This is a genomic window from Allorhizobium paknamense (assembly GCF_030815125.1).
Classification (GTDB): Bacteria; Pseudomonadota; Alphaproteobacteria; order Rhizobiales; family Rhizobiaceae; genus Allorhizobium; species Allorhizobium paknamense.
The window spans coordinates 1-114,535 of the sequence record NZ_JAUSWH010000015.1; the positions used below are offsets into that span (position 1 = coordinate 1).

110 protein-coding genes, 3 pseudogenes and 1 riboswitch (1 of these 114 cut by a window edge) are annotated in these 114,535 nt (G+C 58.1%); of the genes and pseudogenes, 52 read left to right on the top strand and 61 right to left on the bottom strand.

All coding sequences use genetic code 11. The annotated features are described in order from the left end of the window. A partial coding sequence (locus tag QO005_RS18820) for a DUF736 domain-containing protein (RefSeq protein WP_307159614.1) occupies positions 1-305 on the bottom strand: 305 nt, incomplete at its 3' end. 449 nt (positions 306-754) lie between these two features. On the opposite strand from QO005_RS18820, the gene QO005_RS18825 reads away from it, so the two are divergent. Then, a complete protein-coding gene (locus tag QO005_RS18825) occupies positions 755-928 on the top strand; it encodes a hypothetical protein (protein WP_162760714.1) in 174 nt (57 codons plus the stop codon). Positions 929-938: 10 nt separating this feature from the next. Here QO005_RS18825 and QO005_RS18830 read toward each other — a convergent pair whose 3' ends face one another. The 5 genes from QO005_RS18830 to QO005_RS18850 form a co-directional block, all read right to left on the bottom strand. Further along, positions 939-1,862 (bottom strand): ArdC family protein, encoded by a 924-nt coding sequence (locus QO005_RS18830; protein WP_112636420.1) that lies wholly within the window; start codon positions 1,860-1,862, stop codon positions 939-941. A 275-nt stretch (positions 1,863-2,137) separates the two neighbouring features. Further along, on the bottom strand, positions 2,138-2,725 hold the full coding sequence (locus QO005_RS18835; RefSeq protein ID WP_112636419.1) for a hypothetical protein: 588 nt from the start codon (positions 2,723-2,725) through the stop codon (positions 2,138-2,140). A gap of 396 nt (positions 2,726-3,121) precedes the next feature. Continuing rightward, a complete protein-coding gene (locus QO005_RS18840; RefSeq protein ID WP_215571104.1) occupies positions 3,122-3,433 on the bottom strand; it encodes a hypothetical protein in 312 nt (103 codons plus the stop codon). Beyond that, positions 3,430-4,323, bottom strand: coding sequence for a DUF7007 domain-containing protein (locus tag QO005_RS18845; RefSeq protein ID WP_112636417.1), 894 nt, complete (start codon positions 4,321-4,323; stop codon positions 3,430-3,432). Before QO005_RS18845 ends, QO005_RS18840 begins: the two co-directional genes overlap by 4 nt. Beyond that, the gene (locus tag QO005_RS18850; protein ID WP_112668450.1) at positions 4,320-6,074 is read right to left on the bottom strand and encodes a ParB N-terminal domain-containing protein; all 1,755 of its coding nucleotides are present in this window, start codon (positions 6,072-6,074) and stop codon (positions 4,320-4,322) included. The genes QO005_RS18845 and QO005_RS18850 overlap by 4 nt, the downstream gene beginning before the upstream one ends. Positions 6,075-6,423: 349 nt before the next feature. Between QO005_RS18850 and QO005_RS18855 the strand changes: the two genes are divergently transcribed. Next, complete coding sequence (locus tag QO005_RS18855; RefSeq protein WP_307159615.1) at positions 6,424-7,002, top strand: hypothetical protein; 579 nt, start codon at positions 6,424-6,426, stop codon at positions 7,000-7,002. A 222-nt stretch (positions 7,003-7,224) separates the two neighbouring features. On the opposite strand, the gene QO005_RS18860 is transcribed toward QO005_RS18855, so the two are convergent. The 4 genes from QO005_RS18860 to QO005_RS18875 form a co-directional block, all read right to left on the bottom strand. Further along, on the bottom strand, positions 7,225-12,327 hold the full coding sequence (locus QO005_RS18860; protein WP_307159616.1) for a helicase-like domain-containing protein: 5,103 nt from the start codon (positions 12,325-12,327) through the stop codon (positions 7,225-7,227). 89 nt (positions 12,328-12,416) lie between these two features. Next, a complete protein-coding gene (locus tag QO005_RS18865) occupies positions 12,417-13,022 on the bottom strand; it encodes a DUF1419 domain-containing protein (RefSeq protein ID WP_247262249.1) in 606 nt (201 codons plus the stop codon). A gap of 65 nt (positions 13,023-13,087) precedes the next feature. Continuing rightward, the gene (locus QO005_RS18870; RefSeq protein ID WP_247262248.1) at positions 13,088-14,125 is read right to left on the bottom strand and encodes a DUF3991 and toprim domain-containing protein; all 1,038 of its coding nucleotides are present in this window, start codon (positions 14,123-14,125) and stop codon (positions 13,088-13,090) included. A gap of 204 nt (positions 14,126-14,329) precedes the next feature. Next, the gene (locus QO005_RS18875) at positions 14,330-14,506 is read right to left on the bottom strand and encodes a hypothetical protein (protein ID WP_200951794.1); all 177 of its coding nucleotides are present in this window, start codon (positions 14,504-14,506) and stop codon (positions 14,330-14,332) included. Positions 14,507-14,877: 371 nt separating this feature from the next. Here QO005_RS18875 and QO005_RS18880 point away from each other — a divergent pair, with 371 nt between their 5' ends. From QO005_RS18880 to QO005_RS18905, 6 genes are all read left to right on the top strand, one after another. Then, entirely contained in the window at positions 14,878-15,600 is a 723-nt protein-coding gene (locus QO005_RS18880) for a DUF6088 family protein (RefSeq protein WP_247262247.1), read from the top strand. Further along, positions 15,581-16,684: a nucleotidyl transferase AbiEii/AbiGii toxin family protein gene (locus QO005_RS18885; RefSeq protein WP_307159617.1), complete on the top strand. Its 1,104-nt coding sequence runs from the start codon at positions 15,581-15,583 to the stop codon at positions 16,682-16,684. Before QO005_RS18880 ends, QO005_RS18885 begins: the two co-directional genes overlap by 20 nt. A gap of 215 nt (positions 16,685-16,899) precedes the next feature. Further along, a complete protein-coding gene (locus QO005_RS18890) occupies positions 16,900-17,472 on the top strand; it encodes a hypothetical protein (protein ID WP_247262245.1) in 573 nt (190 codons plus the stop codon). Further along, positions 17,453-18,847, top strand: a complete 1,395-nt coding sequence (locus tag QO005_RS18895; RefSeq protein ID WP_307159618.1) for a 7-cyano-7-deazaguanine synthase — start codon at positions 17,453-17,455, stop codon at positions 18,845-18,847. The genes QO005_RS18890 and QO005_RS18895 overlap by 20 nt, the downstream gene beginning before the upstream one ends. Continuing rightward, positions 18,831-20,021: an XRE family transcriptional regulator gene (locus QO005_RS18900; RefSeq protein WP_247262243.1), complete on the top strand. Its 1,191-nt coding sequence runs from the start codon at positions 18,831-18,833 to the stop codon at positions 20,019-20,021. Before QO005_RS18895 ends, QO005_RS18900 begins: the two co-directional genes overlap by 17 nt. Next, the gene (locus QO005_RS18905; protein WP_247262242.1) at positions 19,996-20,640 is read left to right on the top strand and encodes a PIN domain-containing protein; all 645 of its coding nucleotides are present in this window, start codon (positions 19,996-19,998) and stop codon (positions 20,638-20,640) included. The genes QO005_RS18900 and QO005_RS18905 overlap by 26 nt, the downstream gene beginning before the upstream one ends. A gap of 174 nt (positions 20,641-20,814) precedes the next feature. On the opposite strand, the gene QO005_RS18910 is transcribed toward QO005_RS18905, so the two are convergent. The 4 genes from QO005_RS18910 to QO005_RS18925 all read right to left on the bottom strand — a co-directional run bounded on the left by QO005_RS18910 (position 20,815) and on the right by QO005_RS18925 (position 24,578). After that, a complete protein-coding gene (locus QO005_RS18910) occupies positions 20,815-21,516 on the bottom strand; it encodes an ATP-binding cassette domain-containing protein (protein ID WP_307159619.1) in 702 nt (233 codons plus the stop codon). A gap of 9 nt (positions 21,517-21,525) precedes the next feature. After that, complete coding sequence (locus QO005_RS18915) at positions 21,526-22,698, bottom strand: FtsX-like permease family protein (RefSeq protein ID WP_307159620.1); 1,173 nt, start codon at positions 22,696-22,698, stop codon at positions 21,526-21,528. Beyond that, a complete protein-coding gene (locus QO005_RS18920; RefSeq protein ID WP_307159621.1) occupies positions 22,695-23,810 on the bottom strand; it encodes an HlyD family efflux transporter periplasmic adaptor subunit in 1,116 nt (371 codons plus the stop codon). Before QO005_RS18920 ends, QO005_RS18915 begins: the two co-directional genes overlap by 4 nt. Positions 23,811-24,134: 324 nt before the next feature. After that, positions 24,135-24,578 (bottom strand): EF-hand domain-containing protein, encoded by a 444-nt coding sequence (locus QO005_RS18925; protein ID WP_307159622.1) that lies wholly within the window; start codon positions 24,576-24,578, stop codon positions 24,135-24,137. A 219-nt stretch (positions 24,579-24,797) separates the two neighbouring features. Between QO005_RS18925 and QO005_RS18930 the strand changes: the two genes are divergently transcribed. Together QO005_RS18930 and QO005_RS18935 are read left to right on the top strand one after the other, a co-directional pair. Beyond that, positions 24,798-25,532, top strand: a complete 735-nt coding sequence (locus QO005_RS18930) for a response regulator (protein ID WP_307159623.1) — start codon at positions 24,798-24,800, stop codon at positions 25,530-25,532. After that, complete coding sequence (locus QO005_RS18935) at positions 25,529-26,860, top strand: sensor histidine kinase (RefSeq protein ID WP_307159624.1); 1,332 nt, start codon at positions 25,529-25,531, stop codon at positions 26,858-26,860. Before QO005_RS18930 ends, QO005_RS18935 begins: the two co-directional genes overlap by 4 nt. 28 nt (positions 26,861-26,888) lie before the next feature. Here the strand turns inward: QO005_RS18935 and QO005_RS18940 are convergent, their stop codons facing one another. The 5 genes from QO005_RS18940 to dsbD are packed head-to-tail and all read right to left on the bottom strand — an operon-like array spanning position 26,889 to position 31,321. Then, on the bottom strand, positions 26,889-27,344 hold the full coding sequence (locus QO005_RS18940) for a thioredoxin family protein (RefSeq protein ID WP_307159625.1): 456 nt from the start codon (positions 27,342-27,344) through the stop codon (positions 26,889-26,891). Between the two features lie 4 nt (positions 27,345-27,348). After that, a complete protein-coding gene (locus QO005_RS18945) occupies positions 27,349-27,960 on the bottom strand; it encodes a DsbA family protein (protein WP_307159626.1) in 612 nt (203 codons plus the stop codon). Then, positions 27,960-28,667 (bottom strand): L,D-transpeptidase, encoded by a 708-nt coding sequence (locus QO005_RS18950; protein WP_307159627.1) that lies wholly within the window; start codon positions 28,665-28,667, stop codon positions 27,960-27,962. Before QO005_RS18950 ends, QO005_RS18945 begins: the two co-directional genes overlap by 1 nt. Before the next feature lie 6 nt (positions 28,668-28,673). Beyond that, a complete protein-coding gene (locus QO005_RS18955) occupies positions 28,674-29,489 on the bottom strand; it encodes a TlpA disulfide reductase family protein (protein ID WP_307159628.1) in 816 nt (271 codons plus the stop codon). Further along, positions 29,489-31,321: a protein-disulfide reductase DsbD gene (dsbD, locus tag QO005_RS18960; RefSeq protein ID WP_307159629.1), complete on the bottom strand. Its 1,833-nt coding sequence runs from the start codon at positions 31,319-31,321 to the stop codon at positions 29,489-29,491. Before dsbD ends, QO005_RS18955 begins: the two co-directional genes overlap by 1 nt. Before the next feature lie 112 nt (positions 31,322-31,433). On the opposite strand from dsbD, the gene QO005_RS18965 reads away from it, so the two are divergent. Beyond that, positions 31,434-32,093 carry a response regulator gene (locus tag QO005_RS18965; protein ID WP_307159630.1) on the top strand — a complete coding sequence of 220 codons (660 nt, stop codon included), beginning with the start codon at positions 31,434-31,436 and terminating at the stop codon, positions 32,091-32,093. Beyond that, positions 32,090-33,451 carry an ATP-binding protein gene (locus QO005_RS18970; RefSeq protein WP_307159631.1) on the top strand — a complete coding sequence of 454 codons (1,362 nt, stop codon included), beginning with the start codon at positions 32,090-32,092 and terminating at the stop codon, positions 33,449-33,451. Before QO005_RS18965 ends, QO005_RS18970 begins: the two co-directional genes overlap by 4 nt. Here QO005_RS18970 and QO005_RS18975 read toward each other — a convergent pair. The 7 genes from QO005_RS18975 to QO005_RS19005 all read right to left on the bottom strand — a co-directional run bounded on the left by QO005_RS18975 (position 33,443) and on the right by QO005_RS19005 (position 41,635). Beyond that, positions 33,443-35,611 (bottom strand): heavy metal translocating P-type ATPase, encoded by a 2,169-nt coding sequence (locus QO005_RS18975; protein WP_307159632.1) that lies wholly within the window; start codon positions 35,609-35,611, stop codon positions 33,443-33,445. The two genes, QO005_RS18970 and QO005_RS18975, sit on opposite strands and share 9 nt — an antisense overlap. Positions 35,612-35,613: 2 nt before the next feature. Beyond that, complete coding sequence (locus tag QO005_RS18980; protein WP_307159633.1) at positions 35,614-36,666, bottom strand: c-type cytochrome; 1,053 nt, start codon at positions 36,664-36,666, stop codon at positions 35,614-35,616. Continuing rightward, positions 36,641-37,894 (bottom strand): c-type cytochrome, encoded by a 1,254-nt coding sequence (locus tag QO005_RS18985; RefSeq protein ID WP_307159634.1) that lies wholly within the window; start codon positions 37,892-37,894, stop codon positions 36,641-36,643. Before QO005_RS18985 ends, QO005_RS18980 begins: the two co-directional genes overlap by 26 nt. Beyond that, the gene (locus tag QO005_RS18990) at positions 37,891-38,514 is read right to left on the bottom strand and encodes a cbb3-type cytochrome c oxidase subunit II (RefSeq protein WP_307159635.1); all 624 of its coding nucleotides are present in this window, start codon (positions 38,512-38,514) and stop codon (positions 37,891-37,893) included. Before QO005_RS18990 ends, QO005_RS18985 begins: the two co-directional genes overlap by 4 nt. Beyond that, positions 38,511-40,085: a cbb3-type cytochrome c oxidase subunit I gene (locus QO005_RS18995; protein ID WP_307159636.1), complete on the bottom strand. Its 1,575-nt coding sequence runs from the start codon at positions 40,083-40,085 to the stop codon at positions 38,511-38,513. The genes QO005_RS18990 and QO005_RS18995 overlap by 4 nt, the downstream gene beginning before the upstream one ends. Positions 40,086-40,186: 101 nt before the next feature. Then, positions 40,187-41,218: a 5'-nucleotidase C-terminal domain-containing protein gene (locus QO005_RS19000; RefSeq protein ID WP_307159637.1), complete on the bottom strand. Its 1,032-nt coding sequence runs from the start codon at positions 41,216-41,218 to the stop codon at positions 40,187-40,189. A 48-nt stretch (positions 41,219-41,266) separates the two neighbouring features. After that, complete coding sequence (locus tag QO005_RS19005; protein ID WP_307159638.1) at positions 41,267-41,635, bottom strand: metallophosphoesterase; 369 nt, start codon at positions 41,633-41,635, stop codon at positions 41,267-41,269. Positions 41,636-41,756: 121 nt separating this feature from the next. Between QO005_RS19005 and QO005_RS19010 the strand changes: the two genes are divergently transcribed. Together QO005_RS19010 and dsbG are read left to right on the top strand one after the other, a co-directional pair. Next, positions 41,757-42,509: a L,D-transpeptidase gene (locus QO005_RS19010; RefSeq protein WP_370878113.1), complete on the top strand. Its 753-nt coding sequence runs from the start codon at positions 41,757-41,759 to the stop codon at positions 42,507-42,509. A gap of 48 nt (positions 42,510-42,557) precedes the next feature. Beyond that, the gene (gene dsbG / locus QO005_RS19015) at positions 42,558-43,241 is read left to right on the top strand and encodes a thiol:disulfide interchange protein DsbG (RefSeq protein ID WP_307159639.1); all 684 of its coding nucleotides are present in this window, start codon (positions 42,558-42,560) and stop codon (positions 43,239-43,241) included. 8 nt (positions 43,242-43,249) lie between these two features. Here dsbG and QO005_RS19020 read toward each other — a convergent pair whose 3' ends face one another. Next, positions 43,250-44,161 (bottom strand): hydrogen peroxide-inducible genes activator, encoded by a 912-nt coding sequence (locus QO005_RS19020; protein WP_307159640.1) that lies wholly within the window; start codon positions 44,159-44,161, stop codon positions 43,250-43,252. A 219-nt stretch (positions 44,162-44,380) separates the two neighbouring features. Between QO005_RS19020 and QO005_RS19025 the strand changes: the two genes are divergently transcribed. The 5 genes and pseudogenes from QO005_RS19025 (at position 44,381) to QO005_RS19045 (ending at position 48,128) form a co-directional block, all read left to right on the top strand. After that, positions 44,381-45,004, top strand: a complete 624-nt coding sequence (locus tag QO005_RS19025) for a peroxiredoxin (protein WP_370878114.1) — start codon at positions 44,381-44,383, stop codon at positions 45,002-45,004. Positions 45,005-45,143: 139 nt separating this feature from the next. Then, positions 45,144-46,013 (top strand): annotated as a pseudogene (locus QO005_RS19030) (MBL fold metallo-hydrolase); the annotation flags it as partial. Continuing rightward, positions 46,010-46,800 (top strand): annotated as a pseudogene (locus tag QO005_RS19035) (sulfite exporter TauE/SafE family protein). The pseudogenes QO005_RS19030 and QO005_RS19035, both read left to right, overlap by 4 nt. Next, complete coding sequence (locus QO005_RS19040) at positions 46,800-47,438, top strand: class I SAM-dependent methyltransferase (RefSeq protein ID WP_307159641.1); 639 nt, start codon at positions 46,800-46,802, stop codon at positions 47,436-47,438. The pseudogene QO005_RS19035 and the gene QO005_RS19040 overlap by 1 nt, the downstream one beginning before the upstream one ends. A 45-nt stretch (positions 47,439-47,483) precedes the next feature. Continuing rightward, positions 47,484-48,128 (top strand): CIA30 family protein, encoded by a 645-nt coding sequence (locus QO005_RS19045; protein ID WP_307159642.1) that lies wholly within the window; start codon positions 47,484-47,486, stop codon positions 48,126-48,128. Here the strand turns inward: QO005_RS19045 and QO005_RS19050 are convergent. The 11 genes from QO005_RS19050 to QO005_RS19095 form a co-directional block, all read right to left on the bottom strand. Continuing rightward, entirely contained in the window at positions 48,075-48,686 is a 612-nt protein-coding gene (locus QO005_RS19050) for a class I SAM-dependent methyltransferase (protein WP_307159643.1), read from the bottom strand. The two genes, QO005_RS19045 and QO005_RS19050, sit on opposite strands and share 54 nt — an antisense overlap. A gap of 25 nt (positions 48,687-48,711) precedes the next feature. Then, a complete protein-coding gene (locus tag QO005_RS19055) occupies positions 48,712-49,071 on the bottom strand; it encodes a DUF5368 domain-containing protein (RefSeq protein WP_307159644.1) in 360 nt (119 codons plus the stop codon). Between the two features lie 10 nt (positions 49,072-49,081). Then, positions 49,082-50,218, bottom strand: a complete 1,137-nt coding sequence (locus tag QO005_RS19060) for an NAD(P)/FAD-dependent oxidoreductase (protein ID WP_503128569.1) — start codon at positions 50,216-50,218, stop codon at positions 49,082-49,084. Continuing rightward, complete coding sequence (locus tag QO005_RS24290) at positions 50,151-50,426, bottom strand: FAD/NAD(P)-binding protein (protein ID WP_503128570.1); 276 nt, start codon at positions 50,424-50,426, stop codon at positions 50,151-50,153. Before QO005_RS24290 ends, QO005_RS19060 begins: the two co-directional genes overlap by 68 nt. 162 nt (positions 50,427-50,588) lie before the next feature. After that, entirely contained in the window at positions 50,589-51,566 is a 978-nt protein-coding gene (locus QO005_RS19065) for an SLAC1 anion channel family protein (protein WP_307159645.1), read from the bottom strand. Between the two features lie 103 nt (positions 51,567-51,669). Then, on the bottom strand, positions 51,670-51,786 hold the full coding sequence (gene cydX, locus QO005_RS19070; protein ID WP_307159646.1) for a cytochrome bd-I oxidase subunit CydX: 117 nt from the start codon (positions 51,784-51,786) through the stop codon (positions 51,670-51,672). Positions 51,787-51,829: 43 nt separating this feature from the next. After that, the gene (locus QO005_RS19075) at positions 51,830-52,360 is read right to left on the bottom strand and encodes a ferritin-like domain-containing protein (RefSeq protein WP_307159647.1); all 531 of its coding nucleotides are present in this window, start codon (positions 52,358-52,360) and stop codon (positions 51,830-51,832) included. A gap of 85 nt (positions 52,361-52,445) precedes the next feature. Continuing rightward, on the bottom strand, positions 52,446-53,609 hold the full coding sequence (gene cydB, locus QO005_RS19080) for a cytochrome d ubiquinol oxidase subunit II (RefSeq protein ID WP_307159648.1): 1,164 nt from the start codon (positions 53,607-53,609) through the stop codon (positions 52,446-52,448). A 5-nt stretch (positions 53,610-53,614) separates the two neighbouring features. Further along, a complete protein-coding gene (locus tag QO005_RS19085) occupies positions 53,615-55,225 on the bottom strand; it encodes a cytochrome ubiquinol oxidase subunit I (protein WP_307159649.1) in 1,611 nt (536 codons plus the stop codon). A gap of 95 nt (positions 55,226-55,320) precedes the next feature. Beyond that, positions 55,321-56,991: an amino acid ABC transporter ATP-binding/permease protein gene (locus tag QO005_RS19090; RefSeq protein WP_307159650.1), complete on the bottom strand. Its 1,671-nt coding sequence runs from the start codon at positions 56,989-56,991 to the stop codon at positions 55,321-55,323. Beyond that, entirely contained in the window at positions 56,988-58,559 is a 1,572-nt protein-coding gene (locus tag QO005_RS19095) for an ABC transporter ATP-binding protein/permease (RefSeq protein ID WP_307159651.1), read from the bottom strand. Before QO005_RS19095 ends, QO005_RS19090 begins: the two co-directional genes overlap by 4 nt. A 206-nt stretch (positions 58,560-58,765) precedes the next feature. Here QO005_RS19095 and QO005_RS19100 point away from each other — a divergent pair, with 206 nt between their 5' ends. The 3 genes from QO005_RS19100 to QO005_RS19110 all read left to right on the top strand — a co-directional run bounded on the left by QO005_RS19100 (position 58,766) and on the right by QO005_RS19110 (position 61,909). Continuing rightward, positions 58,766-59,239, top strand: a complete 474-nt coding sequence (locus QO005_RS19100; RefSeq protein WP_307159652.1) for an RrF2 family transcriptional regulator — start codon at positions 58,766-58,768, stop codon at positions 59,237-59,239. A 131-nt stretch (positions 59,240-59,370) separates the two neighbouring features. Then, complete coding sequence (locus QO005_RS19105) at positions 59,371-60,780, top strand: methyl-accepting chemotaxis protein (RefSeq protein ID WP_307159653.1); 1,410 nt, start codon at positions 59,371-59,373, stop codon at positions 60,778-60,780. A 32-nt stretch (positions 60,781-60,812) separates the two neighbouring features. Then, positions 60,813-61,909 (top strand): IS3 family transposase gene (locus QO005_RS19110; RefSeq protein ID WP_307159654.1). Its coding sequence is split into 2 segments (ribosomal slippage): positions 60,813-61,071 and positions 61,071-61,909, totalling 1,098 coding nucleotides; the frame shifts between segments, so codons are not numbered across the junction. A gap of 238 nt (positions 61,910-62,147) precedes the next feature. Here the strand turns inward: QO005_RS19110 and QO005_RS19115 are convergent. From QO005_RS19115 to QO005_RS19125, 3 genes are all read right to left on the bottom strand, one after another. Continuing rightward, positions 62,148-62,357 (bottom strand): YgaP family membrane protein, encoded by a 210-nt coding sequence (locus tag QO005_RS19115; protein ID WP_307159655.1) that lies wholly within the window; start codon positions 62,355-62,357, stop codon positions 62,148-62,150. 96 nt (positions 62,358-62,453) lie between these two features. Continuing rightward, positions 62,454-62,885: an ArsR/SmtB family transcription factor gene (locus tag QO005_RS19120; RefSeq protein WP_307159656.1), complete on the bottom strand. Its 432-nt coding sequence runs from the start codon at positions 62,883-62,885 to the stop codon at positions 62,454-62,456. Continuing rightward, positions 62,882-63,532 (bottom strand): peroxiredoxin, encoded by a 651-nt coding sequence (locus QO005_RS19125; RefSeq protein ID WP_307159657.1) that lies wholly within the window; start codon positions 63,530-63,532, stop codon positions 62,882-62,884. Before QO005_RS19125 ends, QO005_RS19120 begins: the two co-directional genes overlap by 4 nt. Positions 63,533-63,653: 121 nt before the next feature. Here QO005_RS19125 and QO005_RS19130 point away from each other — a divergent pair, with 121 nt between their 5' ends. From QO005_RS19130 to cydB (QO005_RS19160), 7 genes are read left to right on the top strand one after another with little or no spacing between them, the layout of a single operon-like run. Further along, positions 63,654-64,592, top strand: coding sequence for an MBL fold metallo-hydrolase (locus tag QO005_RS19130; RefSeq protein WP_307159658.1), 939 nt, complete (start codon positions 63,654-63,656; stop codon positions 64,590-64,592). Positions 64,593-64,607: 15 nt separating this feature from the next. Further along, positions 64,608-65,039, top strand: coding sequence for a YeeE/YedE family protein (locus tag QO005_RS19135; protein WP_307159659.1), 432 nt, complete (start codon positions 64,608-64,610; stop codon positions 65,037-65,039). Beyond that, positions 65,036-65,476 carry a YeeE/YedE family protein gene (locus QO005_RS19140; RefSeq protein WP_307159660.1) on the top strand — a complete coding sequence of 147 codons (441 nt, stop codon included), beginning with the start codon at positions 65,036-65,038 and terminating at the stop codon, positions 65,474-65,476. Before QO005_RS19135 ends, QO005_RS19140 begins: the two co-directional genes overlap by 4 nt. 14 nt (positions 65,477-65,490) lie before the next feature. Continuing rightward, positions 65,491-67,182, top strand: a complete 1,692-nt coding sequence (locus QO005_RS19145) for a bifunctional protein tyrosine phosphatase family protein/NAD(P)/FAD-dependent oxidoreductase (protein ID WP_307159661.1) — start codon at positions 65,491-65,493, stop codon at positions 67,180-67,182. Between the two features lie 18 nt (positions 67,183-67,200). Then, positions 67,201-67,992, top strand: coding sequence for a sulfite exporter TauE/SafE family protein (locus QO005_RS19150; protein ID WP_307159696.1), 792 nt, complete (start codon positions 67,201-67,203; stop codon positions 67,990-67,992). Between the two features lie 21 nt (positions 67,993-68,013). Next, positions 68,014-69,417: a cytochrome ubiquinol oxidase subunit I gene (locus QO005_RS19155; protein WP_307159662.1), complete on the top strand. Its 1,404-nt coding sequence runs from the start codon at positions 68,014-68,016 to the stop codon at positions 69,415-69,417. Beyond that, on the top strand, positions 69,407-70,411 hold the full coding sequence (cydB, locus tag QO005_RS19160; RefSeq protein ID WP_307159663.1) for a cytochrome d ubiquinol oxidase subunit II: 1,005 nt from the start codon (positions 69,407-69,409) through the stop codon (positions 70,409-70,411). Before QO005_RS19155 ends, cydB (QO005_RS19160) begins: the two co-directional genes overlap by 11 nt. Before the next feature lie 272 nt (positions 70,412-70,683). Here the strand turns inward: cydB (QO005_RS19160) and QO005_RS19165 are convergent, their stop codons facing one another. Continuing rightward, positions 70,684-73,137, bottom strand: coding sequence for a hypothetical protein (locus tag QO005_RS19165; RefSeq protein ID WP_307159664.1), 2,454 nt, complete (start codon positions 73,135-73,137; stop codon positions 70,684-70,686). A 251-nt stretch (positions 73,138-73,388) separates the two neighbouring features. On the opposite strand from QO005_RS19165, the gene QO005_RS19170 reads away from it, so the two are divergent. The 7 genes from QO005_RS19170 to QO005_RS19200 all read left to right on the top strand — a co-directional run bounded on the left by QO005_RS19170 (position 73,389) and on the right by QO005_RS19200 (position 81,587). Beyond that, positions 73,389-74,195 (top strand): RNA polymerase sigma factor, encoded by an 807-nt coding sequence (locus QO005_RS19170; protein ID WP_307159665.1) that lies wholly within the window; start codon positions 73,389-73,391, stop codon positions 74,193-74,195. Continuing rightward, complete coding sequence (locus QO005_RS19175) at positions 74,188-74,748, top strand: hypothetical protein (protein WP_063947582.1); 561 nt, start codon at positions 74,188-74,190, stop codon at positions 74,746-74,748. Before QO005_RS19170 ends, QO005_RS19175 begins: the two co-directional genes overlap by 8 nt. A gap of 2 nt (positions 74,749-74,750) precedes the next feature. Then, on the top strand, positions 74,751-78,152 hold the full coding sequence (locus tag QO005_RS19180; protein ID WP_307159666.1) for a UvrD-helicase domain-containing protein: 3,402 nt from the start codon (positions 74,751-74,753) through the stop codon (positions 78,150-78,152). A gap of 79 nt (positions 78,153-78,231) precedes the next feature. Further along, positions 78,232-79,098 carry a multiubiquitin domain-containing protein gene (locus QO005_RS19185; RefSeq protein ID WP_307159667.1) on the top strand — a complete coding sequence of 289 codons (867 nt, stop codon included), beginning with the start codon at positions 78,232-78,234 and terminating at the stop codon, positions 79,096-79,098. Between the two features lies 1 nt (position 79,099). Further along, positions 79,100-80,497 carry a ThiF family adenylyltransferase gene (locus tag QO005_RS19190; RefSeq protein ID WP_307159668.1) on the top strand — a complete coding sequence of 466 codons (1,398 nt, stop codon included), beginning with the start codon at positions 79,100-79,102 and terminating at the stop codon, positions 80,495-80,497. Between the two features lie 4 nt (positions 80,498-80,501). Next, the gene (locus tag QO005_RS19195; RefSeq protein WP_077224608.1) at positions 80,502-80,855 is read left to right on the top strand and encodes a ubiquitination-like system serine protease family protein; all 354 of its coding nucleotides are present in this window, start codon (positions 80,502-80,504) and stop codon (positions 80,853-80,855) included. A 15-nt stretch (positions 80,856-80,870) separates the two neighbouring features. Beyond that, positions 80,871-81,587, top strand: coding sequence for a hypothetical protein (locus QO005_RS19200; RefSeq protein WP_307159669.1), 717 nt, complete (start codon positions 80,871-80,873; stop codon positions 81,585-81,587). 66 nt (positions 81,588-81,653) lie between these two features. Here the strand turns inward: QO005_RS19200 and QO005_RS19205 are convergent, their stop codons facing one another. Next, positions 81,654-82,259, bottom strand: a complete 606-nt coding sequence (locus QO005_RS19205) for a hypothetical protein (RefSeq protein WP_307159670.1) — start codon at positions 82,257-82,259, stop codon at positions 81,654-81,656. 84 nt (positions 82,260-82,343) lie between these two features. Next, a complete protein-coding gene (locus QO005_RS19210; RefSeq protein WP_307159671.1) occupies positions 82,344-83,471 on the bottom strand; it encodes an RHE_PE00001 family protein in 1,128 nt (375 codons plus the stop codon). Between the two features lie 66 nt (positions 83,472-83,537). On the opposite strand from QO005_RS19210, the gene QO005_RS19215 reads away from it, so the two are divergent. From QO005_RS19215 to QO005_RS24295, 3 genes are read left to right on the top strand one after another with little or no spacing between them, the layout of a single operon-like run. Beyond that, positions 83,538-85,190, top strand: coding sequence for a TnsB C-terminal domain-containing protein (locus QO005_RS19215; protein WP_307159672.1), 1,653 nt, complete (start codon positions 83,538-83,540; stop codon positions 85,188-85,190). Between the two features lie 6 nt (positions 85,191-85,196). Beyond that, on the top strand, positions 85,197-86,075 hold the full coding sequence (locus QO005_RS19220) for a TniB family NTP-binding protein (protein ID WP_081177303.1): 879 nt from the start codon (positions 85,197-85,199) through the stop codon (positions 86,073-86,075). 20 nt (positions 86,076-86,095) lie between these two features. Continuing rightward, positions 86,096-86,932 carry a TniQ family protein gene (locus QO005_RS24295; RefSeq protein ID WP_503128571.1) on the top strand — a complete coding sequence of 279 codons (837 nt, stop codon included), beginning with the start codon at positions 86,096-86,098 and terminating at the stop codon, positions 86,930-86,932. Positions 86,933-87,046: 114 nt separating this feature from the next. Here the strand turns inward: QO005_RS24295 and QO005_RS19230 are convergent, their stop codons facing one another. Then, the gene (locus QO005_RS19230) at positions 87,047-88,018 is read right to left on the bottom strand and encodes a malate dehydrogenase (protein ID WP_307159673.1); all 972 of its coding nucleotides are present in this window, start codon (positions 88,016-88,018) and stop codon (positions 87,047-87,049) included. 30 nt (positions 88,019-88,048) lie between these two features. Continuing rightward, positions 88,049-88,810, bottom strand: a complete 762-nt coding sequence (locus tag QO005_RS19235; protein WP_140831800.1) for a substrate-binding domain-containing protein — start codon at positions 88,808-88,810, stop codon at positions 88,049-88,051. A gap of 126 nt (positions 88,811-88,936) precedes the next feature. Between QO005_RS19235 and QO005_RS19240 the strand changes: the two genes are divergently transcribed. The 6 genes from QO005_RS19240 (at position 88,937) to QO005_RS19265 (ending at position 94,535) form a co-directional block, all read left to right on the top strand. Continuing rightward, positions 88,937-89,824 carry a LysR family transcriptional regulator gene (locus tag QO005_RS19240; RefSeq protein WP_081177384.1) on the top strand — a complete coding sequence of 296 codons (888 nt, stop codon included), beginning with the start codon at positions 88,937-88,939 and terminating at the stop codon, positions 89,822-89,824. Then, entirely contained in the window at positions 89,821-90,447 is a 627-nt protein-coding gene (locus QO005_RS19245; RefSeq protein ID WP_081177383.1) for a uracil-DNA glycosylase family protein, read from the top strand. The genes QO005_RS19240 and QO005_RS19245 overlap by 4 nt, the downstream gene beginning before the upstream one ends. A 63-nt stretch (positions 90,448-90,510) precedes the next feature. After that, complete coding sequence (locus QO005_RS19250) at positions 90,511-91,653, top strand: TDT family transporter (protein WP_307159674.1); 1,143 nt, start codon at positions 90,511-90,513, stop codon at positions 91,651-91,653. 65 nt (positions 91,654-91,718) lie between these two features. Continuing rightward, on the top strand, positions 91,719-92,339 hold the full coding sequence (locus QO005_RS19255) for a DsbA family protein (protein WP_176218724.1): 621 nt from the start codon (positions 91,719-91,721) through the stop codon (positions 92,337-92,339). 421 nt (positions 92,340-92,760) lie between these two features. Then, positions 92,761-93,162 carry a DUF305 domain-containing protein gene (locus QO005_RS19260; RefSeq protein ID WP_075632868.1) on the top strand — a complete coding sequence of 134 codons (402 nt, stop codon included), beginning with the start codon at positions 92,761-92,763 and terminating at the stop codon, positions 93,160-93,162. Next, the gene (locus tag QO005_RS19265; RefSeq protein WP_307159675.1) at positions 93,159-94,535 is read left to right on the top strand and encodes a YncE family protein; all 1,377 of its coding nucleotides are present in this window, start codon (positions 93,159-93,161) and stop codon (positions 94,533-94,535) included. The genes QO005_RS19260 and QO005_RS19265 overlap by 4 nt, the downstream gene beginning before the upstream one ends. A gap of 95 nt (positions 94,536-94,630) precedes the next feature. Here the strand turns inward: QO005_RS19265 and QO005_RS19270 are convergent, their stop codons facing one another. From QO005_RS19270 to QO005_RS19315, 10 genes and pseudogenes are all read right to left on the bottom strand, one after another. Further along, a complete protein-coding gene (locus tag QO005_RS19270) occupies positions 94,631-95,410 on the bottom strand; it encodes an anti-sigma factor family protein (RefSeq protein WP_307159676.1) in 780 nt (259 codons plus the stop codon). Continuing rightward, positions 95,407-95,913: a sigma-70 family RNA polymerase sigma factor gene (locus tag QO005_RS19275; RefSeq protein ID WP_081177394.1), complete on the bottom strand. Its 507-nt coding sequence runs from the start codon at positions 95,911-95,913 to the stop codon at positions 95,407-95,409. Before QO005_RS19275 ends, QO005_RS19270 begins: the two co-directional genes overlap by 4 nt. A gap of 57 nt (positions 95,914-95,970) precedes the next feature. Then, a complete protein-coding gene (locus QO005_RS19280; RefSeq protein ID WP_307159677.1) occupies positions 95,971-96,393 on the bottom strand; it encodes a nuclear transport factor 2-like protein in 423 nt (140 codons plus the stop codon). Between the two features lie 176 nt (positions 96,394-96,569). After that, a complete protein-coding gene (locus QO005_RS19285) occupies positions 96,570-97,376 on the bottom strand; it encodes a putative universal stress family protein (protein WP_307159678.1) in 807 nt (268 codons plus the stop codon). Positions 97,377-97,591: 215 nt separating this feature from the next. Continuing rightward, positions 97,592-98,029 (bottom strand): EamA family transporter, encoded by a 438-nt coding sequence (locus tag QO005_RS19290; protein WP_307159679.1) that lies wholly within the window; start codon positions 98,027-98,029, stop codon positions 97,592-97,594. Next, on the bottom strand, positions 98,026-98,415 hold the full coding sequence (gene crcB / locus QO005_RS19295; RefSeq protein ID WP_165137468.1) for a fluoride efflux transporter CrcB: 390 nt from the start codon (positions 98,413-98,415) through the stop codon (positions 98,026-98,028). The genes QO005_RS19290 and crcB overlap by 4 nt, the downstream gene beginning before the upstream one ends. A 10-nt stretch (positions 98,416-98,425) precedes the next feature. Further along, a complete protein-coding gene (locus QO005_RS19300; protein ID WP_307159697.1) occupies positions 98,426-100,243 on the bottom strand; it encodes a voltage-gated chloride channel family protein in 1,818 nt (605 codons plus the stop codon). Positions 100,244-100,338: 95 nt separating this feature from the next. Next, positions 100,339-100,418: riboswitch (Fluoride riboswitch) on the bottom strand. Between the two features lie 72 nt (positions 100,419-100,490). Then, positions 100,491-100,604 (bottom strand): annotated as a pseudogene (locus tag QO005_RS19305) (cytochrome b); the annotation flags it as partial. A gap of 31 nt (positions 100,605-100,635) precedes the next feature. Next, positions 100,636-101,322 (bottom strand): SMC-Scp complex subunit ScpB, encoded by a 687-nt coding sequence (scpB, locus tag QO005_RS19310; protein ID WP_307159680.1) that lies wholly within the window; start codon positions 101,320-101,322, stop codon positions 100,636-100,638. A gap of 2 nt (positions 101,323-101,324) precedes the next feature. Further along, a complete protein-coding gene (locus QO005_RS19315; protein ID WP_307159681.1) occupies positions 101,325-102,278 on the bottom strand; it encodes a DUF1403 family protein in 954 nt (317 codons plus the stop codon). Positions 102,279-102,402: 124 nt separating this feature from the next. Between QO005_RS19315 and QO005_RS19320 the strand changes: the two genes are divergently transcribed. Further along, a complete protein-coding gene (locus tag QO005_RS19320; RefSeq protein WP_307159682.1) occupies positions 102,403-103,536 on the top strand; it encodes a site-specific integrase in 1,134 nt (377 codons plus the stop codon). A gap of 378 nt (positions 103,537-103,914) precedes the next feature. Here the strand turns inward: QO005_RS19320 and QO005_RS19325 are convergent, their stop codons facing one another. After that, positions 103,915-104,346, bottom strand: a complete 432-nt coding sequence (locus tag QO005_RS19325) for a plasmid maintenance toxin (PemK-like) (RefSeq protein WP_244713794.1) — start codon at positions 104,344-104,346, stop codon at positions 103,915-103,917. Further along, complete coding sequence (locus QO005_RS19330; RefSeq protein ID WP_112828854.1) at positions 104,333-104,611, bottom strand: type II toxin-antitoxin system Phd/YefM family antitoxin; 279 nt, start codon at positions 104,609-104,611, stop codon at positions 104,333-104,335. Before QO005_RS19330 ends, QO005_RS19325 begins: the two co-directional genes overlap by 14 nt. A gap of 167 nt (positions 104,612-104,778) precedes the next feature. On the opposite strand from QO005_RS19330, the gene QO005_RS19335 reads away from it, so the two are divergent. After that, complete coding sequence (locus QO005_RS19335) at positions 104,779-105,849, top strand: site-specific integrase (RefSeq protein ID WP_370878116.1); 1,071 nt, start codon at positions 104,779-104,781, stop codon at positions 105,847-105,849. Between the two features lie 118 nt (positions 105,850-105,967). Here the strand turns inward: QO005_RS19335 and repC are convergent, their stop codons facing one another. From repC to repA, 3 genes are all read right to left on the bottom strand, one after another. Then, the gene (gene repC / locus QO005_RS19340) at positions 105,968-107,206 is read right to left on the bottom strand and encodes a plasmid replication protein RepC (protein ID WP_307159683.1); all 1,239 of its coding nucleotides are present in this window, start codon (positions 107,204-107,206) and stop codon (positions 105,968-105,970) included. A gap of 190 nt (positions 107,207-107,396) precedes the next feature. Then, a complete protein-coding gene (gene repB / locus QO005_RS19345; RefSeq protein ID WP_112635411.1) occupies positions 107,397-108,404 on the bottom strand; it encodes a plasmid partitioning protein RepB in 1,008 nt (335 codons plus the stop codon). A 154-nt stretch (positions 108,405-108,558) separates the two neighbouring features. Beyond that, positions 108,559-109,776: a plasmid partitioning protein RepA gene (gene repA, locus QO005_RS19350; protein ID WP_112635415.1), complete on the bottom strand. Its 1,218-nt coding sequence runs from the start codon at positions 109,774-109,776 to the stop codon at positions 108,559-108,561. Between the two features lie 374 nt (positions 109,777-110,150). On the opposite strand from repA, the gene traI reads away from it, so the two are divergent. The 5 genes in view from traI to QO005_RS19375 are tightly spaced (at most 10 nt apart) and all read left to right on the top strand, a layout consistent with a single transcriptional unit that may run on beyond the window. Then, a complete protein-coding gene (gene traI, locus QO005_RS19355; RefSeq protein WP_112635409.1) occupies positions 110,151-110,777 on the top strand; it encodes an acyl-homoserine-lactone synthase in 627 nt (208 codons plus the stop codon). Positions 110,778-110,787: 10 nt separating this feature from the next. Continuing rightward, positions 110,788-111,765 carry a P-type conjugative transfer ATPase TrbB gene (trbB, locus tag QO005_RS19360; RefSeq protein WP_112635407.1) on the top strand — a complete coding sequence of 326 codons (978 nt, stop codon included), beginning with the start codon at positions 110,788-110,790 and terminating at the stop codon, positions 111,763-111,765. Further along, positions 111,755-112,135 (top strand): TrbC/VirB2 family protein, encoded by a 381-nt coding sequence (locus QO005_RS19365; RefSeq protein WP_112635405.1) that lies wholly within the window; start codon positions 111,755-111,757, stop codon positions 112,133-112,135. Before trbB ends, QO005_RS19365 begins: the two co-directional genes overlap by 11 nt. Beyond that, positions 112,128-112,427: a conjugal transfer protein TrbD gene (locus QO005_RS19370; protein WP_172891011.1), complete on the top strand. Its 300-nt coding sequence runs from the start codon at positions 112,128-112,130 to the stop codon at positions 112,425-112,427. Before QO005_RS19365 ends, QO005_RS19370 begins: the two co-directional genes overlap by 8 nt. Before the next feature lie 9 nt (positions 112,428-112,436). Beyond that, positions 112,437-114,535, top strand: the 5' portion of a protein-coding gene (locus tag QO005_RS19375) for a conjugal transfer protein TrbE (protein ID WP_307159684.1). The gene runs 358 nt beyond the window's last position; 2,099 of the gene's 2,457 nt are visible here — the first part of the coding sequence; it begins with the start codon at positions 112,437-112,439; the stop codon falls past the right edge of the window.

Consider the following 114,535-nt stretch of genomic DNA (forward strand, 5'->3'; position numbering starts at 1 on the left):
CGGTTCGGGCGGGACCAGATCAGCTGGTAGCCATCCTCACCTTCAACCGCCGTGAGCGTCGCGTAGATCGGAGCAGGGAGGCTCGGATCGTCGATCTTGACCGAGAGGTAGTCGCGGTCGCTCTCGCTGGAGCGCTTCTGCCAGGCCGCGCCGAGCTCTACGCTACCGGCAAAGATGCGAAACTGGGGGCCCTTGTCCGATGGGTTCTCCACCCGTGCGATGCGGGCTTTGACGTTGAGTGTGAGAGTGCGGATCGAGCCGGTGAAGCCATTTTCGGTTGAGGTGAAGGTGCCGATGGTAGCCATTGTCGTAATCCCTTTTTGTTGTTTCGGGCCGCTCCATTGCGGCCTCGATGGCAGTCGCAAAGGCCGGTGACGATCTGACCGCACCCAAAGGGCCGTAACAGCGTGAAGGGCGGAGCGAAGAGACTTTCTTGTTTCGCGAGGAATGGCGGCTCCGCCGTCAGGGGATGAAAGTCTCGTAGCCGCGTTGCGGGATAATGAGCGAGGCGAAGCCGATCTCCGGTCAGACCTGCCCCATCGAGCCCGCACATGTTGCGCCACATCGGTCGGAAAAGGGGATACGACATTGGCGATCAGCGCTGGTTTCAACGGAAGTGGAAAAGCCGCAGACTGCATCTCCCGGCCATGGAGGTCGCATTGTACACAGCCTCGTGGAGCCCTCGGGCAAACCACGCTTGCGAGCATAACGCGCCGTTATAGAGTTGCGCTGCGATTCTTCGCTTGGAGGAAAAATGCGTCAGCAGACAAAGTCGTTTATCGTCGAAATCAAGCAATCCCGGAAACCGAAGCCTAGTAATCAGAAGCCGTCGATCTGGGGAAACTTGGATATGCGGATCGACGATCCTGTTGCGCCTTCTGATGACGCTGCGGAGCCCGCCGCCACCGCGGTGACGACCGGCTCCTGACGGACGGATGTCATGCTGCAGCTTTCTTCTCCCCTTCACTCTGCAGCGAATGTAGGAATGCGACCGCGCGCTGCGCGTGAGCCGCAGCCTGAAAAATCGCTCGCTTGTCGTTTGCCAGCACATTCAGCCACGACTGCAGGTAGGACGCATGATCGGGACGTGGCTCGAGCTCAGGCGCGATGCCGAGATCGGCGCAAAGGAAGCAACTGCCGAGCTCGGCGACGAGCTCTTCACGGGCTCGTTCCGTCCGGTCCTTTGCATAGCGTGACAGGTCACGCCCAACTCGATTTTCTGCCGCAGTCCAGTGCGTTGCCTCATGGCTGAGGACGGCCGCGTATCCTGCCGCATCGCGAAACGCCTCGAATGGCGGCATCTGGATGTAGTCCATGACGGGTGAATAGTAGGCCTGATTGCCGCCGTGGCGGATGACCGCGCCGGTCGCTTTGAAGAACCGATCGGCGCTCTCGATGCGCTCGACAGGATCTTGCACCTTGGCCGGCGGGGCATAATAGGTGTCGGGCAGACCATCGATCTGCTCGATGTTGAACACCGAATAGGCCTTCAGGAACGGGATTTCCCGATCCACATCGGTGCCGCTCCCGTCGGCCACCGATTTGGTGAACCGACTGGCGAAGACCACCGTCGAGCCCGTTTCGCCCTTTCGCACGGCTCCGCCCAGTTCGAGAGCCTGTTTGAATGTCATCCACATCGAGGAGCAGAAGCCGCGCGACAGCTGCTCCGACCACAGTAGGAGCACGTTCATGCCGGAATAGGGCAGGCCGTTGTGGCGTACCGGCCGGGTGATACGACCACCGGTATTGGCGGCGCTCCATGGTTTGATCCAGGGGCGTACGCCCTGTTCGAGATCTTCAACGATCCTGTCGGTGATGCGCGTATAGATGTCGATACGATTGTTATCCGTTCTCCTGACCATAACTTCCTTTTCCTTTTCTCGAGACCGCGTCTGTCGCGGTCCGTCACGGAGGTCCGAAGTCAGGGGCCGATAGTGTGCCCATGCACCGGAACGGCCGCAACAGCGTGGAGGACGGCAAAGCCGTTGCATGGGCGCCTGGCCCCTGCAGGACCGCCGACCGGGACGGGCCGCGACAGGCGCGTCTCCAGCTTTTCCTCTCAACACGAAAAATGGCCGGCACCTGCAGGCGCCAGCCTCTGATTTAAAGAAGCGGCGGAGTTGCCCCCGCCAGGGTGTCAACCGAGAGCCGCCATTTGGGCCTCGGCCGCCTTGCGGTCGAGCGATGCCCCGGGGTTCTCGACCGGCCGGTCGAAGGGCTTCCAGGTCTCGCCGACGACCTGTTCGTAGGCGGCCACCGCACCTTCTGCCGCCATCCGCAGTGCGTGGGATTGGACGCCCATGTCGGCTGCAAACTCCCGCTTGCGCTGGGCGCCACTGTCATAGCCGACGGGCCCGTCGAGATCCTCGTCGCGGGCATCGTTCGATGCTTTGGCCGTTGCGTCGCGCGCCTCGGTGACGGCCCTGCTGTAGAACTGTCCAGCGCCATGTGCCGATCCGACGAAGGCCCCGACGATCCGTTGCAGATGGATCTGCATGGCCTTTTCGCCCAAGCCCTCGGAAAGGCTTTCGGCGGTCTCGACGATCAGCCGCTCATGCAGGCTGCGGATGCCATCGCTGTCGACGATGGCCGTGCCGAAGCTTTCGGCGATCTTGTGCGCCTGGATGGTGTCGGGGCAGGAGAGGCGGACCATTTCGAGGGTTGTCCCGCGACGGGATTGCGCCGATCGGGCGGTGGAGCGATTGGGGGTGGCGGGCTTGGCCATGTCTTTTCCTTCCGTGGCTGCCGAAGTGGTTCCGGCCCGTGCCGGTCTGCCCTTCGATGCGGACGACCAGAACCGGCAAAGGACGGGCGGCTTCACAGGTCCGATCCGACTGGGCCAGCAGGGCAGGGTTGCAGGCCAGCAGGTTTTGACCTGCTTGGGACCGCGGGCTTGTCCTCGCGCAGTGAGGTTGGATCGGCCGCTCCGCGGCGCGCAAGCGGCCTTGAAACGACCGGCCGCCGGTTCAGACCGCAGCGAACAGAAGGGCAGTCCGGCACGGGTCAGATGTCAGACGCACGCCGACGAGGGACGACATGGCCAGGCCCGCCACCCTGGGAGATGTCGTGGCCGCAAGATGACCAGATGCCGCCCATTGCACAGCCCCCGTTAGAGGTCCACCTATTCCGCAACCGACGAGATGGGCGCATCACCGCAATGCTCGAGCATATCGATGATCTGCTCCTGCTCTGCCAGCCTTGATGCGAGCGTGTCGAGTTCGCGCCACCGTTCGAAGGCCAGGCGGTCGGCAAGCTCCTGATGGTAGAGACGGGGACCGGACCGGCGGCGCACCCGGCTCCGGACCTCCACTGTGATCGTCTGCCGTCCTGCGCGCGCTGCTATCTGCCGGGTCAGGCAATCGAGATGCCGCTGGGTTTCACGCCTTGCGCCGATTGCCCTCGCCAATGGTTTTGCAAAGAGCACGTCGTTCATGATCCATCTCCCCGGCTTCGCCAGCCGATGAAGGAGGACGGCCCCTGATACTCAGCATGACGGACGGGATCGATGACAAAGCCGAACCGGCTGCGCCCGGCATACTCGTCGCTCGGAACAAGGAAGCGACGCTCATCGTTGTCTGCTCGCCTGTTCCCGCCGACGACCGCCACGACCTCGGTCATGCCGGGGTTCCGATCGGAAAAGATTGCAGATATGACGACATGATCTGCCGCATGGCGCTCATCAAACGCGCGGCGATCCTTGGACCAGCTTTCGCCCTCGGCCAGCTTGCAGCAATGGATCGCCTCCCAGGCATCCGGCCAGGTATTGCGGATGGTCTTTTCGGCCATCGATCGCTCGTAGCCGGTGAACAGCTCTGGAAAGCTGTTGGCCACGATCGCCCATTCGTTATCCTCTTCATACCACGGAGAGTGCTTCCGCAGTAGCGGATGGATTCTGGCATTGCGATCGGCAGAGAGATGAAAGCCGCCATGGCCGGCCGTGCTATGGGCGACGACGCCCTCGGCATAGATGACTGCGATCTGCGAGCCGCCCCATGGCGTGCTCGCCGACATGCGCGTCTGCACGCGGTTCAGCGCAGCGAGATCACGCTTATGCCGGGCCGTCTCGGCAACGCACGTTCGAAACTCGGCCTCGTCGGCCAGCCGGCCGTCGTGCCCGATGAAATCGTCGCGCGTCAGCTCAGCGAGCGGTCGGCGAACGAAGACTGCACTCGCAAGGAATGCGAAGCCGCTCGGCGACGTGACCATGGCAAGGACGGTGTCATCGATGCGTGCGATGGGCATGCCGTCCGCGCTTGTAGCAAACTCCACCCCCGAAAGATCGGGGGTGGAGTTTGCCTTGTTCGACTGGAGGCGGGCGGTCATGCTGCTGCCCTATGATCGAAATCCTGGTCGTGGCCATCTTCAGCCTCCGCGTCGGTGTCGCGCGGATCATCCTGATCCGCCTCCTCTTCGACCCTCGCCTCCTGCTCTTCACCGGGATCGCCGGCATCACCGTCGTCGTCCTGGGAGCCTCTGCCGCTGATATCAGTGGCAACACCTGCACGGATCCAGTCGAGTAGTTCGTCGGCTGGCGGCGCGAAGCGACCGGACGGATGGACGAAGTGCTCGCTCGCAAAATGCTCGACGAGCGCTGCGCGTGTTTCGCGCACCTTGGGCCGGGGCTGGACCGAGGCCTCGGCGCAAGACGCTTCCAGCGCCTGGCGCGACAGGCACAAGAGAAAATCTTCCGAGCCCATGTTCGGCAGGAATTCGTCGGCGCCGATCGCATCGCCGGCGATGCGCGCGATCATGCCGCTGTTCGACATGCCACGGCGGCATGAGAGCACATCGATCAGGACCGAGCGGACGGCGACCCGGAGCGTGTCCAGATCGAAGGCGAGCTTGCCGTTCTCGTCGAACAGGCCGACTGCATGGCGCGAGAAGCGCTTGCCACCATAGAAGGTCCCGTCCGCACCGGAGTCGACGCGGACATTCTGTCCGGCGAAGGCCAGCACCATCAACGCCATCAGCATGTCGTCCTCGATCGGCGCGCGACCGAGCGCATCGTGGAGCGCATCCGTGCGATAGTCGCCGATCATCTCGTGACCCTTCTGCGTCACATCGGGCCGTGCCTTGGGCGACGCGGTCGCGTCGGCATCAGCGCCACCAGCGACCACTCCATCGACGCCCGCGCCCTTCGGCTTCGCTGTCTCCGGCATGCGGTAATGGACGGTCTGCACCTTGCCATCGCGGTCGAGATACATCGCAACGTGGTCAGCTTTGGACGGCTTGCCGTAGACCTGAGAAGCCTTCTTCGGTAGTTCCGGCTGGCCCCAGCTGTTGACGTCGACGATCCCGCCCTTCTTCGGCAGGTTGCTCGTCATCCACTCATGCTGCGCACCGAGGAAGCCTTCGACATTCGTGGTATAGCGGCCATCCTGGTCGGCCGGCGCGAAGAGATCCTCGACCCATTCGATGCCGTAGGCCTGAGCGAGATCATCGCCAAAGCTCGCATCCTTGGCATACATGCGCTTCCTGGTCAGCGCATTGGCAACCTGCCACCAGGACGCGGTGTCACCCTTCTTAGGCTTGTGGGCTTTCCATACCTCCTTCTGGTCGACCTGGCCGGAGGCCGCGATGACCCGCAACTGCTGCTCGGACGGCATGTCACCCAGCGACATCTGTTCCAACATGGCCGGAAGCACATTGGCGAGAAGGCGCAGCTTGCGGATCTGGCGGACGGGGAGGGCGAGAGCGACGGCGATCGCTTCCTCCGTCCAACCGAGAGCAACAAGCCGTTCGATGCCGCGCCACTGATCGACGGGATTGAGAGGTTCACGGACGGAGTTTTCGACCATGGAACGCATCGCACCATTATCGTTGGCAGCGTCCGCGACGAGGATTTCGATTTCCTCGAGACCGGCAGCGATCGCGAGCCGGACGCGGCGATGGCCGGCGTCAATGATATAGCCGTTACCGCCGTCGGCTTCCGGCGCGACCACCGGCGGCTGGACGATGCCGACGGCCTTGATCGTGGCGAGCATCAACGCGTCGGCCTGCGGCGACGACTTTGACTGTCGCATCCGGTCTGGGTTTTCCTTTAGCGCGCGCGGGTCAACCTTCATGATCTGCATGGGACGGTTCCTTTCAGGAGAGTTCCGGACCGGCGCCTTGCCAGCCCTTTCCTGTCTTCATTTTTTTCTCGAAGACATCTCCCGAACCGCAAATCGGCCGGACGGACGCAACTGCGGCCGAGCATCCCTGCTGCGCAGGACGAGCGGGGTTTTGAAGCCCTGCGAAGGACCAGCAGCCGGGATCGCGCAGGCGGCGGTTGAGCGCAAGCGGCGGCAGGAGGCCCGATCGGCGATCGGGTTTTGCTTTCTCTTCTTCTTTCTCCTCTGCCGGCACTTCCCTTTATTTAAACCACGTGGTTGTAATCAGTCGGGGAATAAACGTTGAGGGGAAAATATGCTGAGACATTGCTTGGCAGCGCTGGCGCTGCTCATGCCGTCCGCCACGGTCTACGCTGCTGAGCCAGCACAGAAGATATGGCTGTTCAACGGGACAGCCATCGACAACAGCATAAAGTGCGACCTAGCTTCCGCGGCTCGTTCCGGACGCTACAAGATTCTGCCTAACCTGATGAAAGCGCGCGTGACGGTCAATGTTGAGAAATCGAACAATGTCGAAAGCAAGCTCGTATTGAAGTTTCCCTGGTTGGAGATCGGCGGTTCCAGCGGAAATGCAACCGGCAACACGATGAAGAACGACTATGAAGCGACATTCAACATCAGCGGCGAAAACTCCGTGAACTGCCGCAAGAACAACCAATTCACGACTGGCAATCTCGAGTGTTTGAAGGACGCACTGAGGCGTTTGGCCGAATTCGACGACGTCAAAGCGACCTGCGAACGGATTTTCACCGCAACATATACGGGTTCGGCCTCCGCCAAACTTCCCGCATGGAAGATCGAGATCGGACCGGATCTTTCGGCGAAAAATAGCGTGAGCTACAAAGTGAACCTGATCATTCCGGCCTCAAAAGCAAAGGCAGCGCAATAAGCAAGCTCGTCGTTGGCATTGAGGCACTGACACAATTGCCGGTCATGGGGGCAAAAAGAAAGGGCCGCCGGTGAAAACCGCGGCCCGTAAAGTGTGGAGATTTTGAACCTCCAGAGGGGAACAGCTGCTGCGACGGAACTGGGAGGTGACCGTCATGTGCATCAGCTGGGTGCGTTGTGATCCTTTTTTGATCACACAGCATCCATTTATTGTGCAGCGCAGCTATGCGGCTGGCGCGGTCCTCGCCTCATCTGCCTCTGCGATAACTTCCGCGGCCAGATCATCCTCGACCTCACGCAGCTGTTTGCGCTTGGCATCCAGCTCTGTGGCAAACTGGAACAGGCCGCCGGTACGTGTCTGATAAGACGCCAACCGGCGCTCGGCTTCCTCAAACCGCCGGCGATACTGGCGCTGCTCGTTGTCGAAGCCATCAAGTGCGTGCTCCAGGCGTGAGATCGCGCCGAGCGGCGTCACCGTGATGGAGAGATCGACCTCGTATTCGGCCCCGGTGCGCTGGAGGTAGGTTTCGAAGCGATAGCCATCACCCTTGCCGAAACGATCGCCCTCGTAGACCAGATCGAAACCGCCGATCGTCGCCAGATGCACCTCGCCCTCCTGCTGTAACTGCAAAAGTGTGAGGATCTCCTTCATCAGTGCGCGACCGGCCTCCTTACGTTCGGTATGGTCCTGACCGAGCACCTTCATCGTGAAGGCATCGCCCGTGGTTGGCCGCAGCCGCTTGATGTCCTCGCCAATTTCACCGATCCGACGGGTCGAGACCTCGATCTCGCGTTCGGCGTCGCGCATCTGCCGGCGGACGGCATATTGGTCGTCCTCATGGGCGGCGCGTAGCCGTTCCAGCCGGGCGATGTCGGCCTCAAGCCCGGCCTTTTGCATCAGCCGTTCGTCGCCGGAAGCGATTGCCTTGGCCATGGCGAACTGGTTGGCAGCACCCTCGCCGACATCTTCGAGCCTGCGGATTGACGTATCGCCCGAGAGGGCCGCAGCGATGAAGCGAGCCTTGCGCTCGTTGTTTTGCCACATGCTGGCATCGAGCGAACCCTCGGTAGCGTAGGCGAAGATATCCACCTCATCGTGCTGGTTGCCTTGTCGGACGATCCTGCCTTCGCGCTGCTCTATCTGTGATGGCAGCCACGGGACATCGAGGTGGTGCAGAGCTTTCAGCCGAAGCTGCGCGTTGACGCCGGTACCCATGGTTTCTGAACTGCCAATCAGGAAGCGAACCTTGCCAGAGCGGACATCGCCGAACAGGCGTTGCTTCGCCTCGGTTTTCTTGAAATCCTGCATAAAGGCGATCTGCGATGCCGGTACGCCGAGCCGGATCAACTCGTCGCGGATGAACCGGTAGGCAGAGAAGCCACGGGTTTTTTCGACATTGATCGTGCCGAGATCGGAAAAGATCATCTGCGCGGCGCCCGGCAGATCAAAATCCTTGCCATCCGGGCGGCGATAGATCGCTTGGCTGGTTTCCGCCCAGATCCGGTGGGCGTTTCGCACGAGTAGGTTGAGCTTGTTATCCGCCTCATTGTCGGCCGCCGGCATGACGAAGCGCAGGTCGATTGCCGCATGGCGGCCATCGGTAATGACCGAGAGCAGAATGTCGTCACCGGGTTGGGCCGGACCTTCGCGCTTCTCGATCGCCTTGATCCGGCCATCGAGCATCTGCTGATAGGTCTTGAACAGCGCCGTCGGCTTGGCTGTCAGGATCTGCCGCCGCCCGGTCGAGATGTTGGGCACCTTAACGTACTGCCGGAGATCCTCGGGCATGACGACATCGGCGAAGGACCGGAACATGGCGATCAGTTCCGGGACGTTGACGAAGGAGGCGAAGCGGCTGACCGGCTTGTATTTGCCGGATGGCTGGATTTCGAGCTCGGTCGTCGTGTCGCCGAAGCAGGAGGCCCAAGCATCGAACTCGTGCAGTCCGCGCTCAGTAAGTGCCTCATGGCCAAGTAGGCGCTGAATGGAGAACATTTCTCCGAGTGTGTTGGTGATCGGCGTGCCGGAGGCGAGCACGAGCGCCCGGCCGGGGTTCTTCGTCTCGATATAGCGGGATTTGACATAGAGATCCCAGGCACGCTGCGAGCCGTTGGGGTCGATACCCTTCAGGGTCGACATGTTGGTGGCAAACGACAGCTTGCGGAATTCCTGCGCCTCGTCGACGACGATCTGGTCGACGCCAATCTCTGAGATCGTCAGAAGATCGTCCTTGCGAGTGGCGAGGCCTTCGAGCCGCTCCTGCAATCCTTCCTTCAGCCGCTCGAGGCGCTTGCGCGATACACGGTCTTCGCTGTCGACCTTGGTCAGCAGATCCTCATAGAGCTGCAACTCGTCGTGGATCATCGCCTGCTCGAAGGCCGAGGGCACCGCGATGAAACGGAACGCCGAATGGGTGATGATGATCGCATCCCAAGTCGCGGTCGCCGCACGCGACAGGAACCGGGCGCGCTTGTCCTTGGTGAAGTTGGTCTCGTCGGCGACGAGAATGCGGGCATTCGGATAGAGCGCGAGGAATTCACGAGCAGCCTGTGCCAGGCAATGGCCGGGCACGACAAGCATCGCCTTGGCGATCAGACCGAGCCGGCGCTGTTCCATTATGGCGGCGGCCATGGTCATTGTCTTTCCGGCGCCGACGGCATGGGCGAGATAGGTCGAGCCATCGGCGATGATCCGCCAGATGCCGCGTTTCTGGTGCCCGTAAAGAACGAAGGCGCCTGAGGCGCCGGGAAGCTTCAGATGGGAGCCGTCGAATTTGCGAGGCGCGATATTGTTGAATCGGTCATTGTAGTCGCGGGCCAGCCGATCGGTGCGATCGGGGTCGGTCCAGACCCAGTCCTGAAACGCCTGCTTGATCCTTTGAAGCTTGTCACGGGCTGCTTCGGTATCGACGACGTTGAGCACCCGACGCTCGCTATCGGCGTCCTTGAACACATCGAAGATCTGCGGCACCCGGCTGTTGAGAGCGTCGGCGAGCAGATCGCCGGCATGGCGACGGCTGGTGCCCCATTCAGATGTGCCGGCGGCGCTGTAGCCAAGCTGGCGGGCCTCCACCGTCCAGGACCCGAGCTCCGGCATATGATGGATGCGGATATCGGCCTCCATCTTCTCTTTGACGAAGGCCACGACATCGGCGGCCGGGATCCATGGGGCGCCGAGGCGTGCTGTGATGTCGGAGGGTCGAAGGTCGGCCGGCTGGACGTCAGTCAGGGCGCGGACGTTGCGCTCATAATTTGGATCTAGCTCGGCTGCCGACTGTGCGGCGGCGAGCTTGGTGCGGACGGCGCCGGAGAGATACCCGTCGGCTGTCTGCCACGATCCATCGGCCGGGTCCCGGAAGATGGCGTCACCCAGCTCCTCGACCACATCAGCCGGATCGCTGTGCAGCAGCTCGGCGATATGGTCGATATCAACGTGCCCACGTTCGTTCAGCACGACGGCGAGTGCATCTGCCGGCGACGTGATGGTTGGTGCCACCGGCGGCGCAATCACGCGTTCGGAAAAGATCGGACCGGGCTTCGCCGTGTCGGTCTCCAGATCGTAGTCCTCGATCGACGCGACCAGCCAGCAGTCCGGGTCGTCCCGGAAGGGTGTAAGGTTTGGCTGGCGATGGGTTTCCTTGACCTCCGCGGTCTCGGCATCTTCCTGGATCGAAACGGTGGTGTGGTTGATCGGCCCGAAGTCACGCACAAAGCTCGACCAGGCGATGCGCAGCCGAACCTGATGATCCCGCCAGGGACGATCGGTTTCCTGCGCTTTCAGCACCTCACGGACGGCATCGCGGATCGGGATGAGTTTGCTGATGATCCGGACGTGCTTTTCCGAGATGCCGTCTCCGGTGCGGCCCTTGCGGACCGTGACCGGCGCGGCCGCGCCGTCGAGCATCTGCATCAAGCCCTTGGAGCGGTCGAGGAAGAAGCTGCCCTCGCGGACAGGCCCGCCCTTAGGCTGCAGATCGACGATCTCGCCAAGCTCATCTCCGAGATCGATGTCGATCGGCGTCGGCTCTCCGTCGTAGAGATCGGCGGGCAGGAGATCGATGGCAGCGGCAAGTGCCGTTTCAAGACCCTTGCCGTCGTGCGGCCGGCATGTGTAGGTCTCGCCGAACGGTCCCGAGGTCAGGGCATGAGTGCCGAGTACGAAGTTGGGGTGACGGGCGAACCACCTGTTGACGCGGATGGCCCCTTCGTCATCTGTGGCGGGCCGGACCTCGTCTACATCCAGCCACAGCTGATCGCCTTCCGGCTCACCAAGTTTGCGCTTGCGGAAGAACAGGATGTCGACGACGACATCCGTGCCGGCGTCACGGCGGAAGCTGCCTTCGGGCAGGCGGATCGCTGCGATCAGGTCGGCCGACTTGGCGATATGCTCCCGCGCCGCCGGATCTGCCTTGTCCATCGTCCCATGCGAGGTGGCGAAAGCTGCGAGCGCGCCGGGCTTCAGGAGATCGATTGACTTGGCGATGAAGTAATCGTGCAGCCGGACGCCGAGCGACCGATAGGCGCGGTCGGAGCGGACAGTGCGATCGGAGAAGGGCGGATTGCCGATGGCGAGATCGTAGATCGGCGCCAGATCGGTGCGGGCGAAGTCTCCATTAATGATCCGGGCCTTGGGCTGCAGCAGGCGGACGATACGGGCCGTGACCGGATCGAGCTCGATCCCGGTGATATAGGCCGCGTCGCGATATTGCTCCGGCATCAGGGCCGGGAACAGGCCTGTGCCGATACCAGGCTCCAGCACACGGCCGCCCCGCCAGCCGAGTTTTCCAATCCCGGCCCAGATCGCCCGGATGATGAACTCCGGCGTGAAATGGGCGTATTGGGTGCAGCGGGCGAGCGAGGCGTAGTCGGCTTCAGATACCGCAGTTTCGAGCGAGGAGCCGAGATCGTCCCAACCTTGTCGGAAATCGACCTCGCCCGGACGGCGGAACATGCCATTGGCCAAGTCGCCAGCGCCGAAGCCGGTGAAGCGGATCAGCTGCGCCTGTTCCTTAGGGGTCGCCGGTCGGTCCTGCTTTGCGATGCCGTCGGCGACCAGGATCGCCGCGACATTGTCGCGGGCGCGGTCCTTCCATGAGGCGCCCAGTTCGCGGTCGCCATTGAGATAGAAGTTTGCCCGAAGTCCTGGCCGCCGTACGGGGGCGGCAGCGACCGGGAGGGCGGGTGCCGGCGCCGGTGGCACTGGATCCGGATCGTCGTCGTTGGCGGCAGCAGGCGAGAAACCGCCAAAGGCGGTGACCCCGAGCCCTAGGCCAGATGAAAGGGCGCTCGAGCCGAACATATCGAAAGTGAAGGGATCATTGCTCATGGGAAAGGCTCCTTTGGAATAGGGACGAGCGCCATTGTCCGGTCGGAGGTTCGACCGGCCGCAACGTCGTCTTGCTGGGATGCGACCGCTCAGGCGGCCAGGGAGGAAGGAAGGTAACGCAGGTGGACCGGCAGCTTAGCCGCGATCTCGTTGTCGCTCAGGGTGTCGAGCAGCTTCAGAAAGGTTCCTTCCGTGCCGCCATAGAGCATGATCGTGCGATGGCCCTGCATCGGCGTCGGCCAGCGGGTGCCGGCATAGCCACGATAGTCGTCCGCAGTGGTGCTCCAGATATGTTCGAGCCGTTCTTCGCGGCTCATGGCTCGAACCGGCCGGGTTTCGCGATCGGCGATTACCGAGCGCATCGTCTCGACCGAGTTGGGATCGGAGAGGTCGCAATACGTATGAAAGTATCGGACGGTGTCATCGATCCGCATCGCGTAAAATACCGAGGTCACGGAACCGCTCATGAACTCGCGCATGGCAAAGATCGGTCCACGCATCCAGAGCGGCGGCAGGATGTCGAGCATGTAGGAATAGGACGTCTCGTCGATCTCAAACCATTCGCCGGCATAAACGTCGGACTGATCACCGGCGAAGCGGTTGGGCCGCTGCGCGTGCCTGTCAAACATGCGGAACATGTCGGCGCGCTTGGCCACACCCTGAAACACTTTGCGGGGGAGGGATATCGAGGTCATCGGCTTAATCCTTTCGGGGTTTGGGGACCGAAGGCAGCACTGTCGTTTCGACCTCACTATCCTCTTCAGTCCTTCATGACCCCTCCCGATCGGCCGGCCTCGTGTCCGGACGGGTCAAGGGCCGGCTCTTGCCGGGCGAAGCTTCCCTTGATGCGGCCGGCACGCATGCGGCAGGCCTCATTCCTCTTCTCCATTTTCCTTTCCCGTCTCTCCTTATCCTTGGCTTTCAGAACCTCGTTCCAGTCCTCTGCCGGCGGACGTAGCCGCTGCCAGTCGCAGCCGGACGCTTCAGCGACCGCACGCAATCGTTCTGCGTAAATGTCCCCTTGGGAATTGGCATCCGTCGCCGCTACCAATGTCAGTCCGGGTCGCATAGTAAGTTCGGCAAGCGCCGCATCTGTCGCTGGAGACCACCCGCCGCCGGTGCTGAGATAAAGGGTTTGCTCGCGTGGACCTTCGAGTGCCGCGAGGCTCATCACGTCGATCGCCGCCTCGGTGACGCAAAGGCGGTTGGGGTCACTCGGACCCAATCGGAACAGAAGCTTGGATCCCCCGGTCGAGAACCCGCGCCATTCGGGTCCTCGCTCTTCCCAGCCGACAACGCGGCCATAGCTATCAACATGCGCCGCCCACATGCTGCCATAAGGTCCTTCCCGCAGGATGTCCTCCCGGATAGCGTGCCGGACGATGGCAGGGGGCACCCCGCGCTCCCAACAAAGATAGCGCCACGTGTCGGAGTCGGGCGACGGCGTACGCCGGCTTCGCCAGCGCCCGGGAATTTCTCCCGCCGAGCCTGAAGAGCGCGGAGACTTCCATTCCGGACGAGAAAGTCGAAACCCAACCAGCTCCGCGACCGCTTCCGCCGCCACCGGAAAAGTGACCTTATCAAGAAACATGGCGAGCGCGAAAACATCGCCTTTCGCATCGCTCAGTGGATCGAACCAGCCGCGTCCGTCATGGGTCACAATAATGATGCTGCTGCCACGCCGGTATTTGACGGCTCGACGGGTACTTTCCTTCGCATCGAGTTCATATCCGGCCTGCTCCAGCACAGCTTCGCAACTGACCTTGGCGCGTAGCGCCTCCAACTCTTCTCTTTTCATCTTCCCTTCGGTCGCATCGCGACCGACCTCTCATGTTCTTCCTTCCTGCGTTTCTGCAGGCAGCTTCTCACCGGCGCGAAGAGCAAAGGCTGCAAGGGCGCGCCTGGCAATTGTAGGATTCTACAAGTATCGACCCACAAGCGCGGCGAAGCCTCCCTTGCGGCCGCCAGCTCGCGAGCGGCAGCCGGTACCGCGAAGCGGGGCTCAGTGAGCTCCCCATGGGAAAAATTCATGAATGACCGAGAGGTCATCATCGGCGTCGATCTCGTCAGAGGGGAGCACGCCATATTCACCGTCGACTTCGAAGACGGTGACCGGGACCATCAGGTCGCGGGAAAGCTGAAAGGCATGGGACTGTGCGAGAGTAAGATCGTGCGACATTGAAGTGGCTCCATTTGGGGAGCGGGCCAATTCCCGCTCGATGGCTCCAAAAGGCACGGGGGCGGGCGCGATCACCGCGGCGGCGCAGCCAAGCGGCCGCAGCTTGCTAGCGGACCCCTTGCGGGTTGATCGGGGAAGATCCGGCCCCGGGCCAGGACGCCATCGCATGAGAGCGGGATTGGGCTGTTTCCCGTCGGTGCGGCGACACCGTCGTTTGCTCTTATCGTTTGGCCTCTACCGAAAGCGCTCATCCGGCATCAACCAGATTCCGGCATCCCAGACTTACTGACCAGAATTTGTACTCAAACTTTGGACAGCTTGTCACTGACCAGAATTTGAATATAATCTTTGGACACTAGGGAGCTTTTTTTATGCCCGATCCGACTTCTGACACGCTTGAGCGGATTTATATGCGGATCGCCGCCGGTGCGCCTTCGGGTGTATGGTCTCGCGGTGACTTCCTGGATTTGGCCAGCCCAAACGCTGTCGAGAAGGCGCTGCAACGCCTGACCAATCGAGGCGATATCCGTCGGCCCTACCGCGGCCTTTATGACAAACCGTCCGTCAGCAAGCTCACAGGAAAGCTGGTTTTCCCACCACGCGCGTCCTTCGTCGATGCGATTGCCCGTCGGGACAAACTTCGAATACTTGTCGATGGGATGACCGCGGCCAACGACCTCGGCCTCACGACAGCTGCTCCCGCACGATCGACCATCCACGCAGACACATACCCTAGAACGATTGAGATCAATGCTGCTGCAGGTGATATCCAGGTAAGCGCACCGGTTGTCTACAGGCTCGACTTCAAGAGAGCTTCGGCAAAGGCCGCATTCTGGGCCGGACGACCAGCAATGCGCATCGTTCAGGCGTTGGCCTGGTTGCGCGATGAACCCAGCAGCATTGAACCTGCGATAAATGGAATTATCCAGAAACTAAAGAATAGCCAAAGTCGACAAGCGATCTCGAACGATCTTCGGTCGAACCTTGCAGCTATGCCGGCATGGATGTATCCGGCCGCGCAAGAAATCGCAGACTCTTTGGCGCCTGACCAGAACGAGCGAGAGAAGACCGAAGATGCAGACGACGTTCATTGAAGTTCTTCGATCGAGCCCTGACGAACGCCGCGCGCTATATGCGGCAGTAGCGGCCGGGCTCCAGACCCGGGCAGAGAATGTCGAAAAGGATCTCTATGTCTGCTGGATCCTGGATTTTTTATTCAATCAGCGAGAAGGCGACCCGGTCAATCTCTATTTCAAGGGTGGCACCAGCCTGAGCAAGGCCTATGACGTCATCAAGCGGTTCTCGGAAGACATCGACATCGGCGTCTATAAGGCCGATATCGACGCTCCCCTAGAGAAAGAGATAGCCGAACAGGGCTCTGTGACCAAGCAGCAAAGAATGCTCGCGGACAAGGTTGATGAGCCCGCGCGCACTTACATTTCCGGCCCCTTGCGTGACCAGCTTCTGCGAAAGATCGAAGAGACCGAGGCCGCCATCGGCGAGGCAGGACACTTTGCCGTTGAATACGGCTACGATGCCTATCGGAAACGCGATGCTCTGGATATCCTTGTCGTCGGCTATAAGAGCGTGTTTACGGGCGACATTGACTACGTTCAGCCGGCGGTAAGGATAGAAGGCGGGGCTCGCCCCGATCCGGTCCCTGTCGAAACTCGCACGATCACCCCATACATCGCATCTGAGTTAAACTCAGCGAACGATCTGGCTGTCCACGGAGTGACAACGGTGAAGCCGGAAAGAACCTTCTGGGAAAAGGTGCTCATCCTCCACGCGATGACCGAAATGACCGAGAAGCGGGCCGACGAGCAAAATCCTGAAAAGCCAGTCCCAGACCTCAATCGCTATTCGCGTCATTACTATGACGTCCATCAGATTTGGACAAACGGCGCGTATGGCGAGGAAACAGCTTCAATGAACGAGCTTGCCGAAGCGTGCAGAGCCCATAAGGAGCTCATGTTTCGAGCACCGGACCATCGATATGACCGCGCAGTTCCCGGGAGTTACAGACTCACACCATCGGCGCCGATGCGTGAAAAACTCTCCAGGGATTATGATCGTATGTCAGCCATGATCTTTGGCGAGGTCCCGCGGTTTGACGAGGTGATGAAAAGCATTGACGAACTCGAGGCGTTCCTGAACGGCCTTCGCAAGTTGGGATAATAGGGTTTTGTAACGTCATTGGCTGTGGCTGCTGTTATGGCCGCTAAGCCAGTCGAATGCCTTCAATCATATCTCCTGAGTAGACGCTGGTCCGTTGATTTTAGAAAGTCTGCACACCTGCGATAAAAGGTTGCATCGCCATATTGTCAGATTTTTCTGTCCATATGTTGACTTTGTCAGATTATGCGATCATCTTGCAGACATTGGAGGCAGCGATGACTGATGGACCTTTCCGAAATTCCGCATTGAGCAATAGATGGAAAGTTTATGGGCAGGACCTCGTCAGTGACGCTGTCTCCCAGGATGAGCGCGTAAAACAGGCCTGCCACAGTGTACTGGGCGGCATCGATATGCAGTCATTCGGGCGCCTTTACCGAGAACTGGACGCCCGTGCATCGAATGATCAAATGGATCTCGACGCAGTTTCCGCCACCGAGATAATCTTTGACAGAAACGAGCGTTCTCCGCTGCACGACGCTTTGGAACGGCACCTATTATGCAACCTGAGAGATGCTTTGCCCGAACGCCGGTCGCTGGATCTTGCGCTTGAAAGCGCGGTGTCGGAGGTACTGGGCAACGCCAAGAACCGCATTGATGAGGAATGCATTCGTGCAAAGGAAGTCCGCGATATGAGCAACGCGGATTTTGTGAAAGGCCTTCACCGAAACAAGGAGACCTTTGCTGCGGTGGATGTCGCGCGCGTATGCGCAGCTCTTGAGAACGGTGAGAAGGGTGCGTTCCGCCGCACGGCGCGGACGGATGTAAACGATGGTCCTGACGATGACTGACGCGCATACTGAAACCCATTCAGAGAAGCATCTTCTCGTGGTCGAGAAGGGCAATCCCGCGCGTGTTCGCTCGGCGAATAACATCGTGGTCGCAGAAATTGGAAAGCACATCCAGTTCGACCCTGATGTGCTTGATACCTTCGACGTGAAGGGTTTTGCACCGATACACTATGACCTTATGATCTTGGCCGCGGCTATAGAATTCGCTGATCGACGCTGGAGACGACCTGCTGGCTGGTTGCGTAATATCAGTGTTGAGATACCGGTCATAGACTTCGAGTGCTGGTCGAAACCCGACGTTCAAGCCACGCTTCGCAGCACGATGAATTTTCTCACCGGCGACAACTGGCGTTTCTCGTTTATCAAGGCTAGTGGGTGCTCACCTATCGGCTCCAAGCAGATGCCGCTTTTCTTCGAACAAGAAAAAAAGTTTGCGATTGCCTACAGCAACGGCTTGGACTCTCGCGCAGTGTCCGCACTCAGTGGAAGCCGAGAGGAGGCTCTTTGTGTTCGCGTAGCGGCGACCAAGCAACGCAGGGTGGAGGGTGAAAGCTACTTCACGCAAATTCCGTTCAAGGTGAAGGGGTTTGAGGGAAGAGAAAGCAGCTTTAGATCGCGCGGATTCCAGTTTGCTACGATGGCGTCGATTGTGGCTCAGCTGTCCAAAGTCTCCAGGATTGTCGTCCCGGAAAGTGGGCAAGGTGCACTCGGCCCGGTCCTGGTCCCGCTTTATAACATCTATACCGACTACCGCAATTATCCGACGTTCTTCAGGAAGATGGAACGGTTCGCGCGAGCGCTGCTCGGCTGTAGCATTAAGTTTGAACAACCTCGCCTGTGGTCAACAAAGGGACAGACCATGTCCGCTTTCCTTGCACTACCAGGCAAGGCGGATAAACACCTAACGACTACGCGATCGTGTTGGCAGACGAGACGGGTGGTGAATGCCGATCGACGCCGGCAGTGCGGATTATGTGCAGCATGTTTGCTTCGCAGAATGAGCCTGCATGCGGCAGGCGTGCTAGAGGCAGACGATACGTATGTTGTATCAGACCTATCTGCCAGTGAAGTCAGTCACGCTTTCAAGGGCATAGCAGCCCAGGCTGACCAGGAGATAATGATTGAATATGGAAGCGTCGGCGCGCGCCATTTCCAGCACCTCGCCGACCTAGCAGATCTACCCGACGCAGCGTTACGTCCGTTCGCCTCGCAGATTGCAGCCGCAATAGGCGAGACGTTTGACGTGACGCTTCGAAACTTGAGAATGATGTTAATGACGCATGCGAGTGAGTGGCAGGCATTTATGTCCGCCCAAGGTGACAAGAGCTTTTTAAAGGATTGGTTGGACGGAGGGCGCCATGACCGCTTTAAATGAGCTGAGCGCACAAGAGATCGGGCGGAGACTTCGAATCGCACGTGAAAATGCTGATGTTCGCCAGGACGATGCCGCCCAATTTATCGGCGTATCGCGCCCAACTCTTGTTTCGATCGAAAAAGGTGTTCGTCGGGTTCGGATGCAAGAAATCCAGGCTCTCGCTCGTCACTATGGTGTCTCAGTCAATGCACTATTGCGTCGCGAAGCTGTGCATACCGACCTGTTGCCCCGTTTTCGTAAACTCCGCGATACTGAGGACGAACACACTTTAGAGGCCGTTCGTCTGCTCAATGACCTGATCAAGGCGGATATCGAACTAGAGAACATCCTCGGTATCCAGCGCCGACGCAACTACCCGCCTGAACGCGGCATAAACGAGGGCGACGTGGTCGCTTTGGGAGAAGCGCACGCGAAGGAGCTGCGAGAGTGGCTGGGACTTGGCGGGGGGCCGATCCCCGATATTTTTTCGGTAATCGAGCACGGTCTAGGTATTCGTCTATACCAACGCCGCTTGTCCTCACGGTCACGAATCGCAGGCTTGTTCACCTACGACGATAATGTTGGCGCATGTATTTTGCTCAATGCCAACCACCCCCTTCCTCGTAGAGTGCAGACTGCCTCTCACGAGTGCGGACACTTCTTTGGCACGCGGCAGATGCCTGAGGTGTTGGAAGAGGATGAGAAATTTCTCTCACGCGATGAACGCTACGCCAATGCATTTGGCCGGGCGCTGCTTGCGCCACCAGAGAGCTTTGCCGAAAGCTTTCTTCAGTTGAAGGAGATCACCGGAAAGACCACGCGCCGCCTCGTCATCTTGCTCGCCGACCAGTTCGGCATTTCGCGCCAGGCCTGTGTTCTGCGCCTCGAAGAACTCGGGTTAGTGAAGAAGGGCACGTGGGCTTGGTTTGAGAACAACGGTGGCATTACCGACGAACATGTGCGGGAAGTCTTTGGCGGACCGATCGACCGCCGTGACAGTGGTAAAGCTGATGCAGACCGCCTGGTCTCACATCGACTGAGCCTGATGGCGCATGCAGCATGGAAACGCGAATTGATGTCGGAGGGTCAGCTTGCAGAACTTCTGAAAATCAGCAGATTGCAGCTTCGCGAGATCATCGACGAAATCGAGCTCGAGGAAAAAGAAACGGATGACCTACTCAAGTTCCCTGAGTGATCAAACCGGTCCTCTGATCCTCGACACGAGCGTTCTCATCAACCTCCATGCATGCCGGCGTGGTGCTGAGATCCTTTCAGCCATCCCAAACCCTATCGTCATTTCAAACATCGTGGCTGGCGAACTTGACCACGAGACGAGCAGACGAAACGGCGAAAAGGCATTTCTGTGCACGTTGGAGACTGCGGGGAAGGTCTCACTCGTCGACCTATCGGATCAGGAGTTCAAGTTCTTTTTCGAACTCACGTCTACTTCACCGTCGCTAGACGATGGTGAGGCAGCAACAATCGCTATCGCACGTTCACGTGGTATTTTGCCGGTTATCGATGAGAAGAGGGGTCGCAGAAGAGTAGAGCAGCTCATGCGCGCTGAGGCCTATTGGTCGCTCGACATTCTGACGCATCCTGACGCAATAGATTTCCTCGGAGCCGACGTCTCGAGAGAGGTGCTGTTTCTGGCTTTGCGGGACGGACGAATGAGGATTCCACCTGAGAGCACCCAGCACGTAGTAAATTCAATCGGGATAGACCAGGCTAGGGACTGTACTTGCTTGCCCGGATACAAAGGCCTTTTCGACGTGTTGTCCGCGTCAGAGCAGCAGATGAAGCTCGGCCTGTAGGCAGATCAAGAAGAAAGAGATGGGGGTTCGCTTATATTGTCAGTTCGTTACTTTATAACATATTGCATAAGCGTTATTATGGAACTCCTGGCCCACATTACATTGTTGTTCAGTCCGCTACGCAAATCGATTCATCGCACATATGACAACCTATGCTCTCGTGTTTCATGGATCCTAGTTTTGTGCTCGTTCCTCTGTCTTGACGATGCGACCGTCCTCCAGCGTGAGGATGCGGTCAGCGCGGTCGAGGATGCGATTGTCGTGGGTAACGAGCAATGTGGTGGTACCCCGTGCTTCACCCATGCGCTTCAGAAGATCGACGACATCCGCCGCGCTGTCTTTGTCCAGGGCGGCTGTGGGCTCGTCTGCTAGCACGAGCGCCGGGCTGGAGACCAGCGCTCGGGCGACAGCAACGCGCTGCTTCTGACCGCCTGACAGGTTCGCAGGCAGATACGTTGTGCGGTCGCTCAAGCCGACCAGGCCAAGTGCATGCTCAGCCGCGCTTTGCGCCACGCTATCGGCCACTTCGCCATGCACCTGTACGCCCATCATCACGTTCTGCAGCGCTGTGAGGCTTTCATGGAGATTGTGTGCCTGAAAAATGAAGCCCAGACGGCGGCGCAGGCTGACGAGCTGTGACTGCGATGCGCCGTTCAACTCACTTTCCAGAAGCCGCACAGATCCATTCTGCACGGCTCTGAGACAGCCGACAAGCGTGAGGACCGTTGTCTTGCCAGACCCGGAAGGCCCCATCAGCACGGTGAAGCTGCCGCGTTTCAGCGTTAGATTCACATCAAACAGCGCCTGTTTGCGAACGTCGCCACTGCCGAACCAATGGTTCAACCCATGCACGTCGACGATTGCCTCGTTGTCCATCGAAGCCTCCTAAAAAAGATCGGCGGGGTCGGCAGCGTCAAGCCGACGGGTCGCAATGGCGCCGGACAGGGCGGAAAAGATTATGGTGCCTAGAAAGACAGTAGCTGCCATCGATGGCGTCATCCCCAGAGGCAAGGTCGTTATCTTGCCCATGAGCGTCAGGATGGTCGTCCCGACGATCAGTCCTGGAATAAAGCCCATGATCCCGAGCACCACCGCCTCTTCGAAGACAATCCCGAGGAAGAAACGCGGGCCATAGCCCATGGCCTTGAAGGTTGCGTATTCACGCAGGTGGTCGGCCACGTCGGTGGACAACACCTGGTAGACGATGACGATGCCGACGAGAACGCCGATCAGCACGCCGAACCCGAAGATGATGCCCGTCGGCCGCTTGGTCTGCTGGTAGCGCAGATCCTCCTGCGCTGCATCCTGATAGCTGCGTATGCGAAGGGACGGATCGGAGATCAGGGTTTTCAGGCGGGCGATCACGGCGTCTGTTTGCGCGCTGGGGCGCAGGCTCAGTAGAATATGATCAGGCGCTGAGGAGCTGCGCGTCGGGAATAGCGACAAGAATGTCTGGTCCGAAACCAGCATATAGCCATCGCCACCGAAGCCTCCACCGCCGGAGAACGTGGCAAAGGCGGTGATGGTGCGGCCTTGCGTTTCAAAGGACAAAGGCGTTTGCGGACGGATTGAGGCTGCTTCGTCCTTGGCCAGCCCTCGGGCCAGCCGATCAAGTATTGCTGCGTCTCGCACCTGCAGGAGATTGAGATCGCCTCCGATCTCCGTGGACAGAAACTCGGTTTTGATCGGATCCACACCAAAGGTCGTCAGACTAATGTCCTTCTCGCCACGGTCCCAGGGAACATTGGCGATGAAAAGACCCATTCCAGCGGCTACATCCGGATCTCCCAGCGCCTGCAGCAACCATTGCCGAGCCACATTGCCACCATCGGTCAAGGTACTCGCATCGCTGGCGGAGATCATGATGTCCGCCTGGAAGAAATCATAGGGTCGCAATGTTGCAGCCCCCATCGAATTCATGATCCCAAGCTGGACGAAGACCAGCACATTGGCAAAGGCCACCCCGGCGAGTGCTGCGGCGAAGCGAGTGCGGTTGTGGGTCAGTTGCAGCCAGCCGATGGGCAGCCGCCCGAACAGGCGTTGCAGCAGGTAGCTCATGGATTGACCCGTACCGTGGTGTCAATGCGGGCGATGACCTCGAGATTTGTGAAACGGGCGGCAACATCCGAGGACGCTTTGTCCAGCACCACCAAGACCTGAATGACGCGCGCATCTTTGTTTTCCGCCGCATCGTCCGAAATCAGGCCCTGCCGTCCCACGGTCAGTCCGATCCTGTCCACCCGGCCTTGCAACGTGACACCGAGAGCCGGAGTTACGAGTTCCACCGGCTGGCCGACCATGACTGCACTGATGCGATCCTGCCAGATCTCAACCTCGGCCATCATCTGATCCGTGTCCCCCATATCCATGATCCCGTCGGTGGGAGGTCGCTGTCCGGGCGTGACATGGATGTCGAGGATCGTGCCGGTGATGGGCGCCACGACTTCGGCGCGTGCAAGGTCGAGCCGAGCACGGGCCAGTTCGGATCGGGCGGCATCGACATTGCGGCTGGCGACGATCACATCGGGCTGTTCGTCCAGCGTGACTGCCGCATATCGCGTGAGCGTTGCCTCAGCGCGCACAACAGAAAGATTGGCGCCCTCTACTGCTGCACGGGCAGCATCGAGTGCGGCCTGCGTGCTGACTGCGTTCGAGGCGAGCGCCTCAGTTCGTGCGAGCGTCGATGCAGCCTCTGCAGCCGTGGACACCGCTTGATCCAGTGCGGCCTGTGCTTCGTCGCGGCTTGCCTCCACCGCCGCACGTGTCTGGATGAGGGTTGCTTCGCGCACAGCGAGATTTGCCTCTGCGGTGAGCACGGCACCAGCGAGAGCCGCATGATTGTCGAGCCGCGCCAACACGGCACCCTTTTCCACCTGGTCGCCAACGGAAACCAGGATGTCCGCGATGCGCGCATCGCCAGCCCCATAGGGTGCTGCGACGACCGAAACGTCGCCACGCGGCATCACCCGCGCCAATCCCACCACGTCAGATGGCAGCATGGTTTCCGCCATCTTCGGTGGAAGCTCAATGTCGGGCGGCAACGCAATGGGTGCGTCAGAGCCGCCGCCGGGTTGAAGCCCCGTCAGCGCGTAAAACTTCTGCAAACCTGTCGGTTGGAAATACATTCCCAGCACAGCACCCGAGAACATGAAGACTGGGACCAGCAGCACCAGCAGGTACCGCTTCCGAAACCAGCGCCGCTGTCGAGGCGATTTTGGCTCGGACAGATTCAGATTGATCGGGAGGCTTGTTTCATCAGTGGCTGACATTGCAGTTCACGCGTTCCTGTCGATCTTTGGATGGGATGTTGACTTCAATACCCTCGTCCCGGCCTTAGCAATCGGCAAGAGAGCCTCGGCGACTAGGCTGCAACGAAACACATATCACAGAACATAAATTTGAATTGTTCGATATCGTGTATTTGTTAGCCTGGCCAGAGATCCAAGCGGATGGCTGGCCAGGAAAGATGCGACAAAGCCACGCAAGCCCAGCGCTTAGCGACCGAAATCAGCCGTGGTCACAACTCCGTCTGTGTTCCGGTCCAGCATGCCCATCCAGGCGACAGCACCGCCGAGGAATTCGTCCCGTGACACCTTGCCGTCCTGGTCGGTGTCGTTGTTCTGAAGTGTCATTCCCTGGGATGCCCGGTCGGCTCTGCCACCATGACCACCGGCATTGGCCTTCATGTCGTTGGCGCGCGCCTCGTCGAAATACACGTATTCATCGGCGTCGATAAACCCGTCCTCGTTGGAATCGAAGGTGAGGAAAACGTCACCGCGCTTGGTCTGCAGCTCGGAAAGGGTGGCTTCGCCATTTGCGTCGAGGTCCCAGTTCTCCAGGAAGTGGGCACCGGGATTGCCCTGTTGCTGAGCCATAAGGGGTGCGACGGAAGCAGCCAGAGCCATGGCGGCGATCAGAGTTTTCTTGAGACTATGCATTTTGCGTTCCACTTCATCGGATCTCGTTTGCGCGTCTTGAGCGGCGAAGTTTGTTTCACCCCGCCTCGACTGCGATGGACATGTGATGACGGATGCATGTCGCACGATGATGCCGTCTCGGGCCCCTTTTGTAACGGTTTGTCGCAGATCGGCTGCCTGACACCGGGCGTGACAAAGGAGGAGTGGAACACAGTCCCCATCATGCGTTAGAACCGTGCCATGACCTCAAGCGACTCCAGTCCACATATCCTGATCGTCGACGACCATCGCGATATCCGCGACGGACTGGTCCGTTACCTCGAGAAGAACGGATTCCGGACCACGGCTGCGCGCGACGCGACCGAGATGGACAAGTGCCTGCATGGCGGACGCTTCGATCTTGTGATCCTCGACGTCATGATGCCGGGTGAGGACGGGCTTTCGATCGCACGGCGGCTGAGCAGCGCTGGCGGGCCGCCGATCCTGATGCTGAGTGCCCTGGCCGAGGAGACGGATCGCATTGTCGGCCTCGAAGTCGGCGCTGACGACTACCTGCCGAAACCCTTCAGCCCGAGAGAATTGCTGGCAAGGGTCAAGGCCATCTTGCGGCGGACCGGTCGAACGACCAGCCTGGCCGGCAGCCTCTCCGGGCGACGTCTTGCCTTTTCCGGATGGACGCTGAACACGGATACGCGGCAGCTGACCCGAGACGAGGACGGAAAACAGATATCACTGAGCTCGACGGAATTCCGCCTTCTCATCGTCTTCCTCGAACGCCCGAGATTTGTCCTGTCCCGGGATCAGTTGATGGATCTGACCGAGGGACGGTCTCCTGACGTCTTTGATCGGGCGATCGACAACCAGATCAGCCGGCTGCGGCGCAAGATCGAGCCCGATCCGGGACACCCGACGATCATCACGACGATACGGGCGGGAGGCTACAGCCTCGCCTGTGATGTGGCAGTCTTGCCATGAGCGTTGGATGGCCCAGGGATCTCAGCGCCCAGATCGGACTGACCACACTTGCCGCGCTGATCTTTACCCAGATCCTGTTTCTCGCCTTGTTCGGTGCCGAGCGGGGCCTCTCGCATGTGGAGGAGCAAAGGGCGGATATCATCCGACAAGGTGAACGCCTGGTCGGCCTCCTGCCGAAGATCCCCGAGGTGGCGAGGAACGACGTTCTTTCGGCCGCCGGATCTGAACGCGTGATATTCCGGCTGAGCGACACACCCATGGTCACCGTGTCGTCAGACGGTGACGCGCAGATGGAGCTTGCGGCGCGTGGCGGTTCGGTCGAGCATTCCGGCTATGAACCCCTGGCGGCGTTCGCGCGACAGATTGGCCTCACACCAGCGACCCTGCGTTTGTCTCTTCCGACGTCGGACGGTCAATGGCTCAACATCGAGGCCTCCCTGGAACGGCCCGGCGCATTCCTGCCGCCGCGGCTGTTGCTCGGCGCGATCCTCTCGGCCCTCGCCGTCTGGATTGTCATGCGTTTCCTGGTGGCACGCATTACCCTTCCCTTGCGACAACTTGCCGAGACGGCGGACGCCCTGGATCTGGACAGGAACCCACCGGAGCGCATCGAAACCGGTCCAAGCGAAGTGAAGGTCCTGGCGAAGGCACTCCACAGTCTGCATGCACGCCTTGTGAATGCAGTGCGCGAACGGACCCGGATTCTGGCAGCGCTTGGCCACGACCTGCGAAGCCCGATCACGGCGCTCAGGCTGCAAGCAGAATTCGTCGATGAGGATCAACTGCGCGAGCGGATCGCCCGCATTCTCGATGAAATGCAGGAGATGACCGAAACGACCCTGGCCTATGCGCGGGGCCTCAGCGAAGCAGGTGACAAGCGTCCGTCCGACCCCTTCGCACTCGTCGCCCGCCTCGCCGAAGAACTCAACACGACCGCGAGCCCGGTAACGCTCGGCAGTATGCCGGTCGTCACGACGCCACTGCGGGAGCTACCGGTGCGCCGCGCCGTTCGCAATCTCATCGAGAACGCCCAGAGATACGGCGACAAGGTTCACATCAGCGGTGAGCTGAACGGATCGATCGCCCGCATTCATGTCGATGACGACGGGCCCGGAATTCCTCTGGAGGACCTGCAGCGCGTGTTCAGCCCGTTCGAGCGCCTTGAGAAGTCCCGTTCCCGCGATACCGGCGGCCACGGTCTCGGCCTGACGATTGCGCGCGACATTCTTCGTGCCCAGGGCGGGGATGTGGAACTGCTCAATCGGGCAGAAGGTGGCCTGAGGGCAACCGTGACCCTCCCTGTTGATCCCGGATCTGACACTCCTTAGTCGCTGTTTCCCTGCAATGTAGGCCAAGCTAGCGCGCAATCTCCAGCCGACCGACCAGATTCTCAACGTCGAACTCACCAACGGTCCGTGAACCCGGAACTTCTTTTCCCTGCCCTGTTTCTACGATGAAGACCGTCGGAGGACCCTGCACATTCAGATAACGAAGCAATTCTGCATTCTCTGCGGTCCATGCGGTCACGTCGATCTTGAGCAGCGCAAAGTCATTCATCCGCGACCGCACCCTCGGATGCACGAGGATCTGTCCATCAATGGTCTTGCAGAAGGCACACCAATCTGCAGCGACATCGACCAGTGCATGCCTGTTGCGCATGCGGGCAAAGGCAATTGCTTCGGTATAATCCTGGACGGAGCGTATCGGCCCGACCACTGTCGATGCTGCCTGCACCTTAACGGGAGGTGCGAGGACGACGGCAAGTGTGCCGACGAGAAAACTCCGCCGGTTCACTCTTTTAATAGAACGCATGCGCTCAGCCCTGCCGGGCGCGCGCGATCGCGTCAACGAGCCCCTTTTCGTCCAACACACCGGGATAGAGGCTCGATCCGATAACATAGGCCGGAGTGCCCGCGAAGTTGAAGGCCGTGGCCTGCGCGTAATTGCGATCCAGCAGGCCCGAGATCTTGGCCGTGTGTTTGTTCACGGCAACAGCGATTTCGTCCATGGACAAGCCCGCAGCGGTCAGCGTGCTCTCGATGTCATCATGTGTCAGCTTCCCCTTTGTCTTCATCAGGGCACCCATGGCAATCTCGTATTTGCCGATCTGCGCCGCACCCAGCACCGCCTGGGCCGCAAAGATTGAGGCATCGCCGAAGATCGGCCAGTCCTTCATGACCAGCTTCACATTGCCGTCCCTTTCGATGACCTTTTTCACCATGGGATGCGCCTTTTTGCAGTAGGGGCACTGATAGTCGAAGAACTCGACCACGGTGACGTCGCCCTTAGGATTGCCGAGAAACGGCGCATCCTTGTCGTTGAAGACCTCGTCCTTCGTAAGCTGTTGTCCGAAGGCGAGCCGACTGCCGAAGACGGCGAACGTGCCAAGCGCGAGCGATGATGTCAGGATGGTGCGACGCTTCATCATCAGAATTCTCCCTTTCCGGATTCTTCGGCAGTGAGGACAACCATCTTTGACCCTTCCGGAACACGGGCGTGCAGGTCGATGATGTCCTGGTTGAGAAGGCGAATGCAACCCGACGAGACGGACTGACCGATCGACCAGGCCTCGTTGGTGCCATGGATCCGGTAGAGCGTGTCTTTTCCGCCCTGATAGAGATAGAGAGCGCGCGCACCGAGCGGATTGTCGATTCCTCCCGGCAAGCCCTGGGCGAGCGGGCCGTAGCGATCAGGTTCGCGGGCGATCATGTTGGGGGTCGGCACCCAGCCGGGCCAACGGGCCTTTCGCTTGATATCGCCTTCGCCTTCAAATTCCAAACCGGCCTTGGCGACGCCGACGCCGTAGCGCATCGCCTTGTCACCCTCCATCACGAGATAGAGGAAGCGGGCATAGGGATCGACCACAATCGTGCCGGGCACATAGGACGTGCGATAGTTGACGATCTGGCGAACATTGCGCGGATCCATTTTCGAGACATCGACAGCAGGAATGATCTCCTCGCCATCCTTCACCTCGCCATACATGGCCTGCAGCGCCGGATCGACAGGCGGTGGAGATGTCTGAGACGGCGTGCCCGTCGTCTGCGAGCAGGCGGCAAGCAGGAGAGCGAGCCCCGCCGCTGTGCCCAGTTTCTTCAATATGCCGATCACCGGCTGCAATTCTGCAAGTCTCATTCTCTGCTATTCCTTGTCTGCGGGGATCAGTCTGGCGATGGCGGCATTCAAGGCCTCGCGCGAAATCTCTCCGAAATGGGTCGTCACAACCTGTCCGTCAGCGCCAAGAAAAATGGTGATCGGCATTCCGGGCGCCGCGTAGTGGCGCGAAAGCGAATGGGCCGGATCAACCAGGATTGTTTCGAGCTGGAGGTTCTGATCGTCGAGATAGGCTTGGATCACCGATGGCCCTTCGCCCTGATTGGCGAAGATAAAATCGACGTCTGTCCGAGCCGCGGCTACTTCCGCCAGAAGTGGCATTTCGCGGCGGCAAGGCGGGCACCAGGTTGCCCAGAGGTTGACGACGGCGGGGCGTCCACTGCGCTCCGACAAAGCGACAAACTGAGTTCCATCAAGATTTGCAAGCGTGAAGCGGGGTGCCGCCGGCCCTTCCGCTGCCTGCCAGAGCATGGTCAGCGTGAACCAGGCAAAGCATCCTGCGGCGAGCGTCCCGGCGGCAAGCGGCAGCGTCTGTCGGGACTCCCGCATCAGGAAGACGAGCGTGGTCGCAACACCGATCGCGCCGCCAACCATCGAAAAGCCGCCCTGCCATACATAAAGGGCGCGCCATGGCTCGGCGAGAAAGCTGTCGAGATGCATGAGGACATGCAGTGCCCGTGCTGCAATGAGGCCCGATAGCACCGCTGCGGTCGTCCAGGGCGCGAGCCGTTTGTCATAACGATGCGCAAGCCATGAGCCGAGCCCGAGAAACAAGAAGATCCCGATGATTGATGCCAGCCTGTCGGATGCGAAGGCAAGCGGCCCCAGTGTCACGACATCCATCAGGGCATACCCTTGGCCGCTCGGGCGGAGGCAGCAAGCTTGTCGATCGTCACGTCGCCCACGAGCCGCGTGCCCGCAACTTCCTGCCTTTTTTGATCGAAGAAGATCATCGTCGGCGGACCAATGGCATTGAGGGACTTCAGCAGTTCATCTGTCTCTGGCGAAGGAGAGGTCATATCGACGGTCAACAGGCGCGCACCGTTGAGAGCGGCCGAAACGCTCTCATCCGGCAATACGGTGCGCTCGATTCCGCGACAAGTGACACACCAGTCCGCCGTGACATAGACAAGGCTCGGCCTGTTCTCGGCCGACGCTTCGGCCAGGACCGAAGTCAGTGCTCGCGGCGAGGCGACGGGTTCAAAATCCGATTTGGCAATTTCGCTTGTCGTTTGCCCGGACCCTGTTTGCACGGTGAGCGGTTCAAGCGGAGCGAGGGGATCACGGGCGCCGAGCCCGACCCCAACTAGAAGCAGCGCACCCCAGGCGATCGAGACCGTGGCCACCGACCGCGAAATCACAGCGAAACCGGCAGAAGCGTTTGCGCCCCGCAAATGCCAGAGAAAGACCCCAGCCGTCACGGCAAGGCAAGCCCAGGCAAAAAGCACCAGAGTTTCGGGCAGAAGAGGACCGACCATCCAGATCGCCGTCGCGACAAAACCGAATCCGAATGCCGATCGAATGCTCGCCATCCAAGCACCCGCACGCGGTAGTGCCTTGCCGCCGAGAGTTGCCATAAGGATCAGGGGGATACCTTTACCAAGCCCAAGCGCGAACAATGCGGCGGCACCGACGAGCATATCCCCTGTGCGGGCGATATAAAGAAGGGCCCCGGCGAGCGGCGCCGTGACACAGGGCCCGATGAGAAACGCGGAGGAAAAACCAAGCGTCGCAGCCCCACCCAGCGATCCGCCCCGGAGAGTTCCGGCCGACAGTCGATTGCTAAGCACTGCCGGCAACTGGATCTCGAAGAGGCCGAAGTTGGACAGGGCGAGGATCAGAAACAGACTGGCAATAACAATGGTCGCAGTTGCGGACTGCAGAGCGAATTGCAGGTTCTGACCGGACCAGGCCGCAACCATGCCGAACAACCCGAACGCCAGTGCAAGCGCTCCGACATAGACGCTTGAAAGGATAAAACCTCGTTTTGGCGAAAGGGCCTCGCCTTCGCGTGACAGCATGGCGGCAACGATCGGATACATGGGAAAGACGCAAGGAGTGAAGGCAAGCAGGACACCGAAACCGACAAAGCCGATCAAAAGCAGTGGCAGGCCACCGCGAGCCAACAGTCCGTCGACTCCCGTCGTTGCTGTGTCCTGCGCCAGAGCGAAGTCTGTCCGTTCGCCACGGAACGACGACCATCCATTATCAATAGTGGCGGCACTGGATGATGCCGTCGAGGCCGGGTTGTAGTGTTGAGAGCCACTGAATTGCAGAAGACCCGTGTCGATCGTCTTTGTCACAGGCGGATAGCACAGCCCACCATCCTGACAGCCTTGATATGTCAGCTCTATCGTCGAGGCCTCGCTGACCAGCAGCGCTCGAGCCGAGTCGTAGTAGACCTCGGTCGACCCAAAACCTGGATCCTCTTTGATCTTGCCGTCCGGCGTCTCCAGTTTCACCGAACTTCCATCGGTACTTTCGGCGGCAAGATACTCCCGGTAGAGATAATAGCCCGGTTCGATTTCCCAGGTCACGGCGATCTGAGTGGGGGAGACCCGGGACAGCGATGGTCGAAACGCCGCATCCATTTGGAGGGGCGCAGTCTGGGCCATGGCGATGCCGGCAAAGGACAAACAGGAGAAAATGATCGCCAAGTGCCTTAAAAGCTGCATTCCATCATTCCTTTACTACGCTTCGATGTGCGCCCGTTTCGGAGCAGCAGCTTAAGGCAGCCTTAAGCTGGTCAAGCCAAGCCATTAAACGACATTTTTTCACGGAGGTGTGATGCGTATCCTTGTCATCGAAGACGACGCGGTTCTGCTCGACGGGTTGAAGGTGGGGCTTGGCCTCGCCGGCTTCTCGGCAGATACCGTCAGCACGCTTACCGATGCGCTAGCTGCGATCGAAAGCGACAGCTTCGATGCGATCGTGCTTGACCGTATGCTGCCGGACGGTTCCGGGCTGGATCTGCTTCGCACAATGCGCGCCGCCAGAAACCGCACGCCTGTTCTTCTGTTGACGGCCAAGGATGAGGTTACCGATCGCATCGACGGTCTCGACGCCGGCGCCGATGACTATCTCGGCAAACCCTTTGATCTCGACGAAGTGGCAGCACGCCTGCGCGCCATCACGCGGCGTGCAGAAGGACGCGCGGCACCGAAACTGACCTGGGCTGGTATGACCCTTGACCCGGCCAGCATGGAGGTTCTGCACAACGGCGAAATCAAGGGCCTGTCGCGGCGGGAATTTGCCGTCCTGCTGGCACTGATGGAAAGCCCCGCCATGATCCATTCCAAGCAGATGTTGGAAACAAGGCTTTACGGCTGGCAGGAGGAGATAGAGAGCAACACGATCGAAGTCCACATACACAAGCTACGCCACAAACTTGGAGCCGCCTCCATCGAAACCGTGCGCGGTGTCGGCTACCGCATGGGGAAACCATGATGCGCTCGATTCGTCTCCGGCTCTTTCTGATCCTTCTTGCAGCAACAGGTGCCGTGTGGCTTCTCGCCGTGTTCTGGACCTATCTCAGCACGCAGCGCGAGGTAGAACGCGTTCTTGATGCGCGCCTGACGGAAGCCGCACGCATGGTGAGCTCGCTGATCACAGATCACCATATCGACGTCGCCGCAGCAGTCGATGCCGCTCGGACGGCCAGCATGCCCGATGGCTTTAACATGCATGACGGAGACTATAGCCGGCAACTATCCTGTCAGATCTGGTCCCTTCAGGGTGACCTCGTCAGTCGGTCGGAAAGCGCACCCGGTACGTCACTCGCCGATCATCAAACCGGCTTTGCGGAAAAACTCGTCAATGGCGAGCGCTGGCGTGTTTACGCGGTCGTCAATCCGGAATTGGGCGTCAGGGTGCTTGTCGGCGACAATATCGAAATCCGGGAACGACTGGTTGGCGATGTCATCAAGGGGCAGCTCATCCCGGCGCTGGCGATCCTGCCTGTTCTCGCCGGGTTGATTTGGCTCAGTGTCGAGAGAGGTCTTTCACCGCTGCGGCGTACAGCGGATACCTTGTCTCTGCGGTCTGCAGACGAACTTCACGCCGTTGACGATAGCGGCGCACCCCGCGAAATCAGGCCTCTGCTCAGTTCCCTCAACGCACTGTTCCAGCGTGTGCAAGAGGCACGCGAACGGGAAAAGACCTTCATCGCCTATGCAGCCCACGAACTCAAAACGCCGCTCTCTGGACTGAAGACGCAAGCTCAGATCGCTCTCCGTAGCGACAATGAAAAAGTCCGGGCAAATGCCCTCAACCAGATCTCCCTGAGCGTAGATCGCACCGGACGCCTCGTCCGCCAGTTGATCGATCTGGCCTCGGTCGATTCTCTGGAAAACCCATCGACAGCCGAAACGGTTGCGATCAAGGCAATGGTTGAGGAACTAAATGGTGAGTTGACGGCACTGCGTTCCGCAAGAGAGATCACCGTGGAGAGCCAGATTGCCGAGGAACCGTTGTTCAAGGTGCCAAGCAAGGCCCTGCTGCGCCTTGCCCTGCGTAATGTGCTTGAGAATGCCCTGCAGTATTCGCCGCGCGGTTCGATTGTCAGAATTGATATCTCTGTTTCCGATAACACCATGACAGTTAGCGTGTCAGATCAGGGCACAGGTATTGATGAACGAGACGAAAAAAGGCTCATGGCACGCTTTCAGCGTGGCAGCAGTTCTGACGCCACCGGAAGCGGCCTCGGCCTTTCCATCGTTGAGATGGCTACCACGAGGTTGGGTGGCTCCATTTCATTTGTGAGGCACGGCAATTTTTGTGTTCGACTAATAATCCCGCTAACATGATGGTACCCGCGCGCTATTCAGACCTGCATTACAGCAATCACTAGTCGGATGCTCAACATCACGTCTGTCCCGCTTTGAGGGCCAGCGTAGCCTCAGAGCATTGACGCAAACAGAGGCAGAACTTGCAGCCATAGCGAAGGCCGCAATACCGGGACCTATAGCGCCAGAAATCGCAGCCGGAATCAGGAGTGCGTTATAGCCCACTGACAGATAGAGGTTCTGCGAGGCGATACGTGCCGCCATCCGGGAAAGTTGGATCAACGCCGGAATACGTTCAACACCACCACGTTCAATTGCGACATCTGCTATCTGCCGTGCCGCACCGTGGGCGCCTGCTACCGATATGCCGCAGACACCTGCGGCGAAGGCGAGTGCGTCGTTAACACCGTCGCCGACCACCACCGTCTGAGCGTCCAGTTGCTGCACCAGCCGCGCCTTGTCCTGCGGGGTCAATTGCGCTCTGACGCGTTCAGCCTGCAGCGATAGCGCTGCGCCAACTCTCACTGTCGGCCCGCATGCATCGCCAGAGGCAAGGTGAACGGTTAAATGCATTTTGTGAAGCTGCTGGACCGTCCATGACGCCTGCGGCAGGAGGTCATTCTCCATGACAATAGTGCCGATCGAGACTCCACCCCGATCGACGCACACTGCTGTACGTCCATCGGCGCGCTCCCCGGCACCTGCCACGCGGATCACCTCGCCGTCCAGCGCCTCGTATTCCGCGGAGCGCGCGCTGCGCCGTCCTCCTGAGCCGACCTCTCCAGTCAATGCGACAATTGCCATAGCAATAGGATGACGGATCCCCGTTTCCGCTTTTGCAGCGGCAATTAGAACCTCTTGGGGTTCAATTCCCTCAGCAGGCTCCACTGCAACGACGCGTAGCTCGGGACTTGTGACGGTGCCCGTCTTGTCGAGCACGATATTGCGAACCGTTGCCAAGGCTTCGAATGCCCTCGGCTCGCGAATGCGGAAACCGTTGGCTGCACCGATGGCAGATAGTCTCAAGCGGACAAGCGGAATTGCGAGCGCCAAGGCACAGGGGCAAAGCCCGGCCCAAAGCGTGAGAGCCGTCAGCGCCGCAGCCGTTAGGTCTTGCTCATCAAGGAACACAACAAGGCCCGATGCCACAGACGCAACCGGGATCACATATAGTAGAGCTGCAGACCAACTTTCCGCACGGCCCTGCTCGGCTCCACCGGCGGCAATTTCGGAAGCAATCGAACCGCCCAGGCGATCAACTTCCCGGTCACCATACAGGCGATCGACCTTGATGACGATACGCTCGGTTAGGTTGACGCAACCTGCCTCGACACGATCGCCAGGTACCACGTCAACAGGGCTGCTTTCACCTGTCAGGATACTGCGGTTGACGAGGCTTTTACCTGCCAGAATGATTCCGTCAACCGCCACGGCTTCGCCTGCATCGACTTGAACGGTCATACCCTCAACGATGGTCTTTACGAGTACGCGTCTCATCCGACCCGCGTCGCAAATCGTTGCCTCCTCGGGAGCAGCCTCCTCCATAGCGATTAACGCGCGTATGGCTGAACGGCGTGTGATTGCATCCAGGAGGCGCGCGAGCAGCAATGCGGTGACCAGCATCGTCGCCGCATCGAACCAAACCGCACTCTTATTTTGACACAAAGCGATCGCCGAAAGAACGATGGAGAGTATCGTGGCCGTAGCGAAAAGCAAATCGGTAGACGGGTCCCCAAGCTGCAACGACCGCCAGCCCATGCGAAACATCGGAAGCGCAGAGAAGAGCAATACTGGTAAGGACAGCATGGCCGAAACAACCGCGATCTTCCAGGCTGTTTGTGCCGGCAGAGTGACCATGTATTGAAGGAGGGCCAGCCCCATTACCCACATGCCGAAGAAAAGTGCAATCGCCAGCCGCACCGAAAGTGATTGCACTTGACGATCCAGTTGTTCCGCTAGTTCGACGGGGTGGTGCCGCTCGATCAGGCGGTAGCCTGCATTCTGGACAGTCTGGACGATCGCTTGTGCGTCGAGTTGGACTTCATCCCAGTCGAGCAGAACGGAGGAGGTCAGGTAGTGCACCTTCGCCAAGCTGATCCCAGGCACATGGGCAAGCCGCCTCTCCACCCCTGCCGCGCATGAAGGGCATGCCAACCCTTCGATCGCGAACAGTCGGCGCATGCTTACTGTCCTGCCGCAGGAGACGGCAGAACAGGTAACGCCGCTGCGCCCACTCCAATCAGCTTTCCATTCACAGTCTGGCCATACAGGGTTTCATCGCCATCATGATTGGCCTTGCGATTATCTTCAACGCTTCCTTTTTGGCGTGGGTCTTTCGGGCGCTCATGTGAATCGAGGAACGCCGCAACGTCCCAGGCTTGCTGATCGGTGAGCTTCCCAGGCTGCGACAATGGCATGTTGTGTTTAATGAAAGCGGCGGCAGTATCGATACGCGCCATGCCGGCACCCCAGTTATAGCTATCACCGCCCCACAACGGCGGGAACGTATAGCGGCCGTTGATATCCTTCTGACCTTGCCCCTCGACCCCATGGCATACTGCACAGTTATCGGCAAAGACTTCCGCCCCCCGATCAAGGTCATAGCCACCGACAGGTTTCTTGACCGACCCGAAGCCAACGCCCTCCAACTTGGTGTTGGTGGGAGCGCCCGTTGCCAGCCAGTAGAAGTAGGTCTCGAGATCGCGATAAATATCGTCACCATGTGGCGGCGCCTTGCCGCTCGTCGAGGCTTGCGCGTTCATCGAGTAGTTGAAGCACCCCATGACACGATCTTCCATCGTGTTGATTTGTTTGTTCTTCGAACGGTACTTAGGATAGGTCACCCACGCAGCCCACATCGGCGCTGAAAGTGGTTGGCGCCCGGAATTCAGGTGACAGTTAGAGCATGAAAGCCCATTGCCGACATGAGTGCTGGCGGCCGTGCCGGTATTCGTAAAGATCTCACGACCTCGTCTCACCGCCGCTCCGAATTCATCATCTGGGATGTCCGTCTCATCGGGCGGTTGGAAGGATTTTTTGTCCATGTCCTGGGCGGCTGTTTCGACCACACGCTCGCCTACAAGCCAAGCCGGCAGCACATCAAGCTCATAGGCTAAGGTTCCTAGAGCCGCCAGCGCTATACCGCCGCCCGCAGCAACGATAAGCTTGCGCGCGGCGCCACCGCGCGTCGCATGTGTCGGTCCGGACCGATCACGGTTCTGCGGTTCGCCCTGCATTAGACATCTCCTGCCTTGTTCCATTAGAATTTAATGCTGGTACTGGCGCCAGTGACGCCAAATAGTCAGCCACCGCACGGCGGTCCGCTGTGCTCAGTGCTTTTGATATTTGCTCCATGAGCCCGAGCGGCGAACTCCCGCGCCGACCACCTGCCCATGCTGCAAGCTGCGCCGCAGTGTAGGGCGCTTGTTGAGCAGCTAACGCCGGAAACGTGGGAGCCACGCCGAAACCGGCCGCTCCGTGACATGTAAAACAAGCAGGTACCCCAAGCGACCAGTCTCCTTTGAGTGCCAGTACTTCACCTCGCTTCAGGTCGCCACCAAGGTTGGCCTTCGCAGTTGAACCGACGCGTAAACTGGAGAAGTAGCCCGAAAGCTCGCGGATCTCATCGTCGGACAGGCTCTTCGCGACGAGCATCATGCTTTCGTCACTTCGGGTGCCGGCGCTGAAATCATGGAGCTGCTTCTCGATGTAGCTGGCCGGCAGACCGGCGAGGCGAGGCGTAGTCTCTTTGCCTTGAGCCAAATCACCGTGACAGGTTGCACATGCCCACACGTCGTCACCACCTCGAAACACCAGGCGAGCGACATCCGGGTCAACGGCCGTTTCGGACTTGGCTGTAGAAGTCGGCTGGGTCGGCAATCCTTGCACAATGCCGGCGATCTCTTCGCCTCCGGCAAAACTACCCTCGTCAGTCGCTTCGGAACGAAGATCGGCGACCGTTTTCTCCTCAATGCCCAGCTTATCTTGCCCCCAGCGCTTTGCCACGAAGGATGCAATCCCCGCAACTTCGGCGTCACCTAGGGCACTTGCAAAGCTCGGCATATGACCGTTGTAGTCGGTATTCATAACACGCAGGGGCCCGTCAATCCCGCGCAACATGATCCTGGCGACCGTCTCGGCACCTGTGGCAACGAATTCGGACCCTGCCAAGGGCGGGACCGCGCCCCTCAGGCCCAGGCCATTGGATTGATGACAAGTGGAGCAGTTGGCTTCGAAAAGGGAAGAAGCAGGATCGATATCCCTCTTCGACTCTTCAGCCAGCGCCTCCTCGCGTTCGTCTTGGGCGAGAATGTTGGATCGGCTGCTTTGATAGAGTGCAAGCGCTCCCCACAGCGCAAGTGCGAGGGCGATCCAGAGCACCGGCATGGGAATGCCGCGCTGCTCTTCGTAGGGTTCGAAATCCTCAGAGGGGGGCATTGGTTCGGTTGGAAGACGCCAGATCATTTTGTCTCAACCTCGACTTTGCTGTAGCCGTCATCGCGCAAGGCATTCGCCGGCGCCGAATAGGTCCGGTCCAGGGATTTAAGATAGGCGACGAGATCAATCGCATCTGCCTTCGCAACGACAACACCCGAGCCCGGTGCATACCCTTTCGGTAAAACAACGACCTTGTCGCCGGCTTCGGCTTTTTTCTTCACCTCGAACAAAAACGGATAGGCTGGCATGATCGACCATTCGAAGATCGATCGCGGCTGGTACAGATGGGTGAGATGCCAGGCTTCGGACGGCAATCTCGCTCCCACGTTCAGAAGGTCAGGCCCCGTGCGCATAGTCCCGAGCTGGTGCGGTTCGTCGTAGCTGTAGTCACCGGCAATTGCCGCACGTCCCCAACCCCGTTCTACGTCCGGTGCTTGGTCCGGCGACCGTGGTTGCTGACTATGGCAATAAACACAACCGAGGGACACGTAGATTTCTCGTCCGTGTAATTCCTGTGGTGTGTATGCACGCAGTCCAGCCGGAACAGATTGAGCGGAAATTTGCATTCCCGGCGCAATGACCAGGAGGAGTGTCGCAAATGCGAGTATTGCGACTGACAGGATTGCGAGAGGCAGATATCTGTTCATTCAGCAGGGACCGTCGAGGGAGTAGGGCTCGTGGCCATAAAGAGCCGCAGCAGATTGTAGGCAAACACGAAGTGGCCGAGCGTCATGAGGGCACCGCCCACGCTACGCGCCTGGAGATAGGGCAGGACAATTCTGACGCTATCGGCGAAAGGTTTGGTGGCATCCAGCATCGCCAGGCCTTGCAGCACGCCACCGATCGAAAGCGCGAAAAAATAGATCGCAAAGCCGACGACCACGAGCCAGAAGTGCAGACTGATCATAAAGGGTGAGACGAACCCTCGGCCAGTCGCCCGTGGAAGCAGCTGGTACGCTGCGCCGAACATGATGAGCGACACAAAGGCATAAGCTCCGAGATGAGCGTGACCAACGGTATACTGGGTAAAATGAGTTATTGTGTTGACAGAACGCAGCGCTTCAATCGACCCTTGGAAGGAGGCAAGCGTGTACATGAGCGCGCCAAAAGAGATAAAGCGTAGCGGCAATGACGACTTCAGCGCCCAAAGATTCTGTGCCACGGTTACGTGCTGGTTTATAGCGACGGCAATTACCGGGATGAACATCATCACTGAGTGCACGACAGAAAGGGTGACCACCCAGGTTGGGACAGGTCCGCCTATCAGATGATGAATGCCGACCTGACTATAGAACAGCGCAAGCCCCCAAAACCCCAGCAACGAAACAGCATAGCTATAGATTGGTTTTCCGATGATCTTGGGTATTAGATAGTAAGCGGTGCCGACGCCGAGCGGCGTAAGCCATAGGCCCAGGACATTGTGGGCAAACCACCAGTTGACCGTTGCTTCTTCTGCACCAGAATGAATACCCGGAATATTGGCGATCACGAACAGGATCGGGAACCAAAGGATGGACGCAAGAAAATACCAACCGGAAACATAAATGTGATGGACTTGGCGTGCCCGTGCGGTGGCAACTACAGGCACGATGAAGAGCGCTCCTGCCAGAGCAATAAGCACGTCTATCTGCCACGGGATCTCAAGCCATTCCTCGCCATCGGTCCAGCCACCGGCAAGCGCAAGTCCGCCAAGGACAATCGCCACGTTCCAGAGAATTCCGCCGTACAGGGCGAACAATGGATAGCGGAGCTTTGTGTGGAAGATTCGCGGCGCAATGAAGAGCATGCAGGCAATGCCGGCCTGCGAGAGCCAGCCGTAAATCACGATGTTTAGATGCAGGGTACGCACACGGCCGAATGTCAGAGCCGCTGCCTGAGCCAGCCAGTCCGGCCAGTGCATCTTCAAGGACGCGATCAGTCCGAAGCTCGATCCGACCACTAGCCACACAGTGGCGGCTACGAATAGAAATATCACCGGCGTTGCAGAGGATTGGTCAATACCCAAGCGGACGGGGTCAAAATGATGAACACCTGGACGGGCTGCCTTCCCAGAGCCTTCATTGTCGGCACGGCCCAGCTCGCCGGGCGTAAATATCGTTGCGGCATCGGCCTGGTCTATCGTCATTTGGCGATTGACGAGCGCCCATATCAACAAGGCAAGCGCACAGAGCGAGACTACAAAGCTCAGCGTCAGTAGCAGCCCGAGCGTCAACTCCATTATGGACCTCCCGACTCAAATTAGTCGCCAAAATGAGAAAAGGCAGAGGGAATTTATCAACCTTAAGGTAAACTTAAGGCGTCAATCGTTCCAAGACATAACTATACCGTCACAAATCGGCCAACGCCCTCGACCTCGCCCACAGGGCCCTCTGCGAGGAAATGTTCCAAGGCACTAATCGCAGAAGTCGAGAGGTTTCGTCGCATCTGGCCAAATTTTTCCGGTACTCCTTGAGCTGTCACAAAACTGACGGCGACCTCCTCATTGTCATCCAACTCTCGGCCTTTGAAAAATATGCGCTCAATGCGATGCCCTACGGGATTTTCGATCTTCCCATAGATTGTGAGGCCGCGGAACCTTTTGAGGTATCCGCCCATTTGCCGGTAAGGATCGGCGGCAAATGTACTCTCAAGACTCTCTTCCATCATCTGGCGAATCTCGGAAGCGAGCATATCGACGACCGACACCGGCGGGTTGGTCGGGATCATGTTCCAGAGGTGATTGACCGTTATGGAGCCAGGTGGGATTGGCGCGCCGTAGCGCCAGCCGTTGGAGAAGGCGACATCCGTCCCTGCGGCCGTGGCAATGGCGAGAAGTAGAAGATCGTCCATGCTCGAATGGAGCTGGAGATTTCGATAGAGAGCAATTGTTGTCTCGCCCACTATCCGCTCCATCTCACCTCGATGGGGCTCGATGGCAGTATCGACGATACGCTGCATGTCAGGATCGCCATCAAAGGCGTCATCAATCGGGATGAGCTGATGACCAAGGCATTTGACGTCTCCCTCGCCTACCTGCAGATCCAGGCGCCCGAGGAATGATCCATGGCATCCCGACTGGATGATGATGGTTTGATTGATTTGGATGGGATGCTGAAGCCGATTATGGGTATGACCACTTAAAACGACGTCGATACCTTCAACATTGGCGGCCAGTTTCGCATCCTGGGGCAATCCCAGATGGGACAGGAGGAGGAGGACCTGGCATTTGTCCTCAGAGCGCAACCGATCAACCTCGGCTGCAAGCGCGACTTCATCAATATCGAATCGCCGACCCGTGCTGAAACTAGCAGGCATGCTCTTGTCGATAATTGTGGCCGCCATGCCAATCACCCCAACCTTGACGCCGCTCATCTCGAACACCTTCGAGGGAGCAAAAGGTCGTTCGCCATCGTCTGTTCTCTAACAATTGAGTGCCAACACAGGATAACTCAGTTCCTCTGCAAGCCTTTCAAAATGTTCTGGCCCCCACGCAAATTCCCAGTGCGCCGTCATGGCATCGATGCCAAGTGCGTTAGCCGCCGGCACGAGCGCCAAGCCCATGCTTGATACAGCCGGAAAGGTCCCGTGAAACATGTCCCCATTATCAAGCAGCAGAATATCGTTCATCGTTTCTGCTCTGATTGCCTTTATCGCGGTCGAAAGTCTGGCAAAGCCACCAAGAATAGAAAAGCTGGGCCCCTGGGGCTCCCAAACGAGCTCTTGATGCGGCTCGAGATAGCCATGCACATCGTTGATCTGAAGAATGGTCAGTGTTGCATCCACGGTCACGAGATATCCTTTCGTCCGCAATAGGCTTTAAACCATCGATAGTGCTCGATGATCACCGCGCCTTAAGCCAGCCTTAAGGTGACCCGGCGAAGCGGGTAGTAGTTCACTTTGCCAGGAGCCCATGCTCGAAATGTCTAGTTCATCTCCGCCATTCGCCACATCTTCCGATCGCCGTAGCCACGTCGAACGCCAATGGCTGAACACGCTGTTTGCTTTGGGCCTGCTTTCGATCGGTCTCAGCTCCTGCGCCACTAGCCCGCCGACGACAAGGTCCATCGCTCCTCATGCCTTTCAGCCCCCCGCCTCCGAACCAGTCACGTCCGGCGTCGACCGTTACAAGGCTCTCGGGAATGAACCCTTTCCCGTGTCAGCCGTAGACACACAGCGGGTCGGCCAGAAGTTTCTGAAGCAGACCGTCGACTACACGACAGAACATCCGCCCGGCACCATTGTCGTCGACCCGCAGAATCGCTTTCTCTATCTCGTCAAGGAGAACGGAAAGGCCATCCGCTATGGCGTGGGCGTCGGCAAAGCCGGTTTTGAATTTTCCGGAACCGCTCATATCGGCTTTAAGCGTCGGTGGCCACGCTGGACACCCACTCCCGATATGCTCGAGCGCGACCCCGGCCGGTATGGCAAATGGGCCGACGGCATGGATGGCAGTGACAAGAATCCCCTTGGTGCGCGCGCGATGTATCTGGTCAAAAATGGCAAGGACACCCTTTATCGCATCCACGGTACGAACGAACCGTGGACGATAGGAACTGCGGCCTCGTCCGGATGCATCCGCATGCTGAATCAGGACGTTATCGACCTCTACAGCCAGGTACCGACCGGTGCAAACGTGGTCGTGCTAGGCGCTGCAGGGGCGTAATCGCCAAGCGTAAAAACACTCAAACCAGAAAAATCAAAGGATCGCTGCATGCTGTTGAAGACGTTTCGCCAATCCAGGCCGTTCACCGCAATCCCTTTGGCACTGCTAATAGGCGGAGTCTTGACCACGGGCGCGAACGCAGAGGACAAGGCTTATCCCGAGATACTCAAGACCATAGAGCAGCAGGGCATCCGGATCCTTGGCGAAATGCAGGTTCCGGGTGGGCTGAGAGCGTTCGCAGCCAAAGCCGGAGCGCAACCTTTGAGCGAAGGAGCCTGGACCAAGCTTGAGGCAGCGAGTTGGGTACAGGATGGCGATCCCGATGCACCTCGGATCGTCTACTCTTTCACCGACCCCAATTGCCCTTACTGCAATCGCTTTTGGCTTGCGGCGCGCCCTTGGATCGAGAGCGGCAAGGTCCAGTTGCGACATGTGATGGTAGGTGTGATCCGGCAGGACTCTCCCGCCAAGGCCGCCGCCATTCTTCAAGCAAGGTCGCCGGAAGACGCGCTAACCGAGAACGAGCGCAAACATGCTGATGGCGGCATTACCCCTCTCGATACGGTCGATGGCGATACAGCAGGAAAGCTTGAGCGAAATGCTGCCTTGATGACGGAACTCGGTTTCGGCGGCACGCCGGCGATAGTCTTCAAAACCGAGGCAGGCAAGATCGATACCTTCCCCGGGATGCCGAGCGAAGCTCAGATGGAAGCTCTCCTGGGACCGAAATGACCGGATGCTCAGTCCTGTTTTGGTTTCAGTTGGTGTCGCAGATAAAACCCGAGTTCCCGGATTGCGGATGCGCGCGGTGATTGTCCACGCCAAACAAGGCCTATCTGGCGAGCTTGGGTTTGCCCCGCAATTGGCACCACTACGCTCGAATGCGCTTCGTGTAATCCAGCCTCTATCGCGATGGTCGGCAGGAGGGTAGCCCCCTGCCCCTCGCCAACCATTGCCACAAGGGTGTGCAGGCTTGTGGCCGAAAAGTTGCTGCGCGTGCCGCCAGCGGCTGCCGTTAATAGCGGAATTGCATGCGCATGAAGGCAATGATCCTTTTCCAGCAACAATAAGTCCAGTTGCGGCAGATCTTCGACGTCGACAGTCTCCGCCGTGGCGAGCGGATGGTCGGCATGGCAGACGAAGTGGTAGACGTCCTCAAACAAGACCATGGTTTCCAGCCCGTTCACCGCGTGCGGAAAGGCCATAAGGAGGGCGTCCAGTTGCCCCGCCCTTAATCGCTCCATGAGGGGAGTGGTCTTATCCTCGCGCCAGCCCAGTTCAAGGTCCGGATATCGTCGGCGGATAGCCGGCATCAATCGTGGCAGTAAAAACGGTCCAACAGTAGGGATCACACCGATCTCCAGCCTACCAGTAAGCATGTCTGGACGGCCGGAACCGAGATCCACCAGTTCATCGCTTAGCTGCAACATCATGCGCGCCTTGTCGCAAACCAAACGGCCAAGAGGGGTCAACATGACCTGGCGTTTGGTTCGCTCGGCAAGCTGCCCGCCAATCAGCGTCTCAAGTTCACGAATGCCTGCACTCAGCGTAGATTGCGTCACCAGACAGGCATCGGCCGCGCGACTGAAGTTGAGGTACTCGGCAAGCGCGAGCAGATAGCCCAAATGTCGGAGATTAGGTGCGGGCTTCATAATCGCTTTTTCCGATGAGTGTGGCCGCTTTTATTCGTTTCCATGAAACATGTCGATAGTCATATGTATTGGCGGTCAAGAGAAACCCACCCTCGCAAAATCGACCAACCCAAGGATATTCCCATGAGCTGCTCAGACACCGCCCCAATCGCTGCCATGCAAACGGTACCAGCTGTCGCACCCGCTACTACTACCATGTCGGGGGGACCATCGACAACGATGCCGCGCATCAACGAAGCGGCGCCGGCCTTTTCCGCAAAGACCACCCATGGCGACCGCAGCCTCGCTGACTACAAGGGCAAGTGGCTCGTACTCTTTTCCCATCCAGCAGACTTCACCCCGGTTTGCACCACCGAATTCATTGGCTTCGCAAACGCATCGGAAGACTTTAAGGCAATCAACTGCGAGCTGCTCGGTCTCTCGATCGACAGCATTTACTCCCATCTCGCCTGGGTGCAGAACATCAACGAGAAGTTCGGCGTCGAAATTACCTTCCCAATCATCGAAGACCTCTCGATGAAGGTGGCAACTGCCTATGGCATGATCCATCCCGGAGCGTCCGACACATCGGCCGTGCGCGCCACGTTCATCATTGATGATAAGGGGATCCTGCGCGCAATGATCTATTACCCGATGACAAATGGTCGAAGCGTTCCCGAAGTCCTTCGCCTGGTCAGAGCCCTGCAGACGAGTCTTACCCATGGCGTTGCAACGCCGGAGGCATGGCAACCTGGCGAGAAAGTCATTGTCGGCTCGCCGAAGACGATGGCTGAAGTCGAGAAGAGACTCGCGGAAGGCCTGGAGACCACAGACTGGTACTTCACCGTGAAGGAACTTGCCTGACCCCCCTCAGCGATCCTGCATCCTAGACGGTGCCGACAGCCGATCGACCTACGCGCCCACTTGAGGCGCGTCGGTCAGACCGCGAACAAACCGCAATGCCCAACGACTGAGATTAACGAGGGTACCCAAGATGACTGCAAAGCCCGATGTAAAAGGCTTTTTCGACGCGCAAACATTCAGCATCCAATATGTGGTCAGCGATCCGGCAACTGGAACATGCGCAATCATCGACCCGGTGCTCGACTATGACGAAAAGTCGGGCGCAACCGCAACCCGCAATGCCGATGCGATCCTGGATTACATCGGGGAAAAGCGCCTCAGCGTCGAGTGGATCCTCGACACCCATCCCCATGCAGACCACTTTTCCGCCGCCCGGTATCTCAAGGACAAGACCGGCGCGCCGACCGCGATAGGCGCGCGTGTGGTTGAGGTACAAAAGCTCTGGAAGGACATCTACAACTGGCCGGATCTACCAACCGATGGCTCGCAGTGGGACCGCTTGTTCGAAGCCGGCGACACCTTCTCGGTGGGTGATCTCAATGGCCGCGTCCTCTTCTCGCCCGGCCACACGCTTGCCTCGATCACCTATGTGATCGGCGACGCAGCCTTTGTGCATGATACACTGTTCATGCCAGACAGCGGCACGGCGCGCGCCGATTTTCCCGGCGGGAGTGCAAAGCGGCTCTGGGCCTCGATTGAAGAGATCCTGTCACTGCCCGACGAGACGCGCCTGTTCACAGGGCACGACTATCAGCCGGACGGGCGTGAACCCCTCTGGGCGAGCACTGTCGCCGAACAGAAGCGTAGCAATCCGCATATCGCCGGCAAGGACGAGGCAGCCTTCGTCGCGCTGCGCGACGCTCGCGACAAAACCCTTCCCATGCCAAAGCTGATCCTGCATGCACTACAGGTCAACATCCGTGGAGGACGCCTCCCAGAACCGGAAGCGAACGGCAAGCGCTATCTGAAGATCCCGCTGGATGCACTCGCAGGGGCTGCGTGGGAATGAACGATCTGGTCACCCAGGCTCTGACGGCGATCGGTTCGGGCGGTCTCGTGGGCTTTACGCTTGGACTGATCGGGGCCGGGGCTCCATTCTGGCGACACCTCTGTTGCTCTACGCGGTTGGCATCTCGCAGCCGCATATCGCCATCGGCACCGGTGCTCTTGCCGTATCGGTCAATGCCTATGTCAACCTCATCGGCCATGCCCGCAAAGGGCATGTCTGGTGGCGTTGCGCGTTTGTTTTTGCCGCTACCGGGACGGTAGGTGCACTCGCCGGCTCAACACTCGGGAAAGCATTCGACGGGCACAAGCTGCTTTTCCTGTTTGGTCTGCTGATGCTGGTCGTTGCAGCCCTGATGCTCCGGCCCCGGAGGACCATAGCGTCAGACGTCGTCAAGATAGATGGCCTGACATGCTGGAAAACGGCGGCTGTTGCCATAGCGGCAGGAGCAGCATCCGGCTTCTTCGGAATTGGCGGAGGGTTCCTGATCGTGCCGGGCCTGATGCTCGCGACCGGCATGCCGATGATCAACGCGGTCGGGTCGTCGCTTCCCGCCGTCGGCACATTCGGCCTCGCCACTGCGCTCAACTACGCAGCCTCGGGCCTGATCGACTGGGCGGTCGCTGCGGAGTTCATCGGTGGCGGCGTAATCGGCGGCTTCGGCGGCATGCTGCTGGCAACTCGTCTGTCGACAAAGCGAAATCTCCTCAATCGAATTTTCGCTGTGCTGATCATCATCGTTGCATTTTATGTACTCTACAAAAGCAGTGCTGCAATCCTGCCGCTCTGATGGAAGGTTTGGAAATGTCTTTGTCTAAGCAGCAGAAATTCTGGAACCGAATCGCCGGGCGCTATGCAGCGCGCCCGCTGAAAGACATGGCAGCCTATGACGCCATGATCGGCGATGTCGCGTCACGTCTCAAACCAGGAGATCACGTCCTTGAGCTCGGCTGTGGTACCGGCGGCACGGCAATCCGGCTTGCGCCCCATGTGTCACATTGGACAGCGACAGATTTCTCGGCTGAGATGATCAAGATCGCTCAGGATAAACCTGCGGGCGCCAATCAGACCTTCAAGATTGCGGACGCTGAGAATGCCTATGATGGTGGTCCGTTCGACGTCATCTGCGCCTTCAACGTTCTGCATCTGGTGGAAAACCAACCAGCCACCTTGGCGCAGATATTCGCCAATATGAAACCTGGCGGTCTGCTTATCTCGAAAACCTGGTGTTTCGCCGACCTGAAGTTCAAGTTTCGTCTTCTGTTTCGTGCGCTGCAGTTCGCAGGCCTATTTCCTGCGGTCAAGCCGCACAGTATCCCTGAGCTTCGGCAGTCGATTATAGATGCTGGTTTTGAAATCACAGACGAGCGGATCTTCGGCAAGTATCCGCAAAACCCCTACATCGTCGCGCGTAAACCTGAGACGTGAGGTGTGACTTCGCTTCCGTCTGCAGGGAGGATATAGGACAACCTGATGCGTTTCAAAATTGGGCTTGCGGCAGTGATCACGCTGATACTGTTGGCTTACACACCGGCGCTGGCGGGTGAGATGTTGATAGACGATTTCAAGCTGCAACCCGAAACTCGCTGGCGCTTTTTCGCAGACACCGTCATGGGCGGCGTTTCATCGGGACGGGTCCAATTCGTCAGCGAAGACGGGCATGCGTATGCACAGATGACAGGCCGCGTAAGCACCGATAACCGTGGCGGCTTCATTCAGATCCGGTTGAAACTGCAGGACACTCCGCCGGAGAACACAGTCGGCATACGTTTGATTGTCCGTGGCAACGATCAGCGATACTTCGTGCACCTGCGCACAGGAGGCACGATCTTGCCCTGGCAATTCTATCAGGCCGGATTTGATGTGACGCGGACTTGGACCGAGGTGCGACTTCCCCTTACTGAGTTCAAAGCGTCTGGACCGATCTTGCGCAACATTCCGCGCGCAAGCAGCCTGACATCGATCGCGATAGCCGCTTATGGACGCAACCACGATGCGGAATCAGCGTCCGCGAAATCGGCTTCTACTAGACCCACGTACCATTGCGGGAGGTCCCCAAGCCGGTCAGCCCTTGCGGGCCACCAGTCCGATAACAGCGGACGGCCCGCTATGCCCTGATCCCTCGTCAAGGATGACTTCTTCTTCGACGATCTTGAGGATTTCAAATTCTCCAAAGGCGGACAGCAGCATTTCTCGCGTATAAAGCTGCGCCGGATCACCTGGCCCACCGGTTCGATGACGCAATTGTTCGGGTGTATATCCCTGAACTACGAGATGCCCCCCAGGTCTTAGAGCCGTTTTCATGGCGGCCCATTTCCGGGCTCGTTGATCAGGCGAGCTGAACTGGCTGAAGATATCCACCACCAGGTCATACGCGGCCACCGGATACTGCCACGCGTGAACATCCGCATGCACCAATTCGATTGATACACCGCGACGGATCGCCAGTCCTTCGGCTTTGCGCTGGGCGACAGCCGAGAAATCCAGTGATACGACCTGCCAGCCTTGTTCCGCCAACCATAAGCCATTGCGACCCTCGCCGTCTGCAACGCATAGCGCCCGCCCTCTGTTAGGGGCGGGAGCATGGGTCCGCAGAAACGCGTTGGGGGCCTCACCAAACACATAGTCATCGGTATCGAAGCGACTGTTCCAGCGCCTCTGCTCTGCGTCATTCATCAAAGATACTGGCTCCAGCCCGGCTTCACTGGCTCAGGCTCTTCGTTCTGAAAAACAGAGACTGGGCCGTGTAGACCAGGATCGCCGCTCCCACAGCCCCCATGGCGGCCACACCCAACAGCACGATAACGTCGACAGGCCCACCGATGTCGCGCAGATGGGAATTTGTCACAGATTGCACGAAGACGACGGCCGCAACTGCACCAAAGGGCATGGCGAGTTGCGCGAGGAGGAACTTGCGCATCGACATCGATCGATCGCGGATCAGGACATATAGATAAGCCAGTGTCACGACGATCGCGGCGACGACCATGGCCCAGAACAGGCCGGGGCTGAAGATCTCTTCGAACACGGCGATGAGGGTTTCGAATGTCAGTTCTTTCATGGCGTCCTCCTCAGGCCTTGCCGCGCAGCATTGCATTATAGGTCGCCTTGATGGCCACCTCTTTCATGAGCCAGCTGATCCATAGCTCCTCCAGCGGTGCTATGACGTCCGGAAACGAGGGGACCAGAATGTTGTGGTAGTCGAACTCGACCAGCATGGCGCGACCCACCCGGGTGATCAGGGGGCAAGAGGTATATCCGTCATAGACCGCAGCGCCCTCGCGCCCCTCTATGGCCGCGACCAGATGGTCTTCGACGACAGGCACCATCCACTTGACCGAGGCAGCCGTTTTTCCCTTCGGCACACCGGCCACATCGCCCAGGGCAAAGATCTCGGGATAGCGCAGATGACGCAGGGTTTTCATGTCGACCTCGACCCAACCCTGATCGGTCCATTTGTCCGCCCAGGACAGACCGGACTGCCGAATGACATCAGGTGCACGCTGCGGCGGGATCACATGCAGATAGTCGTAAGGCATCTCGACTTCAGACTGCATTTCAACCTTGGTGATGGGGTCGAGTTTCGTTTCCACGAAAGTCGCGCGTTTCGTGCCTGGCTCAATGGATTTCAGCCTGTGACCGAAATGCGAGGTGATTCCACGCTCTTCAAACAACATGCGAACTTTTTCATGCACGATCGGCACGGAAAACAGCGCCTGCTGCGGAGCGGCGTAGTACATCTCGTATTTTCCGGCCGCGCCGCTGCGGCTGGCAATGTCTTCGATCAAAAACGTGTGCTTGAGCGGTGCGCCCGCGCATTTCATCTCGGTAGCTGGCCGCGTGAAAAGACCGATGCCGCCTTTCTCGGTGAATTCCGATGCTGCCTGCCAGGTTCGAGCCGCATATTCAGGTCCTGCATACAATGCGCCGATACCGTTCTGGCCGACGAGATCCAGTGAGAAACCCTCGATGGCATCATGGTCCAGCACGAGCCCGGGTGCGACGACCAGAAAATCATAAGGCACGATCTGCCCGCCCGTGGTTGCAACAGTTTTCGCGACCGGGTCGATCTGAGCCGCGTGCTCAGCGATCAGGGTAATACCGTCCGGTAGCCAGTCAGTGGTTTTTGACAGTGTATAGCTAGCAGGCTTCAAACCCGCAGCCAACCAGCGAGAGACCGGGCTGATAAAGATGCTCGGCGCGCGCATCGACGATCGTGATCCGGGCACCATCGAGCCGTGACACCAGATGATTGGCGAGAGCCGTGCCTGCAGCCCCCGCTCCGATGATGACAATGCGGGCTTTCGTCGCAATCCGGGCAGCGCGCGCCGGAAAGCCAACTGTTGCAGCAGCCAAGCCCGCCACACCGACACCGAGCAAGGCGCGGCGGGAAGTCGGTAGACCTATTAATTCCATGATTTCTCCTCCGAGGTGTGTCGTATCCGTGCCACGGGTTTGCCGGCCAGGATTAAAGATCAAACACACGCAAAAACTGCAATGTGTTACGGATCGCTCGTCAAGCATTCCCGACCAGCTATCGGCCACATCGATGGTACCGTCGCAGTTCGGGCAGACGTTTCACTCGGGCACGCAGATCGCGCCGGCCCTGATGGCAAGTGCCGTCCGTGCGATCAGCCCGACAACGACGGCCATCAGAAGCGCAAGAAGTCCCAATCCGATGTAACGATGGGCGTCCGAGCCTATGGCTTGGGCATAGCCGAAGCTTGCGATCGACAGGGCCGCGAGGGGGAAGGAGAGTGCCCACCAGGAAAGTGCGAAGGGCATGGTCCGGAACTTTGGCAATTGGGTCGTCACAAGGAGCGCGAATACATAGGCGACCGACAGGAGGAAATGCCCGAAATGGCTGACTTCTCCGGTCAACCTCAGCCATGCGGTGAAGGCCACGGCGGGCGGCGCGACCAGGATCATCAGCGTCGGCACCATCCGGCCCGGCAAGGGATCGTGAAACATCAGGCGGTTCATGACAAGCGTCAGGAGCACCAGCCAGAAGATGAGCCCGCCGGAGAAGAACAGCCAGGACACCTCTATGTAACCGAGCCTGGCACCTGCGAGGGGCACGATGACATTGCCGACCGCTGGAATGAACCATGCCGGCGTCAATTGCCCTTGTTGGAAAGGACGATGCCCGATCCAGGCACCGATCACCGACAGCGCCAGAACACCCTGTAGCGCAGTGGCCGACAGCCAGACGAGATGTGCAACATCTGGCATCCGCTCAAACAACGCAGCCGACAGCAAGAGAAGCGAAATCGATATTGCTGGAAAGAAGGCGATCCGCACGGGATGGTTCCACTCTGCCTTTACTTCGGCAAAGTGTTTGAGAACCTTTGCAGAATAACCCATAGCCACGGCCACAAGCATGACCACCGCCAGCATCAACACCCCGGTGGAAGCGATAGTGTTCAATGAATATGCGTGTTCCGCCGCCCGGATGGCGAGGGTTAGCCCCATCATACCCATCCCCACGGCAAAGGACGTGACAGGGTAATGCGCAATCCGCATCGTTGCGGCAGGGTGGGTATCTGCAGTCGTCATCGGTTCAGTCCGTGTCGGGAGTGGGAGATGCTGCGGCAAGGCGATGGAATACTCGCCTTGCCGCAAAGCAATCACATGAGATGAGGTTCGTCCGGATGCCCGGTCAGGAACCGTTGTGATTCAATTTCTTTTCATCCTCTTTCATCTCCAGCCACATAGCATTCATGACCGCAAAGATGGCCGCCAGAGGGAGGCCGAGGATCCAGGCGAAGTACCACATGTTTCAGTCCTTTCTAATTCGCGACCTGTCGGCCGATCCGGGATCAGCCTTTGGACTGACCATTCCCTTTGCCTTTGCCCTGCCCGCCTCCGGCGGCGCAGCGCTGAAACGCCGGAAGGTGGTTGTTAATCGAGGCATCCCGCAAAGCGGTAAACACGCGTGTTATGTCAGGATAACGCATCACCGCAGGAAGCAGGTCTTCGTCATACAAGCGAGCATTCTCAATTTCGGCGGCAACGCCAACTGCGCAAACCTCTTGCAAGGTAGCGGGCAGTGCCTCATGCGGTTTGTCACCCGTGAGGTACCCGTTGGCGGGGGCGGCCATGCCATAGGTTTTCATCAGATCCAGCAGGGCGGCCTGATGCTTGCGCTCGGCCTTGATAATATTCGAGAATGGCCGCACATCGCCAAATGCGGCGAGTGTTGCGGCATAGACGGCCTCGGCGTTGTATTCGTCGTCAAGGGCGCGCAACACCGCCGTCTGGGCGGCCTCTGGCAGTGGAGCAGCCAGCGCCGGGCCTGCGGCCAATCCGGCCAGAGTGGCCGCAGTGCAAAGCGAAAGAGGTCGTTTCATCGATTCAATCCTATCTGGTTGGGCTGGTTGACCGAACATTGTGGCCCGGTGCAGCCTTTGTTCCTTGGGGCGAAGGGACCGCCCGTTAGTAGACCGAGTGCGAGTTGTCGGTGACGTCGGCTTCGGTGACCTTGCCCCAGAGAACCTTGTAGACCCACGCCGTGTACATCAGGATCAGCGGCATGAAGATCACGGTCACCACCAGCATGATGAACAGCGTCAGATGGGACGAAGAGCTATTCCACACCGTCAGCGACGATTGCGGGTCGGACGAGGAAGGCATGATGAAAGGGAACATCGTCAGGCCAACCGAAGAAATCACGCCGAGGATCGCCATCTTCGAGAAGAGAAGCGTGGAGACTTCCCGGCCTGCGCGCAGGCCGAGGAAGGTCAGCACACCACCCAAGATGCCCATGACCGGGGCAATCGCAATCCATGGACGGTCTGTATAGGCGGCCAGCCAGGTGGCGGTTTTTTCCACTTCGAAATGCAACGGATTGGACGGGCCGCCGGTGACGTAGTCGCCGACGATACGATAGCCCTCAATGCCCACCGCCATCCAAAGGCCAGCCAGAGCATAGGCAGCGACTGCAACCAGTGCAGCGACCGAGCCGATGCTGCGTGCACGGCTCTGCACCACACCATCAGCCTTCAGCGTCAGCCAAGCTCCCCCATGCATGATGAGCATTGACAGCGACACCACGCCGGCCAGGATCGAGAACGGATCGAGAAGGCCGATGAACTTCAAGTACCAAGCGCCTTCATAGATCGAATGCAGGTCATCGGTGAAATGAAACGGTACGCCCTGGATCACGTTGCCGACGGCGACGCCGAACAGAAGGGCAGGTACGGCGCCAGAAGCAAAGAGCGCCCAGTCCCAAGCGGTGCGCCAGCGCGGGTCATCCCGTTTCGAGCGGTATTTGAATGCCACCGGACGAACGATGAAGGCCGCCAACACCACGAACATGGCGAGGTAGAAGCCCGAGAAGCTGACAGCATAGAGCGGCGGCCAGGCAGCAAAGATCGCACCGCCGCCGAGGATGAACCAGACCTGGTTACCCTCCCACACGGGGCCCACCGTATTAATTGCCACGCGGCGCTCAAGATCGGTCTTTCCAACGAAGGGCAGTAAAGCTCCGACGCCCATATCGAACCCGTCTGTCAAGGCAAACCCGATGAGCAACACCCCGAGCAGCACCCACCAAAGGACACGCAGAATTTCGTAACTCAGCAATTCATGCAGGATCATGGCGATTACTCCGCTGGCATGGCTATGGCGTCGGCATTGTGCCGGCCAGCAAGCCGTTCATTGTGACGCACAACCCAGGCATCGGTTTCTGGTACATCCTGGAACGGGCCCTTGCGGATGTATTTGAGCATCAGCCCCATCTCGATGACGAAGAGGATCGTGTAGAAGGTGATAAACCCGGCCAACGTCAGCGCGACCTCGGTGATCGAAAGGGCACTGACGGACATGGCTGTCGGCAGCACTCCGTCAACCGTCCAGGGCTGGCGACCGAATTCGGCGACGAACCACCCCATCTCGGCTGCGATCCAGGGGGCCGGGATCATGATAACCGCGAGCCAGAGGGCCGGACTCGGATAGTTCATGCCCTTGAACGAGGCGCGGTAAAAGAAATAGGCCATGGTGGCGATGAAGCCGAAGCCGAGCCCGACCATGATCCGGAAGGCCCAAAACAGCGGCCAAACAGTCGGCACGGTGTCATTGGAGGCAGCAACGATCTGCTCTTCCGTCGCCTGCCTTGGATCCTCGACATATTTCTTCAAGAGGAACGCGAAGCCCAGATCGGCGGAATGACTTTCAAACGTCGCCTTGATGGCCGGATCGGCTGCGTCGCGCTTCTCGCGGATATGCATCAGTGCGTCATAGGCGATAATGCCACTGCGAATGCGGCTTTCGGCCTGTGCCACGAGATCGTTGATGCCGGGAATCTCGGTCGTCAGCGAGCGCGTTCCAATCAGGCCCATCGCCCACGGAATTTCGATCGCATAGTGGGTGTCACGGGCATCCTGGTTGGGGAAGCCGACCAGATTGAACGGTGCCGGGGCTTCATGGGTTTCCCACATGGCCTCGATGGCAGCCAGCTTCATCTTCTGGCTGTGGGTTGCAGAATATCCGGACTCGTCGCCAAGCAGAACCACCGAGAAAGCCGATGCAAGGCCAAAGGCTGCAGCAACGGTGATAGACCGTCTGGCCAATTCAACATGACGATCCTTCAGCAGATACCAGGCCGACACGCCGATCACGAAAACCGCAGCCGTAACGTAGCCTGCAGAGACGGTATGCACAAACTTGGCCTGTGCGACCTCGTTGAATAGCACGGCGAAGAAGTCGGTCATTTCCATGCGCATGGTCTGCGGATTGAACTCCGCACCCACCGGGTTCTGCATCCAGCCATTGGCGATCAGGATCCACAAGGCCGAGAAGTTCGAGCCGATGGCGACCAGCCAGGCCACCGTCAGATGCGCGACCTTGCTCAACTTGTCCCAGCCGAAGAAGAACAGCCCGACGAAGGTCGCCTCAAGGAAGAAGGCCATCAGGCCTTCGATTGCGAGCGGCGCACCGAAGATGTCGCCGACATAATGGCTGTAATAGCTCCAGTTCATGCCGAACTGAAACTCCATCGTGATGCCGGTCGCGACGCCGAGAACAAAATTGATCCCGAACAGGGTGCCCCAGAACTTGGTCATCTGTCGCCAGATGGGGCGGCTGGTCATGACATAGACCGTCTCCATGATCGCGACCAGGATCGAAAGACCCAAGGTCAGCGGCACGAAGAGGAAGTGATACATGGCGGTCATAGCAAACTGCAGCCGTGACAGCTCGACGATACCGAATTCCATAGATTTGGCTCCAGTTTTCGGGGTGAATTCCGCGCGATACATATTCGAGTTGGTATATGAATCGCGTATTTCGCGCCCGGGAGCTTTGACTCAGATCAATAACCGGTATTCTTGATATGACTTTTTTCTAAAGCCACGATCCGCCCCGCGAATTCGGTCTCGATCCGCCGATGCGCAGCAATCAAAATGGCCGCATCCGGTAGGATACGCCGGATACCCAGAAGAACAGCATAGGCAGTGGCGTCGTCGAGCCCTTCTGTCGGCTCATCCAGCAGCAGGACGCGCGGAGATCGCAACAATGCCCGCGCCAGGACGAGGCGGCGGGCTTCCCCACCGGATAGGCCATCTCCCCGCGGACCTATGCGGGCTGAGGGCCCGCCGCGCTCTCGCACGATGTGATCGAGCTGCGTCACTGCTAGAACGTCCCACAAACGAGCTTCCGCGACCGGCCCTGCAAGCTCCAGCGCCTCGGCGAAAGTCCCTGCCATGAGGCTGCTGCGCTGGGGCAATAGGGTGACGTGGCGACGAAGGACAATCTCCGGCCAATCGGCAATTGCTCGCCCACCCAAGATGATCTCGCCGGCCGCTACGGGATGGAGACCGGCAATTGCCAGCAGCAAAGTCGATTTTCCCGTCCCGCTGGCCCCGGTGATCGCCACAGTCTCACCGGCCGCCACTGAAAACGACGTTTCCCGCATCAGAGGCTGTGCTCCATCGGGTCGATGGAGCACAAGTCGTTCCAGGCGCAACGCAGAGTTTTCAAACACCGGATCCCCGTCAGTCAGAAATGAAACGGGCCGGGTCAGATCGCCTCCGACCCGGCGAGCGGCGTCGGCCATGCGACCGAAATCCGCTGCAGCACGGCGCAAAGGTGCAAGGGTTTCCGAAAGGGCAAACGCGGCAAAGAAACCGAGGGCGGCGAAAGCGGGCTCGATCTCCCCCGACTGCACCAGCATCATGCCAATGCCCAGGGCACCGGCCGCAACGATGGATGTTACAACGGCCAACAGGGCACCTGCACGGCGCTCGGCTCTGTCGAGCCGCCGGCGATGCTGCAGGCGTCGGAACTCAGCATCGTCGACCGCGCGCCTCTGTGAATCCAGGAAGCCGTAGACCGCAAGATCCCGTCGGGCCCGGATCATGTCGATCAAACGCGAACGGAAAGCCTGAGCCGCGAGTTCAGCCCGGCGTGACATTCGCGTCGTCGCGCGGGCGCCCCATCCGAAGGCCAGTCCCGAGCCGATAATATAGCCAACGAAAACCCACAGCGCGACCAAGGGGGAAACAAGAAGCCACAGCGCAACTAGCGCCACGATCTGAGCTGAGACACCCGCCAGCAGCGGAAGAACCAATCGCAGTGCGACCCCGTCCAGCGCATCTATATCACCAGTCAGCCTGTTGAGTGTCTGAGCGCCCCGCATGTGTATCATGCGATTATAGCTGCTGGTCAGAAGGCCAGCGAGAAATCTAATACGAAGTGTTTCCAAAGCACGCAAAGTAGCATCATGGGTCAGCATTCGCTCTCCGTAGCGCGCCGCCGCACGACCAAGCGCGAGGAAGCGAACCATGGCCGAGGGACGAAACACGTCGAACACCGCCCCTGCTCCCACAAGACCTGCAGCGGCAGCTGCTGTGATAAACCAGCCCGAGAGCCCCAGAACGGTAACTCCCATGATGATCACGAGAAGGCTGAGAGCTGCCCCGCGCAGCATGGCAGTCTGCTGCTCGCGCAGGATCAGCCGAAAGATGTCAAAGAGCGGCTTCACGTCACATCCCCCAGATCGATGACCCGATCCATTCGCGCAGCTAAGGTTTGGTCGTGGGTCGCGATGATAAGGGTTACACCTAGCGCCGCCTGCGCCAGAAGCCCTTCGGTGACCATGCGAGCAGTTTCTGCATCCAAGTCTGCCGTCGGCTCGTCCGCCAGAAGCAGGTCTGGGGCTCCATGGACTGCCCGGGCAAGAGTGAGCCTGCGGGCTTCTCCACCCGAAAGTCCCGCGCCTGTTTCTCCGAGCCGCGTCCTGAGCCCCTGCGGCAAGGCATCGGCAACATCCGCTACTGCAGCGGTTTCGAGAGCGGCCCTAACGTCACCGCCGCGACCAAGAGTAAGATTCTGGCACAGGCTGCTCCCTAGAAAGTGTGGCGCCTGCGGCATCCACCCCAACCGGGCGCGCCAACTGTCGGCGTTTTCGGTCGTTAAAGGCTGATCAGCGACGGTGACAGATCCATGCCTTGGCAATTCCAGACCCGCCATCAGCCGTAGAGCGCTGGTCTTACCCGAGCCGCTTCGTCCCACCAGCGCGACACGTTCTCCATCGGCAATTGCGATGTCGGGGAGCTGTTTGCCTGCCGGCGTGCAGCAGCCATGCAAGGCCACACGCGCAGGTCCAGGCAGTCGCGCTGCAATGGCGCCCGCGCCCGGAAGCCGTGCATGCCGCTCGGAAGAATAGGCCGCAAATTCGTCTACCACTGCCATGGCCGCCTGCTTGTCATGCCATGCGGCCGACAAGTCGCGTAGGGGCTGATAGAATTCTGGTGCCAGCAGAAGCAGGAAGATCCCGGCTTCCGGTGTCAGAGGCGCTCCCCAGGTACCGAACTGCAATGAGCCCAGAAGCGAGAAGCCGACATACACGGCCACCATGGCAACGCCGATGGCCGCAAACAGTTCGAGAACCGTCGAGGAGAGAAAAGCCACCCCGAGCACGCCGACCGTGCGCCGCCGCAGGTCGCCCGCCTGCTTCGAAAAGCCCTCAAGCACGTTAGGGCCGGCACCTAGCAAGCGAATGTCGACCAGGGCAGACAGCCGCTCCACGAGGAAATCGTTCAGTGTCCCAATTTCGATCATCTGGCGCGCACTGGCCTTTTTGGCAGCCATTCCAACCAGAGCCATGAACAAAGGGATTGATGGCCCGGAAATCAGAAGCACAATCCCAACTGCCCAGGAATGCCAGAACGCCAGCGCCAGAATGACGATCGGCAATACCAACACCCTTGCCCGGGCTGGGCCATAGCGGGAGACGTAAGGGCCCAGCAGTTCGAGCTTCTCGCTCGCCAACGCAGCAATGCTGCCTGCGCCGCCGAATGTGCTGTCATTGGCGCGGCTTGCCTCAGTCGCGACCAACTCCGCCCGCTTTTTTGCGATAACGGCTTCTGCGGCTGCTTGGGCATTCAAATCCGCCAAGTATCCCAGCACGGCACGGAGAAGGCCAAGCCCGGCAAAGCTTAATGCGGCAACGAGCGGCGATGACGCGTCGCCTACCAGTAGGTCGCCAATAGCCCAGGCGACGACGGCTGCCTGCATGGGCCAGATCAACCCTGACAGCACCGAGAGCATGGCAGCACGATGTCCTCGGTCCTGGCCCGGGCTGAGAAACACAGAAAGGTCGGAAGTTCGTTGGGAAGGAGGGGCCATGAAAGTACTCAAACTTTAATCTCAGATGCGACTTAAAGCAGATTTTGCTCTCCGACTGTGATCTAAATCAAGGACTGCAAATCGGCGCTGTATACTTTCAGGACGTAACTCCCGAGGAAATGGCACAGATGCGGCTCACCACTAAAACCAATTTGGCAGCACGTGTGCTGATGGCTTGCGCGATCAACGACGGCAGAACGCTGCGCAGTGTTGAGATTGCCGATGCCTGTAATGCCTCTCTCAATCATCTTCTGCTAGTCGTCGGGGCTCTGCAGGCCCATGGTTTTGTCGAGACGATCCGCGGCCGCAACGGCGGACTTCGCTTGGCCCGCGCGCCGGCTAAAATTTCGATAGGCGAGGTTTTCAGGGTCTTCGAGGCGGGTGTGCCCTTCGCGGAGTGCTTTTCGCCTGACACCAACACCTGTCCGCTAACCGCCTCCTGCCGGCTTAAAAGCTTTGTTTCTCGAGCCGTTGAAGCGTTCTATCACGAACTGGACATGGTCACTCTGCATGATTTGACTAAGGGCAATTGCGGCCTCGACGAACTACTTTTCGTCCGAGATAGTCTTAGCGACGCATATGCTAAAGCGGCGTTGCGCTAATGCGTCTTTCGCCAATGCCAGTTACCAAGCAGGACGAACGAATTAATATAACATTAATTATTTCTTACGATTTCTAGACCATCTTACACCAACGGCACTTCTGAACGCTGCCGAGCAGGGGGAACAAATCGATGTCTGGGTTTCAAGTGCAGACGAACATAAATTCTGACAACAGCCATCAATATCTTGTCGATTGCATTAAGGCTGTGATGCAGGGCAACTTCAACGTCAGGCCGTTCGGATCTTCCGATCTAGATCACGCGATTGAGGAATTGATTGCCCATTGTCAGTCACGCGAAGCCCTGCAGATGAAGGATGTCGTTAAAGTCTCGGTTAACCTGAATGAGACGGCTGCTATGTCTGCGAACCTATTGTATGACTTGAAGCAAGTTGATCACCGGACACAGGAAATTGCTGCGGCCGCCGAGCAGATGGCAGTTACAGTCGATGAAATAGCACGTCACGGGGAGGAAATTTCCAACGGCATGCGTCAGGCAGAATCCGTCTGCGGCGAGGCAAGACAAGCTGCGCAGGAAAGCCGAAACAGTGTTGAGGAAATAAATGTCGTTCTGGGTGAAGCAAGCGGTAAGGTCACTACAATCCATATGCTTGGCGCAAGGATTTCGGAGATTGCAGCGAACATCAAAAAGATCGCATCCCAAACCAATATGCTGGCCATCAATGCTGCGGTAGAGGCGGCACGCGCTGGTGAAACGGGCCGCGGCTTTGCTGTGGTTGCATCCGAGGTAAAAGCACTCTCGGATCGCACCGCTACTGCGACATCTGAGATCACCAAAATTGTGATGGAACTTGAGCAAGGTCTTTCCGCAATGAACAGCGCGATGGATCGCAGCAGATCGTCGGCAAGTTCCGGATCGATCACCCTTAATCAGCTTGAAGCTCGGCTCGAGCTTGCTCTTGATCAAGTAAGAACAAGCACTGCGAGTGCTTCTCAGATTGCAGTTGCGCTGTTGGAGCAAAAATCCGCATCTTCAAGTGTCGCAACTGGTATCAGCGGGATCGCTAGTAGCGGGAACAACGCGACCAGCCAGCTTAATCGGATCATGGACGTGGTAGAGGTTGCGCAAGAAGGGCTTGATCGTCGTTTGGCTGCTCTTGACGACCAAGACATACCAGCGAAAGTAATTTTGTTGGCACAATCCGATCACGCTGTCTGGAAGCGGCGATTAGCTAATACGCTGGTTGGTCGTGATAAGCTTTCACAAAGCGAGTTGACTGACCACACTAACTGTAGGCTTGGGAAATGGTACTCCAATGCGCGCACATCCGATATTGGACAAGATAGCGATTTCTTAGAACTGGACGAACCCCATTGCAGTGTCCATCAACACGGCATTGAGCTAGTACGATGCTACAACGCCGGAAATATAGGAGCCGCGCTAAGGCAACTCCAGTGTGTGGAAGTAGCTTCGGAAAAGGTACTTCAAAGATTGTCACGCCTCGAAAACAGGTCGTCCCAACCGTCCCCAGAGCTGGCTCGGGAAATCTGCACAGCGGGGATAAGTGGGATTTCCGCCTGACTTCGGCTTAGATGCCGGGAACAGGAGTTACCATGACGAGACGACCGCGCCGGAACCACAGCCCGGCTTTCAAGGCGAAGGTGGCACTTGCCGCCATCCGAGGTGAGCAGACGCTGGTGGAATTATCCCAGCAGTTCGATGTGCACGCCAACCAGATCAAACAGTGGAAAGATCAGCTCCTTGAGGGGGCGACGGGCGTTTTCGGCGATGAAGCCAAGGCTGAACCGGCAGGCCCGACCGTGGACGTTAAAACGCTGCATGCTAAGATCGGCGAACTGACACTGGAGAACGATTTTTTGTCCGGTGCGCTCGGCAAGGCGGGATTGCTGGGCGGAAAGAAATGATCGACCGCGAGCACAAGCTATCCGTCGTGCGCCAGGCGAAGCTTCTCGGCTTCAGCCGTGGAAGCGTCTATTATCTACCGCGTCCAGTGTCCGATGGCGATCTGGCCTTGATGCGGCGGATCGACGAACTGCATCTCGACTACCCCTTTGCCGGAAGTCGGATGTTGCAAGGGCTCTTGAGGGGAGAAGGGTTGGAGGTCGGGCGATTGCACGTCGCCACGCTGATGAAGAAGATGGGCATCGAGGCGATCTACCGCCGCCCGAACACCTCCAAACCAGCGCCAGGGCACAAGATTTATCCCTACCTCCTGCGCAAGCTGGCGGTCACCCGACCCAACCAGGTCTGGGCAATGGACATCAGTTATATTCCGATGGCGCGGGGCTTCGTTTACCTCTGCGCCGTTGTCGACTGGTTCAGCCGGAAGGTCCTGTCGTGGCGGCTGTCGATCACGATGGAAGCGGCCTTCTGCATCGAAGCGGTCGAGGAGGCGCTCGCCCGCTATGGCAAGCCGGAAATCTTCAACACGGATCAGGGCTCGCAGTTTACCTCGGTGGACTTCACGGCGGTGCTGAAGAAAGCTGAGATCGCCATCTCGACGGATGGCAAGGGTGCATGGCGCGACAACGTCTTCGTCGAGCGGCTCTGGCGGTCGATCAAATACGAGGAGGTCTACCTCCACGCCTACAAGACGGTGTCTGAGGCCCGCGTCGGCATCGGCCGCTATCTGAGCTTTTACAACACCCGACGCCCACATTCATCCCTTGACCGGCAGACGCCGGATTAGGCCTACTTCAACGCGCTGGCACCAATGATGATGGCGGCATAATCGAGGCGGAAATCCACTTAGCAAAACGCCCGAAACTGTTCAGACAAACCGAGCCACCTCTCTTGCGCCTTCAACCTTTATGGAGAGCTGGGTTATGAAGTGGTACTGGTGGCCTGCTGCCGGTTTCTTGGACACCGAGTTAAGGTGTTTCCAATGAAACTGGAGCACTGATGCCGAATGAGCAGTTAATGTGCGCTCAGCGCAATTTGCAGGTATTCAAACCCAACAAGGTGTAGGCGGGGCAAAAGCGAATGACAGCAGTCAAAATCATGACGACACCGACGGCCGGTACAACGAATTGCCAGTTGCCCCAGGACGCCAGCCATGGGGTTACGAACGGCAGAGCCACCAGGCACAGACCTAGAATGACACGGACCGCGCGATCCACCGAACCAACATTTTTCATTTTATCCTCCCCAACAGGTTTCCAAATTTGATGACATCATTCGACTGACACGTCTGCGATTCCACGGCCCTAGCGAGGCTGGCGCGAGTTCACGCCTCAATCGGCCTTTTCCAGCCGTGCCCAACGCGCCATCTCGCCGACAAAGCCTTCCGGGGCACCCGGCCTTTCTCCCGCAGGCAAAGTCCGAGCCTCGATTCGGGGAGAAGTTTGGTTGTCCCCGACATTGCAAAACACCCGCATCAGCATCTCCATAACGGCTGCAACGCGATCATCGGCGATCGAGTAGTAGATTTGCCGCGATTCTCGCCGCGTCTGCACAACGCCGGCCTGACGCAGTTCACCAAGCTGCTGCGATAGCGCCGGCTGCTTGAAATCCAGGTCTCCCTGGATCTCACCGACGGACCTCTCCTTCTGCGCGATATGGCAGAGCAGCATCAGGCGGCTGGGCGTACTAAACAAGCGCATGAAGTCTGCAGCCTCGGCTGCCTTTTCCTGCATTGCTCCAAGTGAGGATTGGACGCCAATCATGCGCGGCGCTCCCGGTAATACCAGGACTGACCTTCAGCCATCTGCTCCGCATCCTGCATCGAAGAAGCCGCTGGCTCGACGAGCGCATCGCCGGGATGCCAGCCTTCCGGCGTCAGGGCACATTCACGTTGCGATGTCTGCAGCGCTTCCACCAGCCGCAAAAGCTCTTCGACCGACCTCCCCACGTTCATCGGATACCAGACGATCGCTCGGATAATACCTTCAGGGTCGATCACAAAAGTGGCACGAACCGTACCGCTGTTTTCAGAGGAAGCATCCAGCATCCCGTAAGCCTTCGCGATAACCATCGCTGAATCCTCGATCAATGGAAAGCCGACCCGGACACCGAAGCTGCGCTCGATATCGCGCAGCCATGCGACGTGAGAGTAGAGGCTGTCGACGGACAGGCCGAGAAGATCACAGTTCAGCTTCGCAAATTGAGGGTGCGCCTTGGCCAGCGCGATGAACTCGCTCGTGCAGACTGACGTGAAGTCCGCGGGATGTGAGAAGAACATCACCCACCGACCGCGATAATCGGACAGAGATACCTCTCCGCTTGTCGAGCGCGCCGAGAAGCCAGGGGCCTTGTCATTCAGGCGAAGCGCAACGGCTGCCTTAGCGGTGTCCACAGTCGTCATATCCATCATTAGTCCTCATCGTTCCGGGAACACACTGCCTATACCCGGACCTCAGTTTCATAGCCATCAAAATACATACTTGCATTGTTAGTGTAAATATGTATTTTCAGATTATTGATAGGAGGCAATTATGGCTCACACCAATCTCGACCCCCATCTCTCGCACGCGGCAGACATCGTCCGCAGCGCGCTGGGCAACGCAGCGCTACGCCCCGTTGTGCGGTCATTCTTTGACCCTGCAACCTTCACAATCAGCCATGTGGTAAGGGATCCATCATCTCATGCATGCGCCATTATCGACAGCGTCCTCGACTACGACCCGGCCTCCGGGAGAACGATGAACGCTTCCGCGCAGGCGCTGATTGATTACATAAAATCTGAAAGTCTCGAAGTGCAGTGGCTTCTTGAGACCCATGCGCATGCCGACCATCTGTCGGCTGCGCCCTTCCTGCAAAAGGAAATCGGCGGTCAGCTCGCCATCGGACGCGAGATCATCCGCGTTCAGGAGGTGTTCGGTAAAATTTTCAACGCCGGCACGGAATTCCAGCGCGACGGCAGTCAGTTCGATCAGCTCTTCCAGGATGGCGACCGTTTCAAGATCGGCAATCTCGATGCAACGGTCCTGCATGTGCCGGGTCACACGCCGGCATGCCTTGCTTACGTCATCGGTGACGCCGTTTTTCCGGGTGACACCATGTTCATGCCGGATTACGGCACGGCGCGCTGCGACTTTCCGGGCGGTGATGCCCGCACGCTTTATCGATCGATCAAGCGCCTGACCCAGTTGCCGGACGAGGCGCGCATGTTCATGTGCCACGACTACAAGGCACCGGGCCGCGACGAATATGTCTGGGAAACGACCGTCGGCGCAGAGCGCACCAGCAATGTGCATGTTCATGATGGCGTCAGCGAGGATGAATTCGTGGCGATGCGCAACGCCCGCGATGCAACGCTTTCGATGCCGAAACTGATCCTGCCGTCGGTTCAGGTGAACATGCGTGGCGGACAGATGCCACCGGCCGAAGACAACGGCGTCCAGTACCTGAAAATCCCTGTAAACGCGCTCTAGGAAATTGGCTCTGCCATGTCAAACCTCAGCTTTGTCTGGCCGCTTTCGGGCGGCCTCCTGATCGGTCTTTCGGCAGCACTGTACTTGCTGCTGAATGGCCGCATCGCCGGGATCTCCGGATTGACCGCCTCTGCCTTCGGCTGGACGGGCACTGGGATAAGCCCGCTTGGCCTTGGCTTCCTCGGCGGCATTCTGGCAGGCGCCGCAGTTGCATTTGCGTGGATCCGCCACGCTGACCTTTCGATCACATCGTCTCCCGCCCTTCTTATCATCGGCGGACTGCTCGTCGGTTTTGGGACCCGCCTTGGATCGGGATGCACGAGCGGCCATGGCGTCTGCGGTCTTGCCCGGCTGTCGCCCCGCTCCATGGTTGCGACGGTCACATTCATGATCGTCGCGGCGGTCACGATCTTCATCGTCCGCCATCTGGCCGGAGGCTTGTCATGACATATCGCGTTCTCGCGTCCATTCTCTGCGGTCTGCTGTTCGGTGCGGGACTGGTCATCTCCGACATGGTCAATCCCGGGCGCGTGCTTGCCTTCCTCGACATCACTGGTGCCTGGGACCCCTCGCTTGCCTTCGTCATGGGCGGGGCGCTTATTCCGTCTTCCATTGCCTACGCGATCAAGCGCCGCCGCAGCCGCCCTGTCCTGGAAAGCCAGTTTCACGTCCCCGAGAACCGAACAATCGATGGCTCACTTTTGGGTGGGGCTACCCTGTTCGGTCTCGGCTGGGGTCTGGTCGGCCTCTGCCCCGGCCCCGCCATCGCATCGCTGGTAACGGGCCGCTGGGAGGCGGTCCTATTCGCAGCGGCCATGCTCGCCGGCATGTTTGCCCATCGCATCGTCACTTCGCCGCGCAATGCCCCGCGCACCGCTTACTGAGGAGGAGCTTTCTCATGGATATCCGCAAGATCAACGACAGCATCAGCGTTTCGCCCCAGATCAAGCTTGAGGAAGCCCATGAGCTGACGCAGCTTGGCTTCAAGTCCATCATATCGAACCGGCCTGATGGCGAGGAGAGTGGCCAGCCGACCGCAGACATGATGTGTTTGGCCGCCGAAGCTGCCGGTCTTGAGTTTCGCCACATCCCGGTCGTCGCGTCCGATATCGGTGATCGCGACATCGCACTTTTTGACGAAGCCATGAAGGACCTGCCCAAGCCCATCCTCGCCTTCTGTCGATCCGGCACCCGCGCTGCGACGCTCTGGGCACTCTCACAGGCGCCTTCTATTGGCGAAGACACAGTCCTTTCCGCAGCAAAGTCTGCCGGTTACGACTTATCGCAGCTTCGGCCCCGTCTGTCTTCGACGTCCAATACCGAGAATATGAGCGCGAAAGACGCAAAGTCTTCGACAGCCTGTGACGTTCTAATCGTCGGCGCTGGTGCTGCAGGTATCGCGACAGCGGCCAGCCTCTTGAAGCGTCGAAAGTGCCTTAGCATCGTCCTTGTCGATCCCTCTGAGCGTCATGCTTACCAGCCCGGCTGGACCATGGTCGGCGGCGGGATCTTCAAGCCCGAGGATACGGTCAGGCCAATGCGTGATCTCATTCCGGATGGAGTCAAGTGGGAAAAGGCTTCGGTCGCCGCATTCGAACCGGATCATGATCGTGTCGTTCTGTCCGACGGTCGTCGCATCAGCTATCGCATGCTGGTTGCCGCTCCTGGAATCAAACTGAATTGGTCAGCCATAGAGGGCCTGGAAGAAACGCTCGGGCGAAATGGCGTCACCTCCAACTATCACTACGATACCGCGCCGTATACCTGGTCTCTGGTCCAGAACCTTAAAGGCGGTCGCGCCCTCTTCACCCAACCGCCCATGCCGATCAAATGCGCCGGGGCTCCGCAAAAAGCGATGTATCTGTCGGGCGATCACTGGTTTCGACAGGGCCGGATCAACGATATATCGATCCAGTTCCACAATGCCGGACCGGTTCTGTTCGGTGTGAAGGACTACGTGCCGGCGCTGATGGAGTATGTAAAAAAGTATCGCGCCAACCTGAATTTCGGATCGAAGCTGCTTGCGGTTGATGGGACGCGTAAGGAAGCTCGGTTTGCCAACACGGCTGCCGACGGCACTGTCACCGAAGAGACGGTCGGGTTCGACATGATTCATGTCTGCCCGCCGCAGGTCGCTCCCGACTTTGTCCGCGACAGTCCGCTCGCCAACCAGGCCGGCTGGATCGAGGTCGACGAGGCAAGCCTGCAGCACAAGCGCTATCCGAATGTGTTCTCGCTTGGAGACGCGGCCGGCACATCGAATGCCAAAACGGCGGCAGCAGCCCGCAAGCAGGCGCCAATCATTGCGGAAAATGTCTTGGCCGTGCTTGATGGGAAGTCTATGCCCGCCGCTTATGACGGGTATGGGTCATGCCCACTGACGGTCGAGCGCGGCAAAATCGTGCTCGCCGAATTTGGCTATGGCGGCAAGCTGCTTCCTACGTTCCCGACCTGGATTATCGACGGCACCAAGCCATCGAGCCTTGCCTGGTATCTGAAGGCCGAAGCGCTGCCGCCGATTTACTGGCACGGCATGCTGAAGGGTCGCGAGTGGCTTGTCAGTCCGGACCTCAAGAAGACAGCCGCCTAAGGACCCTGGACAATGAACATGATGCTTGATCCGCTGCAATACGGTCTTGGCGCGGTCTCAGGGGGACTGGTCGGCTTTACACTTGGCCTGTTTGGTGGCGGCGGCTCGATCCTGGCCGTGCCGCTTATGGTCTACGTTGTTGGCGTCCCGAGCGCACATATGGCAATCGGCACGAGTGCCTTTGCCGTTGCCGCGAACGCCTTCACCAACCTTCTCGGCCATGCCCGTCTCGGTAACGTCAAATGGCGCTGCGCCGGTATTTACAGTGTGACGGGTATCATCGGCGCTTTCATCGGCTCGACGTTCGGCAAGATGGTCGACGGCCAGAAACTGCTGATCCTGTTTGCGTTGCTGATGCTGGTCGTCGGCGTCCTGATGTTTCGCAAGCGCGGCGCACAAGGCAATCCGGGTGCCCAATGCTCGCGCGAGAACGTCCACAAGGTTGCCGGCTTCGGCGGCCTTACAGGCATCTTCTCCGGATTCTTTGGCATTGGCGGCGGGTTTCTGATCGTGCCTGGCCTGATTGCCTCGACGAATATGCCGATCCTCTATGCGATCGGCTCGTCGCTCGTTGCAGTCACTGCCTTCGGCCTGACAACCGCACTGAACTATGCGTTCTCCGGTTATGTTGACTGGCTGCTGGCAGCTATCTTTATCACCGGTGGTATCTTCGGAGGTTTTGCCGGGTCATACCTTGCAAAGGGCCTCTCGGCGAAAAAAGGGACGCTCAACAGCCTCTTTGCCACACTGATTTTTGTTGTCGCGGCTTACATGCTTTATAAGAGCATTGGCCCGGCGATGCACGCCTGACGCTCATATGTTGGAGTTTCCATGTTCGAGCATTTCGACGCGGTCGTCCTTGCCCGCATTCAGTTCGCCTTCACGGTTTCAGCTCATATCATTTTTCCAGCATTCTCGATCGGCACGGCGAGCTACCTGTTTGTGCTCGAAGCCCTGTATTTGAAGACCAGGCGCGAGGTCTATCTCGAGCTTTTCAATTTCTGGAAAACGATATTTGCCGTCGCCTTCGGCATGGGCGTCGTCTCTGGCATTGTCATGTCCTACCAGTTTGGCACCAACTGGGCTGTGTTTTCCGACAAGGCGGGCCCAGTCATCGGCCCGCTGATGGGTTACGAGGTCCTGACGGCTTTCTTCCTGGAGGCAGGTTTCCTTGGCGTCATGCTGTTCGGGCGGGAACGAGTCGGTCCGGGCCTACATTTTTTCGCCACCAGCATGGTCGCCCTCGGTACGCTGATTTCTGCGACCTGGATTCTTGCCGTGAATTCCTGGATGCAGACTCCGGCCGGCTTCGGCATGAACGACAAGGGGCAGTTCATTCCGGTCGATTGGTGGGCGGTGATCTTCAATTCGTCTTTCCCGTATCGTCTCGTCCACATGGTTCTCGCTGCATACCTCACCACGGCCTTTGTGGTGGGCGCAGTCGGCGCATGGCATCTGCTACGGCGCACCGCGCCTCTGCGCGCCTATACGATGTTCTCAATGGCCATGTGGATGGCCGCCATCGTTGCACCGATCCAGATCTTGGCTGGAGATGCACACGGGCTCAACACGCTCGAGCATCAACCTGCCAAAGTCATGGCAATGGAAGGGCATTTCGAGAGCCATCCAGATGGTGCTCCCCTTATTCTGTTCGGCTTGCCCAATCAGGCGGAGAAGCGCGTCGATTATGCGATCGAGATTCCAAAGCTATCCAGCCTCATTCTCAAGCATGGTCTGAACGAGTCGCTAGCCGGCCTTGATACGATTCCAGACGATAAGGAGCCGCCGGTTGCGATCGTCTTCTGGTCGTTCCGAATTATGGTCGCGATTGGCTTCGCGATGCTGGGCATCGGCGTCTGGTCGTTGTTCTGTCGCTACCGCGGGACATTGAACTCGAATATTTGGCTACAGAGGGCGGCGGTCGCCATGGGCCCCGCAGGCTTCGCCGCTGTCTTGGCCGGTTGGGTCACCACGGAAGTCGGCCGGCAGCCTTACACGATCTATGGCCATCTGCTGACGTCTCAGTCGCACTCGCCGATTGCAGCTCCCGCAGTTGCAACGTCACTTATCGCCTTCGTTATCGTCTATTTCTTCGTGTTCGGAGCAGGCACCTTCTATATCCTCCGGCTGATGGCGCGCCTGCCGCGCGACCCCACACCGGAACTGCAGGAAGGGCCGATCCGAACACAAGGGATTACACCGGGTCCAGCACAAGGAGGCTCCCATGCCCATTGATCTCGCCTTCGTCTGGGCTGCCATCATCGCCTTCGCTGTGCTGGCCTATGTCGTCATGGATGGCTTTGATCTTGGCGTCGGCATTCTGTTTCCGTTCTTTCCCGACAAGAAGGATCGCGACGTGATGATGAATTCCGTCGCGCCTGTCTGGGATGGAAATGAGACATGGCTGGTACTCGGCGGCGGTGGCCTGCTCGCGGTCTTTCCCCTCGCCTACGCGACCATCCTTCCGGCGCTTTACATGCCGCTGATCGCTATGCTGCTTGGACTGATCTTCCGGGGCGTTGCGTTCGAGTATCGCTGGCGCACGAAGCGATGGGAGCGGGTGTGGGATGTCGCTTTTGCAGGCGGTTCGCTTGTTGCCGGCTTCTGCCAGGGGGTCGCACTCGGAGCGCTCGTTCAGGGAATTACCGTTGTGGACCGCGCCTATGCTGGTGGCTGGTGGGACTGGCTGACGCCGTTCTCGGTTGCGACTGGTGTTGCGCTTGTCATTGGCTATAGCCTCCTAGGCACGACCTGGCTCGTCATGAAGACGGAAGGCGATTTGGCTAGCCGCGCGAAAAAGCTGGCTTTGCCGCTCGGCATTGCAACCGTTGGAGCCATGGGGATCTTCAGCCTATGGACGCCTTGGCTGCGGCCGCTCTACCTCGACCGCTGGTTTGGCTTCCCCACGATGATCTTCAGTGTCATCGTCCCGGTTCTGGTCCTCGGTTGCCTTTATCTGATCGTCAAGGGGCTGAAGTCCGGCAGGGACGCACAGCCATTCCTGGCATCGCTCGGTCTGTTCATGCTGGGCTACGCTGGCATCGGGATCAGCTTCTATCCGTACATTGTGCCCACCTCACTGACGATCTGGGATGCCGCTGCACCGCCGGAAAGCTTGTCTTTCTTACTTGTCGGAGCTCTGGTGCTCGTGCCGATTATTCTAGCCTATACCGCATATGCTTACTGGGTGTTCCGCGGCAAAGTCCGCCACGAAGAGGGATATCACTGATGACGCATGGAGCAGCTTGGGTAAAACGCATCGGCTGGTTCGTTTTCCTTTGGATTGCCGGCGTTGGTGTGACCCTTACGATCGCGTTCGGCATCCGCCTTTGGCTTTCAGCCAGCTAACCACATGACGACTACTTTCTTTTTAAATACAGTCAAACATCGTGCCTCCTGATCGATGCATCTACAAGGAAACAAGACCCTAAGCTCTTGAAGGGATTCGAACACTCCGCGCCAAATTAATCGACCACCGCCGCTGGTAAGTGCTTGTTTTAGCTAACGACGGTCGTATTTCTGCTTTCCGGCGCTTGCTATAACTCGCTTACTCTCTACGTCAAATGTTTGTTGCAACTTATCCGCGAAACCCTCGCCGACGGGTATTTTTAAATCGAATAGTTCATTCTCGCGCTGCTCTTCACGCGCGAGATACGAGATGAACTCTTTGGTGCGTTCTAAACGAATTCTCACCCGTTCCGTCCGCTCTCTGCTCAGGAAAAGCTTATACTCTTCATTTGCGTATGCCGTTATACTGTTACAAACCTGTTCATCGTAATAATTGCAATCGGCAAATACAAGATCAAGATATGTGAAAGTGAATGCGAGCTCGTTAAGCATATACAAGCCATAATTGGTCGTTCGTACTTGATCAACACTTTCATCAAAATAGTCTAGACGGTTATTCGCCTCGACAAACCCATGTTGCAGAAGAATATCCATGCATTGCGCGAAATCCTCAGCCATCCGGAACGTTTCAACGAAGTAGGAACGCAGTTCGGCAATCGTCACAAAGTCGGACGAGCCTCCTCCAATATTTTTTGCAAGCCGTCGCAAAATTCGTAAACTCGTAAAATGCGAGGCTAGCCTGCTGTCGCGAGCTTGGAAAATGTTCGGAATATCGCTGAGCTGTTCGTCGTAGAAATAGCGCGTCGGCACCATGACTGGCTTGATTACTTGGTGGATTTGGAAATTCCACCGGCCGGCGTCAAGCATTTCCTGCACGTTAGTATAACCGGAGAGCAGAAATGATCGGAATAAATCCAGCGTAAGCCTTATGTCACCGTGTCCGCATGCCGTAAGAAAACTGTTGAGTGGGGATTCGGTATCACGGATCCCACTCGCAACGATCTCTAGATATTTGCAGCAATCATTTATAAGATCGGCATCCGTAGCAGCTGTTATCTCCGAGCGCCGCTTTTCGTTCCGCAATAGGCCGATCGTGTATTCAAGGCGCTTAAGGAAAACTGTTGAAGGCTTTGGGGAGCTGAGATGGAAACCGGAGTTTTGGAAGGCATCCAAGACGCCATGTATTTTCGAGTTGTGAAAGCGCTCCTCGCGCATAGAGATCAGCGTGATGCATGACAGGCTCCGCGCAATCTCTTGGGCGGTCGTAAAGCAAAAATCTTGAATTGGGCCACTGTACTGGTCAGTATTATCGATAACAACGACCACGCCCTTACCGGCTGCAGCGCTATTTTCAGCTAAACGGGTTGCACAATATTCAAGATCGTTTTTCCAAGCCGAAACAAGGGAGTTCAACCTGTCATTATATATTTCGCCGCCCCTCGGCAGGCCTGAAAGCTCCTGACGCGAAGCTGTTTCAAACCTGTCCGAAAACAGATCTCGCAACAAGACTTCGCGGGATGAGGACAGCGTCTGGTCAACATCGAGGTCGCGAACAAGACGACGCCATATTTCCGAATGTATCCGTGACTTGTCTTCGGGAACCTCTAACATGTCGACAACGGCAGTAACTCCGTTGTCTCTCAACCACCTTGGCGGCGTGTGCCTAAGTAATCTTCTAATGAAGGTCGATTTTCCGGCTCCCTTCCCTCCAAAGAGAACGAGAACCTCACCACCACGCGCATTTTTCAAATTCTTTGTGATGCGACCGCCGATTGACCCGCCTTTTCCGGTGTCGCTTAACTGCTCCACTCCATATTGCTCGAAATATGGAGTCAGGGAGTCCTTAATAACCGACCTCATTCCTGAAAGGACCTGATTGTAATTTCGATCAGATACATAGCACCGATCCATGAGCTCTGTCTGATCATCTGAAATGACGCCAAAGAGCCGGTTGACGATCGGCCGTAACGTTGAGGCAAGACGGTTAGACGAAATCGGGTGCGAGTACGGCAGTATCCGATCTTTGGCGATATAAACTTGACGATCCTTCGGTGGTGCGCTCGACAACGTACTGACGAGAGACGCATGCTCCGTAATGGCGATGAAGGAGAAAGCATTCGTTGCCTTGGTGCTTTCCTCTAAGAAGAACCTAAGGTCTCGTATAACGAAGGCCTTAAGCTCATCCCAACGTTTCCCTTTTTCGAAACATTTGAATGCAATCCACTCGTTCCCGTTTGTGATTGCCGCATACTCACACCCGACATCCATGCAGTACTCACGCACCTGCTGCATAGTCGATCTAATATTGGCATCGCTTTGAAGCTGTTTGATACCGAGATAGCAAAACAACTCTCCGGCTTTATGAGGGATTGGTAGTTCGAAGGCTTTTCCGATACGCTTTGCTTCGACCAGAAACATGAACTCGCCATTGGGGCGCGTTAAAACGTAGTCAGCAAATCCAGGCGCAATAAACTCTTCGACCTTTGTTCTTGCCCTCGGCCAACCAAGTATATCGTGCAAAACGGTGTCGATGACCTTGTGCCGGGTTTCCGCCTCGTTGGCCTCTTCTGTTTTAAGAATAGCTGCTAGATCAAGCAAATCGTGCATTTATGGGCCTATCAAACATCTGACGACCGAAGCTTGACACCAAAAGGATCGAGAGATCAACGAGGCCACAGAGTAATCCCGCGAATTATGATGTCGATTGCCACCTGCGCGCGTACGTGACTGGGTCCTACTTTGATAGCAAAACTCGTTTACAAACGCGCCTTCGAATTGGTCTCTCTACGATTACCACTTGCTTTTGTTATCACTCGGAAAAATGATACGTTCAACCTAAGCGAGCCAGGGATTCGTTTTTGATTGAGCCATTACGAAAATATCGCAAAGACGGTCGTCGCTACGAACGGCGAGCGGAAACGACCGCCGCCCTTTGCCTGCTTGACAGCTTGTCGTTAGAACAGCTGGTTCAGCGCGCTAAAGTTCGCGCAAAGACCGATCCCCTGTATCTCTCCTCGGAATGCCTCCTCCACCGTATTCGGAAATGTAAACAGCACAACTCCGATCGCCTCTTCGAGTCTCTCTTCCGCATTCTTATGGCGAGAGTGGAGAGCGCGGCGACGCTGCGCAGCGAAATCTATCGTCTTCCGAACGGAAAGATCGCAATCACAGCCTTCGGAACAAAGGTCCGAGATTATGTTGTCGATCGTTTCCTGGCTCGCCTTATTGCCGATCGCGATGGCTACGATGAGCGACTCGACTACTTCGAGGTCAATTTCTCCCACGCGATCGCCAGCTTGCGAGCAACAGCAAAAAAAAGAGCTGCAGACGAAGAAAATCGCTCACAGCGTCTCTCAACAAACGATGATGAAGAGGTATCCGCAGCGGTTGAAAAGGCTGCAGGAGCGTTTGATCCTTTTGAAGTATCAAAAATCGACGATGGAAATTACCGGTTCCGGCTTTTTGCAGCGATCAAGAAGTTACCTGAGAAAGAGCGCCATGTCGTTGCGTTGCTTTTTAAAGAATATCCAATCGAGTCAAACGACCCTAGCAAGCCCTCAATTTGCAAAATTGTGGGGTGCGTTGAGAAAACGGTAAGGAATCGACGTGACCGCGCCTTTGAAAAACTTAAGACAGCTCTATCAGAGGAAGAGATAGATGCCTGACCAACGCAAAGACAACGCCGAGGAAACACTTGCCGCGTTTGCCGTAGAACCATCTCACGACAAAGCCACGCTTGATCTCTATCTGAAGCAGCACCCAGAGCTGGCGAATGAACTGATCGATTTATCGCTCGAGTTGGAAATGGCTGATCCAACGGAAGAAGACGTTTTCGACACCGACAGTGCGATCGTCAATACCGCGTGGGCAGCGTTTATTGCCGGTGGCGCTACCGACGCGCCGATCACAGCTGCGTCGTTTACTCGTGAAGTTGCCCACAGTTTGGGCATAAAATCGTCTGCGCTGATGGGTCTCCGCGACAAGAAAGTTGAAATCCAGTCGCTGCCAATCGCCTTTTCCACACGCCTATCCAGAGCGCTTGCCACGTCTGTCGAGCGATTGGTGGATTACCTCGCAGGCCCGCAAGCTATGCCGGTTGGCGCTAGCTTCAAATCTGACGCGAAGCCAGAGCAGAAATCGAAGATTTCAATAGAACAGTTGCTCGCTGAATGTGGCCATACTCCTGAGCAGATTGCCAAGATCCTGCGGGAGGATTGAGCATGGATGCCGTCGAGCTGGCGCGACAACGAGCCCAAGAACTCAATAGAGCGGCGGTTCAGGCAGGAGTTGATGCTTGGAGCCCCTACGCATTGATCCAGCACGAAGCGGCGCGGAGGGGAATTGAGATTGATCGCGTCGCAAAAGGAAGTAGCGTTCTTAACGGAGCGCGCGCCCTCTATGATCCAAGCCTTCCGCTGATTATTCATGAGGAGACCGGGAGCGTCTTTGAGGACGCGTTTCTTGTGGCCCATGAACTTGGTCATGTGGAACTTGGCGACGCCACACTTCGCGACGAAGTCATTTCGATAGATCCGGCACGTGCTGCTGAGATGCCACCAATCGGCGCCGAGCGCGTTGAAGACTACAGCAGGCGCCAGCGTCGCGAGGTCCAAATGGATCTTTTCGCCCGAGAATTTCTCTTTCCCAGGACACTGGCTCGCGAAGCCCATATTTATGAAAAGGCAACTGCCGATGAGATTGCGGAACGGCTAGGCGCCTCCAAAGCAGTCGTGGCGCAACAGATGCTAGATGCTTTGTTGCTCCCCGAGCCGGTGATCGAAGCGGAAGAGCTGAGAGTCTCGCGCCCGCTCAACAAGCGGCAGAAGGAAGCAGCGGAACACTGGGGGCCAGCGTATCTTCTCGAGGCAGGCCCAGGAACAGGTAAAACGCAGACGCTGGTCGGTCGAATTCTTTGGCTCTTGGATAAAGGGATCGATCCTCGTGGAATCCTGGTCTTGACCTTCTCCAATAAGGCTGCTGGCGAACTGTTCGATCGCGTAGCACAAGTGAACCCTACCGCCGCAGCCGCCATCTGGATCGGCACGTTCCACGCATTCGGGCTAGATATTATTAGGCGCCATCATGACCGCCTCGGCCTGCCTGACGATCCTAAGATGATCGACAAGGCCGACGCCATTGAATTGCTTGAGGACGAGGCACCTCGGTTAAATCTGGTCCAATTCCGCAATATTAGTGATCCGACAGAGAATCTGGATAAAATATTGGCCGCCATCTCTCGGGCGAAGGACGAATTGGCGAGTCCTGCTGACTTCGACGGGCTTGCACAGGCGATGAAGTTGGCTGCGTCAACGCCTGACGAGGAAAAGGAAGCGGAGCGGCAGATTGAAGTCGCGAGCGTTTACCGGCGATATGAGGAGCTTAAGGCTGGATTGAAACGGCTAGACTTTGGTGACCTTGTAACCCTTCCAATTCAGCTTTTTAACGAAAATGAGGACGTTCGAGCCGCGATTGCCTCAACTTACGAGCACGTCTTGGTCGATGAATATCAGGACGTGAACCGAAGCAGTGTCGCCCTTTTGAAGAAGCTCAAGCCGGGTGGAACCAATCTTTGGGTGGTCGGCGACATAAAGCAATCGATTTACCGCTTCCGTGGGGCGTCCTCCATCAACATGGCGAAATTCGCAACGGGAGATTTCCCTGGTGCGAGTATCGGCCGGCTTGAGGTCAACTATCGCTCGACAGAGGAGATCGTGAGTGCCTTTTCAAATTTTGCGGTCAATATGAACGTTGCGCAAGGCCGCGATAGTTCACTCGAAGCACATCGAGGCTCCTCGGGTTGTCCCCCGGAGCACAGGCTGACCGTTTCAGCTGAAAATGAAACAGAAGCTGTAGCTGATGCCATCTCCGAAATGCAAAACCTCGGGATCTCTTACCGAGATCAAGCGGTTCTTTGCACCGGTAACGATCGCCTCGCAAAGATCGGTTCTGCATTGGAAACGTTGAATATCCCAGTGCTTTATCTCGGCAGTATCTTCGAGCGGGAGGAAGTCAAGGACCTCCTATCATTCCTATCACTTCTGGTAGATCGCAAACCGATGGGTCTCGTGCGCCTTGCGACCATGGACGACTTCGCGATGTCGCTTGAGGACGTTGGTGTTATCTTGGACGCCGTTAGCAAAGGGAAGGGACCGAGTCCTATCTGGACTTTTGGGGAACAAGATCTGCCGGACCTTTCCTTTGATGGGAGGAATGCGCTGGCGAAAGCGGCGCGTGCTCTTTCTGGCCTGCACGAGGCCTCGCAGCCATGGGAAGTGCTCGTCTCGCTTTTGCTTGATCGCACTCGAATAGCGGCCGCAATTGCTGAGACAGCGACAATCTCGTCCCGAGCACGCGGAATAGCGATCTGGCAACTTCTCAACTTTTGCCGCACACAGCCTAGTGGCAAAGGCTTGCCTATCAGACGGCTCCTCGATCGAGTGAGGCGCCTTGTTCGTCTTGCCGATGACCGAGATCTACGTCAGTTGCCAAATGCTGCGCAGGGACTCGACGCCGTGCGGCTAATGACCGTACATGGATCCAAGGGCCTTGAGTTTCGAGCGGTTCATTTTCCCGGAATCAGCACTGATAGTATTCCCCGATCACCAAACCATTTTCAGGGCATAGAATCGCCCGACGGTCTCGTTAAGGAAGTGCCGGGCAAGGCGGCGGCGGTTAGATCCGCTGCGCATCTCGATGAGCAGGAATGTCTATTCTATGTCGCCTTGTCTCGGGCAAGAGACCGGCTCTTTCTCTATTCGCCCACAAAGAAGGCAAATGGCCACAGCTGGTCAGTTTCACCGTTTGTAGCGCGACTGATACCTCCAATGGTTCAGCTACCAAAGAACCCAACAGTGCGACTTCCGACGAAGAGCGAGGAAGTTATCGATCTGCATTTCGACGGTACGCCGACGTTCAAAGATACTCAGCTGGCCATCTATGAGAAGTGTCCTCGTCGGTTCCTTTACACCTATGTGCTTCAGACGGGCGGCCGGCGAGTTGAGTCCACCTTTATGAAAATGCACGACGCGGTCCAAGACGTGGTTGATTGGATCACATCCTCTGACCCCGCAGCTGTTGTTATTTCCGAAGCCTCCGGTCGGTTGCAAGCCGCGATGACGGCTCACGGTCTCGACGAAAGCGGTTATGTCGATGATTATCTAGCGATCGCCCAAGGGTTGATCTCCAACCTGCTCGACAGCAGGCAAGGTCATTCACTCAAGGACAACGATGGGCTTTCAATTTCTGCTGGCACGATCAAGGTCGCCGTCCGCGTGGATGAGCTGCTTCAGACGGGCGATGGCAGGATCGTCGCTCGAAGAATACGGACGGGGCATGGAACAAAGGCTTCACAGTCAGATTTGGCGGCCAGCTCCTTTTTTATGGCGGTCCGAGACGCATTTCCGAATGCCACGGTCGAATTGATGAATCTCGCTGACGCCGTACCGATCAGGCTCGAATTCGACAAACTTGCCAGCCGTCGTCAGAAGATAGGCGAAGTTGTCGGCGGGGTTGCGAGCGGCCGCTTCCCTGCGAAGCCAAGTAATCGGACATGCCATCGATGCCCTGCCTTTTTCATCTGCGGCCCCGTACCTCCCGGCCCGCTTTCAAAAAAATCTGACTAAAATTACCGGTCTGCCATTTCCGCTCCGATTAACACTCCAGAGACGCATCGCAATCAAGCGAGCGCTCCTGGAGAAAAAAATGTCTGAAATTAACAACTCCGTGGGCTCTGGCAACAAGCCCTTCCATATTCGCTTCACCACTGACGGTATTTCGTATCGCGATGGCTCGATTGGTGATCCGGTCCCTGTGGGGAGCCAGCTCCTTTCGGCAGCCGGCGTCCGTGACGTGGAGAACTACAGCCTCTTCGCCATCCTCCCCAACGGTGAGTTCGAGGATATCCGCCTCGACGAAACCTTCGATCTTCGCGCAAAGGGCGTTGAAACGTTCGCCTACTTTGAGAGCGACCGTTCCTTCAATTTCACGATTGAAAGCCGCCAGATGTCCTGGGGCAAGAATCTGATCAGCGGCAAGGCACTTCGCAACCTGGCCGGTGTCGACGCTCGCTACAGCATCTATCTCGAAGTGCGCGGCGGTCATGATCGCCTGATCGAGGATCACGATCTGGTCGATCTGGCGGGCAAGGGCATCGAGCGCTTCATCACCGTGATCAGTGAAACCACGGAGGGCCTGGAGGCCCTCCCCTCCGCTGACCGTCGCTTTCTGGAAGCGCATGGACTGGCTTATGAGATCATCAACGATGGCGGTATCGGAGCGGTCGTGATCAAGGATTTTGCCCTTCCTCCGGGCAAGTTCGATCACGACAAGGTCGACGTGATGATCCAGCTTCCGGCGGGTTATCCCGATGCCAGCGTCGATATGTTCTACACGCTGCCCTGGATCAAGCTGAATGCGACAAACACGTACGCGGCGTGCGCGGATGTTCCGCAGCTTTTCGCCGGCGACAGCTGGCAGCGCTGGTCCCGACATGCGGAATGGCGCGCAGGCATCGATGGCATCCGCACCATGGTGACCCGAGCCCAGATGGCTTTCGAGAAGGCAAAGTGAAATGACGATGCTGGACATTACTCTTCTCGAGCAACATATGCAGATCCTCACGGGCCTGCTTCCGGACGCTACGTCTCCGGAAGCAGCTGCCTACATCCTGTTTGGATCGTCGGATATCGCTGAGGATCCTTGGTCGGGCGCCCCGCGTCACCGTCTCGTTTCACATCGGGTCATTGAGATTCCGGCAACAGACATGCTCAGCTCGTCCGGTGTGCATGTGACATGGAGCACCCGCAGCTTCATGCGGATGCTCGGCGACGCTGCGATCGCGGGCAAGATTCCCGCAATCTTTCACACCCATCCGGGCAGTCATGCATTTTTCTCCGATCAGGACGACGCCAACGAGCGAGAGCTTGCTCGGACGGCTCACCAGAAGGGCGCGAGAGGCCTTGTTAGTATCGTTCTTGGCGGAGACGGCTCAGTCTGCGGGCGAATCTGGCATAGCGCCGATGCTTACACCATGGCTGACGCTGTTCAGGTCGTCGGTGGACGATATCGGCGAGATCAACGTTATCTCGCTAAGAGCAGAGTCCATCACCACCTGGACCGTCAGCGCCGGCTGTTTGGGCAGAGCTTCAACGACAATCTCTCATCGTTACGCGTATGCGTCGTCGGGTGCGGCGGTACCGGTAGCCCGGTCTCGCTTCTGTTGGCTCGGCTTGGGGTTGGGCACATATTCCTCGTCGATAAGGACGTGATTGACGAGACAAACCTAAACCGGGTCCATGGAGCACGCCGCGACGATATCGGACGTCTGAAAGTCGAGGTCCTTAAGCGAGAGATCGAATTGATGGGCATCGGATGCCATGTTGAAATCGCGCAGGACTGGGTCAACGTTGCGCGGGTCCGAGATGCGCTCAAGGCATCCGACTTTGTCTTCGGATGCACCGACGACAACTCAGGACGAATTTTGATCAATCGCCTTGCCCATTTTTACGGTATCCCCGTCATCGACGTCGGCTTGCGCATGGTCGCAGCGGCTCAAGGGCACGGACATGATCTCAATGGACGGGTCACGACGGTAGTTCCGGGCCGCCCCTGTTTGATTTGCGGTGGTGTTGTGAACGCCATTCGCGCGCAGGAAGAAGAGCTCGAACGCAATCAGCCGGATGAATTCCAACGCCGTAAGGTCGAGGCCTACGTCGTTGGCGCCGGTGATCCCGCCCCCGCAGTCGTGACGTTTACGACCGAGATGGCATCTGTTGCCGTCGATGAAATGATTGCCGCGCTTACTGGATTTCACGGCGCTGATGGAATGATCCCAACCCGTGTCAGACGCTGGCATGTTCGCGATGATCGGTTTCTGGATATCAAGGCCCGAGAAGGTTGCCCGGTTTGCCAATCAGATGACTCGCGTGGTGCCGGCGATGTATCGCCCTTCCTCGATATGGCAGGGTGAGATCATGCGAAGAACGATAGCACTCACCCTCCGCTTCTTCGGGTTGCTCAAGTTTGACCGGCTTGCGGGGCTCTCGTCCAAATATCCGTCGACCGGCGAGTTGCCAGAAATGGATGTCGTCGTAGTTCGCGATGGCGACGTCGCAAAATGGGCGTGCCTGACGTGCCCCGGCGGTTGCGGTAAGATGATTGCACTTTCGCTTAACCCCACTCGACGGCCGAAATGGCAAGTAACATTGGATTTCTGGAACCGTCCGACGCTCAAACCATCGGTTCACCAGTTAAATGAATGTGGCTGCCACTTCTGGATCACAAAGGGCAAGATCGAATGGTGCCCCGGCGGGCGGCCCACCGCATAGAGAAGAGCGTTTCAAATGGATGAGCAAGTACCCCAAGTTGCGCGTTTTCCTTTTCGCGAACAGGCGCGGAAGCACCTTAAATCAGCTGAGGAGCTGCTCTGTGGTGAAGGGCAGCAACTCGTTTACGCCTGCCTCGAGCTTCGTCTAGCAATCGAGGCAATCGTGTATGAAACGCTCCAAGCCTACGAGAAAAATCTGAGCCCCGACGTTGCGGAGGCACATCAACATTGGCAACCCAACAAAGTCCTGGAACTCCTTTCCGCACACGACCGACTCGTCGATACGTCGCTTCGGGTTCAGGTCCGCGAAGTTGGCGAGAATGGCGCCCCCGTCGGTGGCCCCCCACTCTTCGATGGAATTGATCGACGCTTAACCGTCAACTGGGTGGAAAAGGCCCATCGATCTCACGGAAGTTTCCTTCATCAGCGAACCGTTTCCCAGCTCAAGAAAGGGAAGTCGATAGACGAAACTAAACTGAGGACTGAGGCGAACCGCATTCACATCCGGCTCAAGGAGGTTCTGGGATCTGAAGTCTACGGTATCCAATTTGCCGGCGGACTTCCGATTTGTTGCGAAACCTGCGGTTCTGATTTGGCCGCTACGATGGCTTCCCTGATTCTTGATGGGGTCGCCGATGTGAAGTGTGCAACCTGTAACGTCAGTCGCTTGGTGGAACTGGACAAGACAACCGGTGAGCTTAGATACGTCCATAAGATCACGGCCACCGGCTGAATCGTCGGCTGGCGCTGTCGGTGAGGTGTAGTATGCTTCCGGCTACGGTCGGCAAGTCCCTCGAAACTAAGCAGTGAGATTTGTGGCGGCTGGAACGTGATGGGGATCAATTTGCAATAACGCCAGAATGGCCGATTTCGCTGGTAGAAAAGCGTCATCATAGCTGAAAGCGTGCCAGTCGATCTCCTGCCGCGCACCTAACCGATCCTGATGCATCTTGTCACGGACGGATTTAATTCCCCGAACCTTGGCTTCGAGATCAAGGTTTCCGTTCGGGTCGGCAACCGCGACAAGAGAAGCAATCCAGTGGTTCGGAGCGATACGCGGGGCGTTGGCTCCGTTATTGCCGACATCCCTCAGGCGGAAGGCCGTTCCCAACCCTTCGCAGACGGAAAATGCGCCAACGCAGAACTCGAAGATCATCACGGTATAGTAGGGCTCAAATAGCACCGATGCGTTGCCTGCTCCTCGCGTCGCATGGGGCGTAATCAATCCAGCCTTCATCTCCATACCAACCAAAATGTGCTTTAGGTTGGAACGAAGCCGGCTGCGGACGTTAGCATCGAGAACGTTCGGTATGACCGTTACAAGCCATGCATCCCATTCAGTCGCAGTAGCGAGGGTATGAACGTAGCCGAATTGGCCAGTTTGATACGCGGAAAGATAGTACATTTAGCTCCGGCTCCATAGGACGTCTCTGGTCTACAGAGTGCCTTGTCGTACCAAAGAAAGGAAGCAAACTCATCGTCGTTTAACCTACATGACACCCCACGCCCGAAACCTCCCCCTCCCCGTCATCTCTCTGAGGCCGAGCTCCAAAACGATCCGCCGCGCCGCCTGCGGCGTGACCTCGAGCGTTTTCGCCACCATCCCGGCCGACACCAATGGTTTTGCCATGACAAGCTCGACCAGTTCCGGCAATTTGGACGACGTCCGCCGCCCCTCCAGCTTTCGGTCCATCATCGTCTTCGCAAGCGTCAGCCGGTCATGTTCCTTCATGCCGATCTCGGCGGCCGCCAAAATGCCGTGAGCGATGGCGAGCAGTCGCGTCTCCCGATCGCGATGCCGGCGCCGATCGACGGGTATGGTTTTCAGTCCGAGGTTGATGGCGGCGAGATGGGCGCCGGTGGTGACGCCGGTCTGGCGCAGGATGGAGGCGGCCAATAGCCGGCCGAGCCAGGGCGCATGCTGTAGGACGGAGAGTTCGTTCCAGGCATCAAGGGCGACGATGGCCTGCAGTACCGCAGGCAAGTTTTCGGCCTGGCGGAGTACGCCGCGCCATTCGTCGAGCCGGGCATCCTCGTCCCAGTCCAGATCATAGATCATCGGGTCCTTTTCGGGACGGCTGGTCGTCACATGGCCGCCGGCACGGCCGGGACGTTTTGCGCCCTCGATCGCGGCCTCTGACCGGGCGAGCACCGCATCGATGGCGGCATAGTCGAGGCCGGGCAGATTCTTGGCGTCGTCATTATCGCCCTCCCCTTCTCGATCGACGACGGGCGCTGGTCGCATGATGCCGATCGGCTCTGCTGCCTCGGCGCCGATCGCGCCGGCGTCCGTCGTTTGTCGCAAAACCCGGATACCCTCCGCGGACAGAGCCCAGTCGGCTGACTGGCCACTAATGCGCCGGCGGGTGCGCAGCACGTCGCGGGCGATTGTCAGTTCATGGGTGGGTGTGCGAATATCGCGTGTGGCATCGTGCAGGACCAGGTCCTCGAGATGGACAAGTTCGCCGTCGATCCACAGCGATGCGCAGGCATCGGCGAATTGGGTGCGCTCGAGGAAGCCGGTTCCGACCGGCGAACGGGCAACACGCTCGTCGAGGCGCGCCAGAGCAATACCAGTGTGGCTTTTACTTTGAGGTTTCAAACTGGAAATCGTCATTAGGCTGTTAGAGTTAGGCGTTATTGGTAGGAACGATTATCGCTAACGATTTCGATGAGGCCAGATGTGCCAAATCCATTTCAATATTGCCGATCGACACCTGCCCGTGAATCTACTGAAGCCGATTGGGCGGCTGCGCGCAGGCTCGCGGACCAACTGGATCGCATCCTGGAAGGATACGGTTCGCGCAAATCGGCCATTGACCGCGCTGCTGCGGAATTGAGGCTGTCGTCCCGACAAATATACAATCTCTTGGCCCGATATCGAACCGACAGAACGGTGACCGCGCTCCTGCCGCGCACATCCGGCCCCCGGCGAAAGCGGATTTCGGCGGACGTCGAAGCTATCGTTGCGAGAACTTTGCAGGAGCAGTGGCTCACCCTCGAAGCGCCGCCATTGGCTCCGGTCGTCGCCGAAATCCGCGCGCGCTGCGAGGAGGCAGGCCTGTCCCAGCCATCGTATGTCACTGTCGCGCGCAGGATCCCTGAATTGTTTTCAGCCGAAACGATCGCGAGGAAGCGCTCGGCCAATCCGAAACATTTGTTGCGGCTGAAGCCACGGCCTGGATACATCCATGCAACAAACCCATTGGATGTCTGCCAGATCGACCACACGCCGACGGATGTAAATTTCGTCGAGGTCATCGATGGGGCCGGGGTTTTCGTCGGGCGGGCGTATCTGACACTGGTGACCGACGTTGCCACCCGTGCCATCCTGGGCTTTTGCCTATCGCTGGAAAAACCCTCGGTGCTGTCGGTGGCGCTTTGCCTTGCGCAGGCGATTTGCCCCAAGGATGGCTGGCTCGCATCGCGCGATATTCGCCATGACTGGCCAATGTATGGAAGGCCCCGGCTGCTTGTGGCCGACTCGGCGATGGAGTTCAAGGGGCATGCTTTTCAGCGAGGCTGCGACGAATACGGGATCCGCATTCGATATCGGGATCGCGCTCGGGTTCACCACGGCGGCGTCGTGGAACGGCTTCTAGGAAAGCTGAACGGTGTGTTGGCAACATTACCGGGCACCACGAAACGTTCCGTGGCAGCTCGTGACGAATATCCTGCCGAACACCGTGCCCGCCTCTCATTTTCCGAATTGGAGCGGTGCGTGGTCCTGGCGATCCTGGATCATAATCGCCATCAAAATCCGAAAACGCTGAACATTCCCGTCAAGGAGTGGGAGCAGCGTGCGTCAGGCCACCCTCATATCATCGACGACCAGCACCATGTGCTGCTCTCCTTCTTGCCGGCCGGTCAGAGGCAATTGTCGCCTCAAGGGATCAGTCTGTTCGCGCTGCACTACTTTTCGAGTTGGATTGGCAGGCTGGTGCCGGAACGAGATCGGCTCAGTAAGCTCGAAGTGCGATACGATCCCCGCAATATAAGCCAGATCTTTGTTCGCGACCCCGAAACACAAGTGTTTCGGGCAGTGGAGCGGCGAGATGGCGTGGTCGCCAGTATCACACTGTGGGAGCATCGGGCCGAAAGGGCACGGAGGCGCGACTTGAGCGGCCGATCCAGCGTCGAGATCGTCTCGCTGCGCCGGGAAATGACCACGATTGCAAACACCGCCGGGCTTTCAAAGCGCCGGCTGCGCAATACGGCGCGGGGCATTTATGCCGCGCCCGCGGAAAAACGAATGGCTGAAACATCGGAATCAGTTCCGATACAAACGATCCAGCAAGAGCGGCCAAAGGCCCGACTACAGGTCGAAGACTGGTAGTCGGCTATGGAAGATCACCTCTTCGAACATGTTCGCCCCTATCTCGACCGCACCATTGAGGAGCGGATCGCGTATATCCGAGCTCCGAGGTGGATCGGGCATCAAGCTGCGATCGAAAGCCATCAGCGGCTATCGGATTTGTTGTCACGCCCTCCTTCACTGCGCACGCAAGGGCTGATGATTGTCGGGCCTTACGCCAATGGCAAGACGATGATCGTCGAACGATTTGCCGTGGATTGCCTGAAGGCCTCCGCAGACCAGAAGGTCTGGATCGTCCAGACCCGGGAAGGTGCAGGACTTGGCCATTTTTACGCCAGCATTCTCCACGCGCTCAACGCGCCGGGCGGCGATGTGTGGACTGTCGGACGCAAAGCGGAGCAGCTCGACCATCTCCTTGCGGCGCTCAGGCCGAAGGTCCTAATCTTTGACGAATTCCACAACGCGCTTAGGGGCCGGCCGCGTGACGTTGAAGCAGTCTTCGCATTTCTGCGTCGCATTGGTCGGCAATACGATATCTCGCCGGTTCTGGTCGGAGAGGTCACGGTTTACGACTACATATGTGCAACCAGCGAGATGGCGAGTCGGTTCGAACTCTTTCCGATTCCGCGCTGGTCGTACGATGAGGCCTACCTGTCATTGTTGGACAGTCTCGAGGCCGCCTTGCCCCTCGCACGCAGCTCGGATCTGTCGGCGGAGCGAAAGGCCCGACACATTCTTGGTCTTTCCGAGGGGCTGATCGGAGAGATCGTCGCGATCCTGACCAAGGCCGCGATTGCAGCAATCCAGGAGGGAGACCAACGTATCACCAGATCCTCCATCGACAACCTGCGGTACATTCCGCTGTCCAAAAGACGGCATGGGCCCATTCGTGAGGCGCTTCTTTGAGCCTGCTTGGGCCGTCACTGATGGTGGTCATTCCGCAGGAGCGCTACCGGGACGTTGTGTATGAACGGTGGCCGGTTAAAGTAGAACCACACGCCGACGAACTCCTGTCGAGCTGGTTACATCGGATCGCTTCTGCCAATGGCGTAGCACCGCGAAATTTTGCGCGCGTTCTTGGACTGCGCCACAGAATGTGGTCTGCCAGGTTCGATTTAAAACTTCAGGACGATGTCTTGGACCAGCTCTCGGAGGGATCTGGAATTCCGAGAGACCGATTGTCGTCAATGGCCTTGCAGCCATGTGATTACAGACACATGCCGCTACCACTGGTCATCAAAGCCCGTCGTGCTGCTTCGACGTGGCTGCAATTCTGTCCTGCGTGCCTCGATTCTGATCAGCCCCCATATTTTCGGAGGCGATGGCGACACTCGACTAGAATCTCCTGCTTTATCCACGGGTGCGGATTACGCGACCGTTGCCCATCGTGCCACCGCGGAATTACTGCCTTCGCTCAGCCACGGCTTGTCGGCCAGCATGTCTGCACCTCTTGCGCTTATGACCTGCGGCGGGCATCCAAGGTGCCGGTGACCATTGAAGCGCAATACTTTGAACAGATAATCAATCGTTCTATCGGTACAGTGGCGAACATCCTGGCGACGAACAATCCGCCGAAATGGCCTTGGCGACAAGATTTGATCGCAGTTCTACCGACTATGTCGGTTTCCAGCCGGATACGCTTGTTCGAGCGCTTCATCCCCGACGACGCCTATCTGGATGAGGGCTTCGTCCTTCCCATTCGGCGGTCGAAGCGGATTATGAAAGATAAAATTGAACCAGCCCGTCAAGCTGCAGCTCGCTGATCGTCGTGGCGGCATTCGCCTCTTCGGAGGCTGGCGCCTATTCTCAGAAATTTTGCGGAGAACAGGCGTGCAATCTCCGCACAGGTTCTGTGCCAGCCTTCCCATCCCACCGTATCAGGATAAGGCGTCGCGCTCTCCGACAAGCTCTTCTATCGTTTTGTCCAGCTTACTCTTCTGAAACCCATCCAGATCGAGACCTTCAACGACGCTATAATCATCGTCCTCGCACATCACAGGTACGCCACACACCAGACCCTCCGGTATGCCATACTGCCCCTGCGATATAACAGCCATCGATGTCCAGCGCCCATCCGTGCCATGCATCCAATCACGCATCTGATCGATCGCTGCATTGGCGGCGGATGCCGCGGACGACGCGCCGCGCGCCTCTATGATGGCGGTGCCACGCCTTGCGATCTCAGGGATCAGCACCTCCTTGTACCAATGGTCGTCGGCGATGGTCTCGGATAAGGGCCTTCCGGCAGCCGTTGCATAGGTCCAGTCGGCAAACATGGTCGGCGAGTGATTGCCCCACACAACGAGCTTGTCGATGTCGCCGACGCCACAGGCGGCCTTGCGCGCCAGTTGGGTCAACGCCCTGTTGTGATCAAGCCGGATCATCGAGCTGACCTGCCTTGGGTTAAAGTCCGGAGCATTGGCGATCAGGATGGAAGCGTTGGTGTTGGCAGGGTTGCCAACCACCAAAATTTTGGCCCGGCGTCCGGCGACTTCGTTGATCGCCCTGCCCTGCACCTTGAAGATCTCTGCATTCGCAGCAAGCAGGTCCCGCCGTTCCATACCCTTTGATCGCGGTCTGGAGCCGACGAGGAACGCCGCATCGACACCTTCGAACGCCTGGCGGGGATCATCCGTCATGACGATGTTGTGCAGCAGCGGAAAGGCGCAGTCTTCCAGCTCCATGACAACGCCGCGTACGGCGTCCTGGGCTTGAGGCAGATCGAGAAGTCGAAGTTCGATCGGCTGCGACTTGCCATAAAGGTCACCATTCGCCAGCCGAAACAGCAGGGAATAGCAGATCTGGCCGGCAGCACCGGTCACAGCGATCTTTTTGGGAGTGGATTGCATTGTCGTTATCTTTCCTGAGACGGTATAGGGTTATTTCGAGGGCGTGGTCCAGCCGGCCTTGGCAAAGATCGCCTTGGCCTCAGGGCCCTGAAGGAATTGCGAAAACGCTTTGGCGTCGGCATTCTTGCCTCCGCGCTCAGTCAGCACGATCCCGGTGTCTCGATAGATGCGATAGTCCGGTTCGACCTCGACGACATCTGCGAGTTTTGGATTGGCGACCTGCCAGATGTTCCAAATGATCCACGCGTCGTAAGACTTGTCCTCGGTCCAGGCTTTTTTGGCTTCGGCACTGTTGGCGGCAAACGTCTTGATATTGGCGCGAAGAGCTTTCACCTTTTCAATGTCGCCGGTTCGTCCGGCCATGTCTTCCCAAAGACCGTTCTGCCCGGCACCATTGACGACAAGCACTTTGTGGCCGGGCTTGAACAGATCAGCGAGGCCGGTGATCTTCTCCGGGTTCCCCGGACGCACCAGGATAGCGGATGGGCGCAGGTAGAGCGGCACGACATCAGCGTCCTTGATCTGGCCGTCCATCGCCTTCACGAAATCCGACATCATCGTCTCGGAGCCGCTGAAGATCAGGTCGGCATTGTCTTTAGCCTTGCCGATCCATTGCGGCGTCGGGCCGGCGGTAACGATAACCTTGTTGTCGGAGCTTTTCTCGAAGGCGGCTGCCGCCTCCTTCATGGCAGGGAGTGGTCCACCGGGACCATAGACGTGGATATCGGCGGCAAGCGTTGGTGCTGTCGTGGCGACAAGAATCGCCGCGCCGGTGATGATGGATTTCAGCATGGTATTTCCTCCGTGTCTGGTAGGAGAAAACTAGCGCCATTCTGCATCAGTTCCATCGCATAATTTTGCTACGAACATTCGGAAAAATCGATTATAACTCGGAGCAGATTCAAGGTTGCTATCTTCATGACCCTCGACCAGTTGCGCATCTTCGCCGAAGTCGCCCGCCAACAGCACATCACCAAGGCTGCCAAAGCGATGAACATGACGCAGTCGGCCGTCAGTGCTGCGGTCATCGCGCTTGAGGAACGGCACGGCGTGGCTTTGTTCGACCGGATCGGTCGTTCTATCGTCCTAAACCAAACCGGAACGATCTTTCTCGAGCATGCACTTCAGGTCTTGGCTGAAGCGAAAGCCGCCGAGTCTGCGCTAAGCGACCTTGCCGGACTTTTGCGCGGGGAATTGTCTGTTATGGCGAGCCAGACTGTTGGCGCCTATTGGCTGCCCTCCAGGCTTGCGACTTTCCACGCACGCTATCCTGGTCTCGGTCTCGACGTCAGGATCGGCAATACCGAGGCGGTAGGCGACGCGGTTGAGGCAGGGCGGGTTGAGCTCGGCGTTGTAGAGGGCGCGGTCGACAGACCGGCCTTGTTGTCGCGCATGATCGCCACGGATGAGATGATCCTCGTCGTGTCGCCAACTCATCCATGGGCCAAAGGCAAAAAGCTCGGAAAGGCCGATTTTGAAGACGCGACATGGGTTCTTCGCGAGCCCGGATCGGGAACACGGCTCGCCTTCGAGACGATGATGACGAAAGAGAAATTGAAGCTGCAGGCGTTGAACGTTGCAATTGTCCTGCCCGGAAACGAGGCCGTGCTCGGCGCAGTCGAGGCCGGCATGGGGGCAACACTGACATCGCGAAGTGCTGCCCAGACCGAACTCAACAGCGGCCTGCTGGTCGAGGCCAATGCTTCTCCGCTTCCGCGCCCATTCTTCCTCCTCCGGCATAAGGAGCGGTATCGCTCCAAGGCGGCCGATGCGTTCGAAGCCCTGTTGTCGGAACAGGCACGATGACCTATCGCGGACCTGATACGCTCTGGCACGAGCATCGACGCGAGGAGCGGTTGGCCGCGCTTGACAGCGCGCATATGCAGCCATTGAACGCCTTCCGGGAGCACCTTCAGCTTAACTCCGACCGGGATATGCCGAACTTCGATCCATACGATGGCGGTATCAGCGCAAGACTGCTGATCCTTTTGGAGACGCCTGGACCAAGTCCGGTCGAACGCGGCCGGCGTTTCGTTTCGATCGATAACCCGACCGGCACGGCGAAGAACCTGCGCACGGCGCTGACTGGCGCAGGGATATCGCGCCGAGACATCGTTCTGTGGAATACGGTCCCGTGGGTCCGCGCAACCCGAGGCTCGATCGTGGCCAGCGAGCGGCGCGAGGGCATCATGGGACTTGCAGGCCTTCTGCCGCTGCTGCCGAACCTACGTGTCGCCATCCTGGCGGGCGCGGTGGCGAGCGGTGCTGAAGGGGTACTGGTGGATGCCGGCATTGAGGTGATCCTCTGCCCCCATCCGAGCCCGACGCTGATCAATACCTCGCCGACGCTGCGCGACCGCCTTCACGCGGTTTTCGAAGCTGCCGCCGCAAAACTCGATCAATCGAAAACGGCGATCGAAATATCCTGAACTATGCGTTGGAACTGATCGATGTACCCCCGTATTTTCTCCTCAACGATCAGGAGAAATTCGATGCACAAGGTTGTTGCCTTCAAGAGGCCGGTCACGCCAGCCCAGGACGTTCCCATGCAGGGCTATGTCATACGGAACTTTACGCCAAATTGGTTCGCGACCACGATGGGCACCGGCATTCTTTCGGTCGCTCTCGCACAATTTCCTGGGCATCCGTGGCTTTTCGCGATCGGTCAGGCGCTTTGGCTCTTCAATATCCTGTTGTTTGCCACCTGCACAACGCTCTACACGGCACGCTGGCTGCTCTATTTTCATGAGGCAAGCCGCGTCTTCTCGCATTCTGTCGTGTCGATGTTTTTTGGCTGCATCCCGATGGGACTGGCCACCATCATCAATGGCTTTCTGATCTACGGCATCCCGCATATCGGCGACACGGCGGTGGCAATCGCAACGACGCTCTGGTGGATCGACGTCACACTGTCGCTGGCCTGCGGTCTTGCAATCCCGTTCATGATGTTTACGCGCCAATCGCACTCGATCGACCAAATGACGGCGGTCTGGCTGCTGCCGATCGTGGCGAGCGAGGTGGCGGCCGTCAGCGGTGGCCTGCTTTTGCCCCACATCGCCGACGCTCAAACGCAGTTGACGGTGCTGATGACCAGCCTGGTCCTATGGGCCTGCTCGGTTCCGCTGGCCATGAGCGTGCTCGTGATCCTTTTCCTGCGCATGGCGGTCCACAAGCTTCCGCATGTCAACATGGCCGCCTCGAGTTGGCTGGCTCTCGGCCCGATCGGAACCGGTGCCCTTGGTCTTCTCGTCATGAGCCAGACCGGACCCGCCGTGTTGTCGGCGAATGGATTGGCGAGCGTTGCTCCGGCCTTCGGTGGCGCCAGCTTCCTCGGCGCGATCCTCCTGTGGGGCTACGGCATCTGGTGGCTGGCGACTGCTGTCCTGATCACCCTGCGCTACCTTCGCGAGGGCCTGCCATTCAATATCGGCTGGTGGGGCTATACCTTCCCGCTTGGCGTGTTTGCCGTCGCCACTCTTCGTCTCTCAACGATGGTGCCGATGTCGTCTATCGCAATCTTTGGCGCGGTTCTTGTTATTGCGCTTGTCTGCATGTGGCTGCTGGTCGCGGCCAAGACGATCAAGGGCACTCTTGACCGCTCGCTCTTCGTCTCGCCCTGCCTCAAGGCCGACTGATGATCGAAACACTCCGGCATTGCTCATGCCGGAGTGTTTTTTCTCGTAACCGAACAGGAGAAGACATGACGTTTCGTATGATGGCCGTGATCGTCGGCATTGCTTTGGGATGCGTGACATCGGCCAAGGCCGAACCCTTGCAGGATTTGATGAACCCGGCCGTATTCCAAGACAGCTTCGTTGGCGAGAAGACCGCTCCAGTGACGCTGGTCGTCTATTCCTCCCCAACCTGCAGCCACTGCATCGACTTCCATGAACGAGACCTGCCGAAACTGCAGGATACATATGTCGCATCGGGTAAGTTGAAGATCGCGTACCGGCCCTTCGTGCGAAACTCGGTGGATGCCGTTATCTTCATGCTGGCGAATGCGCGGGGCCGAGACAAATTCGACGAGACGGTATCGTCCTTCATGACGAAATTCGATGAGATTGCCGGCGCCGCCAATGCCGAGGATGCATTGCGCGAGATCGCCGCTAGCATGGGCATCAACCGCGCGGGTTTCGATCGCGCTGTCGCCGATCAGGCCTATCTCGACAAGCTCAATGCTGCGACGACCGAAGCGAACAAAAAATTCGGCGTGGCCGGCACGCCATCGTTTTTCGTCAACGGCCAACAGGTTCGGATTGAAATGAGTTTCAACGAGGTCGCTAAAGCAGTCATGAAAGCCACCGCCAGCCTGGAGTGAAACCAAAATCTGAGAGTGGCGGAATTCTCTGAGGGAAGTTTTCCTACGATCGACCAGGCTGGTTTTCCTCTGAAAAGACGGACGACTGGGCGCCGTCGTCGAACGGCTTAGAATGTCTGCTTTTTCGCCCTGTTCCAACCGGCCGTTCATTCTCCATACCGCAATCCGCTGCGGGTATCGCCCTCAGACATCGTTCACATGCAGATTAGATGCAACGCGCGTGATCCTCTTGGCGGCATATGAGCAAGCAGTATTTGGGCACGCTTCGAGTCAAGATCCGCCTTCCATAATTCTTAGCGCAGACCGGCATAGTGCCGCGCGTGCCAACCGCTCACGCCGACGTGAGGACAAATACGGATGAGCAATGGAATAAACGGCGACCCACAGCGTTCTTATCCACTCAAGCCAAAAGGATTCCGCCATGCGCGTCTACAGTTTCATACTTGTTGCCAGTTTTGTCTTTGTGGGAAGTGCATCTGCTGAGCAGTCCCACGACCACCATCCGGCAATGAGCATGGAAGATAGCGGCACTTCCACTGCGTTCTCCAAAAGCATGAAGGTCGCCATGGACAAAATGCATGCCGGCATGATGGCGGTACCTGAAACAGGCAATCCAGACCACGATTTTCTGGCGCAGATGATCCCACATCACCAGGGCGCCATCGACATGGCCAAGGCTGTGTTGCTCACCACCAAAGATCCGCAGATCCGAAACCTCGCCCAGTCGATCATCACAGAGCAGGCTTACGAAATTCAGTTGATGAATTCGATGCTCACACAACAGCGCGGCTCCGTCGCCGCCAACCCGGAGACTTCGAAATGAAACGTTCCGCAGCCCTGCTGATCGCCCTGATGGCGAGCACCCCAGCCTTTGCCCTGCCCGAATCCAAGGACCGGGTCTATGCTGCTGACCAGAACAGCAACACCGTATCTGTCATCGATCCATCGACCAACACGCTTCTCGGCCTGATCAAGCTCGGCGACCCACGCCCGAATGTCTTGAGCCCGCTCTACAAGGGTGAGGTCAACGTCCACGGCCTTGGCTTCTCGCCGGATCACCGCACTATCGTCGCCGTCTCGACAGTGACCAATTCCGTGACCTTCATCGATACCGAGACAAACAAGATCAAAGGCGCCGCCTATATCGGCCGCAACCCGCACGAGGCCTTCTTCACGCCGGATGGCAAACACGTCTGGGCAACAGTGCGGGGCGAGGATTACCTTTCGGTCATCGATGCGAAGACATTCAAGGAGACCGATCGCATCAAGACCGAAAGCGGTCCCGGCATGACGATCTTTACGCCAGACGGCAAGCGCGCCTTTGTGGCCAACAGCTTCAATCCGGTCGTTCAGGTGTTCGATGTAGCGTCGAAAAAGCTGCTTGCATCCATTCCGGTGGTCTCGCCATTCTCGCCTTTCATTCAGGTGACGCCAGATGGAAAGGAAGCTTGGCTAACCCACAAGGATGTCGGCAAGGTGACGCGGATTGATACCAAGACATTGAAAGTCAAGGGCGTGATCGATAGCGGTCCGATCACCAACCATCTGGCGTTCGCCAAAACATCCACCGGAACATTGGCTTATGTGACCATCGGCGGCGAGAACGTCGTAAAAGTCTACACGCTAGACGACGAGGCCAAGCTGATAGCCACCATTCCCGTCGGCGCCCTGCCGCACGGTGTCTGGGGTTCTGGCGACGGCAGCCGCGTCTTTGTTGGCCTTGAAAACGGCGACGCGGTGGACGTGATCGACACGCAGAAGAATGAGAAGATCGCCCATATCCCCTCAGGCCAGGCCCCACAAGCGCTGATCTACGTTCCGGATGCGGTCCCGACAGGCGATGGCCGCCAAAACCTTGAACCACGCAAGGACATGCCGGAGAACATCACACTTATGCTGAAGCCTGCCGCAGATGCGCAAGGGGGCGGCATGGTCGTCTCGCGCAATCTTGGCCTGATCGATATCGTAGATCTCAGCGTATCGAAATTGAAGCCGGACACGGCTTATGCGCTGTTGTTCGAAGGTCAGCCGGAACCGATCGTGGCGTTCAAGACGGATGCCAAAGGTGCCGCGATGGCATCGGCCACCAGTCCGACCCGCTCCATCGTTAAACCGGGCGAAGCCTCCAAGACACCTAAGGTTATCCTCGTTGAGGGAACAGAACCGTCAGCAACTACGGTCTTGCAGAGCAACTAACAGTTTGGCTGCCTGTTAAAGGCAACCCCGAAACAAGTTGACTGCGGCGTTCGTACAATGCCGCAGTCATTTTTGACATTGAGATTGACCCGGTTTCAAATCATTCCTTGATAAATCGCAGTTGCGATCGGAAGAAGCTTTGCCCGATCGACCGAGGCGGATACCGCGAAATCGAACCCCTGATCCACCCAGACAAAGCTGGACACGCCGTTTTTCTCTTCAAACGTGAACGCTGTCTGCGCTGATTGGCCGGCGCGTAGATAAACGGCCAGCCTCTCGCCTTTGTCATCCTCGTACATGAGTTGTGCAGCCGCAGCGCCACCGCCCGGAAGGACGCGTCCGCCGAGCAGCTTATACCCGAATGCCGAAAGGTTCGGTGGCGTCAGTGCCCGGCCGGATCGCTTCGACAGCCATGTGACCAGATGTGCCTCGTCATCCGCTCCAACTTCGACCGGATGGGCTACTTCGACCACGAAGGTCCGATAGGCGTCAGATGCATTCGCGGCAAAACCCGCCTCGGACAATCGCGCTGCGTTGATTTGCACGCCTTCAGGCTTTAGCCACCAGCCACCGGCCAGGCCTAAACCCAGGAAGATGCAAGCGGTCATGGCGGAGCGATACCAGCCTCGTCTTCGCAAAGCTGCGTTGGACTGAAGGTTGGCGATGCGCAGCCGCGCTGGAATGGGCTCTGCGAATTTTTCAGATAGCCGCACTCGCAAGGCTTCCCGGTCCGCAAGCTGTTGCGTGACCCTTGCGCTCACTTCAGGATGACCAGCAAGATAGGCGTCGACAAGCGCCTGACGGTCAGGCGTCAGCTTTCCGTCGATGTAAGCCTGAAGATCATCTTCGCCGATCGGCGAACCGGTGTTCATCATTTTACCCTTCGCAAGGTCACGGGCGTCTTGTTGTCTAGGATAGATCGGAATTTCTGCCTGGCGCGCGACAGCCGCGACATCACGGTTCCTACCGGCACACCAATGACGGCAGCAGCCTGCTCATAGGACAGATCCTCGACGCCAACCAGAAGCAAAAGCGATTTTTGATCGTCGGAAAGCCTATCGAGCGCTTCGAGTATATCGCGCACGGCAATGCCATGATCCTGATCGGCTGGCGATCCGGGGAGCGTGACGGTATCGAGGTCGTGGTGTGGACCCCGGCGCTGGGATTGGCGTCCAGCCGAGATGTGCAGGTTTCGCATGATGGTAAACAGCCATGCCCGCAGGTCACCATCAGTCCGGCGCAGATACCAGCGTGATATCGCACGCTCAAGGCAATCCTGTACGAGATCGTCGGCACGGTTGTGATCACGCAGAAGCGCGAAGGCATAGCGTCGCAATGCCGGTATTTCCGCCTCCAGTCGCATCGCCATTGTCGACATCATCAGCCCTTCGGATCGGTGGCCACACCGGCGAAGCCGGCATGGCCACCCGTCGCCTTACTTTGCAGGCGGGTTGACCTGCCAGATTTCGTCGACAAGTTTTCCGTCACGATAGGTCATGATGTAAAGAACGGGAACCTTGTTCTTGCCGGCAAAGACAACATTCGCTGCAACGGTCGCGCCCTTCGGATTGGCTGCCTCCCAGAGTTCACCGACTGTAGCGGTCTGTTCGCCCTGTGCCGTCGAGAATTTGGTCCAGACTTCCGCTATCGCCTTTTCCGACGCATAAGTGCCGTCGAGCGGACCACCAATCCAGGCAAGGGAAGGATCCTTGCCGTATTCCTTGGTGATTGTCGCGACATCGCCCTTGGCAATCGCTTCAATACGGGTTTTGGCCATCTCCATGGCCGGGCCGGCAAGGGCTGCACCAGTAGACATGAGAAAAGCAAGAGGCAGAGCCATCAGAACTGTTTTGCGCATAGTGTGATCTCCTTGTTGAAATGACAGGAGAGAGACGCTGGCAATCACGCGTTATTCCACCCGGCAGCAAAAATAATTTTCTCCTCATTCACTGCGCTCAAGGATATTGAACTCCCTTTGGCTTGTAGAACGGATTCCAAGGGCGAAGTTCTACAGGAGGATGTGTCGTATGTAGCCTAATGGCTGAGAAAAACGGGCACACTTGTGTGATCCATCACTGCCTTCGTGGCCCCGCCAAAGACGGTCTCGAGGAATGCGCCATGACGGTAGGCGCCCATCAAAAGCGTATCCGCGCCGCCCCCATTGGCCTTTTCCAGAAAATCGTCGGCGTTTTTCGCAACGGAGGTCTGCAGCCGCCCTGTCCCGCTGACATGCAATGTCTGAAAGAACGCAACCGCCTCTGGGATGTCGTTCTCGTGCGCTGCGAGAATTATCACCGTATCAGCAGCGCGGAGCCAAGCTCTGGCCTTTTGAAGGCACGAACGTGTTTCGTCATCGTCCCTCCAGAAAATGGCGATCGAGCGGCCGAAAGAAACCGGAGTGCCGTTAGTATCCGGCGTAAAAACCACCAGCCGATGATGATCGAAAAGCGCCGCATGCAGGGCATCGCCGCCGTCCATCGATTGCGGGCGGGCGATGGTCACCAGATCGGCCGATCTGAGATGATTGCGGACACCGTCTTCTTCTCCACCATCAGCTTCCACCCACTCGACCTTGGCGCCGGCCGGCGACTGTTCACCCCCTGCCGACCACTCCTCGAAGATATTTCTGACTTGGTCCCGTCGCTGAAAGGCCGTGCCCTCATCGCGTATCCGCATTTCCTGCATATCGACTTCCTCTACGCTGCCTCCGATCTTGGCGGGATCAACGCAGACATGGAGCGCCGTGATTGTTGATCCCGGTTCGACTGCTGATGCAGCGTCGGCGATGAGCAGGCTGGAAAGGGCTGTTTTAGGATGTGGGATGAGTGCGACAACGTGCATGATTTTCCTCCTGGTTCAGATTTCCTGCGACGCAGCTTCCGCGTCTTTTTGTTCGTGGCTCCGAAACGAGATACCGCCATCGCCGTGCAGTCGTATCCCATCGCCTCCAAACATCCTCCAGCCAGAATACGCGATCATCCTCGGGCAGAACCGGGTGCCACGCGTACCAGACCTGCCACATCGGGAGGCGAAGTGGGTTCGACATCGGATCTGCTCTAGACGCGGTAAGCGACGAGGACAGCGCCGCAGGCAATCAGGCAGACGCCAAGCCAATTGGGGAGCGACAGACGCTCCCCCAGAAAGAGTACGGCAAAGATTGCGACAAAGACGACACTGAGCTTGTCGATCGGCGCAACGCGTGCGGCATCACCGAGTTTCAACGCCCGGAAATAGCAGATCCACGACGCGCCGGTTGCCAGGCCCGATAGAACAAGGAAACTCCAGCTACGGCCGGACACCGTATCCGGCGATTGCCAGTTTCCGGTGACATAGACCATCATCCCGGCGGCGGCCAGAATGACGATCGTGCGAATGAAAGTCGCGAAATCGGAATTGACGTTTTCGACCCCGACTTTTGCGAAGATAGCCGTCATTGCCGCAAAGCCAGCCGACAATAGCGCCCAGAAGGGCCAGCCAAGAAGAATACTTTTCATGCCGTTTGACCTCCAACCATACCACGCACCAGCGCCATGCCAGCGAACACTGCAATGAATGCCAGGATGACAGAAGCGCTGGCGTAGAGGATGGCGGCGCTAGTCTCCCCCCTTTCCCAAAGCCCTACAGCATCCAGCGAAAACGTTGAGAAGGTCGTAAAACCGCCAAGAATGCCGGTTGTCAGAAACAACCGCAGTTCCTGCGGCAGCCCGGTTCGCATGACAAAAATCTCCGTCAGGATACCCATCAGCAATGACCCGATGATATTGATCGATAAGGTTGCCCATGGAAAACCAAGTCCGAGCAGATGGGCCACTATAAGGTTCACACCATGGCGGACGGCACCACCGACGCCTGCACCCAGAAATACGATGACAAATCCCATGATCGCTTCCTCAGAACGTGCTGGATGACGACAAGCGACCCGACAGCGCGTCTTGCGCCGCAATCTCTTCACCCAGGACTTCCCACTGCTCGATATGCTTGTAGATGACCACCTTGCGGCATAGCAACTCACCGTGCGTCCGGCAGAAGGTCTCGAGATCCTGCTTCGGCGCGATCAGTTCGACGCACATGGTGAGATTGGGGTTCTGGATCTCCACACCTTCTGACTGCATCTTGCCGTGGTTGCTGTATCCGAACGTCGTGTGATGAGCGACCGCATTGATGATCCCTGCCGCTTTCGCCTGGATCACAAGTTCACGATAGAGCGGCTTGCTGCCGAACCAGCGCTTAGCCGCCTTCACTTTCTCCCCTGGGCGAAGATAGATGCGCACCATGCCGAATTCGCGTGAGGAGACGGTGTGGGTCATGACGATAGGCCTTTCGGTCAGATTGGCGTGAATGGAGAGGGAATTTGCATGCGTTGCCACAGGCGCGGGCGTTCTGCCGCCCTTCGTGCGGATCGCGCGCACCGGAACACCGGTCGGCAGGTCCGAAACAGCCGATTTGACGACGCCGATACGCTGAGACAAATAGATGCTCGAATGGCCGCTGAAGAGGTAGGCGAGAAAGCAGGCGGTGGCGATATAGACGCCATGGGTGGCCCCGAAGAGTTCAATCCCCATGACCATGCAGGCAAGTGGCGTGTTCGTTGCGCCAGCAAAGACGGCGACGAAGCCAAGTCCCGCCATCAAATCGACCGGGGCGCCGAGAAGCCCGCCGAGCGCACTGCCAAGCCCTGCACCGATGAAAAACAGCGGCGTCACCTCACCACCCTTGAAGCCGGCCGAGAGTGTGATGATCGTGAACAGTGCCTTCCACAACCAGCTCCAGTAATCGACGTGATCAGGGCGGAAGAAGCCGAGAATGGTCGGGTCCGCCGGATCAGGCGACCAGACCCCCAAGCCGAGATAGGCTCGAGTTCCAAGAAGATAGGTCAGGCCGATCAGGACCAGCCCTGCGAGGACGGGCCTTAGCGGCGCGTACCTGATCACCTTTTTCAAGAGGGCCGACAGATCGTGGCTGGCCTCGGCAAAGAGATGGGCGACCAACCCGAATATCACCCCTGCCAGAGAGACTTTCGCCAGTAGCCAACCGTCGAGATTGAAGGCGCCGCCGATATCGAAATTGGACAGATAGGCGATATGATACTGGATATGACCGATTCCCCAGGCATGACAGGTCCAGTCGGCCACGATGGCCGCCATCAGAGCAGGCAGAAGGGCCTCATATTGCATGCGCCCGATGGTCAGCACCTCCAGCGCAAAGATCGCGCCGGCGATCGGCGTTCCGAAGACTGCCCCAAACCCTGCCGCGATACCTGCCATCAGCAGGATGCGGATGTCGGCGGTTGATAGCTTGAACAGTTTGGCAAAGGCGCTGGCGATACTACCGCCCAGCTGAACCGCCGTTCCTTCGCGTCCGGCCGACCCTCCGACAAGATGGGTGAGTACAGTCGAGACGAGGACGAAGGGCGCCATGCGTAGCGGCACGCCGCCACCTGGCTCATGGATCTGGTCGACGATAAGATTGTTGCCGGCCTCAGCCGTCCCGCCGAAGCGCCCGTAGGCCCAGACCATGGCAAAACCGGCGATCGGCATCAGAAAGATCAGCCAGGGATAGGCGAAGCGCAGTTCCGTGGCGCGATCGAGGCTCCAGAGGAAAAAGGCGACAAGGGACCCGACAATCATCGCCATCGGGACGGTGACCGCAACCCATTTGCCGATGCTCTGGATTTGCTGAAGGCGCAGGCTGGAAAACTGACGGATCATCACGCGAGCGCTCCAGAAAAAGCGCACGCCACAACGACGATCGAACTCGATAGTTGGTAATCTGACACAACTCTACCCCTCTGCCGGCTGCGGCAAGTTGAGTAGGAGTCATCAGCTTCATCCTGCGAAGCGGTTCGGCCACCATGGCCAGGCAGAATCCATTACCGGAAACGTGAGTAGATGAAGTCTGGTGCCGCGTCAACATGGCCGAAGCTGCAGCGGCAGCCGGAAAGGCGCGGATCAGATGCTAGCCGCTTGTCATGCGACGCAGGACATCTGTCCGGAAATAAAAATGCTGTGCCAAAGCACCAACGGCGTGCGCAGCGATCGTCGCCCACAGGATCGCCTTCAATACCTGTGAAGTGCGCAATGCGGTACCAAGCCGAAAGCTGTCAATCTTCCAACATGTCGTCCCCGATGGCCGGGTCAGTATCCACCGAGCCACCCTGCTTACTTAAGAGACCAGCGTCTTCCAGCGCCTCGATATTTGGCAGGTCCCGCAATGTCTCCATGCCAAAGGCCGAGAGGAAATATGGCGTCGTGACATAGGTATATGGGGCGCCCGGCGTGGGGCTCCGTGGGCCGGAGCCGATAAAACCTGCTCCACGCAAACCGCCGATCGTATCGCGGCTGACGTCCTTGCCAAATATCTTTGACAACTCACCGCGCGTGATTGGCTGGTAATATCCGACAGCCATCAGCACCATCGCCTCAGATTCAGACAACGCTGCCACGCCGCCTCGCGTAGGCGCGGACGAAGCACGGATCGTCTCGGCAAACCTTGGTCGGCTCCGGTGTTGCCACCCGCCTGCGACCGAGACCAGTTCATAAGGGCGATCTCGCAGCTCTCCGACCAGGTCGTCGATCAGCAGGTCGATGCTGCAGTCTTTGCCGACCACCCGCGCCAGAGTCTCGCGGCTGACCGGCTCGGAGGACGCAAAGATGACCGCCTCGACGCGCATCATCCATTCCCGCCAGCGCATTTCCGACGGCAAGTCCAAGAGCTCCCGATCATACAGGAGCTCCTGCTTGCGTTCCCGGGCTTGACGGCGGGGTTTGGCTGCGCGCGCTCCTGCCATTGTCACAATCCAAATATTCGGAAGGAGGACCGGCCCGAGAGCTCGCGTATCGCCTCAAAGCCTTCGAGCCGCTCGAACAGCCGGCTTGCCGCCCATCGTGACAGGCTGGCCCCGGCTGCCGAAGCGGATACAGCGTCTTCGTTCAACAGCCGACGGATGACCGGTTCAGCTCCTCTGGTCCTGACTTTGGCTGCGATGGCCAACAAACGGCTAGCGCGGCGATCGATCTCCGCAGCAGAACGAAGTGCCAGTTCGGCGCCATCGACAATCGCCATGCAGATCGCTTTCGAATAGGCTGACTCACCCGGCATGACGCGACCCCGGCCACCGATGGTGCGGAAAGCTGGGCCAAAGCGCTCGGGTAGCACCAGGGGAACTGGTTGAGACCAGTTCAGCTTCTGAGCCAGCACCATCTCGCCCAGACCAAGTGCTAACACTTCTGCGTCCGGGCGAGCCGCAGAAATCGCCATTATAAGGTCCGCCACCGCGAAAGGTGCCGAACGCCCGGACTGAATGGCAGAATCGACGAGATCAGCGACCGAAGCAAGATCGTCGTCCCACCGGATCGATAGAAGCGTGGCCAATTCCTTTATAAACGATGTGCCCGGCATGCCGATCCGGCGGGATAGCATTCGTGTGGCCAAAAACAGCTTCCCGGCAGGACCGGGATCACCGTCCGCGGGCGTCAACAAAACAGCGTCCCGCAGCGCGGGTTCTTCCTCGTTGCGACCGAGCATCCTGGCCGCGACGGCGGCTGACTTGAGAGCAAGACGATCACGCCAGCAGCCTATCCATGGTGTATTCGAACGGATCAAATCGTCGAGTGATTTCAGCGCGATACCTGCGGCGAAAGCAGCATCCCGCTCGTCAATTTCACGGCCACGCGCCAGCGCCCAGCTTGGGAGGTGGCCGGGCCATGTGGAGGTGGCAGAGGACGCAGATGTGATCGAATCCATTCGCAGCAGCATAAATCAGATGTGCGGTTAGTGCTACTTTTTTCGTTATAAACCGCACAGCCTGTCGCGAAGATCAAACGTCCGATAATCTTGCATTATCGGACGTTTTCCTCATTATAGAGATATGGCCCAAATCATCGAGCAAAACACCAAAAATCACGTCGAGGAGACCTCAGCGCCGTCTCTCAGCACGGCGGCTGGGCGTGATGTTTCCGCGCCAGAGGCGTCAGGCGCAAGCCCCCTCCCCTCTCTCGCTAGCGGTAACGTGACACCTGCTCATCTTGCCAGCCTCGCCGATCGCGCTCGTGGCTATGTCCAGGCGGCCAGTTCCGCCAACACGCGCAAGGCCTACGCGGCCGACTGGAAGCATTTTTCGGCGTGGTGCAGGCGCTCCAATCTGGCCCCCCTGCCCCCGCATCCGCAAACCGTCGGACTTTACATCACAGCTTGCGCTTCTGGCACGGCTGAACGGGGTGCAAAAGCGAACTCTGTCTCGACCATCGAACGCCGCCTCTCCTCACTCTCCTGGAACTATGCCCAGCGTGGCCTCTCGCTCGATCGCAAGGACCGGCATATCGCCACCGTGATGGCCGGCATCCGCAACAGCCACGCCAAGCCACCTGTCCAGAAGGAAGCGGTCATGGCTGAGGATATCATTGCCATGGTCGAAACGTTCGATCGCGGCTCCCTGCGCGGCCTACGGGATCGGGCCATGTTGCTCATCGGCTTCGCTGGCGGCCTTCGGCGCTCCGAGATCGTCGGCCTCGACCTGAAGGCCGACCAGACTGAGGACGGTCGCGGTTGGATCGAGATCCTCGACAAGGGTATGCTCCTCACCCTGCGAGGTAAAACCGGATGGCGAGAGGTCGAGGTCGGTCGCGGCTCGGCCGATGCGACCTGCCCGGTCGCCGCAATCGAGACCTGGATCAAGTTCGCCAAGCTAGCTCATGGCCCTCTGTTTCGCCGGGTCACCGGGCAAGGGAAAGCTATCGGCTCGGAGCGGCTGAACGACAAGGAGGTTGCTCGGCTTGTGAAAAGGGCCGCAATGGCTGCCGGCGTTCGCGGCGATCTCAGTGAGATCGAGCGGGCTTTAAAGTTTTCCGGCCATTCCCTTCGCGCGGGCTTGGCCTCCTCCGCTGAAGTCGACGAGCGTTACGTCCAGAAACAGCTTGGTCATGCTTCAGCGGAGATGACACGCAGATATCAGCGCCGGCGGGATCGCTTCCGCGTGAATCTGACTAAGGCATCAGGGCTTTAGTTGGCCCTCCCCTACTCCACAGTGAAATCGTAAGAGGAGATTTCAGTGCCGAATTTCTCGCTTAGCGCTTCAATTGAAATCGGGAGCTAAAAGCCACAACCAGCATCAAAAGCGGGACCAACCAAGTTTAAAATGGGCAATTTCGCGAGATCGTAAGCCATTGATATTATGGTAAATGATCTTTTAAAAGAACTCTATATAAATATTGCAGTTCGCCACATGGTATGATCGGCGGTTGAGGTTATAACCATCGATAAGTACCTCTTATCGGTGGTGATTGATCTGACGGCTCTGAAGGCCTAAAGTCGTGGCAAATCACGGCGAAGATCACTGCTGGACGCGCAGAATTCGAGGGCGAACAAAAGGATGAAGAACAGCTCAATCGCTGCGAATGGTCGCCTTGTGACGCTGGCTTCTCGCGAGCTCAACGAACCGGCGCTTTACCTCTTCGAACAATGCCGGAGGCAGCGGCCCGTGATATCCGCTCTCGCTGTCAACAGGGCGAATATCGGGCCCCGGCCAGACGAAGCGGTTGCTCTCGGTCAACACGATCCAAGATCGCTCGTCATCGAGACCCAGGCGACGTTTGGTAACCGGCGGGATTTCGATTGCTTCGCTGGGATCGGACGGTGGCGAGTGCGTGATTGGCAGGACACGCACTGCAGGTGTCCCGTCCTGAAGCGTCGCAACAATCGCCAGCACGAGAGCCGGGCGATCCTTGTCCCCCTCCTCTCGTCCGTCCAGATGCTGCCAATGCCAGAGATAGGAATAGCGAAAGACCCAGCCGACCTTCGGTTCAATCGGCAGCATTCTTGTCCATCAGCAGTTCGGCATTGAGATGATCCAGGCCCCGCTCCATCATCGAAGCCTCGATCGCGGCCAGTTCGTCGTCACTGATCGCAGCCGTCAGATCGACCCGACGGTCCCGCTTGGCCAGCCGGAGATAATCTTCATAGGCCATGAGCACCGTGCGCGGCCGGCCGTTCTTGGTGATGATGACCGGCTCTCGCACGGCGGCATCCTGGTAGGCACCGAAATTCTTCGAAACCGCAGCTGCTGTCACAATCGACGTCATGGCAGATCTCCTTTGTTCCGGAATATACGGGCTTTCCGGAACTTTTGCAAATGTGCTCCTGAAAGTGACGGAATACGATGACGCGAAAGCCACTAACATCCAAATCGACCGACGATGTGGTTACGCGACGTGTGGAAGAACTCGATACCATCGCTGCCGTACTCCCAATGGAACGCCGTGACGAATTGGCTGAGCTCCTGACGGACCAGGATGTCGAGACGCTCCGTCATCTCGTCAACGAAGGCATGGGCGCAAATACACTGCGCGCGCTCACCTCCGATCTCGCCTACCTGCAGGCCTGGTCGCTGGCGGCATCAGGACGATCACTCGCCTGGCCCGCGCCGGAAGCGCTGCTGCTGAAGTTTGTCGCTCATCACCTCTGGGATCCGGAAAAGCGTCTGACGGATCCGGATCATGGCATGCCGGCCGAGGTCGAGGACAAGCTTCGCCTCCAAGGGTTTCTCCGTTCTTCAGGCCCCCATGCACCCGACACCGTGCGCCGACGTCTGGCAACCTGGTCGACGCTGACCAAATGGCGCGGACTGCAAGGTGCCTTCACCTCCCCTGCCCTCAAGTCGGCCATCCGGCTGGCGGTGCGTGCAACGCCACGCCCGAAGCGGCGCAAGAGCGTCAAGGCCGTGACAGGCGATGTCCTGTCGAAGCTGATTGGCACCTGCCGGGCCGGCAGCCTGCGCGATGTCAGGGACAAGGCGATCCTGATGGTTGCCTTTGCCTCCGGTGGGAGGCGCCGCAGCGAAGTGGCGGGGCTGCGTAAGGAGCAGTTGGTCATGGAAGCACCTATCCCGGTTGAAGGATCAGCTCCCCTGCCCTCGCTGTCCATTCAACTCAGCCGCACCAAGACCAGCGGCGCCGACAACGAAGAGGTTGTCTACCTCACCGGCCGGCCCGTCGATGCGCTGAATGGCTGGCTCGAGGCCGGCAGGATCGAAAGCGGCAGTGTGTTCCGGGCGATCGATCGCTGGGGCAATGTCTCAAAGCGCGCGCTGGATCCGAAAGCCATCAACGATATCGTCAAGCAGCGCGCCTTCATGGCAGGGCTGGACCCGGCGGAGTTTTCCGCCCATGGCCTGCGCTCCGGCTACCTGACCGAGGCAGCCAATCGCGGCATTCCGCTTCCAGAAGCCATGGAGCAATCCCGGCATCGATCGGTTCAGCAAGCATCCGAATACTACAATAGCGCAACGAGACGGAGTGGCAGAGCAGCCAGGCTGCTCTAGTTCGGTGATGCTCTCTCATGGGAGGGCGCGCCAGCTATAAACCGTGGAACGAGTGCTGTATGAAATGCGGCGCCACTGCCGTACGATCATGCCTCTACCTGGTACCTCGTATAACCCATCACCCCGTTTTCCGATCGCCGTTCGCATTGGCACGCATCAGTGACATTAGCATCGGTCCCAGCCCGAACTCCCCTGCCCGCGCTCGGCGCGTGAGATCGCGGAGATATCCACCTGCCGAATTGATGTGCCCTGCCCTCTCCAAGATTGCAGCCATCGCAACCGCGGCGTTCTCCGGCCCCATCACCTCGCAAGCCTCCTGGTAAGCCGACGGGCTAACGCCAAGCATGGATCGAACCACCACCGCGGCCCCCATCAGCTCGCGCCAATGGGAGATCGTCCCGCCGGGCCCGTAGTCCAAAATCTGCGGGCAGGCTTTCAGGACCATCGACAGTGGGAACGCCTTAATCTGTTCCGGTTTTGCCAACGGCTGAGCAACCGCTTTGGGTTCTACTTCCAGCTCGACGGCTCCGCCCTGCTCTTTTCCAGAGCTAGGTTCAAGTTCATGGATGGATTCGGGTTTTGAATTCTGTATGTGACAGCCATTTTGAACAGCATTGCCGTCCATATTTTGAGAATCTAACTGATTTTCCAGAAGGTTGAGGATTTCGGTGCGCAAAAGCTGCATCTCGTCGAGGATTGCCTCCACCTGGCGACGGTCAGGATTGCGGGGGAGTCGGCTGACAATGCCGACATACATGTTTTCGATGGCTTCCCAGTCGCCGTCGGCCCCCTCATCCATCGCGGCGGAAATTAGCTTGCGTACATCACGCCGGCAGATAGTCAGCGCCTCTTTGGCCCGTCTGAACTGCAGGCGTTCAGCCGCGACTTCCCGTGCCAGACCCGCAAGTTCCGCAGCACGAGCCAAAAGTGGAGAAAGATCGAACCCGAAGGCTTGCTCGATGTCGCCACCCTTGTCCCGGTGAGCGTAGCGCTTTCCGTTGGGACTATCCTTGCGCTGGATGAGCCCGGCTTCGACCAGGGCAGCCAAATGCCGCCGCAAGGTCGTTCCGGTTATGCCGTGCGCTCTGACAGACAGCTGAGCATTGGATGGAAAGACCACCAATCCACTATCGCAGTTGAGCTCGCTCTCTGGATAAAACGTCAGCAATGCGTCCAGCACAGTCAGCGCCCTGTCCTGGAGGCCAAGGCGTTCACGGGCCTCACAAGCGTCGCGAAACACCTTCCATTTTTCGACCGGGCGGTTTGGTTTCGTCTCAGACGTCTGCAGCTGTCTCTTTACGAGAGCAAGCACGACCGGCCGCCGCCCAAAGGGCGTCGTTACATTTTCGGGATGCATTTTCCTACCTTTCGAAAGGCAACAGAAAAACGCTCGCCGGAACGACGTCAAAGACTCTTGACGGGGATTCTGAGAAGTGCGATTCTCTCAACCGACCAAAGTGGAGAAGGCTCTTCGGAATTCATTTCGGAGGGCTTTTTCTTTGCCGATTTTGCTTCACCGTGAAACAGTCCAGCGGCTCAATTCATCATCAATCCCCCTCGCGATTCTGTTTTTGAAATTGTTCGTAAAGCTCATCCAGTCTCGCTGACACAAACTTGGCGAACGCTGGAACAGCCTTTTCTTCGAAAACGATGGACGTCTTGCCATCGTTCGCTTCGATGCTCACTGCGCGCTTACCCGTCGGAGTTCTCCAAACGTCCGTCGACTCAGATCTCTTTTTGCTTACCTTGGGGTGCCCGGACAACTCACGCAGCAAGCCACTAAGACGCGCATCGCTGTCTAGCCGCTGTTCAACATATCCTCTTAGAATCTGCTGGGCCGCTTCGACCATTGATGGATTTGCAAGATGTTCGGCCAGAGCCATCCATCTGGCGCGTCCCGCCTTGGGCGCGGGGCCAATCAAGTTTACGACACTGTCCGGCAATCGTCGGGCCACCGCAATGTATCTGCTCACATCCGCTTTATCCGTAACGAGAGCAGAAATAATAGTGGCGCGGTCGCACCCACCGTCCTCCAGATTTCGTGCAAAAAAGGCCTTTTCGATAAAGGATAGATCTTTCCGATCCAGATTTTCCCGGCCTTGGGCAATGTAGAGTTGGCTGTCAGAAAGACTTTTAACAATTGCTCGGACAGGTCGCCCGAGCTGTTCGGCAGCTCTCAAACGGCGTCGTCCATATGCAATCTGAAACCTCCCCGCAGTTTCAGGATTTGGACGAACAAGGATCGGCACCTGCTGCCCATGTTCAGCAATACTTGCTACCAGCGCCTCAAAATCGGGGTCGACCTCGAGCTGTATGCGATCAGTTATCTTTGAGTTATCGATCGCAGACGGGTCGAGGGAAACGACCGGTTCACCTTCGGCCAATTGTTGCTGCAGCTTGGTTACTTGCTTGGCATTTTCCGCCATTTCATGGAGTGAGGACCCCATCGCCGATATTGCACCAGTGCGCACCCGATCAGGAGACCTGGCCGGTGACGATGCGGTGACGACCGGCTTTTTCATGAAGAGGTTGTCGATGGAATCCTTGCGGCTCATGAACTTACTCCAGGATGAGAGTCCCGATCAATTGGCTCGCTGTTGGGAGCTCCCAACAAACGCGGTTCAACACTCTGGGAAGATGGGCTGATCGGAATGGTTGGGAGCTCCCAACAATCCGCGATATCATTATGTGGAGAACCGAATTGGGTACTCATGCCCGACCCCAAGCCTGCTTAATCAATGTCTCAACCTCCGAGTTGACCGCCTCCAACGACTCCATCGCACGATCATAGGTGGAGCGAGTCATGTTCTCACGACCAATCTCATAGAGGGTCTGCTTGGTCAGGCCGGCGTCCGATACCGCTGCAGACTTCAGCATGGGATTCGTCAACACGTAGTCATCAAAAAGATTACGGAGCAGAGCCGCGACCTTCGTTTGAGGAGCGTCTTGAGGCTCATATCTGGTCAATAGGTAGCGGATGAAATCATATTTGAGTTCGCCGCCAGCATCCCGCACTACACCGAGCAGATCACGCGTCATCAAAAGGAACTGACTCATCGACGATATGTCGAGCATCTGCGGATGAATCGTGATGATCATCGCAGTCGCTGCGCACAATCCACTGAGCGTTAGGAAGCCGAGCTGAGGAGGGCAGTCAATCACGACGACGTCGTAGTTGTCGGCAACCTCGTCAAGCGCCGCCGCTACTCGTGCAAAGAACAGCGTTTCGCCTGAAGCCCCCGCGCTGAGCGCTCTGGGCGTCGTATGCTCAAACTCCATCAGTTCTAGATTACCTGGGACGAGATCCAGGCCGTCGAAGTAAGTTGGCCGGATCACCTCCGAAAGTGCGCGACGCTCTTCGTCGTAACGAATTGCAGCATATAGAGTCTGGTTTGACGCGACATCCAATTCCGGAAGAACGCCTAGCAGTGCCGAAAGACTGGCTTGTGGATCGAGATCGACGGCTAGAACGCGATAGCCCTGGAGAGCCAGAAATTGTGCCAAATGAGCTGTCGTTGTCGTTTTGCCGGACCCGCCTTTGAAGTTGGTGACGGCAAGGACTTGCAGATGCTCACCTGGGCGACGGTGAGGGACAAATTCTATCGTCTCTCTACCGCGTGTCGATTGGGCGAGCAGTCGACGAATCTGGTTGATCTCACTGAGATTATATAGGCGCCTCCCGTTACTCGTAGTTTCCGGCTGCGGTCCTTCACCAGCCAGCGTCATCTTGCGCAACGTGGAATCAGATATTCCGATCAAACGAGCAGCTTCACCCGACGTAAACTTACGGAGGACCTTTTGTGAAGTCGGCGGGAACAGCGCCTCGCTCATAGACTGAAGCTGAGAGCTCAGGAGTTCAGCCTGCGCCCCGATCGTTTCATCAGCACTTGGGAGGCTGTGCCTATTCACGTTTTTAGCCACGCTCACGATGATCTCTCTTATCACGGATTTTAAGCCGAAACGGCCTGTTTACCGTGACGATACCTGCAACCAGTTTCTTGGCAAGGACTTAATGGTTAACGAAACCTTAATCGATGCATTGCCAACTACGGTAACCCAAACAGATTACGTATTTTATACAGTAACTTAGCATCTCCCTTGTAGCTTCCTGTTCCTCATTTGTTTTATTGTGAATCCTGCAACTTGCCGAACCCGTAAAGCAGTCGATTTCTCTGCCAAACGCATGCGGTCGCCATGTCTACCGCGACTCAGCGCGATTCTCATTTGTCGAATCCTACAACTGCCGCTCGGTTCCGATCCGTGCACATATCTCAATCGACTCAACATCGACGGAGATATCCATGCAGCTACTGGCGATTTCGACACCTCGAACCGCAAAAGAAGAGAGACTGCTCGCTGCCCAGCACGCCCTCCGGGCAAAAGTCTTCGCCGACCGGTTGGGATGGGAAGTCGACGTTGATGACGGGATGGAGATGGATCGATTCGATGATCTACGTCCAACATACATTCTAGCTGTCGGGGGTGACGATCGTGTCCATGGCTGCGCACGGCTTCTACCCGCCACCGGGCCGACAATGATCCAGGAGATTTTCCCGTCACTTCTTCCAGATGGGAGGCTCTTTGCTCACGCCGCAATGATCGAAAGCTCACGTTTTTGCGTCGATACGCAATCGCAAGGATCGAGTGCGCAGAGCTCCATCAACAACGTCACGCAAGCAATGTTTGCTGGCATCATCGAGTGGTCAATCGTCAACGGCTTTAGCGACATCGTCACCGTGACGGATCTGCGGTTTGAGCGGATCCTCTCCCGTGTCGGATGGCCATTGCAACGACTGGGAACACCTCAAAAGATTGGCGTCACCACGGCAATTGCAGGCGTTCTCCCCGCAGACCGCGCTTCGTTCCAGCGGTTGCAGCCACCGCACTATCGGTCGCTCATCGCTACTTCCTTCCACAAGGCCGCTTGAGGACAGCCACGTGACCCAGCTTCTTTCCCATCCAAGACTTGTACGCAAGCTCCAGGAGGCGCTAGGCGATCAGCTATGCGTCGCGCTCGACGACAGTAATGTCGTTGAAATCATGCTCAATCCAGACGGCAAGCTGTTCATCGAACGGCTTGGTCACGGCGTAGCGCCTGCCGGGGAAATGTCATCCGCTGCGGCGGAGATGGTCATCGGGACTGTTGCGCACGCTCTTCAGTCCGAGGTCGATACCAATCAACCTATCATCTCCGGTGAGCTGCCAATCGGGGGGCACCGGTTCGAAGGCCTGCTGCCTCCCATCGTTGCAAAACCGGCGTTCACTATACGCCGGCGTGCCTCACGTCTCATTCCGCTCGATGACTATGTTCGCACCGGCGTCATGACAGACCTGCAAGCAGGAACGATCAGAAGCGCGATCGCCTCGCGATTGAACATCATCATTTCAGGCGGGACCGGCTCCGGGAAAACCACGCTAGCCAACGCAGTGATCGACGAAATCGTAAGAAGTGCGCCAGAGGATCGACTGGTGATCCTCGAAGATACGGCGGAGATCCGGTGCGCCGCCGAGAACGCCGTTCTTCTCCACACAAGTGACAGCGTTGATATGGCCCGCTTGCTCAAAAGTACGATGCGCCTTCGACCTGATCGCATCGTCGTCGGCGAGGTGCGCGATGGCGCAGCCCTCACGCTTCTTAAAGCCTGGAACACAGGGCATCCGGGCGGCGTCGCAACCATCCACTCCAACACCGCCATGTCCGCACTCCGCCGGCTTGAACAACTCACGGCAGAGGCAAGCCAACAGCCAATGCATGAAGTCATTGGTGAGGCCGTTGACCTCATCGTTTCGATCGAGCGCACGCCCCGCGGCAGGAGAGTCCGTGACATCATAACCGTCGAGCGTTTTGCCAAAGGCGAATACGAAATCCAGTCCGAGCACCTTACGGAAGAACAGGAAGCCCGTCATGTTGCGTAAGACCAATGTTTTCGCTTTTTCAGTAATAGCAACTCATTTTGCCTTCGTGGTGCCGGCGATGGCGAGCTCAGGTGGTGGCAGCCTTCCTTGGGAAGGTCCTCTGGAGCAGATCCAGCAATCGATCACAGGTCCAGTCGCTGGATACATCGCGCTCGCAGCCGTTGCCATCGCTGGCGGTATGTTAATCTTCGGCGGCGAACTCAACGATTTCGCGCGCAGGCTGATGTACGTCGTCCTGGTCGCCGGCATTCTGCTCGGTGCGACGACGATCGTCGGCCTCTTTGGCGCCACCGGTGCATCGATCGGCATTTCGGAGAAAGTCACCTCTACCTTCCCAGCTATAAAATCAGGGGAGGGCACAGATGGCTGAAGCTGCCTCAAGACTGCAACGAAATCGCATTCATCGCGCGCTGTCGCGTCCGAACCTTTTGATGGGCGCCGACCGCGAGCTGGTGCTGATCACCGGGCTCGCCGCCGTGATCCTGATCTTCGTTGTCCTGACGGTCTACTCGGCGCTCTTCGGTGTGGCCGTCTGGATCGTCATCGTCGGTCTGCTTCGCATGATGGCCAAATCCGATCCGCTGATGCGGCAGGTCTATGCCCGTCACATTTCCTACAAGCCCCACTACCGGCCAACGGCCGCGCCGTGGCGAAGATACTGAGGTGTCCTGATGGTTGCCCTCAAACGATTCCGCGCGACCGGTCCCTCGTTCGCTGATCTGGTTCCATACGCCGGCCTGGTCGACAACGGCGTCCTGCTGCTGAAGGACGGCAGCCTGATGGCTGGCTGGTATTTCGCGGGTCCGGACTCCGAAAGCGCCACCGACCTCGAACGCAACGAGCTGTCCCGACAGATCAGTTCAATTCTTTCACGACTAGGGACCGGATGGATGATCCAAGTCGAAGCCATCCGCGTGCCGACGGTCGACTATCCCACGCCAGATCAGTGCCGTTTCCCGGATCCTGTCACCCGAGCGATCGATGCCGAGCGCCGTGCTCATTTCGGGCGGGAGCAGGGGCATTTCGAGAGCAAGCACGCGATCATTCTCACCTACCGGCCGCTCGAGTCGAAGAAGACGGCGCTTAGCAAATACATCTACTCGGACGAGGAGAGCAGGAAGAAGTCTTATGCCGACACGGTCTTGTTCGTGTTTCGAAACGCGATCCGGGAAATCGAACAGTACCTGTCTAACACTTTGTCGATCGCTCGCATGAAGACCCGCGAGGTCCGCGAGAGGGGAGGGGAGCGGGTCGCACGCTATGACGACCTCATGCAGTTTGTTCGATTTTGCATCACGGGGGAGAGCCATCCGGTTCGGCTACCGGAAGTTCCCATGTATCTCGACTGGCTGGCGACGGCAGAGCTGGAGCATGGCCTGACGCCAAAGGTCGAGAACCGGTTCCTCGCGGTTGTAGCCATCGATGGGCTGCCGGCCGAGAGCTGGCCCGGCATCCTCAACAATCTCGATCTGATGCCGCTGACCTACCGCTGGTCGTCGCGGTTCATCTTCCTCGATGCCGAGGAGGCGCGCCAGAAACTCGAGCGCACGCGAAAGAAATGGCAGCAGAAGGTTCGACCTTTCTTCGACCAGCTTTTCCAGACCCAGAGCAGATCGGTCGATCAGGATGCCATGACCATGGTTGCCGAGACCGAGGACGCCATCGCTCTGGCATCGTCCCAGCTTGTCGCCTATGGCTACTACACGCCTGTCGTCATCCTGTTTGATGATGACCGTGACGCTCTGCAGGAAAAGGCGGAAGCCATCCGCCGGCTCGTCCAGGCAGAGGGGTTCGGAGCGCGCGTCGAGACCCTGAACGCGACAGATGCGTTTCTCGGAAGTCTGCCGGGGAATTGGTACGCCAATGTCCGTGAGCCGCTGATCAATACAAGCAACCTGGCAGATCTCGTCCCGCTCAACTCGGTATGGTCGGGTAACCCAGTGGCGCCGTGCCCTTTCTATCCGCCGAACTCGCCACCGCTGATGCAGGTCGCTTCGGGATCGACGCCGTTTCGTCTCAACCTGCATGTCGACGACGTTGGCCACACCCTGATCTTTGGACCGACGGGCTCGGGAAAATCGACGCTTCTCGCGCTGATCGCCGCGCAGTTCCGTCGCTACGAGTTCGCTCAAATCTTTGCTTTCGACAAGGGTAACTCGCTCCTCCCCCTGACGCTTGCCGCCGGCGGCGATCACTACGAAATCGGCAACGATCAGAACGGGGAGGGGAAAGCGCTAGCGTTCTGCCCTCTGTTCGATCTTTCGACAGATGGCGATCGCGCCTGGGCGACCGAGTGGATCGAAACGCTTGTCGCCCTGCAGGGCGTTACCATCACACCCGACCATCGCAATGCAATCTCACGCCAGATCGGGCTGATGGCGACAGCACCCGGAAAGTCGCTATCGGACTTTGTCAGCGGCGTGCAGATGCGCGAGATCAAGGACGCACTCCATCACTATACCGTCGACGGCCCGATGGGTCAGCTTCTCGACGCGGAAGAGGACGGGCTGACGCTTCGAGCGTTTCAGTGCTTCGAGATCGAGCATCTCATGAATATGGGCGAGCGTAATCTGGTGCCCGTTCTCACCTACCTCTTTCACCGGATCGAGAAGCGGCTCGATGGCTCTCCGAGCCTCATCCTCCTCGACGAGGCCTGGCTGATGCTCGGGCATCCGGTTTTCCGCGACAAGATCCGGGAATGGCTGAAGGTTCTCCGCAAAGCCAATTGCGCCGTCGTATTGGCGACGCAGTCAATCTCCGACGCCGAGCG

Bases quoted from the DNA above. Each gene is read 5' to 3' on its own strand.
- QO005_RS19185 (WP_307159667.1), top strand. From the start codon at position 78,232: ATGTCTGAAATTAACAACTCCGTGGGCTCTGGCAACAAGCCCTTCCAT.
- QO005_RS18910 (WP_307159619.1), bottom strand. From the start codon at position 21,516: ATGGACAACGAGGCAATCGTCGACGTGCATGGGTTGAACCATTGGTTC.
- QO005_RS19260 (WP_075632868.1), top strand. From the start codon at position 92,761: ATGCGCGTCTACAGTTTCATACTTGTTGCCAGTTTTGTCTTTGTGGGA.
- QO005_RS19335 (WP_370878116.1), top strand. From the start codon at position 104,779: ATGGAACGCCGTGACGAATTGGCTGAGCTCCTGACGGACCAGGATGTC.
- QO005_RS19020 (WP_307159640.1), bottom strand. From the start codon at position 44,161: ATGAAGCCCGCACCTAATCTCCGACATTTGGGCTATCTGCTCGCGCTT.
- QO005_RS19190 (WP_307159668.1), top strand. From the start codon at position 79,100: ATGACGATGCTGGACATTACTCTTCTCGAGCAACATATGCAGATCCTC.
- QO005_RS19000 (WP_307159637.1), bottom strand. From the start codon at position 41,218: ATGAGCGGCGTCAAGGTTGGGGTGATTGGCATGGCGGCCACAATTATC.
- QO005_RS18875 (WP_200951794.1), bottom strand. From the start codon at position 14,506: ATGTCGCACGATCTTACTCTCGCACAGTCCCATGCCTTTCAGCTTTCC.
- QO005_RS19255 (WP_176218724.1), top strand. From the start codon at position 91,719: ATGACGTTTCGTATGATGGCCGTGATCGTCGGCATTGCTTTGGGATGC.
- QO005_RS19165 (WP_307159664.1), bottom strand. From the start codon at position 73,137: ATGCACGATTTGCTTGATCTAGCAGCTATTCTTAAAACAGAAGAGGCC.
- QO005_RS19300 (WP_307159697.1), bottom strand. From the start codon at position 100,243: ATGATCCGTCAGTTTTCCAGCCTGCGCCTTCAGCAAATCCAGAGCATC.
- QO005_RS19125 (WP_307159657.1), bottom strand. From the start codon at position 63,532: ATGATGGATATGACGACTGTGGACACCGCTAAGGCAGCCGTTGCGCTT.
- dsbD (WP_307159629.1), bottom strand. From the start codon at position 31,321: ATGCAGCTTTTAAGGCACTTGGCGATCATTTTCTCCTGTTTGTCCTTT.
- QO005_RS18860 (WP_307159616.1), bottom strand. From the start codon at position 12,327: ATGAGCAATGATCCCTTCACTTTCGATATGTTCGGCTCGAGCGCCCTT.
- QO005_RS19140 (WP_307159660.1), top strand. From the start codon at position 65,036: ATGACATATCGCGTTCTCGCGTCCATTCTCTGCGGTCTGCTGTTCGGT.
- QO005_RS19240 (WP_081177384.1), top strand. From the start codon at position 88,937: ATGACCCTCGACCAGTTGCGCATCTTCGCCGAAGTCGCCCGCCAACAG.
- QO005_RS19075 (WP_307159647.1), bottom strand. From the start codon at position 52,360: ATGAAACGACCTCTTTCGCTTTGCACTGCGGCCACTCTGGCCGGATTG.
- QO005_RS18915 (WP_307159620.1), bottom strand. From the start codon at position 22,698: ATGAGCTACCTGCTGCAACGCCTGTTCGGGCGGCTGCCCATCGGCTGG.
- QO005_RS19120 (WP_307159656.1), bottom strand. From the start codon at position 62,885: ATGATTGGCGTCCAATCCTCACTTGGAGCAATGCAGGAAAAGGCAGCC.
- QO005_RS19235 (WP_140831800.1), bottom strand. From the start codon at position 88,810: ATGCTGAAATCCATCATCACCGGCGCGGCGATTCTTGTCGCCACGACA.
- QO005_RS18865 (WP_247262249.1), bottom strand. From the start codon at position 13,022: ATGACCTCGATATCCCTCCCCCGCAAAGTGTTTCAGGGTGTGGCCAAG.
- QO005_RS19040 (WP_307159641.1), top strand. From the start codon at position 46,800: ATGGAAGGTTTGGAAATGTCTTTGTCTAAGCAGCAGAAATTCTGGAAC.
- QO005_RS19045 (WP_307159642.1), top strand. From the start codon at position 47,484: ATGCGTTTCAAAATTGGGCTTGCGGCAGTGATCACGCTGATACTGTTG.
- QO005_RS18965 (WP_307159630.1), top strand. From the start codon at position 31,434: ATGCGTATCCTTGTCATCGAAGACGACGCGGTTCTGCTCGACGGGTTG.
- QO005_RS18955 (WP_307159628.1), bottom strand. From the start codon at position 29,489: ATGGATGTCGTGACACTGGGGCCGCTTGCCTTCGCATCCGACAGGCTG.
- QO005_RS19285 (WP_307159678.1), bottom strand. From the start codon at position 97,376: ATGCACGTTGTCGCACTCATCCCACATCCTAAAACAGCCCTTTCCAGC.
- QO005_RS19315 (WP_307159681.1), bottom strand. From the start codon at position 102,278: ATGGATTCGATCACATCTGCGTCCTCTGCCACCTCCACATGGCCCGGC.
- QO005_RS19325 (WP_244713794.1), bottom strand. From the start codon at position 104,346: ATGCTGCCGATTGAACCGAAGGTCGGCTGGGTCTTTCGCTATTCCTAT.
- QO005_RS19230 (WP_307159673.1), bottom strand. From the start codon at position 88,018: ATGCAATCCACTCCCAAAAAGATCGCTGTGACCGGTGCTGCCGGCCAG.
- QO005_RS19155 (WP_307159662.1), top strand. From the start codon at position 68,014: ATGTTCGAGCATTTCGACGCGGTCGTCCTTGCCCGCATTCAGTTCGCC.
- QO005_RS19210 (WP_307159671.1), bottom strand. From the start codon at position 83,471: ATGACGATTTCCAGTTTGAAACCTCAAAGTAAAAGCCACACTGGTATT.
- QO005_RS18850 (WP_112668450.1), bottom strand. From the start codon at position 6,074: ATGCAGATCATGAAGGTTGACCCGCGCGCGCTAAAGGAAAACCCAGAC.
- QO005_RS19245 (WP_081177383.1), top strand. From the start codon at position 89,821: ATGACCTATCGCGGACCTGATACGCTCTGGCACGAGCATCGACGCGAG.
- QO005_RS19105 (WP_307159653.1), top strand. From the start codon at position 59,371: ATGTCTGGGTTTCAAGTGCAGACGAACATAAATTCTGACAACAGCCAT.
- QO005_RS19205 (WP_307159670.1), bottom strand. From the start codon at position 82,259: ATGTACTATCTTTCCGCGTATCAAACTGGCCAATTCGGCTACGTTCAT.
- QO005_RS18995 (WP_307159636.1), bottom strand. From the start codon at position 40,085: ATGGAGTTGACGCTCGGGCTGCTACTGACGCTGAGCTTTGTAGTCTCG.
- QO005_RS18890 (WP_247262245.1), top strand. From the start codon at position 16,900: ATGACTGATGGACCTTTCCGAAATTCCGCATTGAGCAATAGATGGAAA.
- QO005_RS19330 (WP_112828854.1), bottom strand. From the start codon at position 104,611: ATGACGTCGATTGTGACAGCAGCTGCGGTTTCGAAGAATTTCGGTGCC.
- QO005_RS18925 (WP_307159622.1), bottom strand. From the start codon at position 24,578: ATGCATAGTCTCAAGAAAACTCTGATCGCCGCCATGGCTCTGGCTGCT.
- QO005_RS18970 (WP_307159631.1), top strand. From the start codon at position 32,090: ATGATGCGCTCGATTCGTCTCCGGCTCTTTCTGATCCTTCTTGCAGCA.
- QO005_RS19010 (WP_370878113.1), top strand. From the start codon at position 41,757: ATGCTCGAAATGTCTAGTTCATCTCCGCCATTCGCCACATCTTCCGAT.
- QO005_RS19175 (WP_063947582.1), top strand. From the start codon at position 74,188: ATGCCTGACCAACGCAAAGACAACGCCGAGGAAACACTTGCCGCGTTT.
- QO005_RS19050 (WP_307159643.1), bottom strand. From the start codon at position 48,686: ATGAATGACGCAGAGCAGAGGCGCTGGAACAGTCGCTTCGATACCGAT.
- QO005_RS18825 (WP_162760714.1), top strand. From the start codon at position 755: ATGCGTCAGCAGACAAAGTCGTTTATCGTCGAAATCAAGCAATCCCGG.
- scpB (WP_307159680.1), bottom strand. From the start codon at position 101,322: ATGGCAGGAGCGCGCGCAGCCAAACCCCGCCGTCAAGCCCGGGAACGC.
- QO005_RS18840 (WP_215571104.1), bottom strand. From the start codon at position 3,433: ATGAACGACGTGCTCTTTGCAAAACCATTGGCGAGGGCAATCGGCGCA.
- QO005_RS18870 (WP_247262248.1), bottom strand. From the start codon at position 14,125: ATGAAAAGAGAAGAGTTGGAGGCGCTACGCGCCAAGGTCAGTTGCGAA.
- QO005_RS18830 (WP_112636420.1), bottom strand. From the start codon at position 1,862: ATGGTCAGGAGAACGGATAACAATCGTATCGACATCTATACGCGCATC.
- QO005_RS18950 (WP_307159627.1), bottom strand. From the start codon at position 28,667: ATGAGACTTGCAGAATTGCAGCCGGTGATCGGCATATTGAAGAAACTG.
- QO005_RS19365 (WP_112635405.1), top strand. From the start codon at position 111,755: ATGTTGCGTAAGACCAATGTTTTCGCTTTTTCAGTAATAGCAACTCAT.
- crcB (WP_165137468.1), bottom strand. From the start codon at position 98,415: ATGGGATTTGTCATCGTATTTCTGGGTGCAGGCGTCGGTGGTGCCGTC.
- QO005_RS19025 (WP_370878114.1), top strand. From the start codon at position 44,381: ATGCCGCGCATCAACGAAGCGGCGCCGGCCTTTTCCGCAAAGACCACC.
- QO005_RS19195 (WP_077224608.1), top strand. From the start codon at position 80,502: ATGCGAAGAACGATAGCACTCACCCTCCGCTTCTTCGGGTTGCTCAAG.
- QO005_RS18980 (WP_307159633.1), bottom strand. From the start codon at position 36,666: ATGCAGGGCGAACCGCAGAACCGTGATCGGTCCGGACCGACACATGCG.
- QO005_RS19280 (WP_307159677.1), bottom strand. From the start codon at position 96,393: ATGCGCAAAACAGTTCTGATGGCTCTGCCTCTTGCTTTTCTCATGTCT.
- QO005_RS19060 (WP_503128569.1), bottom strand. From the start codon at position 50,218: ATGCGCGCGCCGAGCATCTTTATCAGCCCGGTCTCTCGCTGGTTGGCT.
- QO005_RS18975 (WP_307159632.1), bottom strand. From the start codon at position 35,611: ATGCGCCGACTGTTCGCGATCGAAGGGTTGGCATGCCCTTCATGCGCG.
- QO005_RS19100 (WP_307159652.1), top strand. From the start codon at position 58,766: ATGCGGCTCACCACTAAAACCAATTTGGCAGCACGTGTGCTGATGGCT.
- dsbG (WP_307159639.1), top strand. From the start codon at position 42,558: ATGCTGTTGAAGACGTTTCGCCAATCCAGGCCGTTCACCGCAATCCCT.
- QO005_RS19150 (WP_307159696.1), top strand. From the start codon at position 67,201: ATGATGCTTGATCCGCTGCAATACGGTCTTGGCGCGGTCTCAGGGGGA.
- QO005_RS19095 (WP_307159651.1), bottom strand. From the start codon at position 58,559: ATGCTCTCGGTGCTGTCAGGGTTGATCTGGCCCATGCAGGCAGCCGTC.
- QO005_RS18835 (WP_112636419.1), bottom strand. From the start codon at position 2,725: ATGGCCAAGCCCGCCACCCCCAATCGCTCCACCGCCCGATCGGCGCAA.
- QO005_RS18930 (WP_307159623.1), top strand. From the start codon at position 24,798: ATGACCTCAAGCGACTCCAGTCCACATATCCTGATCGTCGACGACCAT.
- QO005_RS19145 (WP_307159661.1), top strand. From the start codon at position 65,491: ATGGATATCCGCAAGATCAACGACAGCATCAGCGTTTCGCCCCAGATC.
- QO005_RS24290 (WP_503128570.1), bottom strand. From the start codon at position 50,426: ATGGAATTAATAGGTCTACCGACTTCCCGCCGCGCCTTGCTCGGTGTC.
- repC (WP_307159683.1), bottom strand. From the start codon at position 107,206: ATGCATCCCGAAAATGTAACGACGCCCTTTGGGCGGCGGCCGGTCGTG.
- QO005_RS19265 (WP_307159675.1), top strand. From the start codon at position 93,159: ATGAAACGTTCCGCAGCCCTGCTGATCGCCCTGATGGCGAGCACCCCA.
- QO005_RS18845 (WP_112636417.1), bottom strand. From the start codon at position 4,323: ATGACCGCCCGCCTCCAGTCGAACAAGGCAAACTCCACCCCCGATCTT.
- QO005_RS19290 (WP_307159679.1), bottom strand. From the start codon at position 98,029: ATGAAAAGTATTCTTCTTGGCTGGCCCTTCTGGGCGCTATTGTCGGCT.
- cydB (WP_307159663.1), top strand. From the start codon at position 69,407: ATGCCCATTGATCTCGCCTTCGTCTGGGCTGCCATCATCGCCTTCGCT.
- QO005_RS19200 (WP_307159669.1), top strand. From the start codon at position 80,871: ATGGATGAGCAAGTACCCCAAGTTGCGCGTTTTCCTTTTCGCGAACAG.
- QO005_RS18885 (WP_307159617.1), top strand. From the start codon at position 15,581: ATGCAGACGACGTTCATTGAAGTTCTTCGATCGAGCCCTGACGAACGC.
- repB (WP_112635411.1), bottom strand. From the start codon at position 108,404: ATGAGCCGCAAGGATTCCATCGACAACCTCTTCATGAAAAAGCCGGTC.
- QO005_RS19220 (WP_081177303.1), top strand. From the start codon at position 85,197: ATGGAAGATCACCTCTTCGAACATGTTCGCCCCTATCTCGACCGCACC.
- QO005_RS19275 (WP_081177394.1), bottom strand. From the start codon at position 95,913: ATGTCGACAATGGCGATGCGACTGGAGGCGGAAATACCGGCATTGCGA.
- cydB (WP_307159648.1), bottom strand. From the start codon at position 53,609: ATGATCCTGCATGAATTGCTGAGTTACGAAATTCTGCGTGTCCTTTGG.
- QO005_RS18895 (WP_307159618.1), top strand. From the start codon at position 17,453: ATGGTCCTGACGATGACTGACGCGCATACTGAAACCCATTCAGAGAAG.
- QO005_RS18985 (WP_307159634.1), bottom strand. From the start codon at position 37,894: ATGATCTGGCGTCTTCCAACCGAACCAATGCCCCCCTCTGAGGATTTC.
- QO005_RS19055 (WP_307159644.1), bottom strand. From the start codon at position 49,071: ATGAAAGAACTGACATTCGAAACCCTCATCGCCGTGTTCGAAGAGATC.
- QO005_RS24295 (WP_503128571.1), top strand. From the start codon at position 86,096: ATGGTGGTCATTCCGCAGGAGCGCTACCGGGACGTTGTGTATGAACGG.
- QO005_RS18900 (WP_247262243.1), top strand. From the start codon at position 18,831: ATGACCGCTTTAAATGAGCTGAGCGCACAAGAGATCGGGCGGAGACTT.
- QO005_RS19085 (WP_307159649.1), bottom strand. From the start codon at position 55,225: ATGGAATTCGGTATCGTCGAGCTGTCACGGCTGCAGTTTGCTATGACC.
- QO005_RS19250 (WP_307159674.1), top strand. From the start codon at position 90,511: ATGCACAAGGTTGTTGCCTTCAAGAGGCCGGTCACGCCAGCCCAGGAC.
- cydX (WP_307159646.1), bottom strand. From the start codon at position 51,786: ATGTGGTACTTCGCCTGGATCCTCGGCCTCCCTCTGGCGGCCATCTTT.
- QO005_RS19115 (WP_307159655.1), bottom strand. From the start codon at position 62,357: ATGAAAAATGTTGGTTCGGTGGATCGCGCGGTCCGTGTCATTCTAGGT.
- QO005_RS19320 (WP_307159682.1), top strand. From the start codon at position 102,403: ATGGCCCAAATCATCGAGCAAAACACCAAAAATCACGTCGAGGAGACC.
- QO005_RS19180 (WP_307159666.1), top strand. From the start codon at position 74,751: ATGGATGCCGTCGAGCTGGCGCGACAACGAGCCCAAGAACTCAATAGA.
- QO005_RS18935 (WP_307159624.1), top strand. From the start codon at position 25,529: ATGAGCGTTGGATGGCCCAGGGATCTCAGCGCCCAGATCGGACTGACC.
- QO005_RS18905 (WP_247262242.1), top strand. From the start codon at position 19,996: ATGACCTACTCAAGTTCCCTGAGTGATCAAACCGGTCCTCTGATCCTC.
- QO005_RS18880 (WP_247262247.1), top strand. From the start codon at position 14,878: ATGCCCGATCCGACTTCTGACACGCTTGAGCGGATTTATATGCGGATC.
- QO005_RS19270 (WP_307159676.1), bottom strand. From the start codon at position 95,410: ATGATGAACACCGGTTCGCCGATCGGCGAAGATGATCTTCAGGCTTAC.
- QO005_RS19065 (WP_307159645.1), bottom strand. From the start codon at position 51,566: ATGACGACTGCAGATACCCACCCTGCCGCAACGATGCGGATTGCGCAT.
- QO005_RS19370 (WP_172891011.1), top strand. From the start codon at position 112,128: ATGGCTGAAGCTGCCTCAAGACTGCAACGAAATCGCATTCATCGCGCG.
- traI (WP_112635409.1), top strand. From the start codon at position 110,151: ATGCAGCTACTGGCGATTTCGACACCTCGAACCGCAAAAGAAGAGAGA.
- QO005_RS18940 (WP_307159625.1), bottom strand. From the start codon at position 27,344: ATGCGTTCTATTAAAAGAGTGAACCGGCGGAGTTTTCTCGTCGGCACA.
- QO005_RS19135 (WP_307159659.1), top strand. From the start codon at position 64,608: ATGTCAAACCTCAGCTTTGTCTGGCCGCTTTCGGGCGGCCTCCTGATC.
- QO005_RS18990 (WP_307159635.1), bottom strand. From the start codon at position 38,514: ATGAACAGATATCTGCCTCTCGCAATCCTGTCAGTCGCAATACTCGCA.
- QO005_RS18945 (WP_307159626.1), bottom strand. From the start codon at position 27,960: ATGATGAAGCGTCGCACCATCCTGACATCATCGCTCGCGCTTGGCACG.
- QO005_RS19130 (WP_307159658.1), top strand. From the start codon at position 63,654: ATGGCTCACACCAATCTCGACCCCCATCTCTCGCACGCGGCAGACATC.